Source organism: Rufibacter ruber (assembly GCF_014138425.1).
GTDB lineage: Bacteria > Bacteroidota > Bacteroidia > Cytophagales > Hymenobacteraceae > Nibribacter > Nibribacter ruber_C.
In genome coordinates this window covers 345,760-461,102 of sequence record NZ_JACJIQ010000001.1, presented here as the reverse complement: position 1 = coordinate 461,102, position 115,343 = coordinate 345,760, and the positions used below count along the sequence as shown (strand labels likewise).

Sequence of the window (115,343 nt, the reverse complement as noted above, 5' to 3'; positions counted from 1 at the left end):
ATGGACCTGCTCCTGCAGGAGGCACGGGTTTTTAAATACGGTTCTGGGGTAGGCACCAACTATTCCAACATCAGGGGCAAAGACGAGCCCCTCTCCGGCGGAGGCACCTCCTCAGGGCTCATGTCTTTTCTGCGGGTGGGCGACCGGGCCGCCGGGGCCATCAAATCTGGCGGAACCACCCGCCGCGCGGCCAAGATGGTGTGCCTGGACCTGGACCATCCTGAGATTCTGGACTTCATCAACTGGAAGAAAGGGGAGGAGAAGAAAGTGGGAGCCCTTATTGCCGGGGGCTACTCCTCAGACTATGAAGGTGAAGCCTACCAGACGGTTTCGGGGCAGAACAGCAATAACTCATTGCGTATTCCCAATGCTTTCTTTGCGGCGCTAGAGCAACAGCAGGATTGGCCCTTAAAAGCCCGCACCACCGGCAAGGTTGTGAAAACGGTGCCCGCCCAGACACTCTGGCAGCAGCTCAATGAGGCCGCCTGGGCCTGCGCAGACCCGGGTGTGCAGTTTGACACCACCATCAATGACTGGCACACCTGCCCCGCTGAAGGCCGGATCAACGCCTCCAACCCCTGCTCTGAGTACATGTTCCTGGACAATACCGCCTGTAACCTTGCCTCTTTGAATCTGCTGGCCTTCTACCATCAGGAGCGGCAGGAGTTTGACACTGACGCTTTTGCCCATGCCTGCCGCCTCTGGACGGTGGTTCTGGAGATTTCTGTGCTCATGGCCCAGTTTCCTTCTGAAGCCGTGGCACTGCGCTCCTACCAATACCGCACCATTGGGCTGGGCTATGCCAACCTGGGGGCACTGCTTATGGTGCAAGGACTGCCCTATGACAGTAACGCCGCCCGCGCCCTGGCCGCCGGCATTACCTCGCTCATGACAGGTGCGAGCTACCAGACATCGGCTGAATTGGCGGCGGCAGCAGGCCCTTTCCCTAAATTTAGCCAGAACCGGGCCAGTATGTTGCGGGTCATCAGAAACCATCAGCACGCAGCCTATAACCTGCCAGACCAGTATGAAGGTTTAAGTACGCAGCCCCTGGGGCTTGACCAGGACCTGTGCCCGCCTAACGTGCTTGCCGCAGCCAAACATGCGTGGGCAGAAGCGCTCAGGTTAGGCGGTTTGCACGGTTTCCGGAATGCCCAGGCCACCGTCATTGCCCCCACCGGTACCATTGGTTTGCTCATGGACTGCGACACCACCGGCGTAGAACCTGATTTTGCACTGGTGAAATACAAGAAGCTCGCCGGGGGCGGCTATTTCAAGATCATCAACCAGTCACTTCCGCTGGCGCTGGAACGGCTAGGCTACCCCCCTTCCCACATAGAGGCAATAGTAAAATATGCCAAAGGGCACGCCACTTTATCAGGAGCACCGCACGTGCACCCTGAAGCCCTGATGGCGCTGGGTTTTCTACCCGAAGACATAGAGAGGCTGGAAACCGCCCTCCCTACCGCCTATGACCTTGCCTCTCTGTTCAGTACGAACTTTCTGGGGGAGGCCTGTCTAGAGCGCCTGGGGTTTGCCCAGGCCCATTACCAGAGCACCTCTTTCCAGCTGGTACAGGCGTTAGGCCTTTCGGCTGCCCAGCTGCAGGAAGCCAACGACTTTATCTGCGGCACCATGACCGTTGAGGGCGCTCCCTACCTGAAGGAAGAACACTATGCGGTATTTGACTGCGCCAACCGCTGTGGCACCAAAGGCACCCGTTTCATCAAGGCCCAGGGGCACATTCTCATGATGGCGGCGGTACAGCCGTTCATTTCTGGGGCTATCTCAAAAACCATTAACCTGCCCCATGAAACCACCCTGGAAGAAGTGGCCAGTTGCTACGCCCTCTCCTGGCAGCTGGGCCTGAAAGCCTGCTCCCTCTACCGTGACGGCAGCAAACTTTCTCAGCCACTCACTTCTAAAACCACCGCAACCGCCCCTGCAACAGACACTGCCCAGGAACCGGAGCAGCAGGAGTTGCTCCACAGCAGCGAACAGGTGCTTAAAGCCGCACAGGCTATTCTGGCCGAATCACCCAATGATTCTTTCAGGCAGCAGCTGTCACACATGGTAGAGCGCCGTAAATTGCCAGACAAGCGCAACGGGTTCACCCAAAAAGCAAAGATTGACGGCCATACCGTGTACATCAGGACCGGGGAATATGCAGACGGCAGTCTGGGAGAAGTCTTCATTGACATGTACAAAGAAGGGGCTTCCTTTAGGTCTATTCTGAACTGTTTTGCCATTTCTGTCTCCCTGGGATTACAATACGGGGTGCCGTTGGAGGAATTTGTAAACCGCTTTACGTTTACCCGGTTTGAGCCCGCAGGCAGGGTGGAGCATCCCAACATCAAGCAGGCCACCTCAGTGTTTGACTACCTGTTCCGGCTACTGGGGTATGAGTACCTGAACAGGGCTGATCTGGTGCACGTACCTGATGCACCGCAAAATGCTTCCGTTGCCCCTGATCCAGCCACCGCCCCACAGACGGAAAACCCTAAGGCCCCTCCTGCTCCCAAGGCTAAGATTTTAACGGAAGTGGCTTTTTCCAACACTGCCCTGCAAGAACAGACCCACCAGGTGTTGGCCAGCATGATGGGAGATGCTCCCATCTGTACCACCTGCGGACATCTCACCATCCGTTCCGGTACGTGCTATAAGTGTCTGAACTGCGGCAACAGCCTGGGGTGCAGTTAATTTGGGTTAATCAAAAACAGGAAAGGCAGCCACAAGTGGCTGCCTTTCCTGTTTTTGGCCTGTTTTGGTGAAAACAGGCCAAAACAGACTTTCCCAAAGCCTCCTTGTAAGGACAGGGAACGGCTGACTTCAGCACACTTGCATTTTGTCTTTCCACTGGGACATGAAAAACAGTAGCATGCCCGCTGGTAAAAAAATACTCACGCCAAACAGCAGTTCATGGTAGTACGGTATTGCCCCAGCCTCCCACCAAAACAGGGCTCCTTGCAGAAATAAAAGCGCTTCTGTAGCAATAAACCCTAGCAGGAACAGGCCCATGCCCCAAAGGCTCTTATTGGTCTGGAGTTGGAGCCAGCCCTGCTTGCCCATAAATGCAAACAGAAAAAAGCTGATGAACCCAATGAGCACCAGGTGCAGGTATGCAATAATTAAGTACCGGAACCGATAAGCAATGTCTGCTATATAAGGCAACGCCGTCATCAACTGCAGGAGGTTCTTGGCAATGAAGGCCGCCACTGCCAACCAGAACAACCACCCGGACAAGCCGGTGAAAAGCAATTTCAATTTCTGCCTTACAGGCCACACATGCACCAGCAGCAGTAAGACCGCCACTACTTGCGCCATCCCTGACGCGCCTCCTGCCCAGTACACCCAGGCGGCAGGCTGCGTCCAGAGCACAGAGAGCAGGAAGGCGGGCATACAGGACCAGAAAAGCAACCGGAAGATGAGATTTCCTTTCTTTCGGCTCACCCCCAGACCGTGCTGTTCCAGGAGCCAGAAAAAAAGCCCCAGTACCGCAAACGTAAACCAGCCGTTATACTGGAAGTGCAGGTAAAAATAGATGGCGTTGTAGTAGAGGGAACCCCCGCTGTGACCGGTAGCCATGACAGGCCCCAGCGACCAAGGCCCTAAAGATGACACCGCTAAGAAAAACAAGGCTGCCTTTATAAACCGGAAAGACAACTGCTGGGAAAAACGTCCCACCCCGGCCCGGTTAGCATCTTTCAAAAACTGGTATATAAACCAATAGTTCAACAGGAGGTGAGCCGTGCTAAAGGCAATGGAGGCGGCCGCATACCCCTGTACCGGAAAGCTGAGCAGCATGCCCAGCACCGCCGCCTGTGACAGCCAAAACTGCCAGGTATAGGTCTTTTTGGTACGCAGTTCGGGCGGTAAGAACACCAACAGGAGCACCACCATTACCGCAGTATACAGCCAACCCAGCAAGGCAACATGGGAATGGGCGTGTAGCAGGTATTTGTAGTTCAGCCCTTCTATGGGGGCTACCAACAGGTACCGCAACAACAACCCCAGACAGGCCACTAGAACCAGTTGCGCGAGCGCCACCAAAAGCCAATTCTGTCTTGAAACCACCTTCACGGGATAAACTTCTATATGACCCAGTCTAGTTGTACAGGCACAGCTGCCACCAGGGTGGCTTCTGCCAACGTTAGAAGATCAAGCTGAACGCTTTGGGCCCGGTCTTTGGCATACCAGGTATGCAGGTGCTGCATCAGCTCCTCTTTGTTTAGATGCGGGTGCTCCGCCTTTAAGGCCAGAAACTGCTGTTGAATGGTTTCGGGACGAGAGCCCCACGTGAAAAGCCGCTCACCTGTTTCGCGGTCTTCACAGATCAGCTTGGGGATAGACCGGCTCCCGTTGGTCAAGCAGGTATCCATGAGGTGGGGGTTCTGGTCCCGCAGAACAATGACCAACTCCAGGGTAGGTACAGCCGCCGCAATGGCTGCTATAGCCGGAAGGGTTTGGGCGGCATCACCGCACCAACTTTCTACCAAGACCAGCCAGCGCCAGTCAGGCTGATGCTCCCGCAGAAGGGCCCCCAGCGCCGGCAGCAAGACAATCTGTTTCTCTCCCCGTTTCATGCGCTGCAGGTTGAGTTTGGTATAGACAATGCGCTCCTGGGTCTGCTCCGGTCCGGTAGCCTTCTCCTCCAGTACCAGCCGTTCTACCAGATTTCTATACTCAGCGTAGGTGAGCGGGTTTAAAATTTGTATGGGTAAATGGCTCATAATTCTCCTATTTGTTTGGGTGCTGCAAGTGTACCTGAAATGAAGCTGGGCAACAATGACTCTGGTCACTGCGTCAGCTGCGCAAAGGCAATTGCTGTTTTGGTTCTGTTTTGAGAAAAACAGCCTAAAAACAGCACCTGCCTCTTTCAATAAAAAAGCGCAGGCACTACTGCCTGCGCCTCAAACCAAGGGTAGAACCCCATTCACAGATAGTTTACACAGATAAAATATGGAATAGAATTTAAAGATCCCTGCGGGCGAAGATCTGGCGGGAGCTGACCATAGGCACCAGGATCCAGAGCAGCATGAGCCCCAATGCCAGGGAAATCCCCCAGAAGCTCCCCAATATGCTTTTGTACAGGGCGCCAGTGTACCCCATGAGGGCAGAGGCATCCAGGTTCAGCAGCACTATAATTCTGCCAAGGTCTACGGGGTTCAAGGCAGTTAACACCAAAGTAGGGTTTTCTAAGGGGTAATCACTAAAGGTGAAGAGAATCAGCAGCACCAGTCCATCATAGATCAGGGCAAAATAAAACCACAGCAAAAGCGCCACCCCTATGCCCTTGGCCTTGTCACGGGTAATGACTGAGGCCAGAAAGGCCATGGCTACAAAAATAAACGTGATCAGCACCCCGGTGAGCAGCAGATACCCGCCAGTGGCTGAAGCACCAAACAGCAGCACCGGAACCCCCACCCCCAGCAGGAAAGCCCCTGAAAGAGACCCTGCCACGCCCAGATACTCACTCATGAAAATCTTGCTGCGGTTAATGGGCTGAGCCACCAGTAACTCTATAAATTCATACGAATTGTAGAAGTGGGTGGTGGCAAACACAATGCTAATCAGGGGCACGGTGAGCAACACCAGATTAAGCAGGCTCAAAATGGCCTTGTCTGGGTTTCCGCCTAAATGAAAAAGCCCCAGCGAGAGCAGCAGCAGAAACACCGTGTACGCCAGCACAATCTTGCTGCGCACAATGTCATAGAAGACATATTTGATAATCTTGCCCATGGCTTAGTCCTCCTCTTTCATGATTTTAGCAATTGCCCGGCTCAGCCGGTTTTCCTGAGTTTGTTCTTTCAAGGCTGCAATGGTCTCATGGAACTTCAAATGGCCATCCATGAGACACATTACTTCATCTGCCACTTCTTCAATCTCACTCATGATGTGGGAGGTGATCAGAATAAGACGTCCCCTTTTTTTCTCCTTCAGGATTTTAGCCTTCAGGATTTCAGCAGAGACAGGGTCTAATCCGGCGGTTGGCTCATCCAGAATAAGTATCTGGGGGTTGAACAGAAACGCCAGCGCTGCACTCACCTTCTGCCTTGTACCCCCAGACAAAGACCCCATGGGTTTGTCATACATCTCTTTCAGCCCATACAACCCAATCAGTTCCTCATCTATTTCCTGCACCTCTTTTCTCATGTCCCTGACCATGTTCAGCACCTGCCTGATCTTCATGTTCTCTGGATAGCGGCCAATCTGGGGCATATAGCCAATCTGGCTGCGGTAGGCATGTTGTTTCAGTATAGACTGGTTGTTTATCTTAATGTCTCCGGCATCTGGCAGCACCATTCCCAAAATGCATTTGCTCATAGTGGTCTTTCCGGAACCGTTTGGGCCAATGATAGAGACTACCCTTCCTGCCTCAAACCGCACATTCACGTCTTTCAGAACAGAAAGCTTACCGTACCGTTTTTGTAAATTCTCTATGGTTATCATCCTTAATCCTCCTCATCACTGGGTGTTCATCAATCAACTGGTCTGGGATAAAGCTGGGCAGCACTTTCTCCACATTGTCCATTAGGTCTACCATAAAGCTGCGCATAAACATGACCGAAGAAGGTACCTTCTCTATCAGCATGCTGTAAAGGCTCACCGGCCGGTAAGGCACGTCGCCCACTTTGTCTTTGTTGAGGTCATAGCCCGTGTACTTGTCCCAGTAGTTGTTTTCAAAGCGGTTGAGGGTAGAGTTTCCGTTGGTGCTCACATCAAAGGAATTGCCCGTGAAGTTATTTTGGGAGAATACATCTTCTGTACAGCTGCTCAGCAGCCGTATGGCCCAGCCGTTACGGTCAAAGGTATTGCGCTGCACATCCAGGCGGCTGGAGCTTTCCATGTAAATGCCGCTGGTGTTCTGCCTAAAGGTGTTGTGGTAAATCTGGCTGTTGCTGATGTCTTTCAGAAGTAACCCGTAAGACGCTGCCCCCCAGTTGTTTTCAAAGGTGTTGTATTCCATCCTGATGTTTCTGGTGTACATAACGGCCACGCCCGCCCCGTTTTTCCGGAAGGTATTGTGCGTGTACACGTTGCCGTCTGAGAACATGAAGTGCAGCCCGTACCGCAGGTTGTTCTGGCTCAGGTTGTCTTTCACATGGCTGTCTTTCACAAATTCCAGATAGATACCATCTCGGTGCCCCCGCAATGTATTGCCTGTGATCACCGCGTTGTTGCAGTGCCACAGATGAATAGCATTGCCCAGCGCCGACTCATTCTGACCCGCCACGTCTTTCCCGCTCACCACGTTGCCGCGTATCTCACAGAACTCAGCGTTCTGCAGGTAAATCCCGAAGTAGGTGTTCAGGATGGTGTTGTTCAGTATTTTTACCTGGTGGCGTTCCACCACCCGTATAGCCGCATCATCACGGGTGTAACTGGTGGCAATATTTTTTAACGTTAACCCCTTCACTACCACATGGTCTGCCATGATGGTAATGATCTGGCCTTTGAAGTTACCGTCCAGCACCGGCCGGTTCACCCCCACCAACGTGAGCGGTTTTGTGATTTCAATGCCGGCCTCTTGGTACACCCCGCCGTTCACCACCACCTTATCACCGGACTTGGCCGCTTTCACCGCTTGCTTCACCGATGTATAGGTGCAAGTGTTGCACACGTTAAGCGTACCGCCCTTTACCTGAAAAGACAAGGGCAGCAGCACCAACGTGCACACCAGCAGCAGAAGATGATTACTGAGGGTTTTCATTGTTTTTAACGGCCTGCAAAACCTGTTGCCAGGAGAGAATACGGCCGCCCTTCTCTTGTTGCAGTTGGGTTGCAGTGGCCTCATTGGCAACCGCCACTAAATTCATGCCCATAGGGCTGGGCAGGTTTTTAGATTGAAGAAAAAAGCCATTGCGGGCATCTACCAGTTCAGTGGGTTTGGTAAAATCAGTGACCAGTACAAACGCCGCTTTTTCGCCTTCGGCTGCATTCTCGTTCAGGTAGGCCATCAGGCACTCCGCAGAGTCAAAGAAGAAGGGTTTGCCTTTGTCATTCACCAGTTCTGCGCCAAACCGGTTGTCTGCCACCGTCATGTTGCAATGTGCGCAGTTGGTGGCACCGTAGGGAATTGGTTTTGACTCAACCGCGCAACTCTGCAGCAGGCCAATCAACACCATGAAGAAAATGAGCTTCAGAAAGAATTTCATACCAAAGCGGGTTTATGATTCACAGTAATAGGTTTCTTAGTGGGTGCGGCCGTGAAAAAGAACACCGCCAATGAAAGCAGAACCGCCAGTGCAATGCCCAGACTGCCCCAAGAGGGCAAAGAAAGCGCGTCAAAGTTGAGCAGTTGCTTGCTGCCCAAAAGAGGCGGCACGTAGGTCATGCCCGGCACTTTAATGGGTGCCATGGGACTCAGGTTGGTCCCAAATTTTTCCAGCCACAGGTAGAAGTCCAGGATCCCAACCGCACCAGCCAGCATCAGCAGAATGCTCCAGCCCAGTGCCAGCTTGCGTTTTCCCAGTACCGCCACCAGCAGCCCAGTTACCATAAAACCCAGCACGATGTAGGGCATGTACCGCAGCTCGTCAAATGACTCAGCGTGAATGGGTTCCATGCCAATGTAGTGGTTCAGGATGTTGAAGTTCTGGATGGAGCTTTCAGTGTCACCGGCCAGCTTGTTTACCCAGATGTGCATTTCCAGCCCCTCAGGGTATTGCGGGGCCTTGAGGTAAATCTTCCACATAGGAAAGAGAAACAACAAACCTAGGGAGAAGGCGGCCAGCGCCATAAGTACTTTAGAAGAAGTTTTCATCTTGTTTAGAGTTAGATGAAAGTGAAGTTGGGCAATGTTGCGCCTCCGGCGGAAGCCGTTTCTGGCCTGTTTTTTAGAAATCAGCCTGAAAACAGGTAGGTGCCCCTTTGCCCTATTTTTTGTTTTGGTGCTGTTTTGGAAAAAACAGCCAGTAAACGGAAATAAAATCAGCGGGACTCCCGAAGCAGCCTCCGCTGATTTTTAATATCACCTATTTTTGCGCCACCACGGCAGGTTTCTTTTTACCGGTGTAGAAGGCAATAGGCACGTTAGATCCTTTAGGAGACACTCTCATGTAGCCTTGCATCTCCTGGTGCAGGGCAGAGCAGAAGTCAGTGCAGTAGAAGGGGAACACACCCGCTTTCTTGGGTATCCATTTCAGGGTCTGGGTAGCGCCTGGCATAATAAGAGTTTCGGCGTTGTTAGCCCCCATGATGGCGAAGCCGTGCGGTACGTCCCAGTCTTGCTCCAGGTTGGTCACGTGGAAGTAAACGGTATCCCCTACTTGCACCCCTTCAATGTTATCTGGCGTTAAGTGGCTTCTAATGGCGGTCATTTTCACGTGTACCACATTGCCTTTTCTGGACACATCTGTACTGGCTTCGTTCTTAGCCACATAAGGGTGCCTGTTTTCGTCCAGCTTATGGATTTTCACACTCTTTGGTGCTACAATGCTAGCCTGAATGGCCTGGGCATAGTGCGGTTCACCAATAGTGGGGAAGTCAAGGAGCAGTTTCATTTTCTCGCCGCTAATGTCAATGAGCTGGGCAGACTGGGTCAACTCGGGCCCGGTGGGCAGGTACCGGTCTTTGGTGATTTTGTTCATGGCCAGCAGGTATTTGCCATGCGGTTTTTTAGTATCACCACCCGGAATCATCAAGTGACCGATGGAATAATACACTGGAATTCTGTCTACTACTTTAAAATCACTCAGCTTCCATTTCACCACTTCAGAAGACACGAACATAGAAGTGTAAGCGTTTCCTTTGCCGTCAAACTCCGTGTGCAACGGCCCTAAGCCCGGCTCTTTTACTTCAGCCTGCAGCACAGACTCATATTTCAGCACGGGAATTCCGTTTTTTTCGCCATCAAACTGTTTGTTTTTGATGGCATTCTGGAATTTGGAGAAAGAGAAAACCGGAATAGCGGAGGCCAGTTTACCGCTTACCACCATGTACTCACCACTTGGGTCTACGTCTATGCCATGCGGTGATTTAGGTGCGGGCAACAGGTACATCATACCCGGGCATTCTTCCGCCAATAAATAGCGCACCTTCTTTTTTACAGTTGATTTGGCTGTGTGCGTTGCTTTATCCAACTTGTTATGGTAGTAGTTGGCGGGCATTTCCCGGGCTTTGCCTTCTCTGGCATATTGAGCGGCTAGCTTCCAGTTTACGGCTGCCAGATAATCTTTGTCATTCTGGGAGGCGCCTACTTCTTTCAAGGTACCGGCTTTCTCAGAGTTGTAGGTGGTAAAAAACACCCAGTCTTCTGACGGCCCTTTGCCACCGTTAGCCAGATCATAGTCAAAACCCGGCACAAGAATCTGGAAGTCAAGATCCATGTCACCTTTGTCAGGATCTACCTTGATAAAGGAGATGGAGCCTCTGAACTGGTCTGCATAATCAGCAAGGCTTACGTCTTTGGTACCTCCTTTCATATCCAGCGGAACGCTGAAGCGGGTACCGGCAATCACGTACTCATTGTTGTTGGTAGGGTACGGGGAGCAGTGGTTGCCGGCAGAGTTTGGCAACTCTATGATCTCAGCAGTCTCAAAGGTGGTCAGGTCAATGCGGGCCACCCGCGGGGTGTTGTTGCCGTTCACAAACAGCCAGCGGCCATCGGTCATGCCGTCTTTGCGAGACAGTTTAGGGTGGTGCAGGTCATCCCAGGGCACAAACCCATGGGAGGTGTTCAGCATGGCCTTTGACTCCTCAGAATAGCCGTAGCCGTTCTCCGCATGCTGGCTGAACACCGGAATGTTTCTCAACAACCTCCCGGAAGGCAGGCCATAGACAGATACCTGGCCACTGAACCCGCCTGACAGGAAAGAGTACAGCTCATCATGGGAGCCCGGTTTCACATATACCTGTGTGGCGGCATCAGAAGAGAGTGCTGAGGCGGTGGCTCCGGTAGCATCACTGCCTTTTGTGTTGCTGCAGCCTTGCAGCATCGCACCCGCGGCCACTGCTACCAGCAGGGCAGCTTTGGGTGCATTTTTCCAAAGTTTAGTAGCGAAAGTTTCCATAAGAATATGGGAATGTAGAAGTGCTTAAATGGCTTTGTCGTTTTGTCTCAGGAATTCCAGAATGGCGCGGGCGTCTTGCTCATTCACATTCTGGTTGGTCATTTGCGTTAAGTGTTCTGCCAGCAATTTTTTAGCCGTAGCATCTTTTTTGGTCATCTCTTCTGGGTTGATGATCATGTTCATCACCCATTCCGGCTTGCGCCTGTCAGTGACCCCGGCGAGGCCAGGCCCCACCACTTTCTGGTCAGACAGTTGGTGACAGGCAGAGCACTTGCCGTCAAAGATCGACTTCCCGTTTTCAGCGAGGGCCTGGTCAATGTCTGCGCCCAGGTCTACCGTTTTCACCGGCCCAACTCCTTTGCCATCTTCTTCAGCGGGAGCTTCTTGAGCAGCAGCCTGGTTTGCCTGCTCCTGTTTGTACTGATCAGCATAGCCTTCACTGCCGCCAGACGAACAGTTGAACAGCAGCATGCTGCCTATTATGGCTACAGCCGTACGCTGCAGCAGGGTTTTAACAGTGGTACTTGCCTTTTTCATGGCTCTTGAGATTAAAGGGTAAGATGTAAGGTGCTTTGGTGATTGTTTCTGTGACAAAAGTAGAAGGGGAACAAAAGAGAATAAAAGATATTAATCTCTTCTATTATTGACTTTTATCATTTTTGACCATAGCGGTCTGCAGGATCTTTGCCCCCAGGAAAAAGTACCACCAGATGAAACGGCTCCTCTGCCTCCTTTTAGTAGTAAGTACCCTTGCCTTGGCGCTGAGCAAAACAGGGCTGTACTTCCTATTCAAAGTAGAGCAGCCTTATATAGCCCGGCACTTATGTGAGAAAAAGAACGAACCGCAGACCAAGTGCCAGGGAAAATGCTACCTGAAAAAGCAACTGAAGCAAGAGACGCAGCGCGAACGGCAGCAGGCGGGGCAGGAAAAGAAACCCTTTTTAGATCTGCAGCTCATGGCGGGCCAGGTAGAGGTGGCAAAGACTATTATCTTACCTGCACCACAAGACTTCATTCCCCATTCCTTTTCAGGTGAGTGCACCTCCCCTGTTTCCGGGATTTTCCATCCGCCAAGGCATTTGACCTCATTCGTTGAATGGAAAGCCTTCAGGAAAATCACATTTACTTTTTAAAGATCTGAGTTATGAAAAAGATATTACTCATTGCCATGGCGTTGATAACGCTAGGTTTCAACAGCAGCGCCTGTGACGGGGGCTGCACCATGGGCGGAAGCTATTTGGGCATTCTGCCCCAGTTCCATAAAAACTTTGCCGGGGTACGCTACACCACCCGCAGCTACACCATTCACACCACCCACACCCACCTGCATGATGGCATGCCTATGACGCATGCAGACGTGATGGATGAAGTGTACACCACCGCTGAAGCCTGGGGCCGTTTTGTCCCCTTCAGAAATGTGCAGGTGTTTGCTTTTGTGCCGTATGCCTTCAATGAGCAGCGCACTAGCCGGGGCAATACCAGGTACTCTGGTCTGGGTGACATCACTTTGCTAGCCAACTACGCGCTGGTAAACACCGGTGACAGCACCAACAGATCTTTCAAGCAGACCCTGCAACTAGGGGGTGGGGTGAAACTGCCTACCGGCGCCCATTCACTTCACAATGGCGAAGAAGGGGTGGCCACCAGCCTACAACCCGGCACCGGCGGCACAGATTTTATAATGAACGGAATCTATACGGTGCGCTACAGCAAATGGGGCCTGAATAATGATTTCACCTACCGTATCAACTCCAAAAACAGTGACGGCTACAAGTTTGGGAATCGTCTGAGCGCTTCTACCAACCTGTTTTACTGGTACAACCTGGAGAACCTCCTTACCCTTTTGCCTAGCACCGGCTTGTATTATGAGCATGCCCAGGCAGATGAGTTCAACAGTGACCATGATGCCAAGGCGGGAGACGCTTACTATGCCAACCTGGGATTGAATGTCTACGTGAAGAAAATAGCCTTTGGAGGCACGCTGCAACTTCCCCTTACCCGCCATGCCGGGGAACACGCCACCCAAAACAACCAGCGGGCCATGGTGAACCTCAGCTACCTCTTTTAAGCAAACCCCACCCGGGCAGGAGCTTGCCCCACTACCCCTGCGTTCTCACTCTTGCCCACTGCCCTTAGGGAGGGCAAGCATCTCTGGTTAGGAACACATACTGGGTAGTGGGGCTTTTTACATTCTCCAGACCTAAAGTTCGCAACTAAACCAGGTGCAGCTACAGAAGTGGTATCTTCCAGTTCAATCTCATACTATGGTCAGGGAAAAGACAGAAGGAAACAGGCGGAATGGGGATCTTTGCCTGCTGGGCAGCTGATGCCCAAAGGAAGCTCGCAGACTCCCTCTTCATCTCTACAGACCCTAAACTGCTTTACTGTTCATCTAAGGTAAGCGCCATCTGGATGTTGCACCGCTGATAGGGTGTAGCAGGACCTACTACTTTCTTAAACCCGAGCTTCTGGTACAGGCCAATAGCAGGCTTCAGGAGGGTGTTGCTTTCCAGGTAAAGGGTTTTCGCGCCAAGGGATCGGGCTTTTTGGAGGGCGGCCTGCCCCAGCAGCCAACCTATGTTCTTTCCCTGGAATCTGGGGGAAACCGCCATTTTAGCCAGTTCATAGTCATACGCTGAGTCCTCCATCTTCAGGAGGGCACACACCCCCGCCGGCTCCCCCTCATAGAGCGCCACCAAAATATGCCCCCCCTTTGCCAAAATGTATCCTTCAGGGTTATCCAGGGCCCTGTGGTCTGCCTCTTCCAGCTTGAAGTAGGTGGAAATCCACTCTTCGTTCAGCGCTTTGAAGACGGCGGCGTACGGGGGGGTGTAGTCCACCACCTGCACCTGCCGGCTTTCCCGCTGTTTCTGCTGCTCCTGCACCCGGCGTAGCAACGACTTCTGCTCCAACAGAAACTCCCATTCCTCCACGGCCTTCCAGAGGTCATGGGTTGCCTGGGCGGAGACTTCCTCCAGGGCGCTGCTCACGTCCTGGTACTGGCGTTGGATCTTAGCCGTCACCTCCTGCCCTTTCTCAGAGAGCCGCACCATGTTTCTCCGGCCGTCGGTCACATCTTTCTCTTCCACCACCAGACCGCTTTTCACCATTTCTCTGATGATTTTGCTGACCGAGGGGTGGGAATGCCCTATTTCCCGGGCAATGGCTGTAATGGTTTTCAGCTCCCCCTGTGACAATACATAGTACACCGGAAACCACTTGGGCTGCAGCTCAATGCGGTAGAGTCTGTAAATCTGGGCTGCGTCTTCTGTGATTTTCTCGGTTAGCCTTCTCAGACGACTGCCTAGGGCTACTTTGCCAATCTGGTTGAAAAATTCCATCACGTAACTATTTATGTAATCAGTTACGTAAATATATTTATTGTTTCTGGAATTCAGGAAGGGACGGAAATATTTTTTCTGTTTTGGGCCTGTTTTCTGAAAAACAGGCCCAAAACAGAGTACTTGCAGACGTTATATGACCTCTACTTTTCCTTCGGCCTTACAATAGCAGAAGGAAAGAGAACCTTAGCTGCCAGCGGGAAGCGGCTCAGCTGGAGACGGATCAGCATAGTATTTCCTCCGGAACCAGTAGGCCACGTTCACCAGACTTATAAGCGCCGGCACTTCAATCAAGGGCCCCACCACACCTGCAAACGCCTGGCCCGAGTTCAGCCCAAACACCCCAATGGCCACCGCAAGGGCCAGCTCAAAATTATTACCCGTGGCCGTGAAGGCAACAGAGGCATTCTCAGCGTATTTGGCTCCTACCCTCTTCCCCAGGTACAGACTCACCACAAACATGATGGCAAAGTAAATGACCAGCGGAATGGCAATGCGCACCACATCCATCGGGATTCTCACGATCAGATTACCCTTGAGGCTGAACATCACCACAATGGTAAAGAGGAGGGCTACCAAGGTGACGGGGCTGATGGCGGGGATAAAGGTGTTCTGGTACCAGTCATCGCCTTTGAGGCGGCGGAGGATCAGGCTGGACAGGAAGCCCAGCAGAAACGGAATGCCCAGGTAAATGCCCACGCTCTGGGCTATGGTGGCCATGCTGATGGTAACTACCTGCCCATCTAACCCAAACCAGGCGGGCAGAACGGTGATAAACACGTAGGCGAACACGCTGTAGAACACCACCTGGAAGATGCTGTTAAACGCCACCAGCCCCGCCGCGTACTGGCGGTCTCCTTCGGCCAATTCATTCCAGACCAGCACCATGGCTATACAGCGCGCCAACCCAATTAGGATAATGCCCACCATGTAATCAGGGTAGTCCCGCAGAAAAAGAATGGCTAGCAGAAACATGAGTATTGGCCCAATGACCCAGTTCAGCACCAGAGACAGGGTAATCACCTTTACATTTTGGAAGATCCGGCCCAACTGCGAGTACCGTACCTTGGCCAGGGGCGGGTACATCATCAGGATCAACCCCAGGGCAATGGGCAAATTCACCGTTCCCGTCTGGAAGGAATTAATCAACGCCTCACTTTCTGGATACACATACCCTATCAGCACGCCTGCCGCCATGGCCAGAAAAATCCAAAGGGTTAAAAACTGGTCCAGCCGGGAGAGCTTCTTTCTTTTATCTACAGTGCATTGACTCATAGTCTTTGATTAAGCGGTTCTCAACATGGCGGCAAACTCGTTGGGCAACGGACTGGCTTCAATGGCCTGCGCCGCCTTCTCCACGTCATACTCCACCCGCACAAACTCCACCTTGATACTTTCTGGATTGGTTAAGCTGCTTTCGGGAGTCAGTTCTAAAATCACATAGCAGCTGCGGGGATCACCGTCTTTGGGTTTGCCCACAGAACCAATGTTAATGGCGTGCCGGTAGCGGGTTTGGCCAGCTTGCTCATACGCCAGAGCGCGGTGGTACGGCTTGTGGGTGTGCCCGAAGAACAGGATGTCTGCATTGGCCGCTTCAAACAGATGCAGGAAACTTTTCTCTGGTCTGTCTTCAAAGAGATACTCATTGATTTTACGCGGGCTGCCGTGCACCATCAGCACCTCTATCTTGTTTCCCGTTTGGGAATCATCCATAAAGGTGAGCCGGAGGTGGCGCGGGAGGTGGCGCAGGTACTGGCGGGTTTCTGCCGTGACTACGTGGTTGGTGTAGTCAATGGACTGCTGCCCCAGGCCTTTCTCAGTATCTGTTTTGTAGGCGCAGCCGCAGTTGGGGCTGCCCAGGCCAACGCCTTCATCATAGTTGCCGGCTATGGTGGGGATCTTGCGCTTTCTGATTTCGGCTACCACCTCATTGGGCCAGGTACCGTAGCCCACCAGGTCGCCCAGGCAATAGAGGGCATCCAGATTTTGGTTGTCCATGTCTGCCAGCACCGCCTCCAGGGCCGGAAGGTTGGCATGAATGTCACTAAACAAGGCAATTCTCATACGTTTCCAGTAAGGTAAGGGCAATTGAGCATAGAATTAGCAGCAGCCGGAGCCGGGCTCGCACGATGGGCCAGCAATCAGTTGGCTGAGGTCTAGCTTCATTTTTTCCTGCGGAACGCCGCACTTGTCTGGTGCCAGACACGTGGTGGTTTTGGCCAGCAAGACAAAGCGTTGCCCGTCATGGCCCAGGTCATACCTCCCAATGGTGCCGCTCTGGTACTCCACCTCAACCTCCAGGTCTTCCATTCCCAACGTTTTCTCAGAAAGGCCAATAATGTTCAGCAGTTTCTGAGGCTTGAGGCGGTGGTCCACGTCATTGGCATCCCAGAGCTGGAAGTTGGCGACTTTCTCATTGCGCACAGTGCCGCCGCAGTCAATGAAATGTTTAGATACCACACCCACTTCTGTGACATGGAAGTGGTCTGGCACCTTATTCCCGTTTTCTAATGAAAACTCTACGGTTTCAGCTTTTGCCAAAAGAGCCTTTACTTCTGATAGTTTCATCTTATAAATGTTTTAAAGTTGCTATACATGCTGTTCCAATAGGAAAACCACTTTCTCTATTGTGATATCACGATAAACCAAGGCAAATTTTTTAACAGCAATTCCCCGGGGCTTCTACCTCCTGCCCAAACAGCTGCTGAAAGACTGCCTTTGTTTGCTGCCAGGCCCGGGGGTCAATGCAGTAACATACTGAGGTCCCCTCAACGGTACCTTGAATGAGGCCCGCCTTCTTCAGTTCTTTCAAATGCTGCGACACCGTGGCCTGGGCCAGCGGCACCACCTCCACTAAATCCCCACAGATGCACGCCTGACGCTTGAGCAGCTCCTGCAGGATCGCCACCCGGGCCGGATGCGCCAGCGCCTTCGCCAAGGCGGCCAGCCTGTTCTGCTCCTGGGTAAAGTTGTCTGTTTTCGTTACGCCCATGTCTGCTTATCTTCATTGCAATAATACGATAAACTTCCCCAATAGTCAACCCAAAAAATCAGGTAGCTTTAGATTTCCTAAAAAATTGTTTCCCTTACCCCGCGGGCTGCTGCTTGCCTAAGAATGGAGAAGTGGTGCCCCAGGAGCAGGTAGAGGAGAACTTAGCAAGAATGCGTTTTGGGTCTGTTTTTAGTAAAACAGGCCCAAAACAGAAAACAACAAAAAAGCCCCACCGTTTCTGGTGAGGCTTTTGCGAAGCAGAGAGAGAGGGATTCGAACCCCCGGACCCGCAAAGGTCAACGGTTTTCAAGACCGCCGCAATCGACCACTCTGCCATCTCTCTAAATGTGACACAAAAGTAATAGGCAAAAGTGAACCTGTCAAGAGGTGAGCGCAGATTTTTCTTCTGTTTTGCAAGAAAAATCTCCTGAGGCCTTCCCTCCAGGGCACAACTAGATGATTTTTACCACCTTGGCTGCGCTGCGGCCCTGCAAAAAAACTGACCTGGTTTAGGGCTGGTTTCAGAAAAACAGGCCAGAAACGCCCCTCCTATTTTTCTTTCTCTTTTACCAGCCGCCGGGTGAGCGCGTCAATGCTGATATTGACCTCAAACCCCACAATCAGGCTCATGCACACAAAATCCAGCCAGACCATCAACCCTATAAGAGCGCCAATGGAGCCATAGAATTTGTTGTAGGAGTCAAACTTGCCAATGTAAAGCGAGAACAGCCACGAAACCAGGAAAATCAGCAGCGTGGCAACCACGCTGCCCGCACTCACAAACGGCCACTTGTCATGCACGGCGGGCACGTAGTAGTAAATCATAGACGTGGCCAGAAAGAACAGCAACACCACCGCCACGTACTTCACCGCTATAAACAGCCCGTAGGTAAAAGACTCGGTGACAATCTCATAGAACACCAGCGCGTCCAGGATATATGTCCCGAAGAAGATAGCACCAATGGCCACCAGCAAAATAAGCGCCAGCGCTACCGTGAGCGCGGTGGCAATGAGGCGCTTGCGCACGTACGTGCGTTTCCGGAAGGTGTGGTACTTTTTGTCAAAGGCATCCATGAGGCTCATGATCCCGTTGGTGGAGAGCACCAGCGCAAACAGAAAACCGAAGGACAGCAACCCCCCGCGCGGCTTGTTGATGATATCGGCAATGGTGTCTGCGGCCACGTTATAAATCTCAGGGGGCATTACGTCTTCCAGCAGGCCCAGAATGTCGCGGTCCAGGTGCCCCACCGGAATGTAGGGCAAAAGCGTGAACAGGAAGATGATGGCCGGGAAAATAGCCAGCGTGAAGTTAAACGCCATGTAAGACGCCCGCTTGGTGAGCGAGTCGCGGTTCAGCTCCTCAATCATGACCTTGAGCACGTGGTACACGCTTACCCGGCCCTCCACAAAGCGCAGCCGCTTGAGAAAGACAATGAGCTTCCGGTATTGCCGGTTGTGGGTGAGGCGCTCCGTTAGGGTCATTTTAGGCGTAGTAAGAATCTAACCTGGCGTGAATATACGCAGGAATGGGCGTGGGCCGGTTGCTTTTCATGTCAACAAACACCATGGTGGTTTCCCCCACGTTCAACAGCTCCCGGGCCTCATTGTAGACCTCGTACTCAAACTTGATGCGCGCGCCGCTGGGCCGGTCTTTCAAGAGCAGCTTGACGGTGAGCAGATCATCATACCGCGCCGGCCTAATGTACTTGCACCGCAGCTCCAGCACCGGCATCATCACACCCTGGGCCTCCATCTCCTTGTAGTTGATGCCCAGCTCCCTGAAGGCCTCTGTGCGGGCCACCTCATAGTACGCGCCGTAATTGCCATAATAGACATAGCCCATCTGGTCAGTCTCAGCGTAACGCACCCGTATCTGTACTTCTGATGTAAACACTTTTCTCTGTTTTGGATGACTCTCCGTTTTGGGGCTGTTTTTCAGAAAACAGCCCCAAAACGGAAATCTTATTTTACATACCCGGTTTCAAAAAAGCAGCAAAGGCAGGTCTTCAGGCGCCTGTGTTGGCAAAGGGCTACCCGGCTTCAGCAGAAGCCGCCTGGAAGGCATTGGGGCAGTGTTTCAGTGAAACGCCCTCTGCTTCACCGGCTACCGCCAACCACTTATGTGGCCATAGCCAATTGAACAGAAGCTTTTTGCCACCGGCCTTACGCAGTCTTTAATGGAAAGGCAGGCGCTGGTTAGGCGGAATCTTCTCTGCCGGGTCATAAGCCGCTTTCAGCCGTTTGGCGTTTTCCTCAACGGTACTGGTAAAGCCGGCGGCCTTGCGCCGCTTGTTCACGTTCTTGGGGTCTTCAATGGGCCAGATGGCGTAAGAACCGTCTTTCCGGAGCATAGAAGTAGCCTGAGACCCATAAATCTGCTTTTTGTTCTGGAACATGAGCAACCGGTCTTCCATCATGGCGGTAAGCGTTTTGTCGGCTTCGCCCTTGGCGGCCATTTTCTGCAGTTCTGGCAGGTACTGCGCTATGACCCTGGTTGGGGAATGCTGCACCACATAGAACAACCCGTTGGCGGCCTTCTCCCCTACCTTGCTTTTGGGCAACCACCCGTACCGGCCTAGAATGGCCTGCACCTGGAGCTGGTTCACTGAGTCAACCGCCTGCATCTCGGCAAAAAAGGCATTCATGTTTTCCTCTTTCACAGTATCCCCTTTCAACCTGATGCCCTGGTCTGTGTCATGGATTTTCTCCAGAACTACCCGCAAGGAGTCATAGGGAATCGCCTGCGCCTGACCAGACAGGTGAATGCCACAAAGGCACAAGAGGAGCAGCAACGCTGAAGTGAGGTTTTTCTTCATGATAAAAGTTGGTTTTGAACCGAAACGTAAAAAAAGGGAGTACCCGGTTCAACCTGCCCAAAACGGGAGGTTCTATTTCATGATGTTGCGCTGGTTCATGGCAGCATGGAACCGGGCGGCGTTGCGCCGGTGCTCTGCCTCAGTGGCCGCAAAGGCGTGGTAGCCAGAGAAGTCTTCTTTGGCGCAGAAGTAAAGGTACTCATGCTGCTCAGGGTTCAGCACCGCGTTGATAGAAGAAATAGCAGGCAGGTTGATGGGCCCCGGCGGCAGCCCTTTGTTCAGGTAGGTGTTGTACGGGGAGGGCGTGCGCAGGTGCACGTTCAACACCCGTCTAATGGAGAAATCGCCCACGGCGTACACCACGGTGGGGTCGGCTTGCAGGGCCATGCCGCGCTGTAGGCGGTTCAGGTACACCCCGGCAATTCTGGGGCGCTCATCTGCGTGCACACTTTGTTCAGCCTGCACAATGGAGGCCAGAATAGAGACTTCTACTTTGCTCAGGCCCACGTCCTGGGCCTTGGCTTCGCGCTCTGCGGTCCAGAAGTTGTCATACTCCTTCTTCATGCGCTCCATCATCTCGGTGGCGGGTGTGGTCCAATACATCTCATAGGTATTGGGAATGAACATGGTGAGAATGGTGGTGGTGTCAAAGCCCAGCTTTTTGGTGAAAGACGGGCTGTTGAGCAGCGAGTCAATCTGGGAGGGCGATGCATCTATGAACGTGCTCAGCTTCTGGGCCAGGTCTTTCTTGAGCCGCACGTTGGTGTAGGTGAGCTTCACGGGGTCCTGGTCGCCGGAGCGTAGCTTGGCAATGAGTTTGTAGTTGGTCATGCCGTCTTTCAGCTCATAGCGGCCGGGTTTTACCAGCTCAGGGTAATCCATGAGTTTGGCCATGAACCGCAGGGAGAGGCGGTCAATGACCACTTTTTTGGCGTCTATGGAATCCATGGCCTGTTCATAGGTGGCGCCGCGCGGAATGAGCACATACACCGGCTCGCCCTTCACCTCCACGTTGGCGGTGTACACAATCTGGTAGGCGTAGTAGGAGAAGCACACAAACAAAAACATCACCAGCACCAGGGCATACGTCCACTTGCTGGTCTTGCGGGGCTTGCGCGGGCGTCTGGGGCTCGGCGAAGCGGGAGGCGTGTTCAATTCTGACATAATAGCAAAGGTAAGAATTAAATGAGTGAATGAGTCAAGGACTGAAGGCGCGATTGGGTCAAGGAGTGAATGTTTTGAAAGGGGGGCAGATCCTGCACACCCAAACGGCTTCCTCCTCCTGGAAATGCTGTTTTGGGCCTGTTTTTGGAAAATCAGGTTAAAAACGTAAAATTTGGTTTGAGCGTATGTAGGTGAAGTATGCCCAAATAGGTTTCAAAACACGGCCAATTTGTGCACTGCATCATTCACCCATTCACTTCACCACTCCTTCACTCCTTAAAAAAATGGCCCAGGCAACCTTACTCAAGATTCACCCAGACAACCCCCAGATGAAAGCCATTGCGCAGGCGGTAGACGTTCTCAAGAAAGGCGGCTTGGTCATCTACCCCACAGACACCATCTACGGCCTAGGCTGCGACCTGCACAACGTGCGCGCGGTAGAGCGGCTCTGCCAGATACGCGGGCTCAACCCCGCCAAGGCCAACCTGTCTTTTATCTGCCATGACCTCACCCACATCTCAGACTACGCCAAAATCTCCACCCAAACCTACAAGGTCATGAAAAAGGCGCTGCCGGGGCCGTTCACCTTTGTACTGGAGGCCAGCAGCAAAGTGCCCAAGATAGGCGGCTCCCGCCGAAAAACGGTGGGCATACGGGTGCCGGACAATAAAATCAGCCAGTGCCTGGTAGAGGAGCTGGGCAACCCCATCATCTCCACCTCCATTCATGACGAAGACGAGGTGATTGAATACACCACTGACCCGGAGCTGATCTATGAGAAATACCGCAACCTGGTAGACCTGGTCATAGACGGCGGCTACGGCAACAACGTGGCCTCAACGGTGGTCAACTGCGAGAATGATGAGTTTGAGGTGCTGCGGCAAGGCGCAGGGGAAATTGACGAATACCTCTAGCGTTTGCTAAAAACTTTCTGTTTCCGGGCTGTTTTGGCCAAAACAGCCCAGAAACAGAAAACCGCCCCATCAACTTCAAGGTCGTTTTTACTTAAAAAACCCTTCGTTAGCTCTTCCGGATTTCTAATCCGGAAGCACATACTCCTGGTATTTGTAATCCCCGCACTTCTTGAGCTACACGCGCCGCGGATTACGAATCCGCAGTTCGTTAAATTCGGGATTGAAAATCCCGAATAGCAGAAGTTAAAGTTTGCTTATTGCCATACACCACAGGAAAACAGCAAACACAATAGAAAGAATCATCGCCGCTTTAAAAGACAGTTTTATCTTTCATGGTTAAGATTGCATACTATTTTATGCAGGCATTTTCACGCATCTCCGCCGTGGCGGCCATACGCTTCCCGCACCAGCCGCGCCATCTCCTCAAACGTACACGTGAGCGCACTCGCTGACAGGGCCACCGGCGTGCCGTACAGTTTATAGTTCAGGCGCATGGCCTTCTGCTGGATGAATGGCTCCTTCCTGATCACTTCTTCCGGGTTGGTCACAAACACCAGCAGGAAAGGGGTGCCGTACACCTCCCTTTCCTCCAGCCTAACCACCTCCCCCCACTTGATCAGCCTTCCGCCAAGGGCGCTGGAATTGTCATTGATCCCTATCTTGTCCAGCACCAGCCCCGGCCGGTTGTCAAAGAGCTTGTAGAGACCGTAGCCCCCGCAGATCACACCAAAGAACATGAACCCCGCCAGGGCCACCGCCCTGAACAGAGACGCCTGCGGCTCATCTCCCGCGTGGCGCCAGATAAACCAGGAGGCCAGCACAAACGCAAGGCAGAGCAGCAGCATGATGAGGTTTTTGCGCTTGCTCAAGGGTATGTCAACGGCTGGTATGGCTTTTTGCATGGGGGCTGGTTTTGGCCTAATATCTGAAAAACAGCTCAGAAACAGAAAGTTTTCTGCGCCGGGTTAGGCCACCGGCTTCTTATGCTTCCAGCGCTTATGCGACCAGAGGTAGCTGGCTGGGTACCGGTTCACCCAGGTCTCCAGGTGCCGGGCAAAGGCCTCCGTCAGCAGATGCGGCTCCTCGGGCTCGTTTCTCACCGGGGCCGGCAGCAGCTCCTGAAACTCAATCTCATAGAAGCCCCGCTTAACCTGGTGCATGCCCACAAAGAAGGTGGTATAGCCAAAAGAGGACCTGATTTTTTCAGCCCCCACAAAAAAGGCCGTTTCCTGGTGCAGAAAGGTGGTCCAGAACTGGATTTCGCCGTACGGCGGCGTCTGGTCTGTGAGCAGGGTGAGAATGCGGGCCTGGCCTTTGTGCCTAATCACATGGCGCAGCGTGTCTTTCATCTTCACCAGTGTAATCCCAAACCGGCTGCGCAGATACCACATGAACGCCTCAAAGAAAGAGCTGGCCAACGGCTTGTACACGCCGTCAATGGGGTGCCGGAACAGGGCGTTCCCCGCTGCCGACATGTACTCCCAGTTACCCAGGTGAGCCCCCAGCACCAGCACCATCTTGCCCTGGTCTAATGGAGCGTTCACCTTTTCCAGCCCCCGGGCTTTGACCCGTCTGCGCAGCTCCTCCGGCGAAAGCGTGGCCAGTTTCAGGGTCTCCACCATGATGTCAGTGAGGTTCAGGAAGAACTGCTTTTCAATCTGGCGGAGCTCCTGGGTGCTTTTCCCGGGGAAAGACCGCCCCAGGTTCTGCCGCACCACTTTCTTGCGGTAGCCCACCACGTAGTACAGCAAAAAGTAAAGCCCCGTAGAAATGGCGTACAGCACCGGGAACGGCAAAAGTGAAATCCCCTTCAACAGCCACCAGAGCGGAAGTTGGCCGGGGCGAAGGTCAGGGCGGGACATGGAGGTCAAACGTGCGTTTTTAAGGTGTTTTCCAGAAAACAGGCCTAAAACAGGAAGTTGCCTGGCTGGCCCGGCTTCTGTTGTTCTAGCGCTAAGATAGCTAATTTGGGCGGGCCTCCCAAAACGGTTACGTGTGCCCTCCCAGACCAGCCACTGCCCCTCCGGCCATGCCCCGGCCCCGCCGAAATAAAACTTAGTCTGCCCTCTTGAAGAAACCGGCCAGGATCTCATAAGACCGCAGCCGGGCGGCGTGGTCATACACGTTGCCCGCTACCATGATTTCGTCTACGCCGGTCTCCTCTAAGAACGCCTGCATCTCTTCCTGCACCGTGGCGGCGCTGCCCACAAACGAGTAGCGCAGCATCTGCTGCACGGCGTACCGCTCGTTGGCATCCCAGAGGCCGTCCATGCTCTTGACAGGTGGCTGCATGGTTTTGCCCGTACCCCGCACCACGTTGATGAACGACTGGTACATGGTAGTAGACAGGAATTTGGCTTCCTCATCTGTATCAGCGGCCACCACGTTCACGCAGGCAATGGCATAAGGCTCCTTGAGCTGCGCCGATGGCTGGAAACTCTCTTTGTACACCCGCAAGGCCGCGTGCAACTGTGATGGGGCAAAATGGCTGGCGAAGGCGTACGGCAGGCCCAGAATACCGGCCAGTTGTGCGCCAAAGGTGCTGGAGCCCAGCATCCAGAGGGGCACGTTAGTCCCTTCGCCGGGCACGGCGCGCACCCGGGCGGTGGGGTCAACCGGGCCCAGGTAGTTCCGCAGCTCCACCACGTTCTGCGGAAACTCCTCTACCGGCGTCTGCAAATCTCTTCTCAACGCCATGGCGGTAAACTGGTCAGTGCCGGGCGCGCGGCCCAGGCCCAGGTCAATACGGTCGGGGTACAGCGTACCCAGCGTCCCAAACTGCTCGGCCACCACCAGCGGCGCGTGGTTGGGCAGCATGATGCCGCCAGAGCCTACCCTGATCTTGGTTGTATTGCCGGCCACATGGCCAATCAAGACCACCGTGGCTGAGCTGGCGATACCGGCAAAGTTGTGGTGTTCGGCCATCCAGTAGCGCTGGTAGCCCCACTTCTCCACGTGCTGCGCCAAATCTACGGTGTTTTTAAACGAATCTGCAGCGGTTTTGCCCTCTAAAATGGGCACCAGGTCCAGGACCGAAACAGGTATATCTGAAAGTTTTTTCGTACTCATAACTTTGGTTCTTGTGCAACTCATATGTACGAGCGCATTTCTAAAAGGCAAAAGTAGCCCCTGAAAGTTCTGCCCTGCTGCCCTTGCCCCGTTACCTTTAGGAAACCAACCGCACCCCTGCGTGGCCCCTTAGGTCTTTTTAGCATTGCTGATGGTTTATTGCTGGCTGCTTATGCAATGAGCTGGCGCGAGTCTCTGGCTCGTGACCAAGTGTGCTGGGAGTCTCCAGGCTCGCCGGGAGCCATATAAAAATCAGCAATGAGAGGAACCTACCCCTTCAGAGGAGGGGAGTAACCGGGAATGCGTGCGAGCGTATGCCATACGCCCTACACCTGTAATGCTCTGATCGGTAGGTGCATACCCCCTCTTTCTGAGCTTCGCTCGCTGCCTCAAACTCACGTTTGGGCAATCCTCAAGGGGAGACTTCCCCTTCGCCCCCTTCAAAGGGTGAGTATCTGCTGTGTAAGTCACGGAAGTTACTTCCGCGCCATAGCGGGTGCAGATTGGGGGCTGTAGACCAAAGCAACAGTGAGAATAATATGCACTGCCAGGGGGTAGCAGCTACTGTTTTCCGTTTCCGGGCTACTTTCATGAAAACAGGCCGAAAACGCAGAGCCTCCCTGGCAGTACCTGCGGGAGCGGGCAACGCAGTGCCGCCAGGCACGCAGGCGCTTAGCGGGAGCCAGCAGAGACGGTTCAAAACAATAATGGCTACCGTAGCAATGGAACAGACGGCAATTGCCAGGTGCGTAATTAAACGAAGGGAAGCCTGTCTGAGCGGCAGCGATTCTTCCCTTCTTGATTCTTTTGTTAGGTTGAGCATCAAGGATCAACGTGACAAACACCAGCAGAAAGTAATCCAGCTAGAGGTTTGTTAAATAAAGCAGCGGGAGCAAAGGCAGTTTAGCTTGTTGGTGAGAACACGCAAAAACGGCGGGGGAACAGACGGGAGAGAAACATTTACCAGCACTGCGAAAGAGACAAGGCAGTACCTGGTCTCTACAGATGGAATTACCACCATTCAAAAATTTATGAAAAGATAAAATTCCCGTACTTGCAAAGATTACACGCACCACTGCATGCAACTCCTCATAGAACTCCAGTACAACCCCAACCTTCTTTTTTTCCAAAAGTCTTTTCAAGCCGATGAACTTCTGTTTGAGGCGCAGGAGCACTACCAGAAGCAGAGCTACCGCAACCGCTGCCATATTCTTACGCCGCAGGGCGTGCAGCCGCTCAGCATTCCGGTGGTGAAAGGCAACCGCAAGACCCTCATCACCCAACTGGAGATTGACTACAGCCAGCGCTGGCGCGACAACCATTGGCGTACCATCCAGAGCGCCTACGGCAACGCTCCCTTCTTTGAGTACTATTCAGACTACATAAAAGACATCTATGACCGGGAGCCCGCCAAGTTATGGGACCTGAATATGGATTTATTCAAACTTTTCGCTAAATTCCTGAAGTTAAACAAACCCATACACCTTACTCAAACGTATGTAGAAACCTACGAGGAGCCGGTGCTGGATTGGCGCGGGAAACTTCACCCCAAGAAGGAACCTGACATTTTGCGTCTCCCTCCCTACCGGCAGGTGTTTGGCAAACAATTTGCATCAAATCTGAGTATACTGGACTTGTTGTTTAACCTTGGCCCAGAGGCATCTATTTACCTACAGAATTCTGCGGCTTTCTGTTGAACATTTGCCCCACTCAGCTTGTTTTATTACTAGCGTAGCCTTGGCAACCAACCGTTGCAGTACACGCACACAACATTTTACTAGACTAGACTACATGGAAGCCAAATTCTCAAATAGAGTGAAAGAGGTGATCTCTCTCAGTCGCGAGGAAGCCATACGTTTGGGGCATGATTACATCGGCACCGAGCACCTGCTTCTGGGTATGATTAGAGAGGGAGAAGGCACCGCAATCGCTTTGCTTAAAAAACTGGGGGTACCCATGGAGGAACTCAAGTACGCGCTTGAGCAGGCCACCAAAAATACCGCCAGCCCCAATACCAATATTACCGGCAGCATTCCGCTGACCAAGCAGACGGAGAAGGTCCTGAAAATAACGTACCTGGAGGCCAAAATCTTCAAGTCAGACATCATAGGTACTGAACACCTGCTGCTGTCTATTTTGCGGGATGAGGATAATATTTCATCGCAAACCTTAGCCAAATTCAACGTGAACTATGAAGCCATCCGGGATTCGTTAGACTACCATGCTAACAACCCACTCGCCTCTTCAGATACTGACGACAACGACGACAACGACAAACTCTTCGGTTCCTCTTCCTCTAAAGGGGGCGCGGGCTCAACTGCCAAGAAGGGTGCTGAGAAATCCCGCACCCCGGTGCTGGATAACTTTGGCCGTGATCTGACTAAGTTGGCCGAGGAAGGCAAACTAGACCCAATTGTGGGCCGTGAGAAAGAGATTGAGCGCGTGGCCCAGGTACTGAGCCGCCGCAAGAAAAATAACCCAATCCTGATTGGTGAACCGGGGGTAGGTAAAACGGCTATCGCCGAAGGCCTGGCTCTGCGCATCATTCAGAAGAAAGTGTCTCGCGTGCTGTTCGGCAAACGCGTGGTGACCTTAGATTTGGCCTCTTTGGTGGCCGGAACTAAGTACCGCGGCCAGTTTGAGGAGCGCATGAAAGCCGTGATGAACGAGCTGGAGAAATCGCCTGACGTGATTCTGTTCATTGATGAGCTGCACACCATTGTGGGTGCCGGTGGCGCGTCTGGCTCGTTAGATGCGTCTAACATGTTCAAACCAGCCCTCGCCCGCGGCGAAATCCAATGCATTGGCGCCACTACGCTAGATGAGTACCGCCAGTACATTGAGAAAGATGGTGCGTTGGCCCGCCGTTTCCAGATTGTGATGGTTGACCCAACCACGCCAGAGGAAACCATTGAGATTCTGCACAACATCAAAGACAAGTACCAGGACCACCACCACGTCAACTACACAGACAAAGCCATTGAGGCCTGCGTGAAGTTGAGCGACCGCTACATGAGCGACCGTTTCTTACCAGACAAGGCCATTGACATTCTGGACGAGGCCGGTGCCCGCGTACACATCAACAACATTGTGGTGCCAGATGATATCTTGAAACTTGAGGAGTCTATTGAGAACATCAAGGAAGAGAAAAACCGCGTGGTGAAGAGCCAGAAATACGAAGAGGCGGCCCAACTACGCGACAAAGAGAAAAAACTCTTGGATCAACTGGACTCGGCTAAGAAAAGCTGGGAAGAGGAGACCAAAAAGAAGCGTTACACCGTGAAAGAGGAAAACGTGGCCGAGGTAATCGCCATGATGACCGGTATTCCGGTGAAGCGTATCGCCCAGAACGAAGGCCAGAAGCTGCTCAACATGGGCGAAGAGCTGAAAGGCAAAGTGATTGGCCAGGACAAAGCGATTCAGCAGTTGGTGAAAGCCATCCAAAGAACCCGCGTTGGTCTGAAAGATCCTAAAAAACCCATCGGTTCATTTGTGTTCCTGGGTCCAACCGGGGTTGGTAAAACTGAGCTGGCCAAAGTGCTGGCTACCTACCTGTTTGACAAAGAAGATTCTCTGGTGCGCATTGACATGAGTGAGTACATGGAGAAATTCAGCGTATCTCGCCTGGTAGGAGCGCCTCCAGGCTACGTGGGCTACGAAGAAGGTGGTCAGCTGACCGAGAAAATCCGCCGCAAGCCGTATTCAGTGGTGTTGCTGGATGAGATTGAGAAAGCGCACCCAGACGTGTACAACCTGTTGTTGCAAGTGCTGGATGACGGTGTGTTGACCGACGGTTTAGGCCGTAAAGTGGACTTCCGGAACACCATCATCATCATGACTTCCAACATTGGGGCGCGTGACTTGCAGGACTTCGGGGCTGGAGTTGGTTTCGCCACCAAAACCCGCCAGGAGAACATGGACGACATCATGAAAGGCACCATAGCGGCCGCCTTGAAGAAAACGTTCTCCCCTGAGTTCCTGAACCGTCTGGATGATGTGATTGTGTTCAACTCACTGGCCAAAGAAGATATCCATAAAATCATTGATATCTCTCTGCGCAAGTTGCTGGAGCGTGTGAAAACATTGGGCTACACCATTGAGATCACAGACAAAGCCAAAGATTTTGTGGCTGAGAAAGGGTATGATTCCAAATATGGGGCGCGTCCGTTGAACCGGGCCATCACCAAGTACATGGAAGACCCAATCGCGGAGGAAATCCTGAAAGCGGAGTTGGCGCAAGGGGACATCATTCAGATAGACTACGAGGAAGGCAAAGAAGAGCTGAAATTCACCAATCGCAAGAGCGAGAACCACGTGAAAGACACCTCAGATGAATTGCCAGATGCGTCAGCGTCTTCTGAAGAAGAGGAAACCACGCCCACAGACGGCAAGAAGAAAGACTAAGCGTTAATTTCTATTAGATTTGGGAAAGGCTGACAGACATTCTGTCAGCCTTTTCTGTTTTTGAGCTGTTTCCGGAAAAAGAGGCAGGAAACGGAAGCCAGAAAATGGAGCGTCGTTACCCTGTAAAGACGTGTGTCCCTGAAACGGAAAAATCTCATCTAAGACCAAAATGAAATCCTGGGCAAAATAGAAGGTATCAGTTGCAAAGACACGTTCTTATCTTAACTGAAAGGGTATTGTTGCATAGAAGCCACGTCGTTACAGGGTAACGACGCTACATTTTGCGTTTTTGGCCTGTTTTCCTGAAAACAGACCAAAAACGCAAGATATACATAACCCTTTCTCCCCCAGTTTTTCCGCGCGAAACGTATAGATTATCAATTTATTTTGGGGGTGGCTTTACATTCCGGAAGAAAAGCGTAACAAAAATTTTACACTGGCCTATTCTTTCCTAAATTTGGTCTCTTGTACCAACACCAAAACTGCTCAATGTCAGACACCAATCCTTTGAACAGCAAATTTGAGATTTTAGACCGCAAAAATGCCGAGGCCCACTTAGGAGGCGGCCAGGCGCGCATTGATGCCCAACATAAAAAAGGCAAACTCACCGCCCGTGAACGCATTGACCTGCTCCTGGATGAAGGCTCTTTTGAGGAGATAGGCAAGTTTGTGATGCACCGCTCCAAAGACTTCGGCCTGGACAAGGAATACTACCTGGGTGACGGCGTGGTAACCGGCTACGGCACCGTAAACGGCCGCCTGGTGTACGTATTCTCCCAAGACTTCACTGTTTTTGGCGGGTCCCTCTCAGAAACCCACGCCGAGAAAATTGTCAAGATCATGGACCTGGCCATGAAAAACGGCGCACCCGTGATTGGCTTGAATGATTCAGGCGGGGCAAGAATTCAGGAAGGCGTGGTTTCCCTGGGCGGCTACGCCGATATCTTCTATAAAAACACCCTCGCCTCGGGCGTGATTCCGCAGCTGTCGGGCATTATGGGGCCTTGCGCGGGCGGCGCGGTGTACTCGCCGGCCATCACTGATTTCATCCTGATGGTGGAAGACACGTCCTACATGTTTGTGACCGGCCCCAACGTGGTGAAAACGGTGACGCATGAGACCGTGACCTCTGAGGAACTGGGCGGCGCCAGCACCCACAGCACCAAAAGCGGCGTGACCCATTTCTCCTGCGCCAATGAGGTAGTGTGTATTCAGAACATCAAGCAGCTGCTGAGCTATATGCCACAGAACTGCGAGGAACTGCCGCCGTCTGCACCCTATGAGCCCCAAGCAGACGAAACCCGTGAGGTATTGAACACCATTGTGCCCGAAAACCCGAACCAACCGTATGACATGCGCGAGGTGATTGAAGGCATCATTGACAGCGGCTCATTCCTGGAAGTGCATAAAAACTTTGGCGAAAACATAGTAGTGGGTTTTGCCCGGTTGGCGGGCCGCAGCATAGGCATTGTGGGCAACCAACCGGCGGTGTTAGCCGGGGTTCTGGACATCAACGCCAGTACCAAGGCTGCCCGCTTCGTGCGTTTCTGTGACTCGTTCAACATTCCGTTGCTGGTGCTGGAAGACGTGCCCGGTTTCCTGCCTGGCACTGACCAGGAGTGGCGCGGCATTATCACCAACGGGGCTAAATTACTCTACGCGTTCTGCGAGGCCACCGTGCCGCGCGTGACCGTGATTACCCGCAAGGCCTACGGCGGCGCCTATGACGTGATGAACTCCAAGCATATTGGCGCTGATTTGAATTATGCCTGGCCTACGGCCGAAATTGCCGTGATGGGCGCCAAAGGTGCCGCTGAAATCATCTTCAAACGCGAGATTGCAGCCGCCGAAGACCCGGAAGCCAAACTGGCCGAGAAAGTGGCCGAGTACCAGGAGAAATTCGCGACGCCGTACCGGGCGGCCCACCGTGGCTTTGTAGACGAGGTGATTTACCCGTCTGAGACGCGTGCCAAGCTGATCAAGGCGTTCAAGATGCTGGAGAACAAGGTAGATCAGCTGCCCAGGAAAAAACACGGCAATATCCCGCTGTAAAAAAGATGTCAGACGCTGGAATATAGGCCTTAGACTTATCCAGGCAACCTAACCTCCAGCGTCTGACATGCCATAACCAACAACCGCCCCAAAGGCATGGGCTATGTGAAGCACCCCGTGCCTTTCCACAACCACTTACACTAACACACAACAACGAACCGGAGAAGTGCTTCGCTCCACATTGACGAAAGCATATGAGAGAAGAAAGCTTTGATTTTCTGCAAAAGTATCTCAACAACGCCGCCCCCACCGGCTTTGAATCTGAAGGCCAGAAACTTTGGCTGGCGTACATTAAGCCGTACATTGATGAGTATTTTGTAGACACCTACGGCACCGTAGTGGGCGTAATCAACCCAGAGGCTGACTACAAAGTAGTCATTGAGGCGCACGCAGATGAGATTGCCTGGTTTGTGAACTACATCACCCCAGAGGGTTACATTTACGTACGCCGCAACGGCGGGTCAGACGCGGTCATTGCTCCGTCAAAACGGGTAAACATTCATACCAGAAAAGGGCCCGTGAAAGCAGTCTTTGGGTACCCGGCCATTCATGTGCGCAAGGTGGAGCAGGACAAAGCCCCTACCGTAGAGACCATTTTCCTGGACTGTGGCGCCGCCAACCGCCAGGAAGTGGAAGACATGGGCATTCACGTGGGCTGTGTGGTCACTTTTGATGACGAGCTGTGGGTGATGAATGACAAGTATTACGTGGGCCGGGCGCTGGACAACCGCATTGGTGGGTTCATGATTGCAGAAGTAGCCCGTATGCTCAAAGAGAACGGGAAAAAACTGCCCTTCGGTCTGTACATTGTGAATGCCGTGCAGGAAGAGATTGGTTTACGCGGCGCCGAGATGATTGCCCACCGTATCAAGCCTAACCTGGCCATCATCACAGACGTGACCCATGACACCCAGAGCCAGGGCTACGAGAAAAAAACCAACGGTGACCTGCACTGCGGCAAAGGCCCTGTATTGACCTATGGCCCGGCGGTACAGAACAACGTGCTGAACATGCTGATTGACGTGGCAGAGAAGAATGAGATCCCCTTCCAGCGTGCCGCCGCCACCCGCGCCACCGGCACAGACACAGATGCGTTTGCCTATTCCCATGAAGGCGTGGCTTCGGCGTTGATCTCGTTGCCGTTGAAGTATATGCACACCACCGTGGAGACCGTTCATAAAGACGATGTAGACAACATCATTCAGCTGTTCTACCAGTTCCTGAACCAGCTGGAGAGCGGCCATGACTTTAGATATCTGACCTAGCTGTTTTGGGGCTGTTTTCAGAAAAACAGCCCCAAAACGCAATTTAAAGACCTGTGGGGAAAAGATACCTGCAGGTCTTTGCCTTTCCACGGCCTCTGTTGCCCCATTACCACCGCTGCACATGGAACTGTCCACCCCGCGTCTCCTGCTCAGGGAATTTCAGGAAAATGACTGGCACTTCACCCACCTGTATGAATCACAGGAAAGTGTTATGCGTTACCAGACCAGCCACGTACGCAGCAGCCAGGAAAGCCGGGACTATCTACTCCAGTGCATGGCCGAAGCCAGGGAAGATCCCCGCACCCTCTTTGACCTGGCTGTTGTTCTGAAAAGCACCAACATGCTCATTGGCCGGGTGGGAATGAAGATAGACTATGACGCCGAGGAAGCCGCGCTCTGGTACCTCCTGAACCCCACCTACTGGAACAAAGGCTATACCACAGAGGCCGCACGCGCCCTCATCGAATACGGGTTTGAGGAGCTGCACCTGCACCGCTTCTGGGCCGACTGCGACCCGCGCAACGTGGGTTCTTACCGCGTAATGGAGAAACTGGGCATGCGCCGTGAAGCCCATTTCAAGGAGAATATCTTCATCAAAGGCGAGTGGTGTGATTCACTGGTATACGCCCTGTTAGACCATGAGTGGCAGCACAGGCAACCATTGTAAAGCTTTATTTTCAACAGATCCTATTTTTGTTTCCGGGCTACTTTTCCAAAAACAGGCCCAAAACAGAAGCTCTGATTGTTCAGTATAGTTATTGGGAGACATTAGCAGCCGGTACTTTAGAAGTCATCAGCCGTTCCGGGGCATTGGGTAGGCCGGAGCCGTGAAAATGTGTTGATGGAAACTCCTTCTTCGGAATTAAACCACCTAGACCAACATACCTTGCAGTTTTTAGATCAGATGCACCGGCAGGTTGACTTGCCACAGTTTCCGGAACGGATTGTGTCCTTGGTACCCAGTCAGACAGAATTGCTGTTTCACCTGGGGTTGGGTGACCGCGTGGTGGGCGTGACCAGATTCTGCCTTCACCCAAGAGAGGAGGTCAGAAAGAAGACCAGGGTTGGCGGCACCAAACAGTTTCACCTGGAGGTGATTGACCAGTTGGCGCCAGACCTTATCATTGGCAACAAAGAAGAGAATTACCAGGAAGGCATTGAGGCCCTTGCGCAAAAGTACCCCGTCTGGATGAGTGACATCCTTACCCTGGAAGACAGCCTGCAAATGATGGCCTGGGTAGGGGAAATCACCAACACGGCCACCAAAGCCCAAGAACTGGTTTCTCAATTACAGGAACACTTTTTACAGTTACACCCCATTTCCCCCCGCATTCGCACGGCTTACTTTATCTGGCGCAAGCCGTACATGGCCGTGGGCGGAGAGAATTTCATAGACCATGTGTTAGCCCGTTGCGGTCTGGAGAATGTGGTTGCTGACATGCCCAGGTACCCAGTCATCACCCCTGAACTGCTGCAGGAACGCGCACCCCAGCTAATTCTGCTTTCTTCTGAACCTTACCCTTTTCAGGAGAGACATCTGGCTGAGTTCCAGCAGATCTGCCCGGACGCCCTGGTGAAAGTGGTAGATGGGGAGATGTTCAGTTGGTACGGTAGCCGGCTTTTACATTCGGTCCCATACCTTCAAGATCTCCTGCGGCAGGTGCAGCAAGACCTTCCTCCCCAATAAAAAAGCCCCGGCCTCTGTTACAGAGGCCGGGGCTTTTCTTCCATTCTTACAGTACCACTACTTGCTGGCAACTGCATTCTTCAACTCCTGGGCTTCAGCTAAGTGTTGCTTTAAAACGGGCAACACCTGGTCAATAAACGCCTGGATTTCCTGATCTTTCAGTTCCTTTTCTGCTTGCTCATAAAGGGCCACTGTCTCTTTCTGTACTTCCAGCTGGGCATCTGTGAAGGTCTGGTCAAAAGCCTCGCCTTCTTTGGTTTCCAGACTGTCTACAATCGCTTTCTTTTCTGAGGGCATCTCATTGGGCAGTTCTACCCGGCGCTGCTTAGCCATGCTTTCTAAAACCGGGCTGGTCCTAGAATGCACGTGCACCAGTTGCTGGCCATACGCATCTACTTTTTTCCCTTGGTCTGCGGCCATCATCCCGGCCATTAACTCAAAACGGTCAGTGGCCACTGCTTTCTGGAGGAACTGCTCTACTTTGGCATGGTCAGCCGCAGAGGCTTCCTGCTTGTTGCTACTGCATGACACTAATGTAGTGCTACTCATAGCAAACACACTCCCGATCAATAACAAACTTATTTTTTTCATAGTTTTAGGTCTTCGTTGTACAGCACTCACGTATGAGCATCTTCTAACGTTAAAACTAAAGCAAGGTTAAAATAGTTCAGAACTACACTTCCAATTCATACATTAAAGCCTGAATAACATTTATTTAATTCAAATTCACCCACCCCAATTCCCGTCACAAGGCTTCTACCAAATATATCATTCACCACTCCTATCATCCAATAAATTTATATTTTCACCTTTGTAAGCAGACAAAAAAATCAGCCCATTGTTTTAGCAATGGGCTGTTTTTAAACGTAGGCAAACAACTGTTACATGCCGTCTACTTTCGTCTTTGTGTCTCGGGCATGCTGCAGGTGCGTTCTCAGCTTTGGTAAGGTTTCGTCAATAAAAGCCTGCACTTCAGCATCTTTTATCTCTTTGTCAGCCTGCTCATATAAAGCAATGGCTTCCTGGTGAGCCTGTACCTGTACCGCAGCAAAATCTTTATCAAAGGGCAGTCCGTCTAAACCGTTCAGGCGGGTCATGATTTGCTGTTTGGGAGCGGGCATGGTCATCTGCAACTGAATATCCCGTTCATCTGCCATGTCCATGATTTTATTGCTTGACAGGGTATGGTCACGTACCAGCATGGCCCCTAACGTTTCAACATCAGAGGTTTCACCTTTCACTTGTGCCATCTGACCGGTCTGAATCTCAAACATGTCACTCACGGCCGCATTCTGGAAGAATACCGCCACCCGCTGCCGGTCTTGCTCCATCAGGGCATCCGCATCCTCATCGTCGTCATCACATGACACCAGTAGCACACTGCTCAGTAACAGGGAGCAGAAGAGCACCCATACGTTCGTTTTTTTCATATTAGATTGGTTAACAAATTATTTATTCAGGGTTCTTTTACGGGTTTAACTGGAATCGGCTTGCGCTCAAAAGACATCTACCCTCAATTTCAGTATAAACCAGAATCTTTATATAGCGCTCCCAGCCTATCGAGCCCAAACCAGTTAACCAATTCATAACCAATTAACTAAGACAACCTCAACCCATTTCACCAGATCCTCTGCTGTTACAAGGGGCTAATGAAGTTTTAGTACTTGCCGCAACCGTCTACAGAGGTTTCCGTTTTCACAATACCGGTGCTACAACAGCACTCAGGCCCTGTATGATGTAAAGAATACCGTGATGGAAAATGCACCTTTGCGCCGACAGTTCCTCAAGCAACTGGGATTGGGTTTGGCGGCAGCAGGAATCGCTCCCCTTCAAGCAGCAGCATCTCCCTTTCTAACTTCAAACACCGCACCTATGGCAGAGAAAAAACTAGGCTGGGCCATTGTGGGCCTGGGCGAATTCGCGACCAAGCAACTCATTCCTTCCTTTCCGCTATGCAAGAAATCAAAGCTGGTGGCTCTGGTGAGCGGAGACCCCGCCAAAGCCCAGCGCATTGCCGCTGAAAACGGGGTAGATCCTAAAAACATCTACAACTACCAGAACTATGACTCGCTCAGAGACAACCCAGAGGTAGATGTGATCTACATTGTGCTGCCCAACAGCATGCACGCGGAGTACACCATTAGAGGGGCGCAAGCAGGCAAACATATCATGTGTGAGAAACCCATGGCCACCACCGTAGAAGACTGTGAGAAAATGATTGCCGCCTGCCAGAAGGCGGGCAGGAAACTCATGATTGCCTACCGCGCCCAGTATGAACCCTACAACCTGAAAGCCATTGAACTAGCCCAAGGGGGGCAATTGGGCAAACTCAAGGTTATCACCGCTGACCACGGCCGCATCCTGGACCCCGCAAAACCGCAGGACAAGTGGCGTGCTGAGAAAAAATTGGCGGGTGGCGGCTCCCTGATGGACATTGGCATCTACAGCCTGCAGGCGGCCAGGTACATTACCGGTGAGGAGCCCGTTGAAATCTCAGCCATGCTGCACAGCACGCCCCATGACCCCAGGTTTAAAGAGGTGGAGGAAAACGTGAATTTCGTCCTGAGGTTCCCCAGCGGGGTACAGGCCAACTGTACCTCCAGCTACGGCTACTCAGATACCAAACGCTTTCAGGTCTTTGGGTCAGAGAAAGTACTCACCTTAGACCCTGCCACTGATTACTATGAACACCACCTCAGCCTCAGCGGAAAAGAGGGCAAGCAGGAGATGAAAATCAAAGAAGAGAACCAGTTTGCACTGGAAATAGACCATCTGTCTGAATGCATTCAACAGAACAAGAACCCCAAAACACCCGGCGAAGAAGGCCTGCAGGATGTCAAGCTCATGATGGCCATCTATGAATCTGCCAGAAAAGGAAAACCGGTGGTGATCAAGAATTGAGAATTAAGAATTAGGAATGAAGCATAGAAAAGGAAAGCCGCTGTTACGAGATCGTGACAGCGGCTTTCCTTTTCTATGAGGGGTTCAATTTGTTTCTGTAGAGAAATGAGGTATTAAAAGAGCTTCCGTTTATGGTCTATTTTTTGAATAACAGCCCCAAAACACAAGAAACCGCCTAACTCAAGAATAATTCTTAATTCCTAATTCTCAATTACTTGAAACCCCGCTTTCTGCAGCTCCTCCCAGTACCGCGGGTACGATTTGCGCACCACCTTGGGTTCTTCAATGATCACGGGTTGTTTCAGCGCCAGCGGCGCGAAGGCCATGGCCATGCGGTGGTCTTCATAGGTGTGCACGGTGGGTACGTTTTCGGGCTGATTTTGCAAAAACAGGCCAAAAACGTCAGGCTCGGTTTCTTTCAGCTCAGCGCCAAATTTCTGTACCTCGTTCTGCAGGGCGGCAATGCGGTCGGTTTCTTTGATGCGCAGACTTTCCAGGCCGGTCATGTCAAACTCCACGCGCAAACCAGCCGCCAAGGCCACCACCGTCTGCGCCAAATCTGGGCAAGCCGAAAAATCAATGCGCGCAATTTTCTCCTGCACCGGTTGTTTCGTGAGCCGTACGCCTTCGGCGGAAAACTTGGTTTTCACGCCAAACGGGGCCATCAACGTAGGCAGCACGCTGTCTCCTTGCAGGGAATTGCTTCTAAGGCCAGGCAGGAAAATATCAGCTTCCTTGGCCAGAGCCGTGATGCTGTACCAGTAACTGGTCGCGCTCCAATCAGATTCTACCGTGAACTCCTGCTGCTGGTATTTTTGCGGTGCAACCGAAATGAGATTTCCTTCAAACGTAGCCTGCACCCCAAAGTGCGCCATCTGGGCCAACGTCATTCTAATATATGGCTCTGAACTGATTTTCCCTTCCAGGGTGAGTTCCAGCCCCTGCGGCAGCAACGGCCCAATCATGAGCAACGCGGATATGTACTGGCTGCTGATGTCTGACCGTACGGTGAGTTGGTTGGTGCCGGTGCCTTCAAACCCGTTCATCTGCATGGGTGGGTAACCTTCCTGGCCCAGATATTCAATCTTAGCCCCCAACTTCCGCAAGGCGTCTACCAGAACGCCAATGGGGCGCTGGCACATGCGGGGCGTGCCGGTGAGTTTGAGTTTCTGGCCGGTAGCAGCATAATAGGCCGTCAAGAAACGCATAACGGTGCCCGCATCTTCGGCGCTCACTTCTTCGCCGGCAGGCGTAGAGAGCAAACGGTTCAGGAGTTGGGTATCATTGGCGTCTGACAGGTTATGGATGGGGAAATCCTGACCGGAAAGGGCCCTGATAATTAAAGCGCGGTTGGCTTCACTTTTAGAGGCGGGCAAAGTCACTTGCCCACGCAACACGCCCGTGGGGTGCGACACGCGCACAGCAGCAGCTGACATCATAAGGTTTGGTAATAACGCAAGGCGCTCTGCACCTCGCTCAAGGTAATGGGTTGGTCATACACGGCTTCGCCAATTCTCTGCAACAGCGTGCAGTTGATGGTGGCGCCGTCGTTCTTTTTATCATGCAGGCAGAGCTGACTAATGGCTTCCAGGTCGCCGGCCGGCAGTTTCACCTTTTCATAGATGGAGAAAATAAAGGTCTCAATCTGCTCCAGTTCCTCAGCGGTGAGCAAACCGCGCTGCACAGAAAGCCATGCTTCGCAGACCATGCCCACGGAAATGGCCTCGCCGTGCAGCAGCAGCAGCCCCGGCTTCTCCAGGTAAAAACTCTCTACGGCGTGGCCAATGGTATGCCCGAAGTTCAGGATTTTGCGCAGGCCGCTCTCCAGCGGGTCTGCGGTCACCACCCGTGATTTAATTTCAATAGAATGGCGAATGAGGTCAGTCCAATCTTCAGTGAACAGACCAATGTAACGCTGCTCCTGAAACTTTGCGGCGTCTAAGATGAGCCAGTGCTTGATGATTTCGGCGTAGCCGGATTTCATCTGGCGCATATCCAGGGTCTGCAGAAAATCTGGGTTCACCAGCACCGCCAGCGGCTCCTGAAACACACCCAAATGGTTCTTGAAACCCATAAAGTCAATGCCGGTCTTGCCGCCCACGCTGGCGTCTACCTGTGAGAGTAACGTAGTAGGCACGTTCACAAACCGGATGCCGCGTTTGTACAGGCTGGCGCAGAAGCCGCCCAAATCAGTAAGCACGCCGCCGCCCACGTTCACCAGCAGGCTCCAGCGGTCCAAGCCCTGCTCAGTGAGTTCCCGCCACACGTGCTCACAGGTGGCCAGGGTTTTGTTCTCTTCGCCGCTTTTGATGTGCACCAGGTGGTGCGGCGGCAGGATTGGTTTCAGCAACGGATAGCAGTGCCGGTGGGTATTCTCATCTACCAGCACCACTATCTTTTGGAAGGCCCGGCTCTGCAACAGGTGCTCCAGTTGGGGCAAGGCCTCCGGTCCTATGAAAATTTCTTCGGTCAAGGTACTCTTCTAAATTAGTGCGTTTTTGGCCTGTTTTCTTAAAAACAGGCCAAAAACGCAATGAAGGCTCAAAAACGGGAATGTCTGGGGGAGTTCAAAATAAAATCTTCAGAAATTGCGGCTTTTCCCTTTTCTTCTGGCAACAGCGCTTAAAATCAGTTACAAAAATTGCAAAGAACAACTCCGGCCCGGGGCCGAAGGAAAGGGTAAGCTCTTCTTTACGCCCTTTTCCAGAAATGAACCGGAAACAACTAACAGCCGTTTTTACGTTATCTTTGTGGCGCTTTACTAACCAGCGCGAACCCATTCTATATGAACCCTGTCCCGAACGTCTCTTTTGAAGACACCGCCATCGCCTTCGCTGATAAATCTGACGCGGAATTATATAAAACCTACCTCCTGTTTGCCGCCATGAACAACAACTCCCTGGTGAAAATGGGCGGTGGCCTGATGAAGAAGGCTCTGAGCTGGAACCTGCCGGTCAAGTTTCTCATCAAGAAAAGCATCTTTGAGCAGTTCTGCGGCGGCGAGACCATACAGGAGTGCAAGCCTACCATTCAGAAGCTGGGGGCCTCGGGCATTGGCACTATCCTGGACTACTCGGTAGAGGGCGAGAGCAACGAGGAAAGCTTTGACCATACCGTGCAGGAAATCATCTCCACCGTTGAGATGGCCGCCAACTCCACCCACATTCCGTTCAGTGTATTCAAAGTGACGGGGGTCGCTGACCCGGCATTGCTGGCCAAAGCGCAAACTGACCAAGAACTGACCCCCACTGAGAAAGCCGCCTACGCTAGGGCGCGCGCGCGGGTAAAGGCCATCTGCCAGCGGGCGTATGAGCGGGGTGTGCGCGTGTTCATTGACGCCGAGGAAAGCTGGCTGCAGGAAACCATTGACCAGCTCTGCTTTGAGATGATGGAACTCTACAACCAGGAGCGCCCCATTGTCTACAACACTTACCAGCTCTACCGCCATGACCGGCTGGACGTGATCAAACGTGACTACGAGAATGCGGTGAAGCGAGGCTATTACCTGGGCGGCAAACTGGTGCGGGGCGCCTACATGGAGAAAGAGGCGCGGGTGGCGCAGGAGAAAGGCTACCGCAACCCCATCAACCCCAGCAAACAAGCCACAGATGACTTATATAATGAGGCGCTGAAATTCTGCCTGGAGCACATTGACCGCATTGCCATCTGCGCCGGTACCCACAATGAAGACAGCTGTTACCTGCTCATGCAGCTCATGGCCCAGCACCATCTGGCCCCGCAGGATGAGCGCATTTACTTCGCGCAGCTTTTGGGCATGAGTGACAACCTCTCCTATAATCTGGCGCACGCCGGGTATAAAGTGGCCAAATACGTGCCGTACGGCCCGGTAGAGGCGGTCATGCCGTACCTGCTGCGCCGGGCAGATGAGAACACCGCCATTGCCGGACAGAGCAGCAGAGAGTTTTCTTTGGTGAAGAAGGAAATGGAGCGCCGCAAACACAGACGGGCTTAACCAGATACCGCCCGTGTTTTTGGCCTGTTTTCTGAAAAACAGGCCGCAAACACGGGCGGTTGCTTTAAAAAACAAAAAGCGTCTTCTGCGCAAACCGCATGAAGACGCTTTTCATTCTTAACCTAGTTGCGTACGTGATTGCACGCGGTTAATTACTGAACAGCAGTAGTAGAGTCAGTAGTAACAGCAGCAGAATCAGTAGAAACAGCAGCAGTAGTATCTACTTCAGTAGCTTCAGTAGAAACTTCAGTTTCAGTTGTAGCTTCAGTAGTTTCAGCAGGCTTAGACTCGCAAGAAGCGAAAGCGAACATACCAGCAACTAGGGCAAGAGAAAATACCTTTTTCATTTTAGTGATTTTTAAAGGGTTTTAGCGTTAATTTCACCCTTTATACCGCTACCCCCCGGGAGGTAACCCATCTTTTTCAGAAAATTTTTATTTTTTTTCTGTGGGTTACTAAATCCCTGAAACTGTATTAATTGATGAGCATGACTAGTAAGGCGCAGCTAGCCGATACCGACATTATTGAAGGGATTCTACGTGATGACGAGGTAGCCCTGAGCAGGCTGTACAAGCTCCACTTTCCTATGGTGCTGTTCTTTGTGCAGAGTAACAACGGCACAGAAGATGACGCCAAAGACATCTTTCAGGAAGCCGTGATTGTCTTCTATGAAAAGATAAAGGCCGGCCAGCTGGAACTCAACTGCCAGATTAAGACGTACTTGTATTCCATCTGCAGAAGACTCTGGCTAAAAAGGCTTTCCCGCAGCAGCCGCTTTAGCAGCGGTTTGATAGAAGACACCGAGGAGGAGCTGACAGACACGTCTCAGGAGGCGGACCAGGCAGAGCAGAACGAGCTCAAGTTTTCGGCCATGGCCGATGCCTTGAACCAGTTGGGCGAACCCTGCAAAACGCTGCTGGAAGACTTTTACATCCGGTCTATGGGCATGCCCGAGATCACGGAGAAGTTTGGCTACAACAATGCAGACTCGGCTAAAAACCAGAAGTACAAGTGCCTCATGCGCCTAAAGAAGCTTTTCTTCCTGGGCTATCAGGAGCCCAGGTAAACGCAGCAATTAAGACAGGCACCCGGTCAGGGTGTATTCATATATGAGTGACAGGGAATTATTTGAATTAATGGAGCGGTACCGCCAGCACCAGGTAACCTCCGCCGAAAGGCAGGAACTGGAAGAGCGCCTGGCCACTGACCCCCTATTTGCCCAGCGGGTGCAGGACTTTGAGCTGCTGACCTCCTCTTTACAGGCGTATGGCAAGCAGCAGGAGCTGCGCCAGAAGCTAAACAGCCTGCACCAGGAGTGGAGACAGGAGAACCCCGCCAGCGCCCCGGCCCCGGTACGCCGCCGCACGCCCATGCAGCTTTTCATGCGCCGGTACGCCGCCACCATGGGGGTAGCCGCCACGGTAGCTATTGTCACGGTGTTCAGCGCGCTGCTGGGCATGGAGATGTGGCGTTCAGCCACCAAGCAGCAGGCAGCCCGCTATGTAGAGTTGAGACGGGAAGTAGACGCGCTCAAGCGCAAGCAGAACGCCCTTCTGCAAGACGCCACCGCCACCCCTAAAGCCAGCGCAGTCAATCCGGGCCAGTTCACCGGCACCGGCTTCGCCCTTACCTCAGACGGGTACTTTGTCACGTCTTACCACGTGATTGAAGGCGCAGACTCTCTCATGATTGAGCACAAGAACGGGCAGAAATACAAAGTGGAAGAGATTTATTCAGACCAGATCAGAGACCTGGCCCTGCTACGCGTGGCAGACACCACGTTTGACGGATTTGGGAAACTGCCGTACTCTTTCAAATCTAAGGAGTCTGATTTAGGCGAGCGCGTTTTCACCCTGGGCTACCCAAGGGAAGACGTGGTGTTTGGCGAAGGCACCCTCAGCTCCCGCTCCGGCGTTTACGGTGACACCGCTTCTTACCAGATCTCTATCCCGTTGAACCCAGGCAACAGCGGCGGACCGCTGCTAGATGACCGCGGCAACATGATTGGCGTAATCAGTGGCAAAATGCTGGGGGTAGACGGGGCGGCCTTTGCCGTGAAATCTGCCTATTTGCTGAGCCTGCTGGAGCAACTGCCCAGCCACCGCCTTCCGCAGCCGGTTAACCTGCCTAAAGTAAATAACCTGGCCGGCACCAGCCGCCCGCAGCAGCTCAAGAAACTGCAAGACTTTGTGTACATGGTCAAGGTGTACAACTAAGAGACCTACTATTCCCTGATGGCAAGAACGCCTGCGGTAAACCGCAGGCGTTCTTGTTTTATGTCAACCAGCAGATGTAACTAATACCAAACGTTTTCGTTTAGCTAATCTCTGATGTTCAGTTTGCTGGATTTAACCAGCGCATCAAATACCACTATGTTACACCTTCTAAATATTAAACAACGAGCTATGGAAAACCATCATGGAAACACCGGTAATTCCCGTATGATGACGGGAATGTTTAGAGATAGAGACAGTGCTGAACGTGCCTACAACGCTTTACACAGCCGCGGCTACAGCAAAGATGATATTAACGTGATCATGAGCGATGAGGCACGCAAGCGTCACTTCGCAGATGGCCATGAGACTGAACTGGGGAACAAAGCCCTGGAAGGAGCCGGAGCCGGTTCTGCCATTGGTGGTACCCTGGGTGCCATTGTGGGGGCTATTGCCGCTATTGGTACTTCTGTTGCCCTGCCTGGCCTGGGTCTGGTGATTGCTGGTCCGTTGGCAGCTGGCCTGGCTGGTGCCGGTGCCGGTGGTTTGACGGGTGGCTTACTAGGTGCCCTGGTGGGTTCTGGTATTCCGGAGGAACGTGCTAAGACGTATGAGTCTGGTATCAAAGAGGGTAACATTGTGATGGGCGTAACCCCACGTACCGCTGAAGATGCAGACTACTTTGAAAACGAATGGCGCACCCACCGCGGTGAGCACATTTACCGTTAACAGGTAATCCTGAGTAACAGAAAGTCCCCGGTTCTTAATGAGCCGGGGACTTTTTGCGTTTAGCCTGTTTCTCTTTGTCTTATGCGCTGCAAACCGGCCTCAAAAGAACCTGACATTGCGGTTGCCTCGCACCATAGCGCTGCTAGGCTGCTCTAAAAACACTACAGAAGAACCTTATGCTCCCCGTTTCGCCAGCAAAATCAATCTGTACACAAGCGCCTTCCCTGGTTCGTTCTGTCTTGGGTGAAGCCACCCTTCTGTTTTCGGCCTGTTTTTCTGAAAACAGGCCGAAAACAGAAGGGTATCCAATTGTATATTTTTCTGGGAGGCCAAACCCGTTCCCTGTTACTTTAGCTCCAGCCTGATGGGGAGGGTCATGCGTACGGGCACGGCCCGTCCGTTCTGGATACCTGGTTTCCAGCGGGGCATTTTTGACAGCACGCGCACCACCTCCTCCTCGGTGCCGTATCCCAGCCCTTTCAGGATAGAGATATCTGTAAGTTCACCGGTAGGGCTCACCACAAAGCTGGTGACCACGGTTCCTTCCACGCCCTGGCTCTGGGCTGCCCTGGGGTATCTGAGGTTTCTGCCTACAAAGTCCATCAGTTTTTTCATTCCGCCCTCAAATTCCGGCATATCCTGCACGCTAATGAATATTTCAGTTTTCTCCGGGGCGGTCCCTGCCCCTTCACCAGTGCCGCCGGTGCCTGGCCCGGTACCCGCCATGGGGTCATCTATCCTGCCCAACCCATTGCCCTCAGAAGTTACCGTAGAAGCATTGGCGGTCTTCAGGTCTTCCTGCGTAGGGATCTGCTCGTTCCTCACCAGCTGGTCCTGCTCTACTTTATAGGTCACATTTCTGATGGTCTTGCCCGCGGGCTTGGGGCTGGCTGGCTCCTGCTGCCTCACCGGTTCAACTTTTTCTTCTATTTTGGGGAGCTGTACTGAAATCATTTCTCTTAGCCTTGGCTTTGTCTCAGGAACTACCGCCCTGTCATCTTCCCCAAAAAGTTTGGTCCCTATCACGGGTAAGCTGATTAACAGGGTAGAAAGGGAGACGGCCATGAGCAGGGCCTGGGACAAGTGCCGGTGGTACAACCTGCGTAGCAGGTAAGCGCCATAGGCTTTGTTTCGCCCGTCAAAGATCATGTCCAGGAGGGTGGCTTGTGGTGCGGTTTTGTTTTCCATGGCGGTAGTGGTTTAAGTAGACAAATGGTTTCTGTTTCGCATAAGATGTCTGCCCCGCTTAATTTCCATAACCTGGCCAATTATAATTTTATCGTTTACCTACAGTTTATGCTTCTATGAAAGCTGGTAAGAAACAAATAGCTTTAAAATTCTGTTAAAAAGGGGAACAGGAATGCTGAAAAATCAATGCTTCTGCTTACTTTGAGTTCTTCTACAAATTAAAGTCTGTTCTCACACCTTTCAACGCCACTTTGCGTTTAAGAGAAAGTATTCCCCCAGAGAAACGGCACTACTTTTGTACATATATTTGCTGACTTTATTTAAATCTAAATATGTTCTCCTTCAAGACGAAACTGGTTGCCTACAGTACTGCTGCCACAGTGGTATTTGGCATCGCTTCCTACAAGCTCCTGGAAAAGGACGGGGTGGCCCGGGACCAGAAGAACGAGGTACTGACCAAGGTACTGGTTCAGGGACTGAGCTCGGCCCACTACTCCCCGGAGCGGCTGGATGATGAATTTTCAAAACACGCCTTTGACTTATACCTGGAGCGCCTGGACTACAACAAGAAATTTTTGCTGCAGCCAGACGTGAACCAGCTCAAAACCTACCAGACCCAGCTGGATGATGAATTCAAAAACGGGTCGTTCAAATTCTTTGACCTTTCCATGTCCCTCTTCAAGAACAGACTGAAAGAGGCGGAAGGCTATTACAAGGAAATCTTAGACAAGCCCTTCAATTTTGACCAGGACGAGACCATTGAGGTAAAACCGGAGAACATCAAGTTTGCCGCCACGCCTGCCGCTTTGAAAGAAGAGTGGCGCAAATACCTTAAATACCAGGCGCTGATCAGGGTGGCTGACGCCGTAGACAGCCAGGAGAAAGCAGACACCGCCGGTTCAAAAGAACCCAAGAAGAGCCTGCCTGAGATTGAGGCAGACGCCCGTAAGAAACTGCGGGAGAATTATGACGACCTGTTCAAACGCATGAACCAGCTGGAGAATGAAGACTGGCGCTCTACGTACCTGAACTCATTTGCCAACGTGTATGACCCGCATACTGAATATTTTGCCCCGAAGGAGAAAGAGGATTTTGATTACGAGTTCTCCGGCCGCTTAGAGGGAATTGGTGCGGTGCTGCAGGAGAAAGACGGCTTTATCAGGGTTTCTGAAATCACCCCGGGCAGTCCTTCTTATCTGCAAGGAGACCTCAAACCCGGTGATTTGATCCTGAAAGTTGCCCAGGGCGACCAGGCGCCGGTTGATATACAGGGCATGCGCATAGACAAGGCGGTGAGCCTGATCAGAGGCAAAAAAGGCACAGAAGTTCGCTTAACGGTGAAAAAGGTAGACGGTACCATGAAGGTGATCTCTATCATCAGAGATGTAGTGGTACGGGAAGAGGGCTATGCCAAATCTCTGTTGATCAAAGGCGCCAAACCAATTGGCTACATTCACCTGCCGGGTTTCTACGCTGACTTTAAAAACGCCGGGGGCCGCAACAGCGGCAAAGATGTGGCGGAGGAAATACAGAAACTGAAGCAGGAAAACGCCCAAGGAATCATTCTGGATCTGAGAAACAACGGCGGCGGTTCGTTGCAGGACGTGGTAGACATGGTAGGGCTTTTCATCAAGTCTGGACCGGTGGTACAGGTTAAATCTGCCAACGGCCCGGCGGCAGTGCTGGAAGACCGTGACCCGCAGGTACAGTTTGGCGGCCCGCTGGTAGTGTTGGTGAATGAAAACAGCGCCTCGGCCTCTGAGATTCTGGCGGCCGCCATTCAGGACTATAAGCGCGGGGTAATTGTGGGTTCCTCTACCTATGGCAAAGGAACCGTTCAACAGTTTTTTGATTTAGACCAGGTTTTGCCTGCTTCTTTTGACGCGGTGAAACCACTGGGCCACTTAAAACTGACCACCCAGAAATACTACCGCATTTCTGGTAAAACGGTACAGTTACGCGGGGTTACCCCAGACGTAACGTTGCCAGACACCTACACCTATCTAAAGTATGGGGAAAAGGAACAGGACTACGCGTTGCCGTTTGATGAGATTCAGGGAGCCAAATTCAGCGCCTGGGGCAGCCCCGCTGTTCCTTTTGAGAAGGTGAAGGAATCTTCTAAGAAGAGAATCAACAGCAGCCCTACGTTCTCCTTAATCAACCAGGCCGCTTTACAGCTTAAGGAAAGAACCGAACAGTCTACCCGTTCCCTTAAACTGAGTACCTACCTGGCGCAGGAACGTGCTAATCAGGCGCAGGCCAAGAAACTGGAAGATGCCCGTAAAACCATTCCTGCCCTTGATGTAGCCACTTTGAAAGTAGATGTAAGTAAACTGGCGGCAGACACTGCTGCGTCGGCCCGTTTTCAGGCCTTTACCCGCAACGCTAAGAAAGACTTATATATTCAAGAGGCGGTTTCTATCATCAAAGATATTTTATAGACCAATGAACCTTCTGGCAAAAACGCCGCTCTGTTTAGAGCGGCGTTTTTTGTTTGTTTTCTAAAAAACAGGTCAGAAACAGCTACGGGTACATTTGCGCAAACGCCTGCTCCAGATCTTTTATCAGGTAGTCTGCATCTTCCAGCCCAATATAAAACCGCACCAGGTTAAACAGACCAGTTGCGCTGAAAGAATCAGGGTCAACGGTAGCCGCCACCGGAAAGATCAGGGATTCATGCCCGCCCCAGGAGGCGGCCATCAGAAAATGCCGTAGACTGTCGCAGAACCGCTCTATCACCTTCAGGTCTGTTGTGTTCAGCCGAACAGTGAATTGGCCGGTATTGTTTTTCATCTGGGCTTTTGCTAGCTCATACTGCGGGTGCGACGGCAGGAAGGGCCAAAGAATCTCGGCTACTTCTTTCCGTTGTTGAAGATATGCCACCACTTGTCTGGTGGTTTGGGCCACGCGCTCCATTCTCACCGGTAAGGTTCTGAGTCCGCGAATGAGGAGCCAGGCCTCATGGGGTGACAGCACCGCCCCCAGGGTCATGTACTCCGACTTAAAAATACGGTGAATGGCTTCGCGGCTGCCGCACACTATACCACCCATGGCGTCACTGTGGCCGCCAATGTATTTGGTGGCGGAGTGAATGACCAGATCCACTCCCATTTGTGCCGGGTTCTGGAACAACGGTGAGGCAAAACTGTTGTCAATGACAGTGCAGACACTATGTTCCCGTGCTATGGCAGTAACCGCGCGTATATCCTGCAGCTCAAAAGTAAAGGAGTTGGGGCTCTCCAGATAGTAAAGCACTGTATTGTTTTGGGTGGCTCTTCTAAAATTTTCTGCGTCTGTGCCGTCAACCATTGTTACCTCCACGCCAAAGCGCGGAAGAAATTTCAGCATCAGACTATTGGCCCAGGTGTAGGGCTTTTTGATGCACACTATATGATCTCCCGCTTTCACCCGGGAAAGAACCGCCGCAGACACCGCTGCCATGCCGCTCCCAAAAGCAATGGCCGCTTCTGTTCCTTCCAGAGCCGCTATTTTCTGCTCTAACATGACTACCGTGGGGTTCTTGCCCCGGGTATAGAATGCAACCTCTGTCTCATGTTGCAGCGCATGGCGCATGTCTGCCACTGTTTTACAGGCGAAATTCCCGGTCTGAAAAACGGGGGGCGCAACTGCATTCAAATAAGACTCCCGGTTTTCGCCTAATTCATTAATGATGAAGGAGAGGTCCATAAACGGTTTTATTAGAATATCTTCTACTCCTCATAAGCTGAAAGGGTTTGGGTGGCACATACGGTAGGTTTACCCCTTGATTGGACTCTATTGCGGCACGTAACCAGCTGGATAACGGCCAACCATTTGCCTTTTCCTGTTTTCGGCCTGTTTTTGAAAAAATAGCCCAAAAACAGGAAAACCCGCTGGACCTGCTCCTATCTGCTGCTCTCCTCCCCCCACCGTGTTTAAAGCAAAGCCCCTGATAAGAGCGTGTATCATTATGTATTTATTTATACGCCCCACTAGCTGGGCACAGTTCTGCCGAAGTTGTTTCTTAAGCTTTTACCGGTACCGCAGAGGCGTAAAAAAATAAGGGCAAGGTTCCTGCAATGGCATTTGTGGCGCAAAGAAATAATTGACCCAGAGAACCTCAGTGGTGCGTTCCCCATTTACTTTCTGGATGGGTTAACATGGCGCAGGTGTAGGCGCTCGCCCCTGTTTTTGGTCTACTTTTCCAAAAACAGGCCAGAAACAGGAAGCCCGTCTACCCTTACCGCACCAGCAGACGCCTGGCCATGGAAAACAGAGTACTCTAAACTTCTTTTAGTTTTAAATGCCAATAAAAAAGGCCCACCGTAGGGTGAGCCTTTTTATGCGGTTCAAAAGAAATTAAAACCTGAAACGAAGGTTCGCCTCTACCTGTGGATCAGGCTCGTACCCGTTTTTGTCTTTGGTCAGATCATAAGAGCCCAGAAAGGAAACCCTTTCAGAGATATTGACTCCGCCCATGATGCTCCAGGGTGCCTGTTGCCCAGAGAATTGTCCACCGTTGCGGTGGGTGGCCCCCAAAGACAGGAACTTATAGGTGGCGAGCGCACTGTACTGCTGCCCAAACTCGCCTCCTTTCAGAGGTTTGTCAAAGAAAACAGAAGGGGTGATACTGAACTCGTCTGCCAGCTCTAGCTTATAGCCTGCGGTTAAAAACACCTCCCGCACGTCTTCCCGCTCAGCAGTTTCTGTTAAGTTGAAGTTGGGCTGCAGCAGAGAGGCAAAGGTGGCCCCGGCATAAAAATTACGGATATTCAACCATACCCCAACGTCTACATCTGGTCTCAGGTCATTGTCATGCCCCACCATCTGCTCTTTCACAGGAAGGCCCCTGGTTGCTTCAGCCAAATCAATATTAAGGTATTTTGCTGAGAGCTGGGTACCAACCCCAATGCTGCTATACTCCCCTAATCTGAACCGCTTGGCATACGTCAGCCCTAAACGGCCTAACCAGTAAGGCCCAAACTGGTCATACACGGCTACCACGCCAATCCCGTTTCTGGTGGTATCTCCTACTGCCCCCTGGTAATGGGCAATGACAGACAGCGGCGAGGTGCTTCCTTCTTTCTTGATGGAATTCAAGTGGGTGTTCAGTCCAAACTCACGCTTGCCCTCAGACCCTGCAAAGGCAGGGTTAAGGTAAAAGTAGTTTTGCTGGTAGAGTCTGGGCAGCGTCATACGGTGCTTCTCTATCTGCGCCTGGGCTACTCCTGCCATTAGCAGAAAAGCAACCACCAAAATTTGCTTTAGCTTCATTTTTAATCCTGTATTAAAGGGTACTCTGTCTTTGTAGTTAGACGGTCTTAGAAAGGTTACAATTCTATAAGCTTTAGATGGAGGGATAACCGAAGCCTGCTTCTTAAAGTTCACATTTTTTGCCTTGGTCTAATAACCGGCGGCGGCATCATCGCCTCTGGGGTCTGCCCCTCCCTCCCAGGAACCGTTTGGCAGTCGTAAAATGCCGTCTACACGACCTATGGCGCTGCGCCCCTGGAACTGGTGCCCGCGCTTCTGCAGCTCTTCCCGCACCTGGCTTGCAATGGCTTTTGGCTCCGGCTCAATTCTATCTGGCAGCCACTGGTGGTGGAACCTGGGGGCGTTTACTGCTTCCTGCATAGTCATGCCATGCTCCAGCACGTTCAGCACCGTTTGAAACACTGAGGTAATAATGGTGGAACCGCCAGGCGTACCTACCACCAGGTGCAACTGACCCTCTTTCTCTACAATAGTAGGGGTCATGGAACTGAGCATGCGCTTACCGGGGGCAATGGCGTTGGCTTCGCCGCCAATCAACCCAAACATGTTAGGAACCCCGGGCTTTGCGCTAAAATCATCCATCTCATTGTTCAGCAGGAAACCCGCCCCTTCTACCACCACTTTAGAACCATAATTCCCATTTAAGGTGGTGGTGATGGAAGCTGCGTTACCCCACTTGTCAACAATGCTGTAATGCGTGGTCTGGTCACTTTCATAGGCCAACAGCTTTCCAGCCATAATCTGATCTGAAGGAGTGGCGTTTTGCATTTGCAGGGAAGACATACGCTGCCTTAGGTAGGCTGGCGCTAGGAGTTTGTCAACGGGTACCTGAAAGAAGTCCGGGTCTCCCAGGTAGGTGGCGCGGTCAGCATATACCCTTCGTTCTGCCTCCACCATCACGTGAACTGTATTAGCCGATTGCCACCCCCAGCCAGACAGGTCATAGGGCTCCACCATTTTCAGCAACTGCACCAGGGCAACACCTCCGCTGGAGGGCGGGGGCATGGATATTACTTTATACCCTTTATAAGAACCGGTAACCGGCGTTCTCCAGACTGACTGGTAATTCTTCAGGTCCTGGGCTGAAATAATACCGCCGCCGCGGTTCATTTCTTTCACCAGTAAAGTAGCTGTTTCACCTTCATAAAACCCAGCTCTCCCGTTGTCCCGGATGCGCTCTAACGTCTTTGCCAGCTCTGGCAACGGTAGTACATCTCCCTGCTGCCATGGTTTCTCCCGCACAAGATGGGTTGGAAATTTATTGGCACGTACAAATTCTTCTTTGGTCTGGTTTAACCCACGGGCCTCCTTCTCGGTGAGCACCACGCCTTTCTGGGCCAGGTCAATAGAAGGCTGCACCACCTCGGCCCAGCTCAGACTCCCCAGCTTCTGGTGCATGGTAAACAGACCATCTACCGCGCCCGGAACCCCCACGGCTAAGTGCCCCAGGGTACTGGCATCTGGGCGTACATTGCCCTGGGCGTCTAAGTACATATCACGGGTTGCCGCTGCGGGCGCCTTCTCTCTGTAGTCAAGGGCTCCTATCTCACCATTGTGCTTACGGTAGACCAGAAAGCCACCGCCTCCAATATTTCCCGCCACCGGAAAAGCGACGGCTAAGGCAAACCCGGTGGCCACGGCCGCATCATAAGCGTTACCTCCCTTTTTAAGAATCTCCAGTCCAATTCTGGTAGCCTCCGGGTGGGCGCTGACCACCATCCCGTTAGCACCCACGGCCCCCCTGGTTGAACCGGCAGCCGGCTTAGGGGTTTCTGTGGTGCGGCAACCGCCCCATAACAAGGAGAAGACCAGGAGGTACGAGACTAAAAATCGGGTTTTCATGTTTCGGGTCTATTTTATGTAAAAGAGCTGAAAAACAACTTTAGAGAACCAACAAAATCAAATACAGGCGCTAAAGTAAAGCAATAATTAGCGCATAAAAAAAGGCCAGCCGAAATGGGACGGCTGGCCTTTGAAGAGAATACGGACAATTAGTTCTTCACAATTCTGGTTTGGTAGGTTTGCCCCCCCGTCTGAACTTTTACTACATACATACCGGCGGCAGCTGTACGGAGCTTACGGCTCAGTTGGTTGTTCAGGGTTAGTTCTGAACCAACGGCTTGCAGGATCATTTCACCCCGTACACTGTACACCTGTAAAGTAAGGTTATTCTGTGTGCCCAAAGAGGCAGGAAGTTGCAAAGTAGCCGCCCCACTGGTTGGGTTAGGGCTTACCCCAAAGTTACCAGCCAGAGCATCTGCCACCCCCAGCGGCGTATCATCATTCTCTATAGTGTAAACAAACGTTTTGGCGGTTCCAATCTCCTGGTGGCTCCCTACAGCTGTGATCTCAAAACTGATGGTTTCATTTTCTTCTATCACCAGATCGTTGACAGGTGTCAGGATGAAAGAAGCGGTGGTCTGCCCGGCAGGTACCGTCAAACTGATAGCATTATTATTGACGGCTGGCGTGGTGGTGTAGTCTGTAGTGTAGGCTACTCCGGCACCGTTGGTAACCGTGAGGGTAATTGTCTGGCTCACCGGGCTTGGCTTGTTCATAGACAACTCTACCGTTTGGCCTCCTAAACGCTCCTGTTTAGAGGCTGAGGCGGCCACAAAAGAAACTGTGGCTTTGTCATTATCTGTGATTTTAAGGCCCGCTGTTTTCAGTGTCCCGATGGTCAACAGGTTGCCTACCTCCACAATCTCCAGATCAAGTGTTTCGTCTAACTCTACTTCGGCATCATCTGTGATGTTAATGTCAAAGGAAACAGAGGTGGCGTTGGCCGGAAGCGTAAGGGTGACCACGTCATTGGTAGCTGCGGGCGACAAGGTATAATCACCGGCGGAGGCAGAACCGTTACCGCTTACCTTCACTTTAATGGTTTGCTCAGAAGCAACCGCCTCGGCCACATTCAAGGTAATGGTGGCTTTGCCCGCTCCCTCTGCCTTGGTTTGGTTGGCCTGGGCAAACGTTACCAACGGAGTGCTGGAAGTGAAGGCAAATCTGGCAGAAATTGGAAGATGGTCTGAGGTGGTGCTGGAATAATTAGTCACATAGGTTCTTGGATCTTCAATGGTGATGGAACTAGCCACATAGTCATCAATTAATTCATTCGAAATGATAATGTGGTCCAGGAAACTATTTGAGCTTGGGAAAGTAGAGGCACCGGCCGCGCTTAAATCATAGGTCAAGGCTTTATAACGGGCAGCATCTTCTATCATAGACTGGTAGGTACTTGGGTAACCGGTTCTTATTGACTTGGCAATATCATCATTGTAGTCTCCTAAAATAACAATGTTGGCGTTGCCATAATGGGCGTTTAGAGAGTCAGTTAATACTTGAATATCTACTTTTCTGCGGTCATAGTCATCTGGTTGCCCTCCAGATTTGGCATGAACGTCAATTACGTGCAAGCGCTGGGTTTTACCGTTAATGGTCACGTCAAAAATCCCCAGATACGGCAAGCGGCCAGATGACCAGAAACTGTCATTTATAAGAGTAGTTTTCTTAGCCACGGCATCTCTATACAGATTTTCAAACATCACTCTGAAGGAAACAGGTTGTACAGTGGCAGTATTGTAAATGAAGCCTATCTTCTGAGCGGGGAATGGGTCTGTGCTAGTGTTTGGTTTGATGGAATATGAATATACTGGTGAGATGCTCTTTGCATACGTACCTGGCAATTTGGCTATCATTTCATCCAGGGCAGACTCATCACTGATCTCTTCTACCCCAACAATATCCATGTTCATTTTCTTGAACACCTCTGCAGCATTTTCTATTTGCAACGTTCTGTTTTTAGGTCCGAAACTTCCTTCAATCTGTGTTCCATTACCAAAGAACTGCATGTTGTAAGCGGCAATGTCAAAAGTCTCAGATTTTGGAAGGGAGTTTCCAATCAATGTAATTCCCTCTTCAGTAAGAGAAGAACCTGCAAATGAAATTTTTCCAGTGATCAACATCTCTTTTGTTGTAGGAGCAAATACCACTGAAATGTTTTGTCCTTGAAGGGCGTCTGCTTCTTGCACCACTATGCTTTGCGCATAGGTATCTCCGCTAGCTTTTAGCTTAAAACCAGCTGGGGCGGTAACGGTGATATTTCCATTTCCTTTTGCATTGAAGGTAAACATTTGGGGAGCAGAAGTATTTCCGCTTACTACCTCCCCAAAATTCAATGAGGCAATTGGCAGGTTGTAATAGGCCGCTTTGTCTTCTACTTTAAAATTATCAATGGTCCATCTAGAAGAAGCCGTGGCCGTTGACGTATAGACGAAAGCCACATACACATTGGCTTGTTTGGGTAACTCTATGTTTGGAGAAATTGTCCAGATGCTGCTGTTTGAAGCCGGAAAAACGTTGGGTACCTCTGTCCAGGTGGCCACTTGAGGATTTCCTGAACCCGTGTAATTAGTGGAATACATCAATTTCAACTGATTACCCGCAAACGCTGAAATAGAGGCAAATTGCAGCACTGGGTAATTAGTAAAGCTTGCTAAATCTAAAGCAGGTGAAATCAACCAGTCTTCATTCACATTATTTGCCCCATTTACAAATCCATTGATTTGAGCTGCTTTATCTGGGGTGGAGGCATTACATCCGGTTAAACAAGTCTGGCCGAAGTTGGTGCTTGCCCATACCTGAGCACCAGATACGCTATACTGGCTCCAGCCGCTCTTGGTTAAGAAGGCAGGGTCATTGAAATCTTGTACATAGGGGTTATAGCTGCTTCCGGTCAAGGCCACTGTTACATTTTGAGCACCGGCCGAAGAATGGGTAATAGTTCCGGTATTTTCTGAGGTAGCTGTTGGAGCAAAGCGTACAAACACTTTTTCACCTCCATCTGCCTCCGCTTGGGTAAAAGAAATTGGAGTAGTCCCAAAAATGCCTTGTGCTGCGTTTTCACCTTTGGCTATCTGGTAAGGTCCTGTAACAGAGATTGTAATACTTTCAGTCAGGTTCCAAGCATCAATCTCATATGATTGCACAGGTGAAAAGCTATTCATTCCTGTTAACGGGAACGTCAGACTGCTAACAGCTGCAGATATACTTGGAGCCACTGGATTGAAGGTAGTGAACGTCCAGCTGTTCCCGGTAACCCCTCCAAAGAAATTTCCAGCCAGATCTTTAAAGGCATTATTGGCTACTGTGATAGTGTATACCGTGTTAGGAGCCAGCGTTATATCCCTTAGAATAGCTCTGTTCCCAGAGGTTTCATTGCCCTGGTCTTTGGTGCTCTTTGTCATAGAGCCTCCGTTCCAATTAAATGTTACCTCACCCGTACCCGCAACTATGGGTTCGTTAAAGTTTAAGATCAGATCAATCTTGGTATCAACGCCTGTTGCACCAGTGGCGGGAGTAGTAGTTGACAGAGTTGGTGCTGTATCATCTGTTTGACTACCAGCAGTAACTTGATTCCAGGTAGCACCAACTTTTATCGCATCAACCAGCAAAGTAGGTGCGTTTGAGGCACTTCCTTGTCTTAATGCAATAGTGCCTATATTGGCGGGGTCAGTTCCACCTGTGGCGCTAATGTAAGCCGTGGCAGGCTCACTTGCATTTAATGCTGGGTTTACAAACACCTGCACAACATCATTGGAGCTTCCTGAAACAAAAGAATGCTTTACCACTACTAGGTAAGTTCTATTTAGCTCTAAAACTTCTGTTCCGTAAGAAGGAGAAGTGGAGGAAATACTAGCGCCTAACACCAACCCTCCCGTTGCACTTTTAGCAAAAACTCTTGGCACGAAATTATTACCTAACGTAGCAGGCCCCAGATGCAGGAAATAATCACCTGCAGTTTGTACAGCTGAAAAGTTAACGAGGAAGGAAGTATAGAGAGCCCCTGACGTAAAGGAAGCCCCCAAGGATTTGCTGATGTCTTCCCCAGTTGAATTTAACTGTACAGCCCTTCCTACGTCTGAACCAATCAGGTTTAAATAACTAAGACCATTGTTCTGTACTTTGATAACATTGGTTCCACCACTACTATGAGCAGTCCAACCATTTTCTGTAAGGGCGACATCATTGTTATAAACAAAGTCCTCGTTAAAAGTTTGTCCCAACACATCACCACTACCTCCTAGCCAGAGACCAGCTATGAGAAGCAGACTTAATTTTTGTAAATGTTTAATCATAATTATTGGTTTGAGAGGAAATAACAGAGATAACCAGCATCATGAACAGCGTATGTTTGTGCAAGCTGGTGAGCTTCAGCTTTTATAAACAAAAGTAACTAATAGACTTATTCCCTATGTTATGCTTTGGTTATTTTTATTCTATCATATTGTCCATTCTAAAAATTGAAAGGAGGGTCTCAACCAGCGTCAGCCCCCATTCCCCTAGCTGGTTATCTTTTCACCTGGTAGTGTTTAGCCCTCTCAACTTACTTTTTACTATTTCTTTCTTGGTGTTAAGCGTTGGCTTTTCGCCAGCGTTTCTGGGCTACTTTTTAAAAAACAGCCCAGAAACAGAAATCCTCTAGCCAAAAGGCAAAGCATGCACGTATGCCTGTGACAAAGAGAGACCTATCCTCATTTTCATTACATAAAATACTTTATAAATAGCTGTATATCGGACACTTAAACTCACAAACAAATACTCGAAAATGCAACTCTGCCCCTCTGGAATTTGTTCTAAAAACATGAAGAAGGTGACAGATGAAAACGTGATTCCGCTCTTCCCAGAGGAGCCCCAAACCCAGGATTCTGCTTGGCGGAAGTCTATTCCCGCCCAGGTGTTCCTGAACTATTTTTTTGCCATTAACTACCATATCAACCATAGCCAGGAAACTGCTACTCTTCAGAATCAGGTATTTTTCCGGCAGCATGCCGCTGATTTGACTGAGCAGGACCTGCAGGCGCTTACCAAGATGCTCCACAACAGCTGGAGCACCGAGTATGCTTTAAGAGCCACCGCCGAACTGGGCGACGAGACTTACCTGCGAAACGCCCTGCACTGGACTTTTCCGCAGGCATATTATGCCGTGTTTGCCGGTCTGCAGGCGTTCCTGTACACCTTGGGCATTAAAACAAACCAGGAAGCGGTAATCAGAAGAGAAGCTGGCCGACTGGTGGTGAAAAACGCCTACTCCAGAACTATTGGTTTCTATGCGGCCGGTCCCTATCATGATTTCAGTATTCACAGGCTGCCTTTGGCCGGGTACAAGGCGGGCCTGCAGATAGCCGGGAAAGAGATAGAGGCGCAGGCGCAAATTGGCCAGTTTCTGAGAACCACCAGAAAATTGGCGGCCACCACCATTAGGCAGCAGGTACAGAACAACCCGGCTACCGCCATCAGGAGCAGCAAAACAGGCCAGGTGCTGGATAAATGGTCAGCACAGCACTGGCAGCAGATTACGTGGCGCATGGGGTATACTACCCTGTTTGACCTTTTAAGCCGACTGCGCATCTCCTCGTCTCACAAAGAAATAGACCGCTTTGTAGAGGCCCAGATTGATTTCAGGCTGTTTCATGAGTCTCTGCTTGAAATTGTGAGTTACCTGAACGGGATTCATGAAAGTTACGTGGCCAAAGCCATGGGCATAGAGAAGTACCGGCAGCTGGTGCAGGAGCTGCCCCCGCACCTACAAAACAGCTTTGTGGAGGCGCGTTTGAAAACGCAGGTAGGCCCACTGTTCCAAGGCGGCGCTACGCTGCAGTTAGCGGTTGCCGCATAATATTTAATAGCAGAACTTTACGCGCGGTTTCTGTTTTCGGCCTGTTTTATGAAAAACAGGCCGAAAACGTTTATATTCTTCCCCTTGTCAATGGAGTGTTGCCCGCTGCTTTTGTGTCTTTAAAGTAAAAACGGCTTAGAGCTTTCTGTTGTATTTAGGGGCGCCGGCGTGCGCTTGTGCGGCAAGGGCTGACTCGCCCTGTTTTAAGGCTGTTTTCAGAAAAACAGCCCTAAAACGGCGGCAAAAGCGCACGCCTACGCGCTATAAACGCTTCCAGAGAGAAAGAGGGGGAAACTCTAAACCGGTTCTTATTCTAGCACCAGATTATTCATGGCTGAACCGCTCAATTTTAACACCTTTCGCCCCTGCTTCTTTCAACGCCTCCTCGGCACAGTGCCTGATCTGGTTTAATTTCAGGGCATGGCCCTCAAACAAGGCCAGAACTTCAGGGGCAACAGAGGCAGGGTCTGCGGCGGCCTGCATTTGCCCCGCCTGCTCAATGGTAAAGCACAGCGCTTTGATCTTCTCGCCTTTGAACCTCACCTGCGAAGCATTGAACTTGATCAGGTTCTGCTTGAGGTAATCCCGTACAAAGTCCCCCTCGTCAATGTCTGTCTCGGCCAGCCGCACCACTTCCTGAAAGCTCCGTTTGTGCAGAAACTCCTTCAGGGTGGGGTGCAACGCCTTCCTTATGTCGGGGTCGCTGATTTGGTGGGCGTAGATTAAAATGTTGAAAATCCAGCGAAGGGTGCCGTCATTCTCTTCAAAAATCAAGTTCAATTCACATTTCATAGTTTTCGTATTGGGGGATCAACCTTGTCTTAAACGGGCAAAAGGCGGCAAAGATTAAAACGGCCCGCCAGGCACCGTGCACACCCCCCGGGTATACCTTGGGCAACCACCCCTTCGGCATCATTTTCTGAGGGCCAATCGTTTTCTTTAAAATGCGTAAAATGGGAACAACAGTCCTTTTGCAGCAGCTTTAAACCCAGTACTTATGGAATTCAGAAAAGTAGGAGCAACAGATTTAGAAGTATCAGTATTAACGTTTGGCGCCTGGGCCGCCGGCGGCTGGATGTGGGGCGGGACCGAACGCCAGGAAGCCGTAGCCGCCATCAAAGCAGCCGTTGACCACGGCATGACCTCTATAGACACCGCGCCTATCTACGGCCAGGGCCTGAGCGAAGAGATAGTGGGCGAAGCCATCAAAGGCATCCCGCGCGACCAGGTGCAGATCCTGACCAAATTTGGCATGCGCTGGGACTTGGCCCAAGGCGACTTTGCCATGCACAGCCAGGACAACCAGGGTAACCCCATTGATGTCTATAAATACGCGGGCCGCGAAAGCATCATCAAAGAATGCGAAGACAGCCTGCGGCGCCTGGGCACTGACTACATTGACCTCTACCAGATACACTGGCCAGACGTGACCACGCCCATTCAGGAGACGTTTGAGGCGGTGGCCCAGCTTCTCAAAGAGGGGAAAATACGGCAAGCCGGCGTGAGCAACTACAGCGTGGCCCAGATGCAGGAGGCTGAAAAGTACGTGACCTTGGCCTCCAACCAAGTGCCCTACAGCATGGTGCACCGTAACATTGAAGCCGATGTGGTGCCCTATTGTCTGGAAAACAACAAAGCCATTCTGGCCTACAGCCCCCTGGAGCGCGGCCTTCTCACCGGCAAAATCAAACCCGGCCACCACTTCAACGAAGGCGATCACCGCGCTCAGTTACCCGTCTACCAGCCAAACAACCTGGAAAAGGTGAATCAGTTCCTGGACAAGATCCGGCCGCTGGCCGAAGACAAAAACGCCACCCTCGGCCAATTGGTATTACGCTGGACTATTACCCAACCCGGCATCACCATTGCCCTGGTGGGCGCCCGCAACGCCGGGCAAACCATCCAGAACGCCAAAGCCATGGACCTGCACTTATCCCCTCAGGAGCTGGCTTTCATCACCAGTGAACTTGACAAACTGGAATTAGCATAAATCAGGAGCCATTCCTTCTGTTTTGGAGCTGTTTTCAGAAAAACAGCTCCAAAACGCCTTTAATTAAAAGGCCTCAGGAGATACCCCTTCTCCTGAGGCCTTCTGTTTCTGGCCTGTTTTCAGCAAAACAGGCCAGAAACGGGAATTGGAACAGACGCCGCAGGTTCTCCGGATGGCATGGGGTGTCAGGAGCTGGCGGAACTGCGGGAGCAGGCGCCATAAAACCCACCCCAACCCCTCCCGGGAAGGGAATATCGAAGTGAGTCCTGAGTCTTGAGTCCTGAGTCCTTTCTTTTTGTCCCTAGGCAATTCAGTACGAATGAAGCAGCAATGCCTGGTTGGGCTGCCGCGCCGCGAGAGCAGCCAGAGACCGCCCATCATTTGTAGGCACGCGTCTGGAGACTCACGCCAGCGGGTGAGTATCAGCTGGAGTTAGAAGGCACGGAAGTAACTTCCGCGCCATAGAGGGCAGAAGAAGCAGAAGTAATGTGAGGCTGCCGCCCCATGGAAGCTGAAAGCTTCCACCACCATAGGTCCAAGTTGGAAACTTGAACCAGAGAAAGCGGCAGGCAAGCAGCAATGAACAATCAACGCTTCTGCTGGTGGCACCTCTGTTAATTAGCACTTCTGCCCCTGGCTGATGTGCGCAGCACGGGCTCGTCTCAGGCTAGCGGAACTACAGCACTAACCTGCAAACAATCTACATCAAGAAAAGCAATAGCTGCAATGGAACCTAAACCAGTCCTGGGGGTGAGCGCCTCTGTTAATACGGTGCCGCTCCAGCGGCAAGGCCGGAGGGCCTAGTTTTAACAGCAGTGCTCACCGCCAGGACGGGGCCCCGCGGCCGTGAGCGCTTACCGGAGGCAATGCAACAGCAACGGGATTTCGCACCGGAGCAAACGCCAAAGCCATGGGAAACAGCAGACCACGTGTTCCTAAAATAACGGCACTGCAGCAAGCGGCAAAGCCAAGGGAACAGCGAACTACACATTCCAACAGCAGCAGTAATGGAACAGAATAGACTATGAGGCACCGCATCAAACTCCCCCGCCAAGGGAACAACTCACTACGCATTGCCACTGCTGCAACCGAAAAGCCCGCTCATACGGCACAGCATCAAAGGTTACATTCTCCGCTACCCATGCTGACTGCAACCGGAGCAACCCTGAACGCCTGGGGTGCGGAAAAAAACATTCCCCTTTCCGCCCATTTCTCCAAACAACCTTGGCCTAACCCCAGAAAACCATTTATAAACCGCTTCTTACAAGGATTCCCTCCCATTCCCCTGTATTCTGCAAATTATTTCCGAAATTCGCGGTTTGATTTATAGAATCCACTGAATAAGACGTTTCCATGCATTTAAGCGAACAGGAACTGCGCCGGCGCCATGAGCGCGAAGAGCTCCAGAAGATGGGCATCAACCCCTATCCCTCAGAACTTTTTGACGTGACTGCCACGGCCAAGGAAATAAAGGAAAACTTCAATCCCGAGCAGAACAACTTTCAGGAAGTGAGCCTGGCGGGCCGCATGATGAGCCGCCGCATCATGGGCAAGGCCTCGTTTGCCGAGCTCATGGACAGCACGGGCCGCATCCAGATTTATGTAAGCCGTGATGACATCGCCCCGGGCGAAGACAAGGACCTGTACAACACCGTGTTCAAGAAGATGCTGGACATTGGCGACTTCATCGGGATCAAAGGCTACGTGTTCAAGACGCAGGTAGGCGAAACCTCGGTACACGTGACCGAGCTGAAACTGCTGGCCAAGTCCCTGAAACCGTTGCCTATTGTAAAGCGCGAAGTAGACGAGAACGGCGTAGAGCACGTGTATGATGCCTTCTCAGACCCGGAACTGCGCTACCGCCAGCGCTACGTAGACCTGGTGGTGAACCCTGACGTGCGCGACACCTTCATCAAGCGCACCAGGCTGGTGAACACCATGCGCGAGTACCTGAACGAGCGCGGTTACCTGGAGGTGGAAACCCCCATCCTGCAGCCGCTGTACGGCGGAGCCGCCGCCCGTCCGTTCAAGACGCACCACAACACCCTGGACATGACTCTGTACCTGCGCATCGCCAATGAGCTGTACCTCAAGCGTTTGATTGTGGGTGGTTTTGACGGCGTGTACGAGTTCTCCAAAGACTTTAGAAACGAAGGCATGAGCCGTTTCCACAACCCGGAGTTCACCCAGGTGGAGCTGTACGTGGCCTACAAAGACTACTACTGGATGATGGACCTGGTGGAGGAAATGGTGGAGCGCGTGGCCATTGCCCTGCACGGCACCACTGAAGTGCAGGTGGGAGAGAACGTGATCAACTTCGCCCGCCCCTGGAAACGTTTCACCATGTTTGAGGCCATTGAGCACTTCACCGGCATTGACATCTCTGCCATGGACGAGCCGCAACTGCGTGAAACCGCCGCCAGCCTAGGCATCAAACTGGACCCGAACATTGGCAAAGGCAAGATCATTGATGAAATCTTCGGGGAGAAGTGCGAAGGCAAATTGATCCAGCCTACGTTCATCACCGACTACCCTGTAGAAATGAGCCCGCTGGCCAAGAAGCACCGCAGCAAAGAAGGTCTGGTGGAGCGTTTTGAGGCCATCTGCAACGGCAAGGAAATCTGTAACTCCTTCTCTGAGCTCAACGACCCCATTGACCAGCGCGCCCGCTTTGAGGAGCAACTGGAACTGGGCAAACGCGGCGACACAGAGGCCATGGTGCTAGACGAGGACTTCCTACGTGCCCTGGAATACGGTATGCCGCCAACCGCCGGTCTGGGCATTGGCATTGACCGCCTCAGCATGATCATGACCAACTCACACTCTATCCAGGACGTGCTGTTCTTCCCGCAGATGAAGCCCGAGCGCCAAGCGGAGTAATGTGCTATTTTTTTCAATGGGTTGAGGGGCTGTTTTTCAATTTGCAGATTTGACAATGTTCCCTGAGCAATAGTGCCATAAAACCAGAAATGCCGTCTCTTTTAATTGGGACGGCATTTCTGTTTTCGGCCTGTTTTGGCCAAAACAGGCCGAAAACGCAAAAGCGGGTTCCTTCTCCCTCTGGGAGATGGGTAGGATGAGGGGAAACGGCTCAAGGTAGAACAGCCATCTACCAAGCAAAAGAAAACCACGGAAGTAACTTCCTTCTGTTTGGTAGAAAAGATGAAAGGTTTTATCTGGCAATTATATCTGGCGCGAGTCTCCAGACTCGTGCCGATGGGTGTGTGGAGTCTTCAGACTCCTGTTTCACCAATTCCCATCTTATGGTTCCCGGCGAGTCTGGAGACTCGCCGCACGGTCAGTCACGAGACGGAAGTCTCGCGCCAGCGAAACTTGAAAGTTACTAAACCCCGAAGATCCACTGAATCCCGTAAATCCTCTTCTAAACGTTCCTGCGCCACTCACTTACTCAATCACTTCTTTCCTGTTTTTAACCTGTTTTCTGAAAATAAGGCCAAAAACAGAAAGGCTGTAAATGCAGAAAGCCTTCCCCGTCTGGGAAGGCTTTCTTATATTGGTTAAATAACGTCTTTTGCTACTTACTTGATGTTGTTCTACCTCGCACTCAACGTATCCCTTAAAAACTAAATCTAAATCGATCTCTCATATTAAGTTTCAACGCCAAGCTTCTGCTTTGCATCCCTTCATCGGTTTCGCTTTCACTATTTAACCAATCATATCTACTTGCTTTAACGGCCTTGCCCGTACAAAGTTGCAAAGCCCGCAGAAAAAGTTAGGCAGAGGCGTTTGAACCGCCGCCAGATCCCTTAGAAGAGCCCTGCCCGCTGCTTGCAGAAGACTTGGCCTTTGTGGTGGTGGTATCAGTGGCTTTCTTGCCTGATGCGCCGGTGCCACCTTTTGATTTTTTGCCGCTGCTGGCAGGGGCATCATTGGTTCCGCCGGTGTTGCCCAGGCTGGAGCTGGTAGCGCCAGCGGCATCTACGTTGCCGCCGGTGGGGTTATTGTCCAGGTGAGAGGTAGCAGTAGTGTTGGATCCCGTGTTCACCACATCTGCCGCGGCTCCCTTTGAACCGCCTTTGCGGCCTACCAGGGCGCCAGCACTGGCGGTAAGGGCCTGCAACTGGTCCATGCTGCCCTGCAATTTTTCATTGAGTCCCTGGCTCAGTTTTGAGGCGGACTTTTTCAGGTTGCCGCGGGTGCTCTCACCGGCTTCAGGTGCCATTAAGATACCAGCCACCACACCGGCGCTAGCGCCTGCCAGCAAAGCCAGAATGATTTTTCCGTTGTCTTTCATAGTAGTACTTTAAAAAAAATGAGTTCTTTCCGTTAGAAATACCAACCCTATATAGCGTCAGTTCTATTTTAACGGGAAAGAACTCATTTGGTTATTTTGGGCTAACCCACCCGGGCTGTCGGCGCTTAGCCTTGAGCACCAGCACCATCTGCCGTGGTTCCGGTAGTGGCATCAGCACCAACAGACGCGCTAGAACCGTTAGCGCCACCGGCACCGTTCAACATAGCACTCAAGCCACCCAGTTTCTCCAGGTAAGGGGTTAACTGGCCGCCAAAGTTCTCAGCCAGCTGGCTTGCAAACTTCATAATGCCGTCACGGGAGTCTTTGCCCGTGCTGGGGGCCATCAAAATACCGGCAACAACACCTGCAGCGGCACCAGCGGCGGCCGCGATCAAGATTTTTGAATTGTCTTTCATACGAAAATGAATAAGGGTTAAGGTTCTATTGTAGGTTGTAAGTAGCTGGGCGGGTAAACCAGAAGGCTCTGCCGCCGTTTTGCTTCACAATAAATATATATTTGCATATATATAAAATTACTTACGGATTTATTCGGTCCCAGGTTAGCTGTTTTAAGCGGCAGCGCCATAATTTTTTACTTTAGCCTGCCCCCTAAGCGGCTTATCTTTCGCCGGAGCAGACCGTATAACTACCAATACCCACTGCTATGAAAAAACTACACCTACTGCTACCCGTGATGGTAGTCCTGTTCTCAACCGGCTGCAAAAGCACGCAAGAGAAAGCCTGCATTGACCCCACCAAGATTGACCCCGAAAGGGCCTGCACCATGCAGTATGACCCCGTGTGCGGCTGTGACAACCAAACCTACGGCAACCACTGCATGGCCGAAAAAGCCGGTGTCACCTCGTACACCAAAGGAGAATGCGCCACCTCCAAAGGCACTGCCAACTAACCCATGGGCGAGAAAAAATACATTCTCCAGAACGCGCCGTTCAAAGTACCCACCCATGACGGAAAACTGATTGAGGAGCATTTTGGGCTGGCCAGCACCCGTACCCAGGCTTTCAGTATAGCGCATATGGTGGCCCCGCCGCACTGGGGCGAACCGCACCAAACCCCTGAGTTTGTTGAGGTGACCATTGTGCTCCGGGGCAAGAAGCTGGTAGAGATAGACGGCGAGTCCATAGAACTTTCGGCGGGGCAGACCCTGCTCATCAAGGCGGGCGCCAGAATCAGATATTCAAACCCCTTTGACCAGGAGGTGGAATACTGGTCTGTCTGCATACCGGCCTTTGACATCAACACCGTACACCGGGAGGAGGAATAGGCCAGCCATGGCAGCAAGGACTCTACTTGGCTGTTTTGGGCCTGTTTTCTGAAAAACAGCTTAAAAACAGAAGCGCCGCCCAATTGCTCCGGCGGCGCTTCTGTTTAATGGGTGTACTGCTCTTGATGAATAAGTGCACATCACCTATTTCAGGGGGCTGGCCCCTTAGTCTTCATACAATTTTCAATAACCTGTTTTTTCCCCCGCCTGCGCGCACAACGGGAAGTACCCATCCAGATGTGGCAACCGGCCTCTGTGCCTTATAAGACAGCGCTCATCAGGTAATCAGCTCTATAGAACCCCGCCTTCTGGTGTACCTGTGTCCCGCCTGGCAGGGCGAAGGAGAACGAAACATTTCTGTTTTGGGCCTGTTTTCTGAAAAACAGGCCCAAAACGAAAGATCAGGCATTCAGCGCCAGCAGCTCTTTGGCACTCTGGAAGGCATTCTCTGAAGGGTTGGCCCCGGCAATCATCTGGGCAATTTCCTGCACCCGCTCCTCATGGCTCAACTGCCTGATGCGGCTTATGGTGCGGTCTGTGCGGTCTTCCTTGTAAACAAAATAGTGGGTATCACCTTGGGCGGCCATCTGCGGAAGGTGGGAGATACAGATCAACTGGTGCTTCTGCGCCATCTGCTGCATCATCTTGCCCACTTTTACGGCAATCTCCCCGGAGATACCGGTGTCAATCTCGTCAAAAATAATGGTTGGTAACGCCGTCTTGTCTGCCAGCAAATACTTCACGCAAAGCATTAAACGGGAGAATTCACCACCAGAGGCGGCTTTGCTCAAGGTTTGGGGCGCGGCACCTTTGTTCGCACTGAACAGTATGTTCACCACATCAATACCGGTGGGGCCGGGGGCCGCCGTTTTATGCTCCACCACCACGCGGGCGTTGGGCATTCCCAGTTCTGTCAGCAGGCTGTGCAGCTCTTCCTGGAAGGTGGCGAACACAGCAGTGCGGCTCTGGGACAGCTGTTCGGCCACGGTCTCCACCTCGGCACTGGCCGCGTCTAAGGCTTTTTTAGTCTTCTCCAGCGCCACGTCCAGATTATGGACGCTGCCCACCTTGGTTTCCAATTCGGCCTGCAGGGCCAGGAGTTCCTCATTGGTGCGCACCTGGTGCTTGCGCTGCAGCGTATAGATCAGGTCTAACCGCTCCTGCAGCTGTTCTGCCCGCTGCGGATCTGCCTCTGTGCGCCGTTCCGCATCCTCTACCTCGCCGGCAATGTCATTGAGCTCAATCAGGCAGCTGTCTAAGCGGTCCTTCAGGGTTTGGTATTCAGCCCCGTACTCAGTGAGCTGGCCCAGCAGAAGCGCGGCGTCTTTTAAGGCGGTGGCGGCATTGTACTCACTCTCAGACAGGTACTGCAGCGCGTGGGTCAACTTGAGTTTGATTTCCTCAGCGTGCTCCAGTTGCTTCAGTTCTGCCTCATGGCTTTCCTGCTCCCCAGCCTGCAGGTTGGCCTCTGCCAGCTCATGGAGGAGGTACGTGTTGTAATCAAGCTCCTTCTGGCTCTGGGCCAGCTGGTTCTCCAGATCCCGGTACTCCCGCTCCAGTTTCTTGAAAGCGCGGTAGGCGGAGCCGTATTGGGTTCTCAGGGCATCATTCTGGGCATACAGGTCCAAGATGTTCAACTGGTAGGCGGGGTCCCCCAGCAGCAGGGTGTCATGCTGGGAGTGAATGTCCATGAGGTGTTCTCCTATGCGGCGGAGCTGGTCCAGGGTCACGGGGGTGTCATTCACAAACGCGCGGGATTTTCCGGCCGGGGTGATTTCCCGGCGCAGCAGACTCACCGGCTCAAAGTCCAGGTCCTCCTCCGCAAAAAACGGCTCCAGCTGGTATTCTGAAATATTGAAGGATCCTTCAATGACGCACTTCTCCCCCTGGTTGAAGAGCAGCTTTGAGTCTGCCCTGTTTCCCAGCAGAAGGCCAATGGCGCCCAGCATGATGGACTTACCCGCCCCTGTTTCACCTGTAATAATATTCAGGAGAGGCGACGGCTGCAGCTCCAGCTGCTCAATAAGGGCGTAGTTTTTTATCTTAAGATCTACAAGCATACAGTAGATGTACCCGTGTCAAGGATGAAAGTTTGAACTGAATGTTCAACAAACAAATATGCTAATTAATTTAGTCTATACACTAAAAAACATAGCGAAATCAGCAGTTATTTTACTCAACTCCCGCTCGCTGGTTGCCAACTTCAACAGCACAGGCCAGCCTCTGACATTTGTTCAACCGCTTCCAGCCCCTTCTTGTTAAGCGTTCTGTTTTCGGCCTGTTTTTGGGAAAACAGGCCGAAAACAGAAATTAACGTTTGAGCAGGGGTTCATATTTGGCCCGGTTGGTGGGGTCTACCTGGGTGAGCAGTTCATAGGCCTGCTGCTTCTGGGCGGGTGTGGCCGTGGCGAAGGCGTTGGCCAGCTCAGTGGACTTGGCCTCAAAGAACGAACGCACGGCTACCGTACCCGGTCGCCGCTGGGCCACCTGCTGAATGTTGCGCAGCGCCTCCAACATGTTCTGTCGTGCCTTCTCAGGATCCTGAATCATCAAGTCCAACCCTTGCCGGTGGTAGAGGTAATTAGCGGCCCTCAACTGCTCAAACTGCGGGTCCAGCAGGTTGTTCACCAGCCAGTAGCGGTTACGGGTGTCTGTGTTTGAGGTCCACCCTTCTGAGGCCGCCCCGGCCGAGTTTACCAGGTTCAGGATGTTGTTGGCCTCAGACAGTGCGGCGGCTCCCCCCATGCGGGAAAAACTGTCATTGTCCATACCTATAATAGTGTAGGCATAGAAAGACAAAAGTGCGGTGAGGTTAGAGGTATAGGTGTTGGGCGCGTACTGCAATGGCTGTGCCTGCGTGTAGTCAAAGGTAAAACGGGTGTCTACAAAAGAGAGCACGGTGGTCTCATAGCCGGTGCCGTAGGTGGGCCTGCTGGAGACTATCTGGGTATTGGCCTCAAAAAAGCCAATGCGCGGCATGCCCTTCACCGTGATAAACAGCTTGCACCTGATACGTTCTTCGTTCTGGTACAGGTCATTGGTCCAGCGGGTGTTGTTCATGATCTCAGAAATGGCGTTCTGCATGTCCTGAAAGATCTGGCGGTCAGTCACCTGCACCTGTTCACTGTTCACCACCACCTCGCACCGCAGTTCCTGGGCCCAGGTCAGCAAGGGCAACCAAAGGCTCAAGACTGCTATTATCCCTATTTTTGCACGCATGCCCATTCCTTTTTGATAGATTCCAGAATATCTTCAGCCACTTCGTCTTTTGACTTAAGCGCGTACTCCTCTACGGTGTTTTGCTTGACAATGGTAATCTTGTTGGTGTCATGCCTGAAACCGGCCCCCGGGTCTCGCAGGGAGTTCAACACCACCATGTCTAAGTTCTTCTTACGGAGTTTAGCCTGGGCGTTTTCCAGCTCCTGATCGGTTTCCAGCGCAAAGCCCACGGCAAACTGACCCGTCTTCTTCTCTTTGCCCAAGGCCGCTGCAATATCAACGTTCTTTACCAGCTCAATGGTGAAAGAGGCCTCACTTTTTTTTATTTTGGAAGGGGCTACCCGGCTGGGCTTGTAATCTGCTACGGCGGCGGCGAACACCCATATATCAGCGGCAGCGGCCCTTTGTTGGCAGGCGGCATACATTTCATCTGCGGTCATCACCGGGATTACTTCTACCTGCGGGTGCTCCAGTTTCATGGATGTAGGCCCTGAGACTAACTGCACCTGCGCGCCCTGCTCAGCAAACCTGCGGGCCAGGGCATAGCCCATTTTGCCGGTAGAGTGGTTGCCAATAAACCGGACGGGGTCTATGGGTTCATACGTGGGCCCGGCTGTTATGAGAACTTTCTTTCCGCTAAACAAGGCGTTCTGCACTGAAATGTTTTTCTAAAACTTGAACAATCTCCTCTGGTTCAGCCAGTCGCCCCTGCCCTACCAGGCCGCTGGCCAACTCACCGTAACCGGCTTCAATGAGCTGGTTCCCGTAAGAGCGCAGCAGCCTGAAGTTCTCCTGCACCGCCGGGTGCTGGTACATGTCCAGATCCATGGCGGGGGCCACAAACACGGGGCACCGGGCCGAAAGGTAGGTAGCTGTGAGCAGGTTGTCACACAGGCCCCGGGCAAATTTGGCCACGGTGCTGGCGCTGGCGGGAGCCACCACCACGGCATCTGCCCACAGCCCCAGTTCCACGTGGTTGTGCCACAGGCCAGACTGGTCTTCCCGCACAAACTGGGTCAGGACCGGCCGTTTGGAGAGCGTGGCCAAGGTGACAGGGGTAATAAAGGCAGAAGCAGAAGTGGTCAGGATTACCTGCACTTCTGCTTCTGCTTTGATCAGGAGCCGCACCAGATGCGCCGCTTTGTAGGCGGCAATGCTACCGCAGACTCCCAGTATGATTTTTTTATGCCTAAGCATTAGGCCAAAGGCTTAAAGCGCTGATGAAGTCTGCGCCTCCTCATCTGCCTGGCGGAAATACACCTTTCCTTCAACGAACTCCTCAATGGCCATGTTGGTAGGCTTAGGGAGACGCTCATAGTATTTAGAGATTTCAATCTGCTCACGGTTTTCAAACACCTCCTCCAGGTTGTCAACCGTGGTGGCAAACTCAGCCAGTTTAGAGTTCAACTCCTCCTTCACTTTCACTGCAATCTGGTTCGCCCGCTTAGAGATGATAGAGATTGACTCATAGACGTTGCCAGTGTCTTTGGCCAGGTCAGAGATATTACGGGTAACGATGGATGCTGGAACTTGTGCCATATATCTGTTGAATTGAGTGATTACAAAAATTAGTTAGTGGTGGCGGTGGCCGCTGCCGGCTGCCCTGTTTTGTTTAGCTGCTCCAACGCCTTACGGCTGGAATCATAAAAGTTTTCAGCGGAACGCAGAAACTTGCTGTTTGGGTAAGCATCTACAAAGTTCTGGTAGATCTCTATCACCTGCTGGTACCGCTCTGCCTGCTTGCTTTCAATACTTTGTTGGGCGTAATGGTACTGGGCGTCAATGCGCAGGAAAGCCGCCTCTTCATTTAAGGTGGAAGACGGGAAGTTCTTTCTGAAGTTATCCAGCGCTATTACCGCAGACAGAAAGTAGCGCAGCTGGTAATACATCTTGGCATTATCAAATGTTTTCAGCTCAATCTTCTTAGACAGGTCTTCATAGATGGTGTTGGCCTCCTGCATGTACTTGCTCTGCGGGTACCGGCGCATGAACTCCTGCAAGGCACTCATGGCCTGCACGGTGCTCTGCTGGTCCAGGTTGTATGACGGCGACTCATTGGTCAGGGATTTGGCGTTCATAAACGCCGCCTCCTCTGCGTATTGGCTTCTGGGGAACGTCTGCCCAAAGGTGATAAAATGGAAAGAACTCTCCAGGTAAAGCTGCTGGTGGTACTTGGTGTACGCGTACAGGAAGTTGGCGCGCTCATACTCACTCCGGCCCTTCAGCAGGGGCATCAGGTCCTCTAAGAGGGCACCGGCCCGCTCATACTTGCCGTTCTCATAATACTCCAGCGCAGCTGCGTATTTTTTATCTACGTCATCGCTCTTGAGGAGCTTATTGTATTTGCTGCAGGCGCCCAACAGCACCAGCGCGAGCAAAAAAGGCAAAAAGGAGAAAATGCGTTTGGTCATAAGCGCGCAAAAATAAACAAAATCTTTTACAACTGCCAGAACGAATTACCAGAACCTACAGTATACAAATAGTTTACTCTACCCTCAGTTTTTCAGCAGCCCCTTTTCTCTGGGGTGTTGTAGTGGCTGGCACCGTTTTTCGGTTAGCGGGCGTTACCGGGGCTACTTTAGCCGGGGAGGCAGAAGCCGGCGGAGCAGCCACGCCGTTCTTTTTGGGAGGAACAGCCGCTGGCTTAGCCCCCCTAGCCGGGGAAGAAGCGGCGGCAGGGTCACTTTTTTTCCGGGCTACGCCCCTTTTCTCCAGCACAAACGCCCGGGTGGGCTTTTCATCTGCCCGCCAGACAAAGCCCTTCAGCCGTTTCTCAGGCTCCTCCAGCTCGTGTGGCGGAATCAGTTTGGCGTCTGGCTCGGTGAGAAAGGTGATAAACTGCACCTGCCCATCATTAAACTGCATGCGCATGTCACTGCAGAACGCCTTGTTCATCCCCATCACGGTACTGTCTCCCTGCAGGGCAAAGTAGAGGCTTTCTCCGTTTCCGTTCACGTCTATGCGCCTGATTTTGCCCTCGGCAAAACGGGCGGTCATGTTACGGCCCTTCACCTGGTTAAAATTCTCCAGCGTATCCTGTGAAATAGCAAACGAGTTGCCAAACATGCGCATCTGGTCCAGTGTCTTGTCCCGCAGCTGCATGATCACGCTGTCTGCGGTCATCTGGCTCTTGTTGGCCCAGAGTTTGGGGCTGCGGTTCATGTAAATCATGGAGTCCTGCAGGTTGTAGGTAAGGGAGTCGCAGATTCCCTGCAGGTCAGATTTGTAGATGCGCACGTCTGGGTACGCGTACACAAACCCTTTCTTAGTTTTATCTACCCGGTTCTCTACCGCCAGCAGCGTGTCAGCAGACAGGAACATGGTGTCATTCACGTTGTTCTTGCTGTTGGCCGCCACCGTGCGCATGACCGGGCTTCCAAACACCTTTGACCGCCCCAGGCCCCGCCAATGCAGCGCTGTCTGTCCGGTTATGACCGTATTTTCTTTAATATGGGTGAGGGAGACGTTACCGGCGGCAGTGTAATACTCCTTCAGCTTGTCATAGGTGAGGGAATTGCCCTTAATGAGGTAGTCTGGGGTCTTGATGCTGGCGTTGCCCCTGAAATTGGCCTCCCGGGTCACGGTGTTATAGGTGCCGCGGTTAGCAAACAGCGTTCCGTCTGGTGAGGTGATGGTGGTGGGCCCAAAGAACTCCACCACCTTGCTGATGGTGTTGTAGGCCATGATATCACTCACCACTTTGGTATTCTGTGTGTTGGTGTAAACTACATCCTTTTTAAAAGTTAGCACTTTATCTGTAGTGGTGTAGGTCCCTAAATGGCTTTTAATGGTGTAATCTGGCCCTACAATATGACCGGTTTGGGTGTAATAGGCGCGCTTGGCGTCCAGGTCATACTCCAGCGTGGGGGTGTTCAGCGTCATCTCCTGGTCCCGCAGCACCACGTTTCCGCGCAGGTTGGCCATGCGCCTGGTACCGTCATAGGTACCGGTGGCACTGGTGGCGTCCATGGTCTCCTGGGTGATATGCACGTTCCCGAACACCTCCAGCCGGTTACGGTCTTTCACATACTGGTAGGCCGAGTCTGAGGTAACGGTGGTAGCCCCCTGCCGCATGACCACATTGCCAATCAGCCTGCGCACTTCCTCCCCCTTGTAAGTACCCGCCTGCAGGGTACTGGACGAAACTTCTACCCGCTGCCCCTGCTGGGCCCAGGCCGAAACCATAGACCATACGGAGATAAGCGCAACTAAAACTATCTTTGTGAACTTCATTCAATCAATTCAATAGAAACAAAATTACTAAGAACCTGCTTATAAATAGATTTTGCACCTAAAAAAGCGGAGATTTCGGCAAAGCCGAAACGCATTTCCTGCTGAGGCTACCAGTTCTCTGACGCCCGGCAGAATGAGTTTCCCGCCTTCATGGGCAAAAAAAGGCACGTTCTGCTTTACCTTCTTTGACATATGCTCCAGAAAGTTCAACACTATATAGACAGCCATCAGCTGCTTTCCCCTACCACTAAAATTCTGGCCGCCGTGAGCGGGGGCCTGGACTCTGTGGTACTGGCCGATGTGCTGCACCGCTTAAAGGTTCCCTTTGCCGTGCTGCACTGCAACTTTGGTCTGCGGGGCGAGGAGTCTGACGCAGATGAGCTCTTTGTGCGCAAACTGGCCAAACAGTACGGCGTGCCGTTCTACAGCGAGCAGTTCCAGACCGAGGCCTTTGCCCAGCAGGAAGGCATTTCCATCCAGATGGCGGCCCGCTCCCTGCGCTACGCCTGGTTTGAGCAGATGCGCACCCAGCTGGGGTATGACGCCATTGCCACGGCGCACCACCAGTCAGACGCGCTGGAGACCGTGCTGCTCAACCTGGTGCGCGGCACGGGCCTGGCGGGCCTGCACGGCATTCTGCCCCAGAACGGGCACCTGATCCGGCCGCTGCTGGCCCTCACCAAAGACGACCTGTACGACTGGCTCACCTCTAAACGCCTGGCGTGGCGGGAAGATTCCAGCAACGAAAGCAGAAAGTACGCCCGCAACCTGGTGCGCCACGAGGTGGTTCCCGTGCTCAAGCAGCTCAACCCCAACCTGGAGGAAACGTTTACCCAGACCCTGGAGCGCCTGCAGGGCGCAGAAGCCGTGTTTCTGGCCTCTTTTCAGGAAATCAGGGCAAAAACGCAACGCACAGAGAACGGCACCACCTACCTTTCTATTGCGCCGCTGCAGCAAAGCCCCGCGCCGGTAGTGCTGCTGCATGAGCTGCTAAAACCGTTCCAGTTCTCCTACGTGCAGGCGCAGGAGGTAGCAGCCGCCTTTGCCGGCCTCTCAGGCAAGTCCTTCGCCTCCCCCACCCATGTGCTGGTGAAAGACCGGGAGGAACTGGTGATCACCGCCAAAAACCTGGAGGTGTTTGGCAGCGTGGCGCTGCCAGAACAAGCCACCCAACTAACTTTTGGACCTTATCTGGCAAAAATAACCCGCAAATCGGCCGAAGGCTACAAGATACCCCGTTCCAAAGACACGGTGGCCCTTGACGCCGAACTGGTAAGGTTCCCCCTCAAACTGCGCCCCTGGAAACAGGGCGACTGGTTTATCCCGCTGGGCATGAACGGCAAGAAGAAAGTGAGCGACCTGCTCATTGACAAGAAGGTGCCCGCCAACCTCAAGCCAGACGTGTGGGTGCTGGTCTCAGACGCCTCACTGGCCTGGATCATTGGCCACCAGCCAGACAACCGGTTCAAGATCAGTGAGAACACCCAGCAGGTGCTGGAGATTACCGTGACCCGAATTTGATTGTTCATTGCTGATTGTTAATTGTTGATTGTTAGAAAGGCAGCAGCTTAAGCTGACCGATTTGTGAAGGAACCCAAGAGAAAGCCGTTTAGAGACTGTTTCTAAGAAACAGGCCTAAAACAACAATTGACAATCAACAATTAAAAAGCAATTAACAATCAGCCATTAAATAATTTTCAGGTGACGCCCTTTTTCCTATCTTCACCGCGTAGTATATCATCTAACCAAATTTAAGCATAATGAAAGTAACCGTAGTAGGAGCCGGTAACGTAGGGGCCACCTGTGCCGACGTGCTGGCGTACCGCGAAATTGCCAATGAAGTAGTGTTAGTAGATATCAAAGAAGGCTTCGCCGAAGGCAAGGCATTGGATATCTGGCAGAAATCTCCTATCAACCTGTATGACACCCGCACCGTGGGCGTCACCAATGACTATAGCCGCACCGCCAATTCAGACGTGGTAGTGATCACCTCGGGCCTGCCCCGCAAACCCGGCATGACCCGTGATGACCTGATCAGCACCAACGCCGGCATTGTGCGCTCGGTGACTGAGAACGTAATCAAACACTCCCCGGAGGCCATCATCATTGTGGTGTCTAACCCCCTGGATGTCATGACCTACGCTGCGCATTTAACGTCTAAGCTTCCCCGCACCAAGGTGATGGGGATGGCCGGTATCCTGGACACCGCCCGCTACCGCGCGTTCCTGGCTGAGGAACTGAACGTGTCGCCTAAAGATATTCAGGCGGTATTGATGGGTGGGCACGGTGATACCATGGTGCCGCTCCCAAGATACACCACCGTGGGCGGGATTCCGGTAACCGAGTTGATTGACTCTGCTAAACTAGACGCCATTGTAGACCGCACCAAAAACGGCGGTGGCGAGCTGGTGAAACTGATGGGCACCTCTGCCTGGTACGCGCCGGGTTCCGCAGCCGCCCAGATGGTAGAAGCCATTGTACGTGACCAGAAGCGGGTGTTCCCGGTTTGCATTAAGCTGGAAGGCGAGTACGGCATCAACGGCACCTACCTGGGTGTACCGGTGGTACTAGGCAAGAACGGTATTGAGAAAGTAATAGAGCTGCAGCTGAACGAAGACGAGATGGCCCTGTTGAAAGCCTCTGAGAAAGCGGTGAGGGAAGTGATGGACGTGCTGGACAACATGCCTGCCAACGCCTAACCCCCTGATTTCTACCCAATAAAAAAGAGCCCTACCTGCAGGTAGGGCTCTTTTTTATTGGGTTTCTGTTTTTGGCCTGTTTTCTTAAAAACAGGCCAAAAACAGAAAACGAGTTACTTTATTGGGGTCTGGGCAGGCTGGGCGGCAGACTTATTCTGGTTCTGCTGCTTCTTCTGGCTCCTTTTTTCCTCCAGCTTCTGCAGGCGCTCCTGCTTCTGCTGCTCCCGCTCCTTCTGCTTGGCTTCGCGTTTGGCTTTACGCCGGAAGAAGCCGTTCAGCAGAATACTGTGCTGCAGGCTTTCCATGTTGGCGTCCAGTTTGTCAGTGCCGGCCTCCAGGTTCTGCATGGTGAGCTGCAGGTCAAGGGCGAAGTCCTCGTCATTGAGCAGCACGCCCAGGGCGTTGTTAGGGCTGTTGAGCTTGTCTGTGGTGGCGTTGAGCTTGCCGGTGATGGCAGAGGCGGTGGTCATGGTCTGCTGCAGCTGCGCCATGGTGCTTTTGAGGCGGTTGTAGACGGTGGTATCTGTTAACAGCTCATCTGCCAGGCCGCCTTCTGTATTCAGTTTATTTGAGAACTGGGTGAGGGCTTGCGCGGCGCGGGAGCTGCTGGCGGTGGTGCGCTCCAGGTTGGCGACAATGGTTCTGAAGTTGTTGGCCAGCTTCTCGTCTGTGAGCAACGCACCGGCCATGCCTTCGCCTTTGGCGAGGTTGGCGCTCAGGCCTTTCACGTCATTGGTGATGGCCAGCAGGTTCTGGTTGCTCTCCTGCAGGGTCTTCATCATCTGCTCAGTGCTCAGCTGGGCTTCGGTTTTAAGTATATCGCCGGTCTCAATGGCCGGGGAGGCCTCGCTGCCGCCGTACACCACAATGGTGCGGTTGCCTATGATGCTCTCTGACCCAATCTTCGCGAACGCGTTTTTATGGATATAAGGTACCGCACTTTCCTCAATGGAGAAACTGACGGCCACCTGTTTTTCACCGCTGATGGCAATGCTTTTCACCACGCCCACTTTCACCCCTGAGAAGATCACGTTGTTGCCTTTCTTGAGGCCGGTCACGTCATCAAACAGGGCGGTCACCTCAATAGAATCCCCGAAGCGTTTCTGCTTTCCGCCTAGAATGAAAATACCGGCCACCAGAATGACAATGGCCAGAAACACAAAAATGCCAACTATAACGGACCGTTTATTATCTCCTGCTCCCATTTAATCTATAAAGTTGTAATCATGAAATAGTTTCACCCGCTCATCCTGGGTGTTGAACACCTCTTCAAACGTGCCCTGCCGCTGAAACTGGCCGTCTAAGAGCATCACCACGCGGTCGCCCACGGTTTTGGCGCAGGTAAGGTCATGGGTGATGATGATAGACGAGGTATGGAACCGCTCCTGCACCTCATTGATCAGGTTGTTGATGTCAATACAGGTAATGGGGTCCAGCCCGGCGGTGGGCTCATCATAGAGCATAATCTCAGGGGTGAGAATCAAGGTGCGGGCAATCCCAATGCGCTTGCGCTGGCCTCCAGACAGCTCAGACGGCATCTGGTTAATGCTTTGCAGCAGCCCCACGGCGTCCAGCACGCGCTCCACCCGTTCGTTTATTTCCTTGCGGGTCAAATTGCGCAGATTCCGCACCAGCGGAAACTCCAGGTTCTCGCGTATGGTCATGCTGTCATACAGGGCGCTGTTCTGGAACGAAAACCCAATCTTAAGCCGGAGTTTGTCCAAATCACGGGGTTTGAGCTGGTTTACGTCCTGCCCCAGCACGTTCACCCGGCCTTCGTCCTGCCGCAGCAGGCCGGAGATAATTTTAATCAAAACCGATTTGCCCGTGCCGGATTTGCCCAGAATCACCAGGTTTTCGCCTTTGTAGAGGTCCAGGTCCACGCCCCTAAGCACGTGCAAATCACCGAAGGATTTGCGCAGGCCCTCTATCTCTATCACCTTTTGGCTTTTATCTATTTGGTGCGGGGGTTTCTTCATGTCTTCTACCGGAAAAGATTAATCACCTGCATGGCCAGCAGTTCTTCAATGAACACTAAAAACATGGCCGTCACCACAGAGGAGTTGGCCGCCTTGCCCACACCTTCGGTTCCCTTAGATGAGAAATACCCTTTGTAGCAGCCTACCACGCCAATGGTAAACCCAAACAGCACTGATTTAATCAAAGACGAGAAAATGTCAAGGAACGAGATGGCTTCAAATACCTGCGTAAAATACGTGGTGAAGCTGGTCTGCTCGTTGGCGTTAATATTTAAGAAACCGCCCAGTAACGCCACCAGCATCACGTACATCATCAACGCCGGAATCATGAACGTAGTGGCCAGCACCCGGGTCACCACCAGAAACTTGAACGGGTTGGTAGCAGAGACTTCCATGGCGTCAATCTGCTCGGTTACGCGCATAGAGCCCAGCTCGGCGCCCATGTTAGAGCCCACGCGGCCGGCGGCAATTAACGCGGTCACCAGCGGGGCCAGGGCCCGCACAATGGCAATGGAAATCAGGGAAGGCAGCCAGGAGGTGGCGCCAAACTCGGCCAGCGACGGGCGCGATTGGTTAGTGAACACAATGCCTATGATGAAACCGGTCAATGAGATCAGCGGAAGCGACTTCACCCCCACCTCATAGCACTGCCTGATCACCTCGCGCATCTCATAGGGGGGCAGAAACACCTCCTTAAAGAAGCGGGCTATGAACTGGTAAATTCTATATAACTCAGCAAATACCCTGTCCAGTTTGGGGGAGATCACATGGTCTCGCTGTTTAGGGGAGTTACTGTCCTGGTCTTTGGATTGCATCCGTTACTTCTGATTTCTTTATGGCCTCTGGCAGGCACTGCGCGTTGACTCCTTTTGGGTACGGTCTTGGGGCTACGGAAAGGAAAGCCTGAGGGCTCTCCTCCTTACCTGATTTACCTGAATAGGGTTACATCTGCCCAGAATCTGCTGGCCATCACGGCACAAAGATAAGATGAACCAGCTAAGGAAAGGTAAAAATACTTTTTACCTGCCCAAATCCCACTCCCCCGCGCGCAGAACCAGTATACTTTTTACCACCCGCCCGCCTGGCACCACGGTTAAAGCGCCTCCTGCTGAGGTTTTGTCTGTTTTGGGGCTGTTTCCTGAAAAACAGCCCCAAAACAGACAGGCACCGCTGCTTTAAGTTAAAAGTTTATGGCAGTCTGGCGGCAAGCGCGTATACTTACCAATAAGAGTATGTTTACCTTTGTTTTTTGCGCATAAACCGGCTTCAAAGGACTTAACTTGGTCCTGGTCTGGCGCCAGGGCGCTGCTAGACTGCTCCAGAATGGCTTTGCCAGAACTTTACACTCATATATATAGGTGGCAACACCTAAATATCAACAAACTTTCAACCACACAGCATCTCTGATCAAGACTATGAAAATTTGCTTCGCCTCTAACAATGCCCACAAGCTGCAGGAAATCCGGGCCCTGCTGGGGGAACCGTTTGAGCTGGTGAGCCTGCAGGACCTTGGCTGCGCCGATGAAATTCCCGAAGAACAGGACACCTTAGAAGGCAACGCCCTGCAGAAAGCCAGCTACATCTGGGAAAGGTATAAAATTTTATGCTTCGCTGATGATACCGGGCTGGAGGTGGAGGCACTGAACCAGGAGCCCGGCGTGTACTCGGCCCGTTACGCCGGCCCGGCCCGTGACAACCAGGCCAACATGCAGAAAGTGTTGCAGGGGCTGGAGGGCAAGGAAAACCGGAAGGCCCGCTTCAGAACCTCCATAGCCCTTATTTTGGAGGAAGGCGAGCAGCACCTCTTTAACGGCATTGTGGAAGGCCACATCTTAGAAAGCCCGCGCGGCGAAAAAGGCTTTGGCTATGACCCTATCTTTGTGCCTGAGGGCCATGAGCGCACCTTCGCAGAGATGGACAGCCAGGAGAAGAACGAAATCAGCCACCGCGGGCGGGCCGTGCAGCAGCTGGTCTCGTTTCTGCGGCACCGGTACGTACAGACGGGCACGTGAGCAATTTTCTGTTTTGGGGCTGTTTTGGCCAAAACAGCCCCAAAACAGAAAATCTGGCTGCCTTTTCTTCCGCTGGGCGGGTAATGCAGAATTTCTTTAAGCCTGCATTAGGCTGCAAGCTTACAAAAAGTTAATTTTGCACCCCGTAAGCAACAGGTATTTATGCATCAAAAGCCATTTATTGTAGGTATTACGGGCGGAAGCGCATCAGGGAAAACCACCTTCCTGAGCAGATTAATGGCTTCGTTTGCACCAGAGGACATCTGCCTCATCTCCCAGGACAACTATTACCTTGACCGCGACAAGCAGCTGGTAGACGACAACGGCATTCATAACTTTGACTTGCCGGGTTCTATTGACAGTGCCGCCTATGCCCATGATATCCTCAGGCTGAGCCTGGGCGATACCGTGCAGCGCAAGGAGTACACCTTCAACAACGCCAGTGTCATTCCGCGCATTCTGGAGTTTAAACCAGCGCCTATTGTGGTGGTAGAGGGTATTTTTGTGTTTTACTTTGAAGAAGTGGCCCGCCTGCTGGACCTGAAGGTGTACATTGACGCCAAAGAATACATCAAACTGCAGCGCCGCATCATCAGAGACAAAGTGGAGCGCGGCTATGACCTGGATGATGTGCTGTACCGCTACACCAACCACGTGGCCCCCACGTATGAGAAATACATTAAGCCGTTCAAGAATGACGCAGATGTGATCATTCCCAACAACCGCCACTTTGACCGCGGCCTGGAGGTGCTGGTGACGTATCTGAACTCCAAAATCAAAAAATAAGCTGGCCCTGCCGGAAATATCAAACCAAATAGAAGCCTCTGCTGTTCAGACCACAGCAGAGGCTTTTGTTTTATTTTAAGAATCACCTATCTTTGCTTACTAAGATGAAACCTGGGCACTACATACAACGCAACTGGCGGCTGCTTTGCACAAGCATAGCCCTGCTGTTGGTGCTTACGGTCAACCACCGAGCCTTGCCCGCCTATGCCCATGTGGCTACCCCGGCTGAGCAGACGGCGGTGAGAAAAGCGGCCCAGGACAAAGACGCCACGGTTGTCAAGCAAAAGGTCTCTTTTGAGGCGACCACGTCGTTTGTTGACTTCAACCTGGTAGAACCCGTCGCGTTTGAGCGCCTCACATTTGCCGCCCCGGTGCAGCAGCAGGTGCCTTTCAAAGCCGGAATCCCATACTGGGCCTATTATCTACAGCAGCTGGCTACGCTGCCTATCTCGCCCAACGCCCCTTAGGCATTCATCCTCTTCTTTTCAGCGGCCCCAGGTTGCCGGGGTATTTCTGTTTGGCTACATACAGCCGCGCCCATTCTATGGGCCGCCAGCGTACCAGCCACATTTTCTTATCATTTTATTTCTATTTTCATTTTAACCAACCTATGCGTAACAAAGGTTTTATTGTATTTCTTACGGTAATAGTCACCGTGCTTTGTGTGTACTATCTATCCCTTTCGCTTGTTTCCCGCAATGTGGAGGAGAAAGCAGTGGCGTATGCCACCAGCCCCACTGGCGGAGTAGACGCTTACAAGAAGCAAACGTATCTTGACTCTGTCTGGAGAGCGCCTGTTTTCAACTTCCTGGGTGCCGAATACACGTATCAGGAGATCAAAGAAAGAGAGCTGAGCCTGGGCCTTGACCTGAAAGGCGGCATGCACGTGACCCTGGAGGTTTCTCCGGTAGAGATTATCCGGGCCATGGCCGTGAACAAGAAAGACCCGGCGTTTGAGCAAGCCCTTAAAAAGGCGCAGCAACTGCAAACCAACAGCCAGGAGAACTTTGTAGACCTGTTCTACCGCACCTACCGTGAGTTGCAGCCCAACGCCAAACTGGCCTCGCTTTTCGCCAGCAGCACCACCCGTAACCTGAACTACAACTCTACTGATAAAGAGGTTCTGGCTGAGATCAACCGCGAGGTAGATGATGCCGTGGCCCGTTCTTTCAACATCCTGAGCACCCGTATTGACAAGTTTGGGGTAACGCAGCCTAACATACAGCGTCTGCAGGGCACCAACCGCATCCAGATTGAGTTACCGGGTGTTGACAACCCTGAGCGGGTGCGCAAACTGTTACAGGGAACGGCCAACCTGGAGTTCTGGGAAGTGTGGAACGTGCAGGAGTACAGCCCATACTTTGGCCAGTTGAATGACTATCTGGTGAAACAGGAGGCTGCCACCAAGCTGAAGGGTTCTTCAGCCGCCGGTTCTGCCGCCCTTGCCGCTGCCACTGACACCGCAACCGCTGCTGTGACTGCCGCTGGCACAGACACCACTGCCCTGGCCGCCCAGCTGAGCAAAAAAGACACTACCGCTGCCAAAAAAGACTCGCTTAACGCAAACCAGAGCTCTCTGCTGGCGCGTCTGTTCACGCCGCTCCCTGGTGGCTTGGGTTCAAACGTACGTGATACCGCCAAGGTAAATGAACTGTTGGCCAGAGCTGAAGTAAGAGCCATTTTTCCGCAGAACCTGAAGTTTTTATGGAGTGTGAAACCTATTGTGGCTAATGACGGGGCTGAGTTTGTTGAACTGTATGCCATTAAGAAAGGCCGCGAAGGAAAAGCTCCTTTGTCTGGTGAATATATCTCTGATGCCCGTCAGGACTATGACCAGTCTGGCCGCCCAGAGGTAACCATGGGTATGAACGCCGCCGGTGCTAAGAAATGGCAGCGTTTGACCGGTGACAACATTGGCCGCCAGGTAGCCATTGTTCTGGATGACTATGTGTACTCGGCCCCGGTGGTGCAGAGTGAGATTGGCGGTGGCAACTCTTCTATCTCCGGTTCTTTCACCATTGAAGAAGCCCAGGATTTAGCCAACATCTTGAAAGCTGGTAAAATGCCAGCCCCTACCCGTATTGTGGAAGAAGCCATTGTAGGTCCTTCTCTGGGTCAGGAAGCCATTAACCAAGGTTTGCTTTCCTCATTGGCCGGTCTGGTGCTGGTGGTGCTCTTTATGATTGCCTACTACAACAAAGGTGGTTTCATTGCCAACATTGCCCTGTTCTTCAACATCTTCTTCATTATTGGGATCATGGCCCAGTTTGGCGCTGCCCTTACCTTGCCTGGTATTGCCGGTATGGTGCTGACCATGGGTATGTCTGTTGATGCCAACGTACTGATCTTTGAGCGTATCAAAGAAGAGATGGCTGCTGGCCTGAATATTCAGGAAGCCATCAAAAAAGGCTATAGCAAAGCGTTCAGCTCCATCTTTGACTCCAACGTTACCACGTTATTGGCCGGTATTATCCTCTACTTCTTCGGGTCAGGCCCAGTGAGAGGTTTTGCCGTTACCCTGATGATTGGTATTGCCACCTCTTTCTTCACGGCGGTCTATGTATCCCGTCTGTTGGTTGAGTGGATGGCCAAAGGGAAAAACGCCAATACGCTGTCACTGCAGACGCCGCTGTCTAGAAACTGGTTCAAGAACATCAAGTTTGACATTCTTGGCAACCGTAAAAAAGCGTATATCTTCTCCATTGCCTTTATTCTGTTTGGGATTATAGCAGTGTTCATCAAAGGTGAGTTGCCGTTAGGGGTTGACTTTAGAGGAGGCCGCTCTTATGTGGTAGACTTCACCCAGGCTGTTCCGGCTTCTGAGGTTCGTTCTTCCCTAGATGATGAGTTCCAGGGAAAAGGTACTGAAGTAAAGACCTTTGGCGCTTCTAACCGCTTGAAGATCACCACCAGCTACCTTGCCGCCGATGAGTCTACCCAGGCAGATGAGACAGTGCAGGCCGCCCTGGAGCAAGGATTACAGCAGTACAGCGCTCAAAAGCCCACTATTGTAAGTTCTTCTAAGGTAGGCGCCACTATGGCAGATGACATTCAGAAACAGGCGTTAATTGCCGTGTTACTGGCTTTTGCTGGAATCTTTGTGTACGTAGCCTTCCGTTTCAGCCGCTGGCAGTACAGCCTGGGCGGGGTGGCCGCCTTGATTCATGACGTATTGGTAGTGTTCTCTGCCTTTACCATTGCCAACCTGTTTGGGGTTTCTTATGAGATGGACCAGGTGTTCATTGCCTCTATCCTGACCATTATTGGTTACTCTATCAATGATACCGTGGTAGTATTTGACCGGATCAGGGAGTACACCAAAGATAACCCGCGCGTTAAGTTCAAAGACATTGTGAACCCGGCCTTGAACAGTACCTTCAGCCGTACCATCATCACCAACTTAACCGTGTTACTGGTGGTAGTGGTATTGTTCATCTTTGGTGGTGAAACCTTGAGAGGCTTCTCTTTTGCCATGCTGGTGGGTTCCTTAACCGGTACCTACTCTACCCTGTTCATTGCCTCGCCAATTGTGGTAGACACCACAAACGTTGACAAGGAGAGACTGGTAGCTGCCAAGCCTGTGGTTGTATCTTAATAACCCGCTGTAACCCCACAAAAAAATAGCCGGACCAAATGGTCCGGCTATTTTTTTTGTACGGAACCTAAGACAGTAAGCCAAGACCGCATTACAAAACAGTTTTTCCAGTTTTGGCTTAGTTTCTGAAAAACAAGCCAGAAACGCGAAGCAGCAACCATAGCCTTTCCCCCCAACTTGCATAAGTACAGAGCATTTTCACCATTTTGGACAGGTAGGCGCACACGGCCGGTGAAAGTTTCTGGCAAAGGAATTTTGGACCGCTTGGTGCAATGAAGTCAGACAAAGGCCCCAGGTTAGTTCTCGCGGAGGCTGAATGCAGCGTGAATTGAAAAGGCTGGTTTGAATCTTCCGTTTTATCCAGGGCGCAGGGTGAACTAGTGCAGTAAGAATTGACCTGCGCCCTGTTTTAGGGCTGTTTTCTGAAAAGTAGCCCTAAAACGGCAGCGCACAAGAAGACGCTTGCCCCCCCCCTCAGGAAGGAAAGCAGAAACTCTACACGGGCTCCAGATTAGAGCTTGCGCAGAGTACCTGTTTTAAATTCCCTTTCTCTCACTCAGCCGCAAGAGAAGGGGATTTCTGTTTTCGGGCTATTTTTCTAAAAGTAGCCCGAAAACGTGGGCGCAAGCAGACGTTTGCACCACAAAAGGCTCTTTCATGGCAGGGGAAAAATACTTTTAAAGCATGTTGAAATCTGATTTTTTGCGCTGCAAACCGACATCTGATGTGCCAGACATTGCCTTTCCCTCACAACGTAACGCTGCAATGCTGCTCAAAAACGGTACAGAAGAACCTTTCGCGCCCCGTATTCCCTACACAATCAAAATGGAAACAAGGAAACTGTTTAGAGTTTTTTAGTATAAGTGATGGCGCTAGCGTCCGCTTCTGTATTGAAGAGGGTAAAATTTCTGTTTCTGGGCTGTTTTTGGGAAAGTAGCCTCAAAACGCCGGCACAAGCGGATGCTTACGCCCATGCCAGGGTCAGTCACGGCCCTAACGATAGAAAAAGGAAAACTGTAACCAGCTACAAGCTCTATACCGGCTCTATCTCCATAATGAAGGGGTTATTTTCTGCTCACCATTTATTAATGAACCTGTTCAGCTGATACTTGACGCTGCGCACTGTAAAAACAGGATTCGCATCTTTTCTCCGTAACGCTGCCATGCAACTCTAATACTGCTTGGCCAGCACTTCACCCTGCCCAGATCTGCTGGTGTGCTAAACTCTTGTGATGCTTCTGCCTATTTCCCTTTCAGAAACCCAAGCCCTGTTTTCGGGCTGATTTTGTAAAACCAGCCCGAAAACAGGGCTTGGGGTATTTCAAGTTGCGCTTTATGAACTGGTGAATCAAAATGTGGCAAAGAATTTTTCACCCCTCCAGAGAACGCAATTCTGAATCATCAGGGGGAATCCCCTCTCTGGAGAGGCAGGGGTGGGTTTAAAACCGGTAGCAAACTGTGTTACTATTTAACTGAAGACTGCTAAAGATTAAAGTGACGGTTCCCTATTATATGCTAAGCCAAGGCTTCAGGTATGCCTGGTTCAGGGGAGGCTACTTCCAGCTGCTTTATTCTGCGGGGCAGGCCTACAATCCAGACAATATCCCCTTCTTCAAAAACCAGCTCTGAGTCTGGGTTGAGCATGCGCCGCCCTTTGCGCTCCACCCCAACTATGAGGCCTTTGGTTTTTTCACGCACGCCAGAATTTCTAATGGATTTATGCAATAGCACAGAACCAGCACGGATCTGGAGCTTTTGGAGCCGCACGCTTTCACGCTCTTCCTCCTGTGAGGAGGTCAGGACAGACCGCGTCTGGATGAATTGCCTGAACGCTTCTGTCTGGCTTTCCTCCCCCACCACAAAGACCTTATCATTGGGGAAGATCAGCTCGTTTCTGGTGGGGGCGGTAATGGTGCGGTCGCCACGTTCAATGACGGCTACATTCACTCCGTATTTCTCCCGTACCTGCAGGTCAAGCAGGCTTTTACCTACCACCGCAGATCCAGGGTCAATCTCAAAACTGGTAAGGTGAACATCCCAAGGGGTGAGTGTATGGTGCATTCTGACCGCCTCCTGCAGCTCCCTCGCATTTAAATTCTTCACAAACCGGTTTTCAATCCTGATATAGAACTGCTGAATTTTCTGGGAGAACATCATAAGGAACGCCACCATCACCAGCCCTACCACAATGGCCAATTGCACTGAGAAGAACTGGTTCAGCAACACCCCTATAAACAGAATGGCCACCGCCACCCGCCCAAACTCCAGCACAATGACCAGGCTCCGGTAATTACGGTTAGCCCAAATACGGCCCTGCGCCTCTTTCTGCGGATGGTAAATGGCCAAGGCCCACAGGAACGGTGCCATCACCAAAAACGTGATGGCTGTAGTGACCACATCTCCCCAATTTCCGTTCACCACATTCTCTACAATAAACGGGTTAAGATACTGCGCAGACAAGAGTATGATACTGATGATGATGACGCAGTACACCACCATATGCAACACGTATGACCGCAACACAAGCTTCCAGTCACTGGTGGTGGAAATGATCTGGGTACCTGAGCTGTACTCATTCAGGGACTTTTGCCACTTGGCCGGAAGTAATCTTTCTACCAACCGATAAAGAGGCTCAGAGAACTTGATCATGTACGGAGTTGTAAACGTAGTAACGGCTGAGACCGCTACCGCCACCGGATACAGGAAATCGCTGGTAACTTTGAGCGTGAGCCCCAGCGTGGCAATGATAAAGGAGAATTCCCCAATCTGAGACACGCTCATGCCACTCTGAATAGACGTTTTAAGCCCTTGACCAGAAATAAGCCCGCCCCCGGTAATACTAATGGCTTTCCCCACCAGTGTGACAAGCGTTATCAATGCAATAGGCCCGGCATAGGTCACCATCATTGCCGGGTCAATCAAGATACCTACTGACACAAAGAAGATTGCCCCAAACAAGTCTTTCACCGAGGCAACAAGATGCTCAATCTTTTCAGCCTTGGTGGTCTCAGCCAGGATAGAGCCCATGATGAAAGCGCCTAATGCGGGAGAAAAGCCCGCCTGCGCCGCCAGAATAACCATGAGCAGGCATAGGGCCAATGACACAATAAGCAAGGTCTCATCATTCATGAGCTTGCTGGCCTTGCGCAGGAACGTAGGAATCAGGAAAATCCCTCCCAGAAACCAGAGCAACAGAAAGAAGGCCAGCTTTAAAACCGCCGCCAGCATTTCTGAGCCGGCAAACTGCTGGCTTACCGCCAAGGTAGAGAGCAACACCATGAGCAAAATGGCCACCAGATCTTCTACAATCAAGACCCCAAATACCAGCCCGGCGAAACGCTGTGTTTTTACGCCCAGCTCGTCAAATGCCCTAATGATAATGGTGGTAGAAGATATAGAGAGAATCCCGCCCAGGAAAATACTGTCCATGGTAGACCAGCCCAGAATCTTACCGGTAAGGTAGCCCAGCAGCAGCATGACTACTACTTCTATCAAGGCCATCACCGAAGAGGCCCCACCCACTTTCACTAACTTCTTAAAGCTGAACTCCAGCCCCAGGCTGAACAATAAGAAGATCACCCCAATCTCTGCCCAGATGTTGATATTCTCCAGTTCAATGATGGTGGGGAATAGGGCAACGTGCGGCCCCACCAAGAGCCCGGCAATAATATAACCCAACACCAAAGGCTGCTTCAGTTTTTTAAATAGAAGGGTAGTGATACCGGCAGCCCCCAGTATCAATCCCAGATCAGTTATTAAATGCGGTAAATGCGTCATGGTAAGAAGTGTAATGAAGATTCAACTGCCCGTATAAAAGAAGAGGGCAACAGCTGTTTGCCAAAAAGTACCAACTACACTGGAGCTGGCAAATCTGGGACTGGTGTGTAAGAATTCTATTTAAAGAAGAGGGCAGACCACTTTCTACAGAATACAGGATTCCCTTCTCCGCACTAAAGCGGAAAATAGATTACTAATAGATACGTAAAAAGCAGGAACGGGGACCACAGCAAGTAATGACAGGGCATCTTCTGGCGGCAGCAGGGTGAAACGCTACGGGGCGTTGGGCTGAAGGGAAAAGAGAAGGAATTTTGACGCGGGAACCTTAGTCAGAAAAAGACATATTTGCTCCGGGGAAAAACAAGAAGAAGCCCACAGGGCAGACAAATCAATGCTTGCAGGTAAAAAGGCAGGGGCAACCTGCAGAGAGGGTGCTTGTGACACTTTGGCATCAGCGAAGACATGAACAGCCTCTTGCTGCACCTGCGCTGTTTCTGGGTCTTTTTCCCGTGCCTTCAGAGTATTGGCTTCCGGAGCCGGTTTCCCGGTAGAACAGCTTAGCAGAAATTTGTAGACCTCTGTTTCCTGCCCCGGCAGCGTCAGTGCCCAAAGCAGCATCACCGCCATGAGCGGAAGTTTGAGAGGCTGTTTTATTTTCCTGAAAACCAAGTTTAGCATTATTGCAATAATACGGTTTTTAGCCTTAAAGGGCAAACCGCCTGTCCCTTTCCGGTAACAGCATCTGCTTCTTTCTCACTACTTCCTGCCAAATAAAAGAGGAGCCCATGCCTGGGCAATGAACATGTTTTAATGCTTCTTTTTAAGACAGTTGCCCCCTGCCGGGAGGGTCATAAAGAAGAGAAGGCTTCCCTATCAGGAAGCCTTCTCTTCTTGCAATAGTGGGCTATGCATTATCTGGCATGCAGGTGAATCTCTACCTTCCGGGCTTCAGGACCTCTACTTCCCAGAACCTCAGATTGTGTCTCAAACTTAAAGCTGCGTTGGCGGTGCTTCATCTCTATGTACTTCTGCAACAACCTGGCCCGCTGCTGGGCTACCCTAACTTTCCCTTTGGCCGGCCCAATATTGTCTGAGTAACCTTTCACCCAGAGTGAAGCCCCGTCAGGCAATTGAGCCAGGAAACCGTCAAGTTCAGCCGCCGCAGCATCAGTCATGTAGACCTCGTTAAAGCCGTAGGAAACGGTAAGGGTAGTAGGAACAGGAACAGCAGCAGGCTCAATGGCAACCGGCTCCGGTGCGGGTTCTAACTCAACCTTTGACACTACTGGATCGGGGCCATTAACATAGGCAGTATAGTTGCCGTCTGCGGTGCGGGTGATCCACATCTCATTCTCCCCCAGCCTTTTATAAGCAGAATTAAAGGCATTCTCCCTGTTTACCCGTGTACTGAACTTTACCGCCTCTCCAGTAGGTTTGGAGCCACCCCCAATAGGCATAGAATACACAGAGGCCTGGTCACCGCTCTTGCGGGAGAAGAACAGGGAGTCATTCATCACATACGGGGAAAACTCCGCTTCCCTGGTATTGGGTGGGGTGCCCAGACCGGTTGGCTTAGACCACTTGCCCCCCTCCCACTTGCTCAGATAAATATCATCATACCCCTTGGTCCTGCCCAAGTCAGCGGCCATGAATAACGTGTTTTGGTCTGGTGATAGGTAGGCACCCAAGTTATAGGAGTTGTTCTTGATCTTGGGGAACGGCTTTTCCCCTGCTTTCTGAAAACTGGCACCATCCCAGCGGTAGATAACAATCTTATGGTCTTTGCGCCCGGTCTTCTGATAGACATAGACCTCGTTTCCCCCGGCACTGGAGCCTATCAGGGCATTTACGGCCCCTCCGTTTAAAGAAGTCTCCTTTTTAAAGGTGCTCTGGTCTCCTTTTCTCTCTGAGTAGAGGTACTGGCCGTCTTTTTCTTTGATGGTGTAGAGCACAAGGTTCTCCCCCACAATAAACAAGTCAGCAATGTTCTCTCTGGTTTCTTTGATAGCCGTCTGGGCGTGTGCATAAACCGCAGATGACAGTAATATGGCAATGGTGTAGATGGTTTTTTTCATAGACTCTAGGTAGCGCAGGTTACCACATGGTTACTTTTTTACCCAGCTTAGGGTACTTCACTTGGAACAGGTTGTACGTCACTATAAACTCGCTGGTGTTCTTGCCAATGATAGAGGCGTCGCCGGTTGGCCTCTCCAGCACATACCCTATTCTGAACTGGCTCACCCTGAGCCCCGCGTTGAGGGTATAGGCCAGGTCATGGCGGTAGCCGCCCCCCACCCAGAACATATTCTGAAAGACAGCTTTGCCCTGCACTTCTACCGTTTCCTTCAGATTGCTGTCATACCGGAAAATACTGTTGGCTACCAGCCCCACCTGCTCTGACACCGCCACCCGGTAGCCGGCCTGCGCCACGTGCTGCAGGGCGTAGGTGTCATTGAGGAACTCCTTCCCAGAGGTTAGCCCCCCTTGCCCAACATCCTGCAAGGCATAGCCCAGGTAGAAGTTCTCACCAGTCAGCATCACGCCTACGTTCACATCCAGTTTATTCACCCGCCCTTCTTTGCCAATGTATTCATCAAACTCGGTGTCACCAGACTCATCTAAAATCAGCTTATTCCCGTTCAGGCGCGTCAGGGTATAGGTGGCGGCAGCCCCCGCCCTGAGGCTCAGTTTTTCTGACAGACGAATACGGGAACCGTAACTCAGGAACACCTGACTCTCAGCAAACGGCCCGAAGCTGTCATGCAGCACAGAAAGCCCCCAGGCGTGCTTGGCCCCGGCCTGTCTGTTATAAGCGTCATCCTCGCGGGTTTTAAGAACGTCGGTCTTCCGCCAGGCTGAAATGTCAGCGGCATCCAGTTCTACCGAGGCAAAGATGGTGCGCGGTGCGTCCTCAAACCCCGTCCACTGATCACGGTAGAATGTCTTGATCATGGAACCCTCATAGCCGGTGAGTGCCGGATTAAAGTACTGCTGAAACAGGGAGAAGTTGGCAATGTGCTTCCGGTTCTGGGCAGAGACGCCCAGAGCGGAAAGCAGTATACAAAAGGATATGGTCAGCTTTTTCATCTTCATTAATTTTTAAGGATGGTCACAGTACCTCTCTTCACGTAGTTGATGTCCTTGATATGGATGACGTACAGGTAAGGACCAGCCAGCACCTGGCCGTTCTTGTTCCGTCCGTCCCACTTCATGGTAGGATCATTGGTCTGGAAGATCAACACCCCGGAGCGGTCAAACACTTGAATCTCCACGTTATTGTAGTACTCCAGCTCTGGAATTCTCCAGGTATCGTTTTTGCCGTCGCCATTTGGGGTGAAGGCATTCACAATTTTCAGGTCAGGGGCAGCTGTATCATATCCCTCTTTGGTGATAGTGAAGACTTTTGAGAATTTATTATTTGGATTAACGCTGTAATAGGAGTCTCTGCTCTCCACCCTAATGGAGAACTGCGTCCTGCCGTAGAGATTCACACCACGCTTGAGGAACAGTTGATTCCCAACAATCGTGAACATTGAATTATCTGTGCTTCCTACTCCATCCACCAAAACGTAATTGTGTGCTGCGTCTCCAGGATATGGATCGTCTTCATCTACCGTTGTGAAAGCACCTATGGCCTGGTCTTCTTTGATGTCTGGTTGGAAAGAAGATTTGCTTAAGGTGATATCAGTAGGCGCTTTGTTTGGCATGATGCGCACCGTCCACTCCGCCGTCAGGTTAGAGAGGTTGGTAGCGTCTGATGGTACGGCAAGGGTTCCTGTCAACACATACTCACCGGCTCCCTTCCCGTCTGTGCTATAATTACCTGGCAGCCAGGAAACGGCCACCTGCTGCTTGCTGCCGTTAGAGAAGGTCACTTCAACCGTAGCAGGCTTGGTTAGTTGCGCGAACGTGGTGCGGTAAGGAACCTGTAAAGCAGCCGGTCTTGCAACAGAAACCATGTTCCGGTACTTCATTACTTGAGCCGTGACGTTTGCTCCGCGGTTGCCCGCCAGGTCGGTCTGGAAGAATGTGACCGTGAGCATGCCGTCATTGAGGCCACTCAGGTTTACATTAGCAATGTCAAAGTTACCAGTTATGGCAGTAGCCGAGCCCGTCACCGGAGTACCGCCCGCAGCGCTGGTGACCGTGTAGCTGTAAGGGATGTTTGGTTCAGCATTGGTTACCCGTAGTGTGATGGCACTGCTGTTGTTCACCGTTACCATATTCTGCACAAAGGCCACCCCATAGCCGGCCGGAGCCGTTCTGTCAAAGAGTACGCTGCTGCCGTTGGTGGTGGTGTTTACCGCTGCCCCCGGGTTACCTGTCACATCTGTGAAACTAATATTAAAAGCTACCAGTCCCTCAGGGTCACTGCTGGCCATGGTGTAGGTGGCAGTATAGCTATTAGCGGCAGTACCAGCAGTAACGGTGGCCGCGTTTCCGGCTATGGTCACTACCGGGGTCATGACAGGCTCATTGGAAGTGAAACTTACCGTTATCATATCCCCTACTTTTGCCCTTGTGGCACTGGCGTTGTTAGACACAATAGTCACAGCTGTTAATACTGGAGCGGTTCTATCAAATACAACACTACTACTGTTGGTGGTAGCCGTTTCAGCAATAGCCGCATTGCCCGTTACGTCTGCGAAGCTGATCCTGAAGGCTACGGTGCCCTCGGTATCATTTGCTTTCATGGTGTAGGCGGCGCTGTAGGCATTGCCTGTACCGGCGGTTACCGTGGCGGCATTTCCGGCAATGGTCACTGCTGGCGTCTTGATTGCCTCATTTGCAGTGAAGCTCACCGTTACCACATCGCCCACTTTGGCTTTGGCGGCATCTGCGTTGCTGGAGGCAATAGCTACAGAGGTCAACACAGGGGCTGTAATGTCAAACACTACCAGGCTGTTGTCTGTGGTGCGGTTCACGTCTGCCCCCTCATTGCCTGTCACGTCTTTAAAGCTGATGTTGAAAGCTACTGTGCCCTCTGCATCTGTGGCGGCCATGGTGTAGCTGGCCGTATAGGTATTCCCTGTGCCGGCTGTAACAGTGGCAGTTTGACCCGCAATGGTGACTATTGGCGTCATGATTGCCTCATTGGCCGTTAACGTCACCGTCACTACATCACCTACTTTCGCCCTGGCGGCGTCTGCGTTGCTGGAGGCAATGGCCACCGAAGTCAGGGAAGGAGCAGTTCTGTCAAATACCACCCGGCTGTTGTTGGTGGTAGCCGTTACGGTAACTGCCGCATTCCCGGTTACATCAGTAAATTTGATTTCAAAAGTTACCGGACCTTCAGGGTCACTGGCAGCCATGGTATATGCAGCCGTATAGCTATTGGCAACGGCACCAGAGGTCACCGTGGCGGCATGCCCTGCTATAGACACGGTAGGCGTCATGATAGGCTCAGAAGCTGTAAAGCTTATGGTCACCACGTCCCCTACTTTGGCTTTGGCCGCATCTGCATTGTTAGAGGCAATGGTCACCGAAGCCAGCACCGGAGAAGTTCTGTCAAACACCACGCGGCTGTTGTTGGTAGTGCTTGTTACCGTGGTTCCGGCATTTCCTGTCACATCCTGAAAGGCAATGCTGATGGCGACATTCCCCTCGGGGTCTGAGGCAGCCATGGTGTAGGTAGCGGTGTAACTGTTTGCTGCGGTGCCTGCTACCACAGCGGCAGCTTGGTTTGCGATTTTCACGGTGGGTGTTTTGATCGCTTCATCTGCCGTGAAACTTACCGTTACCACGTCTCCTACCTTGGCCTTAGTGGCGTCTGCATTGCTGGAGGCAATAGCCACGAAGGATAAGGCAGGTTTGGTTTTGTCAAACACTACCAGGCTATTGTCTGTGGTAGCTGAGACCGCAGTGGCCGCATTCCCTGTGACATCACTGAAATCAATCTGGAAAGCCACGGCTCCCTCTACATCATTAGCTGCCATGGTATAAGCGGCACTGTAGCTGTTGCCTGAAATAGCTGTCACCGTGGCGGCGTTCCCTGCAATAGTAACGTTAGGCGTTCTGATCGCTTCATTTGCGGTAAAGCTGACGGTCACCACGTCACCCACCTTGGCTTTGGCGGCGTCTGCGTTATTAGAGGCAATGGTTACTGAGTTGAGAACCGGTGCCGTTCTGTCAAACACCACGCTGCTGTTATCAGTGGTAGCCGTTACTGCGGTACCTGTGTTGCCAATGGCATCTTTAAAAGCGACGCTGAAAGGCACAGCCCCCTCCGCCTCAGCGGAAGTCATGGTGTAGCTGGCCGTGTATTGGCTGGTGGAAGTACCTACTGCGGAGACAGTTGCGGTTTTCCCGGCAATGGTCACCACTGGTGCCTGGATAGGCTCATTGGCGGTGATAGTGACGGTCACCACATCGCCTACTTTGGCTCTGGCCGGGTTGGCATTGTTGGAAGCGATGTTCACCACTGTCAATTGAGGGGCCACGGCATCTACCAAAACACCGCTAGTTGCCGGAACATTTTTCAGAGTCAGATTGGCCGCGTTACCCGAAGCGTCTTTCAAGGTTGCGCCGCTGGATGCAATAGAGGCAGCCAGTGAGATCCCATTCGAGTCAAAGTCATTGTTCTGCACGGTGTAGCGGAACGAAAGGGTGCTAGTGCCACTTCCTCCCGTCAGGGTTGCCTGAACGGTTTCAGTACCAATAGAGATAGGCAAACCAGGTGTTCCGCCCGAGACCTCAACTGTTTTGGAGAAGGTGACTGAGAAGTCCAGGTTATCTCCCGCCACATAAGTTCCATTGGCAGGCACCGTCACAGAGAGTACGCTTGGGGCAGTGCCGTCTATCAGCACCCCGGTGGTAGAGGCAACGTTGTTCAACTGCGTATTGGCATTGTTACCCGCGGCGTCAATTAGGGTCATGCCGCCAGAAAGGGTTAGGCTAGAGGCTAGCTGAATACCGTTCCCATCTTTCACTCCCTCACCCACGGTGTAACGGAACACCAGCGCAGAAGAACCGCTGCCAGACACGTAAGCCGCCGTTTGAGTCCCTCCCTCATCTGGGGTAAAATCAAGCCCCAGGGAACCGCTTCCCCCCACAGTCACCGGCTCAGTGAAGTTCACGGTGAAATTCATAGTCTGCCCATTCACGTAGGTAGCGTTGGCAGGAACTGACACAGAGGTAATTGCAGGTGCCACACCATCTATCAGAATATCTGTCATGGCACCTGGGGTAAACGTCCGCACCAGGCTGTTGCCTGCCCGGTCAAACACATCGCCGGTAGGCACTATCAATTCATTCAGGGCAAAAGTAATTCCGTTAATATCTAGATCTCCTGCCTGAACAGTGTACGTAAACGCCCATTCATTTGACTCTACCTGATTCTGCCAGGTAGCGGTTCTGGAGGTAGAGCCAACGGTAATGGTAAGTCTTGGGAACCCGGTGGCACTCAACATTTCTGAGAACTTTACCTTAAAGTCCAGTTTCTCCCCAATGCCGTATGTTTTGGCGGCAGGGAGAACTACTTCAGTGATAGTAGGTTTGGTCAGATCTACTGTAACCGTAAAGGTGTTGCTGGCGATACTTTCGTTGCCCGCTAAGTCAGTCACCATTGCATAAAACTTATGCTCCCCTTCTGTTAGGGTTGGAAGTGCTGCAGACCAGTTACCACTGGCCGTAGCGGTAGCGTTGCCTACCAAGGAGCCTGAAGCTAGGTTATATATCTTTACCCACAGGCTCGCCTCTGCAGTACCGCTCAGGGTTAGGGTTTGGTCATTGGTGAGGCCATCATTGTTGCTGACACCAGAATCATCAGCAATACGGGCAATGGCCGGAGCCGTGGGTTTATCTGTATCAATTGTCACTGAAAGCGCGTCGCTGGCAACGCTTGTGTTTCCGGCTATATCTGTGGCGGTAGCGGTAAAGCTGTATACCCCAGCAGTCAAAGCAGTGGCAGTGATTTGCCAGGAGCCATCTGCCCCAGCCGTGGCAGATCCCACTTCTACCGCTCCAGCGTATACATGCACTTTGGTACCCACCTCGGCAGTTCCTGTAAGTGTTGGGGTGGTATCATTGGTCAATTTATCTGAGTCACTGGACCCTGTATCACTGGAGGCCATCAAGTCTGGCTTAACAGGCTTGGCAGGGGCCGTGGCATCTATTGTAATAACCAGGGTGGTGCTTCCAGGGCTCACATTGCCCGCCGCATCAGTAGCCGTGGCAGAAATGGCATGTGGGCCATCCGCAAGAGCAGAACTGGAGGAAACTTGCCAAATACCAAAGGTTGCATCTGCCACGGCCGAACCAATCTCTACCCCACCCGCAAATACTTTCACCTTAGCCCCTTTTTCCGCGGTACCTGTAAAGGTGGGCTTCGATTGGTTGGTTAGGTTATCAGAATCACTGGCACCGGAGTCACTGGAGGCAAGCAGATCAGGCTGGGATGGGGCGGCTGGGGCGGTTCGATCTATAGTATAAGATTCACCGGTATTGTAGAGGGTGTTCAGCCCATTTCCCGCAAGGTCCATAATGCCCGTTTGGGAAGCATTTCTATACAAGTCTAAGCGGAGGGAGCCTTCACCAGACAAAATCTGCACCGACACGTCGTACTCTGTACCTGACAGTTTGGTCACGGGCTGGATCAGGCTACCAATTGTGCCCCCCTCTGTGGCGTTGAAATCTGTATTATTCACGCCCGTCACTTCTTCACTGAAGGTAACCCTGAAGGTAACGAAAGTATCGTTGACATACTCCTGGATTGGATTTTGCCGTTTAATGGAGACTATGAACGGGGCAATTTCATCCACATCAGTTATTGTAACCGTTATGGTCTGCTCATCATACAGTTTTTCCGCAGTATTTTCTGTGGCCCGTACAATCACCTCATACGTATTGTTTAGACCAACATCTGCTGGATTCTCGAAGTCAGGAGCAGTTTTAAAAGATAAAGAACCCGTTGTAGGGTCTATCTCAAACATAGCCTGATCTTCACCGCCAGAGATGCTGTACGTAACGGCATCCCTTTCATTATCAGTAGCCACTACTGAGGTGGCCACTTTTATATTCTCACCTAAAGAGATGCTTGCCGTTGCCCCACCACCGTTTGAGGTAATAACAGGAGCAGTTTTATTTGTAAAAGGACCTGAAAAGATATCATCTACATCAGCACCTCCAATCCCTCTCAAAGCAACCCCTCCGCGCGGCACTGTGGCTGTCAGTGAAAGCATGATCAACTCTGTAACACCATCTGAATCATACACTCTGCCTTCAATGGTGGTACTATTTACCCAAAGCACTTCCATTCTATACCACTTATTCAACTGGTAAGTGAAGGGCTTTGAGACAAGATCAACAAACCCGTAGTTGGCATTAGCCTGAAATAAAAGTTGATTAGTGTTAGGCGCCATGATAAAGGAGTGAGCACCAGCGGCACTAGCCCCAAAGCCGAGATAGATCCTCCCAGTTGCAGTAAATTTACCCCAGGCAGAAAGCTTATGGCCAGGATCTCCCAAGCTTACATCTGTCCTGTGCACCCATGCAGGGTTTGTAATTCCCTTTGAACCTGAAAAAGCAGCACTCGCTGATATGGTTCCAGCACCACCAACCCAGGGCGACCATGGCCAAGTGGCCTCATTTTCGAAGTCTTCAATTTTTTGAGCGAAGACTTCGTGAGAGAACAACACTAATAAAAGCAAAATGACTTTAGTAGCTGTGTTTATCATACTAAAACTAAATTTAAAATATCTATGCAATTGAAAGGTGGAATATTATTCCTAACCAATAACTCAATAAGCCCCTGCTGTTGAACTGACCACTCATTGCCACTAATACCAAACATCCAGTAGTATCTGCAAGCCCATGATTGTGACTGTTATTCTATTCCACTTAAAAATAACTTGCGGTGAAAGCAATTACAGGTTTACAATAAACACCTGCCCGGCTGTAATAAAACCTATTTAGATTGCACACCATACATTGCAGCAATAGCAACAACAATGAAGCATCCCCTCCTTTGTCACCATCAAGCAGACTTGTTCACTTATACCAACTTAGAATCAACACCAGCAAGCTTTCACGTAAGTTCATAGTTATTCTTCTCTATCTATGGCAGCGAACTAAATGCCATATCCATAGATTCTACTTTAAGAGCTTTACAAGCAGACTAATGAGATAAAATTAATTGCACTTATAGAACATTAAACTTACTAAACATGCCTTAGCGCAAGCATGTAGAACAAAATCAATATCTAAAAATTACAAAACAGCACACCAACGGCATTCCTTTTTCATCCATGACAAATAAAACCAAACAGGAAAGCTATTGCTCCAAAAGGATTACCTAAAAGAGACTGACTATCAATAGAGGGGGAAGGATGATAGTTGTCCAAAGTTTGTAAAAATTATTTTAATAATAAAGCATCTCTGAAATAAAGCAGCCATTTACAACACCTTCCCTCTAACAATAAGCCAAAAGGTCAAATTTTAAAGGGAATTATTTCAAAAGACAGCAAGGCAGCAAATTTGTTACTTGATTAACAATAGAAGCAGGAGCAATATTTTTCAAAAACTGAATTTTAAAGAGATTATATAATTTTAAAGCGAATAAATTGAGGCTGTTTTAGAGATTCTATATATAGTTATGGCGCAAGCGTCCGCATGTGGCCTTACGATAAGTAAGCATCTGTTTCCGGGCTGTTTTTTGGAAAGTAGCCCCAAAACGTAGGCATACGCCCAGGCTTGGGCCCTGCCAAGGCAGCCAAAACCCAGAACACATCACCCAAAGAAAAAGGGGAAAACTCTAATCAGGTGTAGTATGAAAGCGTCAGGAATTCTAAAAACCCACAAAGGAAAGTACGCTACTCAACATGCTGTAAAATCATCATCTAAGAAATAGAAGATGCCTGCAAGAGGTAAGTGAAAGGACTTTACAAAATGTATTTAAATTATGAACCTCTTAACGCCAAAGCGTCTGTGAGAGCCTAGAAGCAATCTCCTAAGTGCCTGACCAAGGTGCAAGGGCTCTGCCCGGGGAGGGGTTGCCTCTGTTTTTGGCCTGTTTTCAGGAAAACAGGCCAAAAACAGAACAGATTTTTAACCACTTCATGTATGGGTCGTTTCTGTTGCTGTGCTCGCACGAGTAGGGTCTTTGGCGAACTCAGGCGCTCCCCAGATATTTCCTACGCATAAAAAAAGCCCTGTCATTCCTGACAGGGCTTTCCGAAAATTTTTAGTGGCAATTACAGCACCACGCCTTCGGCCACTACTTCCTGCACCTCGGGCACCATGCGCTTGAGCAGGTTCTCAATACCGGCTTTCAAGGTGACCGTGGCAGACGGGCAGCCGCTGCAGGAGCCTTGCAGGTTCACCGTCACAATTCCCTCCTTATAAGACTTGAAGGTGATGTTCCCGCCGTCTTGCTCAACCGCCGGGCGCACGTAATTTTCCAGCAGATCAATCACCTTCTGGGAGATCTCGGTGTCCTCGGCAGACAAATCACCAGAAACGTCAGCGGCCGCACTGGCAGCGGTAGAGGTGGTGGGGGTGCCTATGAAGATAGGACCGCCGGCCTCTACGTATGATTTGATAAAGGTTCTCAGCTCAGGGATGAGCTGCGCCCACTGCACCGGTGAGTTCTTGGTGATGGTCACAAAATTGCTGGCAATGAACACCCGGCTCACGTAGTCAAAGTTGAACAGCTCCTGCGCAAACGGCGACTCTACCGCGCTTTCCACGGTAGGGTAGTCCACGCTTCCGCCGTCACCCAGCAGAACGGAGTTCAACACAAATTTCATTGATTCCGGATTTGGGTTCGCCTCTGCGTACACAGATACCGGTTTGGTTGTATTTTCAGTCATGGCTGGTCTCTTTAATATAGTAAAAACTAACTACCTGCTCTTTAAGTTTCCAAAATTAGGTAAAAATACCTTACCGCGCAGTTCCCTCTTGGGTACCACGCCCCACGGGGAGCCCCTCCTCACAAAACGCGGCAGAAAGGGGGCAGGTTTTTGATCAGAAACCGTAACTTTACCCCCGTTGATTGTTCATTAAACCCGCGCCTCATGCTTAACTACACCGTGTTACTGTCTGCCACCCCGCCAGACGTTCCTGGTTACCTGATTGCCCCATTTGTGCTGTTGATTGGTTTGATTGCCACCGGCCCCATTTTTTTCCCGCACTTCTGGCATAAGAATTTCAAAGTGATTGCCGTTGGCCTGGGGCTGCTGGTGCTGGCCTACTACCTGTTTGTGCTGCATGACCACCACATGCCGGCTGAGACCTTGGCTGAGTACGCTTCGTTTGCCATTCTGCTCTCCTCTTTGTACATCGCCGCTGGCGGAATTTATATCAACGCCAACGCCAATGCTACGCCTATCATCAACGTGGGTATTCTGGTGGTGGGCGCGGTGATTGCCAATGTGATAGGCACCACCGGCGCTTCCCTCCTGCTCATCAGGCCGTTTATCCGGTTAAACAACCACCGCATAAAGCCGTACCAGATTGTCTTCTTTATCTTTATTGTGAGCAACGCGGGCGGCATGCTGACCCCATTGGGTGACCCGCCGCTGTTCATTGGTTTCCTGAAAGGGGTTCCCTTCTTCTGGACCCTGCAGCACCTGCTCTCCCCTTGGGCCATTGCCGTAAGTGCGCTGTGCCTTATCTTCTTTATCCTGGACAGCCGCAACAAGGAGGGCTTTATACCCAAGGCGGAAGTGAAGGCCCGCAATGAAGCCAAAACCGAATTCTTCTTCACCGGCAAGCGCAATATTCTATGGCTGGCGGTCATCATAGGGGCCACGTTCCTGAATCCCTCCTCCTATGAATGGTTGCCGTACATTCCGTTAGAAGGCGGCATCAAAGTATCTTTTGTACGGGAGATTGTTCAGCTGACCGCAGCCATTCTCTGCTTCAAGTTCGCCAGCAGAACCGCCCTCAATGGTAACCACTTCTCCTTTGACCCCATCATGGAGGTGGTGTTCCTGTTCTTCGGGATTTTCTTCACCATGATGCCGGCTTTGCAGCTTTCTGCCGAACTGGCCTCTTCCCCTGAGTTTGCCGCCAAACTTACCCCCTCGGTGTTTTACTGGGTCACCGGTTCCCTTTCCGGAGTGCTGGACAATGCTCCCACCTACGCCAATTTCCTATCATTGGGCATGGCCAAATACCACATGAACTACGCCAATACCGCGCAGGTTCATGATTTCGCCTACGGCTTGGCGCAGTCGCCTGAGACGTTGCTGGTTCTGGAGGCTATTTCTATTGGGGCCGTTTTATTTGGGGCCATGACCTACATTGGCAACGGACCCAACTTTATGGTGAAAGCCATTGCCGAGCAGGCTGGTGTCAAAATGCCGCCGTTCTTCCAGTATATGTTCAAATATTCCCTCGTCTACCTGCTGCCCGTGCTCGCGCTGATCTGGGTGCTGGTGATTCTGTAGCAACTGATCTTTTTAAAAGTTAAAAGCGTTTTCGGGCTGTTTTTCAAAAAACAGCCCGAAAACGCTTTTTCTATGCTTGCCTCCTGAAGCAGCCCCCCTCCCGTGGCAGTATGTTCGCTGAGGCTATTGGCGCAGACGCCCGCAGGAGCTGCGCGCACTATCAGCTCTTTGGAGCAGGCAGCACAGCGGGGCAGGCGTAGGTTCTGTTTTTGGGCTGTTTTCAGGAAAACAGGCCAGAAACAGCATAGCGGTGTACCTGCTCCCTGCGGGAGAAGGTCAGGAGGAGGGGAAACGGTTCATGTTGTTATGGCAGAAGCTACTGGCACAGACGCTCGCAGGTCTGAAAGACGCTACGAGGTCTTTTGAGCAGGCGGTACAGCGGGGGCAGGCGTATGGAAACCACCCCTCCCAGGAGGGGAATTCTCTGGATGCATGGGGCATAGGCTGTGTGCCGTATTCCAGGCATGCGTGGACCGGCAGGTGTCAACATCCCCCTTCGCCCCCTTCAAAGGGGGAGTGTCAAAGTGAGTTCTGAGTTATGGGTTATGGGTTCTGAGTCCTTTCTTTCCCCGTAGGCAAATCAGCACGAATGAAACAGCAATGCCTGGTTTCGCAGCCGCGGCGCGGGGGCAGGCAGAGACCGACCGTCAGCTGTAGGCAGGAGTCTGGAGACTCGCGCCAGCGCGGGAGTATCAGGTAGCGTTAGAAGGCACGGGAGTAACTTCCGCGCCATAGGGGGCAGAAGAAGCAGAAGTAATGTGAGGCTGCCGCCTCATGGAAGCTGATAGCTTCCGCCATTATAGGTCCAAGTTGGAAACTTGAACCAGAGAAAGTGACAAACAAGCAGCAATGAACAATTAACACTTCTGCCCTTGACTGATGTGCGCAGCACGGGCTCGCCACAGGCTAGCGGACCAGCAACAGTTACCTGCAGAAACAGACAGAGCAAGTATAGGAAGTAGCAGGAGAGGAACAGAAACCAGTCCTGGCGGTGAGCGCCTCTGTTCATACGGTGCCGAAGGCAAGGCCGGAGGGCCTAGTTTTAACAGCAGTGCTCACCGCCAGGACGGGGCCCCGCGGCCGTGAGCGCTTACCGGAAAAGATGAAACAATACAGTGAGTGAGGCACTGTCAACAGCAGACCAGCCAAGGGAACAGCAGACCGCACATTGCCAAAGCAGAAGCAACAGCCAAACCCATCCCTTCAAAAGAAGAGACAACCCCTACACAAACTTTTTCTGTTTCCGGGCTGTTTTCGCGAAAACAGCCCGGAAACAGAAATCAGGCAATGCGGTTCGCCCGGGCCCGTAACACAAAATCAGCCAGCACCAACGCCGCCATAGCGTCTACAATAGGCACTGCCCGCGGCAACACACAGGGGTCATGGCGGCCTTTGCCTTGCAGCGTCACCTCCTGGCCAGCCTGGTCAATGGTGGTCTGCGGCTGCAGAATGGTGGCCACCGGCTTGAAAGCAACTTTAAAGTAGATGTCCTGCCCGTTGGAAATCCCGCCCTGAATTCCGCCGGAGTGGTTGGTGCGGGTACGCACGTTCCCTTCGGCATCTGTATAAAAGACATCATTGTGCTGGGAACCGTACATGCTCACCCCTTCAAACCCGCTGCCGTACTCAAACCCTTTTACAGCGTTGATGCTCAGCATGGCTTTGCCCAACTCGGCGTGCAGCTTGTCAAACACCGGCTCGCCCAGCCCGGCGGGTACGCCTTTCACCACACAGGACACTACCCCGCCAATGGTGTCTAATTTATCCCGGGTTTCCTCAATCAACTGGATCATGGCCTCTGCCGTCTCCGGGTGCGGACACCGTACAATGTTTCTGTCTACCTGGCTAAGATCTAGCTGCGAGTAATCAGCGGGGGCATGTATAGGCCCCACCTGTGAAACGTAGGCGGTGATTTCAATGCCCTGCTGCGCCAAAAACTTCTGCGCCAACACACCGGCCGCCACCCGGGCCAATGTTTCCCGGGCAGAGCTTCTTCCGCCGCCGCGGTGATCCCTAGAACCGTATTTGGCGGTGTAGGTAAAGTCTGCGTGCGAAGGCCTGAAGGCATTTTCTATGTGGGAATAGTCATGGCTTGCCTGGTCTTTGTTAAAAACGGCCATGGCAATGGGCGTGCCCTGGGTTTGCCCGTTGAAAATGCCTGAAAGAATCTGCACCTGGTCCTTCTCATCCCGAGGCGTGGTGATCTTAGACTGCCCGGGCCGCCGGCGGTCCAGCGCTGCCTGAATTTCCTCAACCGTGATAGGGAGCCCGGCCGGGCAACCGTCAACAATGACGCCCACAGCCGTGCCGTGTGATTCGCCAAACGTAGTGATCCTGAAGATGGATCCGTAGGTGTTACTCATTTCGTTGGAAGATAAATAGTATAAGCGCCACCACCCCCATGACCGCCAGTACCACGTTGGTGTACCGGCGAATCTCTTTGAATTGGTCTAAGCCAATGGGTTGGTTGCTCTCTGTGTCAATGATTTTGTAGAAGTTACCGGCATCCTGGGCGCGTATAAAGGCGTTCTGGTCTTCCTGCCCCCTTATTTTTACTTTAACCGAAGGCCGTAACGTGTCATACCGCGCCGTCTGCAAGTTAAAATACACCCACTGAAAATGCTCCCGCAACGGGTACTCCCCCGCCTGCCGCCCTACCATAAAGTACCGGAACGTCTTGCTCCCCCATATCCTGCCCTCTTGCAGCCGAACCTGCTGCCGCACCTCCGGCGGATAGATCTCTAACGTACTGGACACCCACTTGCTCTGCGGCATGGGCAAAGCCGAAATGTTGCCTTCCCCTTCAATCTGCATCTGGTACACCAGGTTTTGGTTCAGAGAGACCGTGTTGCGGGACAACTGCTCGCGCAGCCTGAACACCCCCACCGCCACCTGGTCCCGCAGGGGGTGCGGCGGCAACGGCCGCACCGTTACCGTTTTCTCTGAGGTGGAGTAGGTTTTATACTCCGGCAGCCGGTTCTGCCCCAGAAGGCTGGGGTTCTGCGCTATCTTGTATTTAACCATGCGCAGTCCCACGGCGGGGAACTTCAACGGTTGCGCCGTAATAGGGAACAGCACCGCCTCATGCAGCTTGTACCGGGTAAAACTCTTCTCCCCTACCTTTATTTTCTCTGGCTTTATCTCCTGCTGCTCCAGCACCTGCTCCAGCGTGCTCCGCTGCTTGAGCAGGCGGGTTATCTCCAGGATCTGCGGTTCAAACTCATAGAAGTCTACCAGGTTCAAATCTGTGTCTGCCACATAAAACCAGAGGGAAACCGGCACACTTTCCCCCACATAGACGCGTCCCTTGGGCAAATGCAGGGTAAGAAACGCGCTTTCCCTGACCTCTATAAACTCTGGGGCGCTGGCTACCACCGGGGCCGGGGTCAACGTATCCTGGTCCGGTGCCGCAGCAGACTTTATGCGTCCCTTCACCCCTGCGGCGGCAACAGATTTCCCATCAACCTGCAGGGTAAAGGGTTTCACAGTAAACTCCCCCTCTCTGAGGGGGGCGTATTGCTGGGTGATGGTGTACACCACAGTGGTTTTTGCACCAGTCCGGTAGGTAGAGGAGGAGACGCGCTGGGCACTTTTCTGCATACCCTCAATCTCTGGGAACCCCTCCACTTTTTCAGGTCTTTTAGCTGCCGCTTTCAAGGACACCGTAAAGTACTGGTCTAGCGGAAGCACCGTGGGCCCATATTCAATAGAGAGCCCCTGCGCCCACCCCACCTGGACCCACCACCACAAGCACCACAAAATCCCAATTCTTTTTTTCATTCTGTATCTGGGGAACCGCAAAAAGCGCCGTATTCTTCCTCCCCAAAAGGAGGGCTACCTCTCCTTTCCTTCAAATGAAGCACATCAGGTCAAAGAAAGCCAGAAAATTTGTGCTTTTCTTCTGTTTTCTGAAATCCGGTTGGCAGGGGAGCCTCGTAGGTCTCGTTGCTCCACCTGTAAAAGCAGGTGGAAAATATGGCCGCGGCGGAAGTAAACGATCTCCAAAGGCTCACTTTGTTTCACTTTCAAAGATTAAAACTATGGCAAAAAACACAACCGAAACCCCTAAGGGGGGCGCTTTTCAGGATCTTATGAATCCTTTGAACCGCCGCAATTTCCTCCGTTACACGGGAGTAGGCCTGGCGACGACTGCGGTTATCCTGACCGGCTGTGATGACGATGATGACTCTACGGTGATGAATGACGATGGCACCAACACCACAACCGTGAACCTTGGGTCTGGTGACATTGGCGTTCTGAACTATGCCTACGCCCTGGAGCAATTAGAAGCTGCCTTCTATACCGCGGTGGTGGCTCTGCCCAACTTCTCAACCCTGTTCCCCAGCGCTACTGAGAGACAAGTGCTGACTGATATCCGGAACCACGAGATTGCCCACCGTGAATTCTTCAAGAAAGCCATCACGGCTGCCGCCGCCAATCAAATCATCCCTGCGCTGACCCCCAACCTGCCGGCCAGCGCCCTGGCCAGCCGCACCTCCATTCTGGCCACCGCCAAAACGTTTGAAGACCTGGGAGTGGCAGCTTACAACGGGGCTGGCAAACTGATCTCCAGCGCCGGCGCCGCCTATTTGAGCATAGCGGGTAAAATTGTTTCAGTAGAGGCCCGTCATGCCGCTGAAATCAGAGACATGATTGAGAACGGCACCTTTGCCAGCGGCCCTGCCGGTATTACCGCTGGTAATATTGTAAATGCCAACGGCTTAGATGTAGCCTTAACGCCTGCACAGGTGTTAGCCGCGGCTCAGCCATTCATCAAAGAAACCATTAACGGAAGCAATTTACCAACCCAATAATCAGGAGAAAACGTCATGAACATCTTTAATATAATCAAAGAAATTGAGAAAGTAGACCCAGAGGTATACGATCGTTTAGACCCACGCCGGGCCGTGTTCAAACACTTTGGCGGCTTTGGCAAGAAACTAGCGGCGGCGGCTATTCCCATGGCGTTCGGTTCTATGCTGAACAAAGCGTATGGCCAAAGCACCACGTCTATCAGAGACGTACTGGAGTTTGCCCTGAAACTGGAGAACCTGGAGTACTATTTCTACCAGCAGGCGGCAGCCACCAGCCTATTCCCTACCCCGGCAGCCAAAACCGCGTTTGAAACCATCAGAGACCACGAGGAGGACCACGTAGCGTTTCTGCGCACGGCCATTACCGGTTTAAATGCCGGCGCCCCCACCACGTATACCGCCAATAGCTTTGACTACTCGGCGGGTGGGATCCTGACCAACACCTTTACCAACTACGGCACTATGTTAGCGGTAGCCCAGGCATTTGAAGACACCGGGGTACGGGCTTATAAAGGAGCTGCTCCTGCCCTCATGAGCAATGACACCGTGCTGCAGGCTGCATTGCAGATTCACTCTGTTGAGGCGCGCCACGCCGCCCACCTGCGCAGAATGCGGCGTGATGTGACAGGTGGCGTTCCTACCCAGAAGCCATGGATCACCATGAAAGACAGAGGTGGCTTGCCAGAAGCTTTCCAGGGGGTCTATAACGGGGAGGAGGCAACCACCCAAGCCGGTGTCACCATTACAGGTTCATTTGGAGGTGTCACGATTGATGCCAACGCCGCCTCTGAGGCATTTGATGAGCCACTAACGGTAGCAGAAGTGAACGCCATTGTGATGCCGTTCATCAGATAGCCTTCATTTAACGTCTGAACCTGTTGAGCGTATTCTGCTTGATCGCTGGCGCAGGCCTAAGCGGGTGCGGCAGGGGTAGATTGACGCCCTGTTTCTTGGCTGTTTTCTGAAAAGTAGCCCTAAAACGGCGGCACAAGCAACCACTTGCATATTAAAATGGAGACACCCTAAACAGATTCTCGGCAAAAAAAGGAAACCAACAGATTGGTTTCCTTTTTTTGTGCCCTTGTGGCAATTCATGATTCTTTTCCGGCATCAGGCACAGGCGTCTGCTTATGCCTTGGGCGAGATCCTGTTTTAGGGCTGTTTTCTGAAAAACAGCCCTAAAACGCACCCCCTTGCGCCAGACAATACCTGGCATGGCAGGGGATAAAACGCTCTGCACCGGTTCCTAATCAGATTTTTATAAGTACTTATTTTTAGAAAATTCAGTATAAAAACTACAGCTTTTGCTTCTTCTTCTACGTATAGTATAGTCCTTAAGAAAACACATTCACCATAGCACTATAAAACCATGTTAGAGTACGTGAAATTGATTTTGGACAAAGTGAGCTTTGATTCAAAACTGTTCGAGAAAGAGCTGAGAAAAAGCATGCGTATGCTGGTTCGCAATGAGTTGGAGACACTGCGCGATTGGTGCTACAACCGCTTTTCCGGCACTTACTGCAGCATCCTAGACAGGGTCTTCGGGAAGGTCATGGCTGCCTAGAGCGGCCGCACCACCGGCTACAAACGCAAGGTTGCGGGTAAGGCCCGCAAAACCGGTGCGTTTCACCGCCGACTTCCTGAAAACCTCCTGAAACACCTCATGGGTTAGCTCCATCCAATCATTCTTAGAGAGATGGAGCAACTCCGGGTGTGGGGCAAACGCCGGCTCCCGGTGCGGTGTGCTGAACCGGTTCCAGGGGCACACATCCTGGCAGATATCACAGCCAAACACCCAGTTCCCAAACTTCCCCTCCACCTCCTGCGGAATCTGGTCTTTCAGCTCAATGGTGAAATAAGAGATACATTTGCTGCCGTCTACCACGTACGGTTGGGTGATAGCGTCTGTAGGGCAGGCATCCATGCATTTGGTACAGGTACCGCAATAGTCTTTCACGGGGCCGTCCGGCTCCAGCTCCAGATCCAGGATCAGCTCGGCAATAAAGAAGAAGCTGCCTACCCCGGGCCTGATCAGGTTGCTGTTCTTGCCCACCCAGCCCAAACCGCTTTTCTTTGCCCAGACTTTGTCCATGACGGGAGCCGAGTCTACAAACACCCTTCCGCCTACCTCGCCTATCTCTTCCTGAATAAACCGGAACAGGGTTTTGAGCTTGTCTTTGATGACGAAGTGGTAGTCCTGCCCATACGCATATTTAGAAAGTTTAAACGTGTCCTGGGGCTGGGTTTCCTCCGGGTAATAGTTCAGCAGCAGGCTCACCACTGACTTTGCCCCGTCTACGAGCAGGCGCGGGTCTAGCCGTTTGTCAAAGTGGTTGGCCATGTACTGCATCTGCCCGTGCATGTTCTGGTTGAGCCAGTTTTCCAGCCGGGGGGCCTCTTCCTCCAGAAACTCAGCCTTAGACACACCGCAGTATTGAAACCCCAGCTCCAGGGCTTTCTGCTTGATGAGCTGCGTACGTTGAGGGACAAGATTGAACATGGGTGCCAATAGCAGTATAGCTACTGAACAAAATTGCGGAAAAAGAATTTCAAGAGCGGGGTATTTTCTGTTTTCGGCCTTTTTTTCTTAAAACAGGCCGAAAACAGAAGTTAAAATCCCTTCTGCTGCCAGGCGCTGGCGCCTCTTAGCCCGCAGTCTCAGCGCGCGCACCTGGCGGCTTGCACATTGGCAGAGAATTGGGCGGGTACAGGTTATTTCTGGCTGGCTTTGAACAGTTTCTGTTTTTCCTCCTTGGTGAGGCTCTCATACCCAGACACAGAGATTTTATCTAAGATCTGGTCAATTTCTATTTGGGAGGGGGTACCCGGGGCCACCGGTGCCCCAGTACCTTTATGGGAAGCGCTGGAGGAGGACCCGGCCGCGTACGGCCGGTTGGGGTTATGGTACGTGACTTTCAAGGGAGCCTTCCGTTTAAACAAGCCCCCAAAGAAGCCCAGGACCGCCTGCACCGGTTTGCCCATGTCTGAGCCCCGCTGCAGTTGCCTGATGTACAGAAAACCTAAGACGGCACCGCCAATGTGGGCAATGTTTCCCCCGGCGTTACTTCCCACGGCCCCTGAAATAGACAGCAGCACCATTACCGCGGCAATGTATTTGATCCTGATGGGGCCCAACAAAATAAGGTTGAAGGTATAGTTGGGCAGAAGCGTGGCCGCCGCCACCATCACGGCAATCACACTGCCTGAGGCGCCCATCATCAAAGAATCTCCCCGCATCTGCAGGTACGGGATGGTATTATACGTGAGCAGGTAGAACAGACCGCCCACCAGGCCGCCCAGCACATACAGGTTCACCAGTCTCTTGTCTCCCAGATACTCCCTGATCAGCATCCCGAACCAGTAGAGGTTGAGCATGTTGAACAGAATATGGAAGAACTCCAGATGGGTAAAGAAATAGGTAAAGAGGGTCCAGAAACGGAGGGCATACAGCGGCAGGAACGACGGAATGGCCAGAAAGGTCATCAGGTAATCAAATACGCCTCCTGATCCGCTGAGGGTCATAACGGTCCGGAGCACCACCAGCACCGCAAACACCACCACATTGATGAAAATGAGCTGGTGCAGGGCATTGTTGCCGCGGCTGAACGCCGATTTTATATCGTCAAAAATACTGGTCATAGTTAGTAGAAGTTTTTGCTGTTGCGCTGCCAGATCTTGAGCAGGATATACGCGAAGAGCATACCGCCCAGGTGCGCAAAGTGGGCCACATTGTCACCCGGATTACGTTGAAAACCAGCGTACAGCTCATACGCCCCGTACAAGAAAACAAAATATTTTGCTTTTATGGGAATTGGGAAGAACAGCAGCATGAGTTCTGTGTTGGGGAACAGGAACCCAAACGCCATCAAAATCCCAAAGACCGCCCCGGATGCCCCCAGCATAGGGTTGTCCAGCATAGATTCTGACATCTTCTGCGCAAAGGCCTTGGCCTCTGCAATCATCTGGGTATTGGTAGGGTTGCGGTAGAAATCAACCAGAAACGCCTCCAGAGATCTGGTGTCAAGGCCAGCCGTCTCCAGCAGGCGTTTAAAGTCAATAGGGTCAGGGTTCTGCAGGAACAGATTGGCCGCCTCCATTACCTGGCTGATCTCATAGTACCGCACCACAGAGTACAGCAGGCTGGCACCCAAACCGGTAATGAGGTAAAACGTAAGGAACCGCTTCTCCCCCCAATACCGCTCCAGCAGCGGCCCAAAGATGAACAAGCTGAACATGTTACTGAACAGGTGCCCAATGCCCCCGTGCATAAAAATGTGCGTCACAAACTGGTACGGCCTGAAATACTCAGACCTGATGTCATGCAGCGCAAACTGCTGCACCGGAAATAACCGGTCGCTCGCAAAAAACACGAGCACGTTGATGATGAGCAGATTGCGCACCATGGGTGTAATGGGTGGCATAGAATATTTTTAGTGGTTCTCGTCTGTTTTAAAGGTCGCTCTTATACAACAACACCTTCCTTTTTCTCCACTCTCATTTTATTTGAATTTGTAAGATTGCCTCTTCTTTCTCCTACGTCTTTCCTTGCTTCCTTTCCCTGCAATCTTTGCATTTCCCTACTTTTATCATTCCGGCTTTCCCCCTTTGGAACCTTAGCTTCGCCTTTATTTTTATCATCCTGAAAGGAGCTTAGGGAACAGTGGGCGAGCTAGAAAAGCGTGTAGTAACTGCCATTACCGTTTGCCAACAAGATCCTTTCAGGATGACAAGAAGGCGGGAATCTTTTACAGTAAAATTCTGCATCACCTGTTGCCTTTTCCCAATTCTATTCCTGTTTTCGGCCTGTTTTGGCCAAAATAGCCCGAAAACAGGAATTTGCTAGCTCTTCAAAAACAGCTCCTGCAACTGGCTGAGCTGCAGAATCACCAGCGTTTTCTGACCGCTGGGCGTGTAATTGGGCACCTGGCAGGCAAACAGCTGGTCTACCAGCGCGTTCATCTCCTGGTCGTTGAGGCGGCCAGTCAGCCGGGACGAAACGCGTTTGGCCATGGCCCGCGCCAGGTTCTCCTGCCGGTCTACTTTTAAACTGGACAGGTTGTTCTTATATTGTTCCAACAGCCCTTCAATCAGTTCCCGCTCATCGCGCAGCGGAATCTCTGCCGGGATTCCGTTCACGGCAATGGTGTTGGCCCCAAACTCATGCAGCACAAACCCCAGCGCACTGAACTCCTCGGCCAGCTCCATCACCAGCGAGAAATCTGAAGGCGATAACTGCAGCGTCTGCGGGAACAACAGTTGCTGCGAAGCCCCCGACCGTTTGCCCAGCGCCTGGCTGTATTTCTCGTACAGAATCCGTTCCTGCGCCGCCTGCTGGTCTACCATCATCAGGCCGCTCTTCACCTGTACCAGTATGTACTTCTGATGCACCTGCAAAGTTTTGGAACCGCCCATCATGCCCGCAGAAGCCGCCGGGAACGCCTCTTCGTCAGAGAACAGCTTGCTCTCCAGGTTGTTTTCAGCATTATTAGACTTTGCAAATTCCCGCAGGGCGGAAGGCGTGAAAAAACTCTCATCGCGCTCGCCAGAACCACTGCCGCCCCCGCCGCTGAACGCTTTGCTGGCAAAGGTAGTGGTGACCGGCTGTGACACCGGCGGCTCCGCCGAAGCTCTTGGTGCCCGGGCCGGGGCGGCCTCAAAATCAGTAGACGCGGGGAACTTCATGGGCTGCAGCGGAATATAGTTCACATCGGCCCCAAAGTCCAGCGAGGGCGCAATGTTGTGCAGCCCGAGGCTCTGTTTTACTGCCGCGCGCACAATGGCGTAGACCGTTTTCTCGTCCTCAAACTTGATTTCGGTCTTGGTGGGGTGCACGTTGATATCAATGGTCTCGGGCGCAATTTCCAGAAACAGGACGTAAAACGGAAAACTGTCTTTGGGCAGCAACCCTTCATAGGCGGTGAGCACCGCGTGGTTCAGGTACTGGCTCTTGATGAAACGGTTGTTTACAAAGAAAAACTGCTCGCCGCGGCTCTTCTTCGCGAATTCAGGTTTGCCGATGTAGCCCCGTATGTTCAGGAACGGCGTGTTTTCTTCGCAACTGGCCAGCTGCTCCTTGTACTCTTTGCCAAAAACGCTCACTATGCGTTGGCTCAATTTACCAGCGGGTAGGTTCATGACCTCCACCTCGTTCTGGTACAAAGAGAACGCAATCTCGGGATTGGCCAGGGCTACACGCTGGAACTCGTCCAGGATATGGCGCATTTCCACGGGGTTACTTTTCAGGAAATTCCGCCGCGCGGGCACGTTGTAGAAAAGATTCTTCACACTCACCACCGTGCCTTCGGCCATGGCCGTGGGTTCCTGTTTAATGACCTCATTGGCTTCAATGGTGAGACACGTGCCCAGCTCAGTTCCGCGCGCGCGCGATTTCAGCTCTACCTGCGCCACCGCGGCAATAGACGCCATGGCCTCGCCCCTGAACCCCATGGTCCTGATGCGGAACAGGTCCTCGGTGGTCTGGATTTTAGAGGTGGCGTGGCGCTCAAAGCACATGCGAGCATCGGTCTCGGTCATGCCCAGGCCGTCATCTACCACTTGAATGAGCTGCTTGCCCGCATCTTTCACAATGAGCTGAATACTAGTGCTGCGCGCGTCTACGCTGTTCTCCAACAACTCCTTCACCACGCTGGCCGGCCGCTGCACCACCTCACCGGCGGCAATCTGGTTGGCCAAATGCTCAGGTAGTAATCTTATAATATCTGCCATACAAACTTCCCTGCGTAGATTTCGTTAGCTTTTTGCCGGTGCCGCCGCGGTTCAAAACCGCTTTGGCTGCATTTTCTTCGGCATAAAAGCAAAATTTTAAGTAATATTACCAGCTTAAACAGCGACCTGAGGCCCCCTCCTGCCCACCCGCTCGCTCTTCTGTTTCTTACGGTGAAACCAAGGCAAACTGCCGTCTCCGTTGGGTAAGTTGAAGGGCGTTCTTGTAACGGTGAGGTTCCCAACAAACCTGTTTTGGGCTTGTTTTGGGAAAAAGAGGCGAAAAACGCCTAACGGCGGAACAAAGGTCGCGGCTTGGTTTCCTTCTGCGAAATTAGGCCTATGAAACAGTTATTCAAATTTTATTACGCGTTGTGAAATGCTAAGACAATATAGCCTGGGGCTGTTGGCGGTGGTGATGGGCGCCTGGTGGGCTTTGTCGGGGTTTACACCGGCGGGGCGGGCCAAGCCCAGCCTGCAGGAACAGCGTTGGGTAGACAGTGTGTACCAGAGCCTTACGCCCGACCAGCGGCTGGGGCAGCTGTTCATGGTGGCCGCGTACAGCAACAAACCGCAGAGCCATGTGCGCGAGATAGAAAATCTGGTGACCCAGTACGGCATTGGCGGCATCATGTTCATGCAGGGCGGTCCCGTGCGCCAGGCCAAGCTCACCAACCGCTACCAAGCCTTGGCCAAAACGCCGCTCCTGGTGGCCATTGACGCTGAGTGGGGCCTGGACATGCGCCTGGACAGCAGCATGCACTTTGCCAAACAGATGACCCTGGGGGCTTTGCCCGACGACCGGTACGTGTACCTTATGGGCCGCGAGATTGCGCTCAAGCTCAAGCGGCTGGGCGTGCACGTAAATTTCTCGCCGGTGGTAGACGTGAACAGCAATCCCAACAACCCCGTGATTGGAAACCGCTCCTTCGGCGAAAACAAGGAACAGGTCACCCAACGCAGCATTGCCTACATCAAAGGCCTGCAGGACCACGGCATTATTGCGGTGGCCAAACATTTTCCCGGCCACGGTGATACCAACACAGATTCGCACAAAACCTTGCCCGTGCTGCACCATGACCTGGCGCGGCTTTCTGACGTGGAATTGTACCCGTTCCGCCGCTCGTTTGACGCGGGCGTGATGGGCGTGATGGTGGCGCATTTGCACGTTCCCAAGCTGGATTCTATTGCCAACCGCGCTGCCACCCTTTCGCCGTACCTGGTGCGCGACTTGCTCAAAGGAAAGATGGAGTACGAGGGGCTGGTGTTCACCGATGCCCTGAACATGAAAGGCGTGACTCGCTACCACAAGCCCGGCGAGGTAGACGCGCTGGCCTTTATGGCGGGCAATGACGTGTTGCTCTTCTCTGAAGACGTGCCCAAAGCTATTGCCAGCATACGGCAGGCCGTGCAGGACAGCACTATTCAGGAAACCGAGATTGAGACGCGGGTGCGCAAGATTCTGCACGCCAAATATTGGGCGGGCCTGAACCAGTACAAGCCGGTTGATTTGGTAAACCTGTCGCATGAATTGAGTTTGCCCATGAGCCAGGTGCTGCAACAACAGCTCTATGAACAAGCCGTGACGGTGGTGGTGAACAAAGACAATTTGCTGCCGTTCCGGGTACTGGACACCACCGAATTTGCGTCGGTCTCCATTGGCACCGGCTACAACAACGCCTTCACCAAGACCCTGGACAAATACGCCCCGTTCAAGAAATTCTCGGTGAGCAGCCGCATTGCCCCCGACAGCGTGTATGCTACTATCAAGAAAGATTTGGCTGGGTCTGATGTGGTGGTTATTTCCCTGCATAACTTGAACAGCACCCCGGGCCGCAACTTCGGGATTTCCGGCACCGCCCTAGCATTCATTAAAGATTTGCAACGCGACCCTACCAAGAAAGTAGTAGTGGTGGTGATGGGCAACGCCTACAGCC

Annotated in this window: 88 protein-coding genes and 1 tRNA gene (2 of these 89 only partly in view); 33 read left to right on the top strand and 56 right to left on the bottom strand. The window is 52.0% G+C overall.

Annotated elements, in window-relative coordinates; genetic code table 11:
* Positions 1-2,700 carry the 3' portion of a vitamin B12-dependent ribonucleotide reductase gene (locus FHS90_RS01845; RefSeq protein WP_182511343.1) on the top strand. The gene continues 588 nt to the left of window position 1, outside the view, so the window shows 2,700 of its 3,288 coding nt (coding positions 589-3,288); its start codon lies off the left edge, out of view; its stop codon occupies positions 2,698-2,700.
* A gap of 129 nt (positions 2,701-2,829) precedes the next feature.
* On the opposite strand, the gene FHS90_RS01840 is transcribed toward FHS90_RS01845, so the two are convergent.
* The 9 genes from FHS90_RS01840 to FHS90_RS01800 all read right to left on the bottom strand — a co-directional run bounded on the left by FHS90_RS01840 (position 2,830) and on the right by FHS90_RS01800 (position 11,549).
* Complete coding sequence (locus tag FHS90_RS01840) at positions 2,830-4,080, bottom strand: hypothetical protein (protein ID WP_182511342.1); 1,251 nt, start codon at positions 4,078-4,080, stop codon at positions 2,830-2,832.
* Between the two features lie 11 nt (positions 4,081-4,091).
* The gene (locus FHS90_RS01835) at positions 4,092-4,730 is read right to left on the bottom strand and encodes a thioredoxin family protein (RefSeq protein WP_182511341.1); all 639 of its coding nucleotides are present in this window, start codon (positions 4,728-4,730) and stop codon (positions 4,092-4,094) included.
* 241 nt (positions 4,731-4,971) lie between these two features.
* Entirely contained in the window at positions 4,972-5,739 is a 768-nt protein-coding gene (locus FHS90_RS01830; RefSeq protein ID WP_066834794.1) for an ABC transporter permease, read from the bottom strand.
* 3 nt (positions 5,740-5,742) lie between these two features.
* Entirely contained in the window at positions 5,743-6,450 is a 708-nt protein-coding gene (locus tag FHS90_RS01825) for an ABC transporter ATP-binding protein (protein ID WP_182511340.1), read from the bottom strand.
* On the bottom strand, positions 6,413-7,711 hold the full coding sequence (locus FHS90_RS01820) for a nitrous oxide reductase family maturation protein NosD (protein ID WP_066834798.1): 1,299 nt from the start codon (positions 7,709-7,711) through the stop codon (positions 6,413-6,415). Before FHS90_RS01820 ends, FHS90_RS01825 begins: the two co-directional genes overlap by 38 nt.
* Positions 7,695-8,156 (bottom strand): nitrous oxide reductase accessory protein NosL, encoded by a 462-nt coding sequence (locus FHS90_RS01815; protein WP_066834800.1) that lies wholly within the window; start codon positions 8,154-8,156, stop codon positions 7,695-7,697. The genes FHS90_RS01820 and FHS90_RS01815 overlap by 17 nt, the downstream gene beginning before the upstream one ends.
* Complete coding sequence (locus FHS90_RS01810; protein WP_182511339.1) at positions 8,153-8,764, bottom strand: hypothetical protein; 612 nt, start codon at positions 8,762-8,764, stop codon at positions 8,153-8,155. Before FHS90_RS01810 ends, FHS90_RS01815 begins: the two co-directional genes overlap by 4 nt.
* A 211-nt stretch (positions 8,765-8,975) precedes the next feature.
* Positions 8,976-11,012 (bottom strand): Sec-dependent nitrous-oxide reductase, encoded by a 2,037-nt coding sequence (gene nosZ / locus FHS90_RS01805; RefSeq protein ID WP_182511338.1) that lies wholly within the window; start codon positions 11,010-11,012, stop codon positions 8,976-8,978.
* Between the two features lie 24 nt (positions 11,013-11,036).
* A complete protein-coding gene (locus tag FHS90_RS01800; RefSeq protein ID WP_182511337.1) occupies positions 11,037-11,549 on the bottom strand; it encodes a c-type cytochrome in 513 nt (170 codons plus the stop codon).
* A 173-nt stretch (positions 11,550-11,722) separates the two neighbouring features.
* Between FHS90_RS01800 and FHS90_RS01795 the strand changes: the two genes are divergently transcribed.
* The gene (locus FHS90_RS01795) at positions 11,723-12,145 is read left to right on the top strand and encodes a hypothetical protein (protein ID WP_182511336.1); all 423 of its coding nucleotides are present in this window, start codon (positions 11,723-11,725) and stop codon (positions 12,143-12,145) included.
* An 11-nt stretch (positions 12,146-12,156) separates the two neighbouring features.
* Positions 12,157-13,080, top strand: a complete 924-nt coding sequence (locus FHS90_RS01790) for a hypothetical protein (protein WP_182511335.1) — start codon at positions 12,157-12,159, stop codon at positions 13,078-13,080.
* Positions 13,081-13,393: 313 nt separating this feature from the next.
* Here the strand turns inward: FHS90_RS01790 and FHS90_RS01785 are convergent, their stop codons facing one another.
* From FHS90_RS01785 to mltG, 10 genes are all read right to left on the bottom strand, one after another.
* Entirely contained in the window at positions 13,394-14,353 is a 960-nt protein-coding gene (locus tag FHS90_RS01785; protein ID WP_182511568.1) for a bifunctional helix-turn-helix transcriptional regulator/GNAT family N-acetyltransferase, read from the bottom strand.
* A gap of 186 nt (positions 14,354-14,539) precedes the next feature.
* Complete coding sequence (gene arsB / locus FHS90_RS01780) at positions 14,540-15,628, bottom strand: ACR3 family arsenite efflux transporter (RefSeq protein WP_182511334.1); 1,089 nt, start codon at positions 15,626-15,628, stop codon at positions 14,540-14,542.
* 9 nt (positions 15,629-15,637) lie between these two features.
* Positions 15,638-16,417, bottom strand: a complete 780-nt coding sequence (locus FHS90_RS01775; RefSeq protein WP_182511333.1) for a metallophosphoesterase family protein — start codon at positions 16,415-16,417, stop codon at positions 15,638-15,640.
* Between the two features lie 36 nt (positions 16,418-16,453).
* A complete protein-coding gene (locus tag FHS90_RS01770; RefSeq protein WP_182511332.1) occupies positions 16,454-16,921 on the bottom strand; it encodes a DUF6428 family protein in 468 nt (155 codons plus the stop codon).
* A 91-nt stretch (positions 16,922-17,012) separates the two neighbouring features.
* Positions 17,013-17,345, bottom strand: a complete 333-nt coding sequence (locus tag FHS90_RS01765) for an ArsR/SmtB family transcription factor (RefSeq protein ID WP_182511331.1) — start codon at positions 17,343-17,345, stop codon at positions 17,013-17,015.
* A gap of 258 nt (positions 17,346-17,603) precedes the next feature.
* A tRNA-Ser gene (locus FHS90_RS01760) sits at positions 17,604-17,688 on the bottom strand.
* 206 nt (positions 17,689-17,894) lie between these two features.
* On the bottom strand, positions 17,895-18,827 hold the full coding sequence (locus FHS90_RS01755) for a YihY/virulence factor BrkB family protein (RefSeq protein WP_182511330.1): 933 nt from the start codon (positions 18,825-18,827) through the stop codon (positions 17,895-17,897).
* Position 18,828: 1 nt separating this feature from the next.
* A complete protein-coding gene (locus FHS90_RS01750; RefSeq protein ID WP_066834824.1) occupies positions 18,829-19,239 on the bottom strand; it encodes an acyl-CoA thioesterase in 411 nt (136 codons plus the stop codon).
* A gap of 280 nt (positions 19,240-19,519) precedes the next feature.
* Positions 19,520-20,161, bottom strand: coding sequence for a DUF6624 domain-containing protein (locus FHS90_RS01745; protein WP_182511329.1), 642 nt, complete (start codon positions 20,159-20,161; stop codon positions 19,520-19,522).
* 72 nt (positions 20,162-20,233) lie between these two features.
* The gene (mltG, locus tag FHS90_RS01740; protein ID WP_182511328.1) at positions 20,234-21,325 is read right to left on the bottom strand and encodes an endolytic transglycosylase MltG; all 1,092 of its coding nucleotides are present in this window, start codon (positions 21,323-21,325) and stop codon (positions 20,234-20,236) included.
* Between the two features lie 284 nt (positions 21,326-21,609).
* Between mltG and FHS90_RS01735 the strand changes: the two genes are divergently transcribed.
* A complete protein-coding gene (locus FHS90_RS01735) occupies positions 21,610-22,239 on the top strand; it encodes an L-threonylcarbamoyladenylate synthase (RefSeq protein ID WP_066834826.1) in 630 nt (209 codons plus the stop codon).
* Positions 22,240-22,607: 368 nt separating this feature from the next.
* Here the strand turns inward: FHS90_RS01735 and FHS90_RS01730 are convergent, their stop codons facing one another.
* From FHS90_RS01730 to FHS90_RS01720, 3 genes are all read right to left on the bottom strand, one after another.
* The gene (locus FHS90_RS01730) at positions 22,608-23,141 is read right to left on the bottom strand and encodes an STM3941 family protein (protein ID WP_182511327.1); all 534 of its coding nucleotides are present in this window, start codon (positions 23,139-23,141) and stop codon (positions 22,608-22,610) included.
* A 63-nt stretch (positions 23,142-23,204) separates the two neighbouring features.
* Positions 23,205-24,101: a lysophospholipid acyltransferase family protein gene (locus FHS90_RS01725; protein WP_066834829.1), complete on the bottom strand. Its 897-nt coding sequence runs from the start codon at positions 24,099-24,101 to the stop codon at positions 23,205-23,207.
* Between the two features lie 193 nt (positions 24,102-24,294).
* Positions 24,295-25,308 carry an LLM class flavin-dependent oxidoreductase gene (locus FHS90_RS01720; RefSeq protein WP_182511326.1) on the bottom strand — a complete coding sequence of 338 codons (1,014 nt, stop codon included), beginning with the start codon at positions 25,306-25,308 and terminating at the stop codon, positions 24,295-24,297.
* A 1,079-nt stretch (positions 25,309-26,387) separates the two neighbouring features.
* Here FHS90_RS01720 and FHS90_RS01715 point away from each other — a divergent pair.
* The 6 genes from FHS90_RS01715 (at position 26,388) to FHS90_RS01690 (ending at position 34,716) form a co-directional block, all read left to right on the top strand.
* Positions 26,388-27,005: a WbqC family protein gene (locus FHS90_RS01715; protein ID WP_182511325.1), complete on the top strand. Its 618-nt coding sequence runs from the start codon at positions 26,388-26,390 to the stop codon at positions 27,003-27,005.
* A gap of 94 nt (positions 27,006-27,099) precedes the next feature.
* A complete protein-coding gene (locus tag FHS90_RS01710; RefSeq protein ID WP_246386559.1) occupies positions 27,100-29,712 on the top strand; it encodes an ATP-dependent Clp protease ATP-binding subunit in 2,613 nt (870 codons plus the stop codon).
* 489 nt (positions 29,713-30,201) lie between these two features.
* On the top strand, positions 30,202-31,764 hold the full coding sequence (locus FHS90_RS01705) for an acyl-CoA carboxylase subunit beta (RefSeq protein ID WP_066834836.1): 1,563 nt from the start codon (positions 30,202-30,204) through the stop codon (positions 31,762-31,764).
* A gap of 194 nt (positions 31,765-31,958) precedes the next feature.
* A complete protein-coding gene (locus tag FHS90_RS01700) occupies positions 31,959-33,029 on the top strand; it encodes a M42 family metallopeptidase (protein WP_066834838.1) in 1,071 nt (356 codons plus the stop codon).
* A gap of 121 nt (positions 33,030-33,150) precedes the next feature.
* A complete protein-coding gene (locus FHS90_RS01695) occupies positions 33,151-33,696 on the top strand; it encodes a GNAT family N-acetyltransferase (RefSeq protein ID WP_182511324.1) in 546 nt (181 codons plus the stop codon).
* Between the two features lie 219 nt (positions 33,697-33,915).
* Entirely contained in the window at positions 33,916-34,716 is an 801-nt protein-coding gene (locus FHS90_RS01690) for an ABC transporter substrate-binding protein (protein WP_343049540.1), read from the top strand.
* A 57-nt stretch (positions 34,717-34,773) separates the two neighbouring features.
* Here FHS90_RS01690 and FHS90_RS01685 read toward each other — a convergent pair whose 3' ends face one another.
* Both FHS90_RS01685 and FHS90_RS01680 read right to left on the bottom strand, forming a co-directional pair.
* Positions 34,774-35,307, bottom strand: coding sequence for a DUF4142 domain-containing protein (locus tag FHS90_RS01685; RefSeq protein ID WP_082893583.1), 534 nt, complete (start codon positions 35,305-35,307; stop codon positions 34,774-34,776).
* Positions 35,308-35,597: 290 nt separating this feature from the next.
* Positions 35,598-36,146: a DUF4142 domain-containing protein gene (locus FHS90_RS01680; RefSeq protein WP_066834844.1), complete on the bottom strand. Its 549-nt coding sequence runs from the start codon at positions 36,144-36,146 to the stop codon at positions 35,598-35,600.
* Positions 36,147-36,588: 442 nt separating this feature from the next.
* On the opposite strand from FHS90_RS01680, the gene FHS90_RS01675 reads away from it, so the two are divergent.
* Positions 36,589-37,617 carry a Gfo/Idh/MocA family protein gene (locus FHS90_RS01675; protein WP_246386557.1) on the top strand — a complete coding sequence of 343 codons (1,029 nt, stop codon included), beginning with the start codon at positions 36,589-36,591 and terminating at the stop codon, positions 37,615-37,617.
* A 200-nt stretch (positions 37,618-37,817) separates the two neighbouring features.
* On the opposite strand, the gene FHS90_RS01670 is transcribed toward FHS90_RS01675, so the two are convergent.
* Together FHS90_RS01670 and aroB are read right to left on the bottom strand one after the other, a co-directional pair.
* Positions 37,818-39,056 carry a 3-phosphoshikimate 1-carboxyvinyltransferase gene (locus FHS90_RS01670; protein WP_246386555.1) on the bottom strand — a complete coding sequence of 413 codons (1,239 nt, stop codon included), beginning with the start codon at positions 39,054-39,056 and terminating at the stop codon, positions 37,818-37,820.
* Entirely contained in the window at positions 39,053-40,090 is a 1,038-nt protein-coding gene (gene aroB / locus FHS90_RS01665) for a 3-dehydroquinate synthase (RefSeq protein WP_182511323.1), read from the bottom strand. Before aroB ends, FHS90_RS01670 begins: the two co-directional genes overlap by 4 nt.
* Before the next feature lie 312 nt (positions 40,091-40,402).
* Between aroB and FHS90_RS01660 the strand changes: the two genes are divergently transcribed.
* Entirely contained in the window at positions 40,403-41,590 is a 1,188-nt protein-coding gene (locus FHS90_RS01660; RefSeq protein ID WP_182511322.1) for a proline dehydrogenase family protein, read from the top strand.
* 152 nt (positions 41,591-41,742) lie between these two features.
* Here FHS90_RS01660 and FHS90_RS01655 read toward each other — a convergent pair whose 3' ends face one another.
* Complete coding sequence (locus tag FHS90_RS01655; RefSeq protein WP_074988013.1) at positions 41,743-41,937, bottom strand: hypothetical protein; 195 nt, start codon at positions 41,935-41,937, stop codon at positions 41,743-41,745.
* A gap of 140 nt (positions 41,938-42,077) precedes the next feature.
* Here FHS90_RS01655 and FHS90_RS01650 point away from each other — a divergent pair, with 140 nt between their 5' ends.
* The 3 genes from FHS90_RS01650 to FHS90_RS01640 all read left to right on the top strand — a co-directional run bounded on the left by FHS90_RS01650 (position 42,078) and on the right by FHS90_RS01640 (position 44,532).
* Positions 42,078-42,656 carry an RNA polymerase sigma factor gene (locus FHS90_RS01650; RefSeq protein ID WP_220482957.1) on the top strand — a complete coding sequence of 193 codons (579 nt, stop codon included), beginning with the start codon at positions 42,078-42,080 and terminating at the stop codon, positions 42,654-42,656.
* A 43-nt stretch (positions 42,657-42,699) separates the two neighbouring features.
* Positions 42,700-43,806 carry a S1 family peptidase gene (locus tag FHS90_RS01645; RefSeq protein ID WP_182511320.1) on the top strand — a complete coding sequence of 369 codons (1,107 nt, stop codon included), beginning with the start codon at positions 42,700-42,702 and terminating at the stop codon, positions 43,804-43,806.
* Positions 43,807-43,995: 189 nt separating this feature from the next.
* Positions 43,996-44,532 (top strand): hypothetical protein, encoded by a 537-nt coding sequence (locus FHS90_RS01640; protein ID WP_066839840.1) that lies wholly within the window; start codon positions 43,996-43,998, stop codon positions 44,530-44,532.
* A gap of 345 nt (positions 44,533-44,877) precedes the next feature.
* On the opposite strand, the gene FHS90_RS01635 is transcribed toward FHS90_RS01640, so the two are convergent.
* Entirely contained in the window at positions 44,878-45,720 is an 843-nt protein-coding gene (locus FHS90_RS01635; protein ID WP_182511319.1) for an energy transducer TonB, read from the bottom strand.
* A gap of 332 nt (positions 45,721-46,052) precedes the next feature.
* Between FHS90_RS01635 and FHS90_RS01630 the strand changes: the two genes are divergently transcribed.
* A complete protein-coding gene (locus FHS90_RS01630) occupies positions 46,053-48,161 on the top strand; it encodes a carboxy terminal-processing peptidase (RefSeq protein ID WP_182511318.1) in 2,109 nt (702 codons plus the stop codon).
* 82 nt (positions 48,162-48,243) lie between these two features.
* Here the strand turns inward: FHS90_RS01630 and FHS90_RS01625 are convergent, their stop codons facing one another.
* From FHS90_RS01625 to FHS90_RS01610, 4 genes are all read right to left on the bottom strand, one after another.
* On the bottom strand, positions 48,244-49,407 hold the full coding sequence (locus tag FHS90_RS01625; RefSeq protein ID WP_182511317.1) for a trans-sulfuration enzyme family protein: 1,164 nt from the start codon (positions 49,405-49,407) through the stop codon (positions 48,244-48,246).
* A gap of 651 nt (positions 49,408-50,058) precedes the next feature.
* Positions 50,059-50,973, bottom strand: a complete 915-nt coding sequence (locus FHS90_RS01620; RefSeq protein WP_066838894.1) for a PorP/SprF family type IX secretion system membrane protein — start codon at positions 50,971-50,973, stop codon at positions 50,059-50,061.
* 129 nt (positions 50,974-51,102) lie between these two features.
* Positions 51,103-52,815, bottom strand: coding sequence for a gamma-glutamyltransferase (ggt, locus tag FHS90_RS01615; protein WP_182511316.1), 1,713 nt, complete (start codon positions 52,813-52,815; stop codon positions 51,103-51,105).
* 149 nt (positions 52,816-52,964) lie between these two features.
* Positions 52,965-57,110, bottom strand: coding sequence for an Ig-like domain-containing protein (locus FHS90_RS01610; RefSeq protein WP_182511315.1), 4,146 nt, complete (start codon positions 57,108-57,110; stop codon positions 52,965-52,967).
* A gap of 506 nt (positions 57,111-57,616) precedes the next feature.
* Here FHS90_RS01610 and FHS90_RS01605 point away from each other — a divergent pair.
* Positions 57,617-58,651, top strand: coding sequence for a hypothetical protein (locus tag FHS90_RS01605; RefSeq protein WP_246386553.1), 1,035 nt, complete (start codon positions 57,617-57,619; stop codon positions 58,649-58,651).
* Between the two features lie 324 nt (positions 58,652-58,975).
* On the opposite strand, the gene FHS90_RS01600 is transcribed toward FHS90_RS01605, so the two are convergent.
* Positions 58,976-59,443 carry a hypothetical protein gene (locus FHS90_RS01600; RefSeq protein WP_153042846.1) on the bottom strand — a complete coding sequence of 156 codons (468 nt, stop codon included), beginning with the start codon at positions 59,441-59,443 and terminating at the stop codon, positions 58,976-58,978.
* A 205-nt stretch (positions 59,444-59,648) separates the two neighbouring features.
* On the opposite strand from FHS90_RS01600, the gene FHS90_RS01595 reads away from it, so the two are divergent.
* The 3 genes from FHS90_RS01595 (at position 59,649) to FHS90_RS01585 (ending at position 64,163) form a co-directional block, all read left to right on the top strand.
* Positions 59,649-60,641 (top strand): aldo/keto reductase, encoded by a 993-nt coding sequence (locus FHS90_RS01595; RefSeq protein WP_182511313.1) that lies wholly within the window; start codon positions 59,649-59,651, stop codon positions 60,639-60,641.
* Positions 60,642-61,994: 1,353 nt separating this feature from the next.
* On the top strand, positions 61,995-63,521 hold the full coding sequence (gene lysS / locus FHS90_RS01590; protein WP_182511312.1) for a lysine--tRNA ligase: 1,527 nt from the start codon (positions 61,995-61,997) through the stop codon (positions 63,519-63,521).
* Positions 63,522-63,803: 282 nt separating this feature from the next.
* The gene (locus FHS90_RS01585; protein WP_182511311.1) at positions 63,804-64,163 is read left to right on the top strand and encodes a hypothetical protein; all 360 of its coding nucleotides are present in this window, start codon (positions 63,804-63,806) and stop codon (positions 64,161-64,163) included.
* 211 nt (positions 64,164-64,374) lie between these two features.
* Here the strand turns inward: FHS90_RS01585 and FHS90_RS01580 are convergent, their stop codons facing one another.
* Positions 64,375-64,896 (bottom strand): YtxH domain-containing protein, encoded by a 522-nt coding sequence (locus FHS90_RS01580; RefSeq protein ID WP_066836950.1) that lies wholly within the window; start codon positions 64,894-64,896, stop codon positions 64,375-64,377.
* A 125-nt stretch (positions 64,897-65,021) separates the two neighbouring features.
* Complete coding sequence (locus FHS90_RS01575) at positions 65,022-65,312, bottom strand: YtxH domain-containing protein (RefSeq protein ID WP_066836948.1); 291 nt, start codon at positions 65,310-65,312, stop codon at positions 65,022-65,024.
* A gap of 248 nt (positions 65,313-65,560) precedes the next feature.
* Between FHS90_RS01575 and FHS90_RS01570 the strand changes: the two genes are divergently transcribed.
* Positions 65,561-65,806, top strand: a complete 246-nt coding sequence (locus FHS90_RS01570; RefSeq protein ID WP_066836947.1) for a Kazal-type serine protease inhibitor family protein — start codon at positions 65,561-65,563, stop codon at positions 65,804-65,806.
* A 3-nt stretch (positions 65,807-65,809) separates the two neighbouring features.
* The gene (locus FHS90_RS01565; RefSeq protein ID WP_182511310.1) at positions 65,810-66,181 is read left to right on the top strand and encodes a cupin domain-containing protein; all 372 of its coding nucleotides are present in this window, start codon (positions 65,810-65,812) and stop codon (positions 66,179-66,181) included.
* A 401-nt stretch (positions 66,182-66,582) separates the two neighbouring features.
* On the opposite strand, the gene recN is transcribed toward FHS90_RS01565, so the two are convergent.
* The 7 genes from recN to FHS90_RS01535 form a co-directional block, all read right to left on the bottom strand.
* Positions 66,583-68,241: a DNA repair protein RecN gene (recN, locus tag FHS90_RS01560; protein WP_182511309.1), complete on the bottom strand. Its 1,659-nt coding sequence runs from the start codon at positions 68,239-68,241 to the stop codon at positions 66,583-66,585.
* A 250-nt stretch (positions 68,242-68,491) separates the two neighbouring features.
* Positions 68,492-69,400 (bottom strand): type IX secretion system protein PorD, encoded by a 909-nt coding sequence (porD, locus tag FHS90_RS01555; RefSeq protein ID WP_182511308.1) that lies wholly within the window; start codon positions 69,398-69,400, stop codon positions 68,492-68,494.
* The gene (coaBC, locus tag FHS90_RS22710; protein WP_343049539.1) at positions 69,385-70,044 is read right to left on the bottom strand and encodes a bifunctional phosphopantothenoylcysteine decarboxylase/phosphopantothenate--cysteine ligase CoaBC; all 660 of its coding nucleotides are present in this window, start codon (positions 70,042-70,044) and stop codon (positions 69,385-69,387) included. Before coaBC ends, porD begins: the two co-directional genes overlap by 16 nt.
* A complete protein-coding gene (locus tag FHS90_RS22705; protein ID WP_343049538.1) occupies positions 70,037-70,597 on the bottom strand; it encodes a flavoprotein in 561 nt (186 codons plus the stop codon). The genes coaBC and FHS90_RS22705 overlap by 8 nt, the downstream gene beginning before the upstream one ends.
* Positions 70,598-70,609: 12 nt before the next feature.
* Positions 70,610-70,939, bottom strand: a complete 330-nt coding sequence (locus tag FHS90_RS01545; RefSeq protein WP_066836941.1) for a DNA-directed RNA polymerase subunit omega — start codon at positions 70,937-70,939, stop codon at positions 70,610-70,612.
* Positions 70,940-70,968: 29 nt separating this feature from the next.
* On the bottom strand, positions 70,969-71,811 hold the full coding sequence (locus tag FHS90_RS01540; protein ID WP_066836939.1) for an outer membrane protein assembly factor BamD: 843 nt from the start codon (positions 71,809-71,811) through the stop codon (positions 70,969-70,971).
* Positions 71,812-71,884: 73 nt separating this feature from the next.
* Positions 71,885-73,633 carry an OstA-like protein gene (locus FHS90_RS01535; protein WP_182511307.1) on the bottom strand — a complete coding sequence of 583 codons (1,749 nt, stop codon included), beginning with the start codon at positions 73,631-73,633 and terminating at the stop codon, positions 71,885-71,887.
* A gap of 192 nt (positions 73,634-73,825) precedes the next feature.
* Here FHS90_RS01535 and tilS point away from each other — a divergent pair, with 192 nt between their 5' ends.
* The gene (gene tilS / locus FHS90_RS01530) at positions 73,826-75,154 is read left to right on the top strand and encodes a tRNA lysidine(34) synthetase TilS (RefSeq protein ID WP_182511306.1); all 1,329 of its coding nucleotides are present in this window, start codon (positions 73,826-73,828) and stop codon (positions 75,152-75,154) included.
* 239 nt (positions 75,155-75,393) lie between these two features.
* Complete coding sequence (gene mdh / locus FHS90_RS01525; RefSeq protein WP_066836921.1) at positions 75,394-76,332, top strand: malate dehydrogenase; 939 nt, start codon at positions 75,394-75,396, stop codon at positions 76,330-76,332.
* A 113-nt stretch (positions 76,333-76,445) separates the two neighbouring features.
* Here the strand turns inward: mdh and FHS90_RS01520 are convergent, their stop codons facing one another.
* Genes FHS90_RS01520 through FHS90_RS01510 form a run of 3 tightly spaced genes read right to left on the bottom strand, consistent with a single transcriptional unit; the run spans position 76,446 to position 79,126 of the window.
* Positions 76,446-77,537, bottom strand: a complete 1,092-nt coding sequence (locus FHS90_RS01520) for an MlaD family protein (protein ID WP_066836918.1) — start codon at positions 77,535-77,537, stop codon at positions 76,446-76,448.
* On the bottom strand, positions 77,538-78,311 hold the full coding sequence (locus FHS90_RS01515; RefSeq protein ID WP_182511305.1) for an ABC transporter ATP-binding protein: 774 nt from the start codon (positions 78,309-78,311) through the stop codon (positions 77,538-77,540).
* Between the two features lie 5 nt (positions 78,312-78,316).
* Positions 78,317-79,126, bottom strand: coding sequence for an MlaE family ABC transporter permease (locus tag FHS90_RS01510; protein WP_066836912.1), 810 nt, complete (start codon positions 79,124-79,126; stop codon positions 78,317-78,319).
* Positions 79,127-79,726: 600 nt separating this feature from the next.
* On the opposite strand from FHS90_RS01510, the gene FHS90_RS01505 reads away from it, so the two are divergent.
* The 4 genes from FHS90_RS01505 to secDF all read left to right on the top strand — a co-directional run bounded on the left by FHS90_RS01505 (position 79,727) and on the right by secDF (position 84,704).
* On the top strand, positions 79,727-80,323 hold the full coding sequence (locus FHS90_RS01505; RefSeq protein ID WP_066836908.1) for a non-canonical purine NTP diphosphatase: 597 nt from the start codon (positions 79,727-79,729) through the stop codon (positions 80,321-80,323).
* Between the two features lie 162 nt (positions 80,324-80,485).
* Entirely contained in the window at positions 80,486-81,109 is a 624-nt protein-coding gene (locus tag FHS90_RS01500) for a uridine kinase family protein (protein WP_066836906.1), read from the top strand.
* 104 nt (positions 81,110-81,213) lie between these two features.
* On the top strand, positions 81,214-81,576 hold the full coding sequence (locus FHS90_RS01495; RefSeq protein ID WP_182511304.1) for a hypothetical protein: 363 nt from the start codon (positions 81,214-81,216) through the stop codon (positions 81,574-81,576).
* A gap of 143 nt (positions 81,577-81,719) precedes the next feature.
* Positions 81,720-84,704 carry a protein translocase subunit SecDF gene (gene secDF / locus FHS90_RS01490; protein ID WP_182511303.1) on the top strand — a complete coding sequence of 995 codons (2,985 nt, stop codon included), beginning with the start codon at positions 81,720-81,722 and terminating at the stop codon, positions 84,702-84,704.
* A gap of 1,515 nt (positions 84,705-86,219) precedes the next feature.
* Here secDF and FHS90_RS01485 read toward each other — a convergent pair.
* The 5 genes from FHS90_RS01485 to FHS90_RS01465 all read right to left on the bottom strand — a co-directional run bounded on the left by FHS90_RS01485 (position 86,220) and on the right by FHS90_RS01465 (position 100,288).
* Entirely contained in the window at positions 86,220-88,481 is a 2,262-nt protein-coding gene (locus tag FHS90_RS01485; protein WP_182511302.1) for a monovalent cation:proton antiporter family protein, read from the bottom strand.
* Positions 88,482-89,392: 911 nt separating this feature from the next.
* Positions 89,393-90,556, bottom strand: a complete 1,164-nt coding sequence (locus FHS90_RS01480) for an OmpA family protein (RefSeq protein ID WP_182511301.1) — start codon at positions 90,554-90,556, stop codon at positions 89,393-89,395.
* Positions 90,557-90,575: 19 nt separating this feature from the next.
* Positions 90,576-91,568 carry a PorP/SprF family type IX secretion system membrane protein gene (locus FHS90_RS01475; RefSeq protein WP_182511300.1) on the bottom strand — a complete coding sequence of 331 codons (993 nt, stop codon included), beginning with the start codon at positions 91,566-91,568 and terminating at the stop codon, positions 90,576-90,578.
* 5 nt (positions 91,569-91,573) lie between these two features.
* Positions 91,574-97,840, bottom strand: coding sequence for an Ig-like domain-containing protein (locus tag FHS90_RS01470; RefSeq protein WP_182511299.1), 6,267 nt, complete (start codon positions 97,838-97,840; stop codon positions 91,574-91,576).
* 1,830 nt (positions 97,841-99,670) lie between these two features.
* The gene (locus FHS90_RS01465; RefSeq protein WP_066836886.1) at positions 99,671-100,288 is read right to left on the bottom strand and encodes a NifU family protein; all 618 of its coding nucleotides are present in this window, start codon (positions 100,286-100,288) and stop codon (positions 99,671-99,673) included.
* 204 nt (positions 100,289-100,492) lie between these two features.
* Between FHS90_RS01465 and FHS90_RS01460 the strand changes: the two genes are divergently transcribed.
* Entirely contained in the window at positions 100,493-101,869 is a 1,377-nt protein-coding gene (locus tag FHS90_RS01460; RefSeq protein ID WP_066836951.1) for a sodium:proton antiporter, read from the top strand.
* A gap of 1,280 nt (positions 101,870-103,149) precedes the next feature.
* Here FHS90_RS01460 and aroC read toward each other — a convergent pair.
* Both aroC and FHS90_RS01450 read right to left on the bottom strand, forming a co-directional pair.
* Positions 103,150-104,232 (bottom strand): chorismate synthase, encoded by a 1,083-nt coding sequence (gene aroC, locus FHS90_RS01455; RefSeq protein WP_182511298.1) that lies wholly within the window; start codon positions 104,230-104,232, stop codon positions 103,150-103,152.
* On the bottom strand, positions 104,225-105,649 hold the full coding sequence (locus FHS90_RS01450; RefSeq protein WP_182511297.1) for a BatD family protein: 1,425 nt from the start codon (positions 105,647-105,649) through the stop codon (positions 104,225-104,227). The genes aroC and FHS90_RS01450 overlap by 8 nt, the downstream gene beginning before the upstream one ends.
* A 260-nt stretch (positions 105,650-105,909) precedes the next feature.
* On the opposite strand from FHS90_RS01450, the gene FHS90_RS01445 reads away from it, so the two are divergent.
* The 3 genes from FHS90_RS01445 to FHS90_RS01435 all read left to right on the top strand — a co-directional run bounded on the left by FHS90_RS01445 (position 105,910) and on the right by FHS90_RS01435 (position 108,247).
* Positions 105,910-106,683 carry a ferritin-like domain-containing protein gene (locus FHS90_RS01445; protein WP_182511296.1) on the top strand — a complete coding sequence of 258 codons (774 nt, stop codon included), beginning with the start codon at positions 105,910-105,912 and terminating at the stop codon, positions 106,681-106,683.
* 15 nt (positions 106,684-106,698) lie between these two features.
* Complete coding sequence (locus FHS90_RS01440) at positions 106,699-107,538, top strand: ferritin-like domain-containing protein (RefSeq protein WP_066839591.1); 840 nt, start codon at positions 106,699-106,701, stop codon at positions 107,536-107,538.
* 514 nt (positions 107,539-108,052) lie between these two features.
* Positions 108,053-108,247 carry a hypothetical protein gene (locus FHS90_RS01435; protein ID WP_066839594.1) on the top strand — a complete coding sequence of 65 codons (195 nt, stop codon included), beginning with the start codon at positions 108,053-108,055 and terminating at the stop codon, positions 108,245-108,247.
* Here FHS90_RS01435 and queG read toward each other — a convergent pair.
* The 4 genes from queG to mutL all read right to left on the bottom strand — a co-directional run bounded on the left by queG (position 108,212) and on the right by mutL (position 113,409).
* Complete coding sequence (queG, locus tag FHS90_RS01430; RefSeq protein WP_182511295.1) at positions 108,212-109,183, bottom strand: tRNA epoxyqueuosine(34) reductase QueG; 972 nt, start codon at positions 109,181-109,183, stop codon at positions 108,212-108,214. The genes FHS90_RS01435 and queG overlap by 36 nt on opposite strands.
* 212 nt (positions 109,184-109,395) lie before the next feature.
* Positions 109,396-110,322: a rhomboid family protein gene (locus FHS90_RS01425; RefSeq protein WP_182511294.1), complete on the bottom strand. Its 927-nt coding sequence runs from the start codon at positions 110,320-110,322 to the stop codon at positions 109,396-109,398.
* Positions 110,323-110,324: 2 nt separating this feature from the next.
* Positions 110,325-111,104, bottom strand: coding sequence for a rhomboid family intramembrane serine protease (locus FHS90_RS01420; RefSeq protein WP_066839598.1), 780 nt, complete (start codon positions 111,102-111,104; stop codon positions 110,325-110,327).
* 418 nt (positions 111,105-111,522) lie between these two features.
* Positions 111,523-113,409 (bottom strand): DNA mismatch repair endonuclease MutL, encoded by a 1,887-nt coding sequence (gene mutL / locus FHS90_RS01415; protein WP_182511293.1) that lies wholly within the window; start codon positions 113,407-113,409, stop codon positions 111,523-111,525.
* Positions 113,410-113,785: 376 nt separating this feature from the next.
* Here mutL and FHS90_RS01410 point away from each other — a divergent pair, with 376 nt between their 5' ends.
* On the top strand, positions 113,786-115,343 hold the 5' portion of the coding sequence (locus FHS90_RS01410) for a serine hydrolase domain-containing protein (RefSeq protein ID WP_182511292.1). 1,394 nt of this gene lie beyond the right edge of the window; 1,558 of the gene's 2,952 nt are visible here — the first part of the coding sequence; it begins with the start codon at positions 113,786-113,788; its stop codon lies off the right edge, out of view.

What these genes read in the sequence shown, in the direction of transcription:
- FHS90_RS01720 (WP_182511326.1), bottom strand. Translation starts at nt 25,308, where the DNA reads ATGAGTACGAAAAAACTTTCAGATATACCTGTTTCGGTCCTGGACCTG.
- FHS90_RS01820 (WP_066834798.1), bottom strand. Translation starts at nt 7,711, where the DNA reads ATGAAAACCCTCAGTAATCATCTTCTGCTGCTGGTGTGCACGTTGGTG.
- FHS90_RS01795 (WP_182511336.1), top strand. Translation starts at nt 11,723, where the DNA reads ATGAAACGGCTCCTCTGCCTCCTTTTAGTAGTAAGTACCCTTGCCTTG.
- FHS90_RS01680 (WP_066834844.1), bottom strand. Translation starts at nt 36,146, where the DNA reads ATGAAAAAAACGAACGTATGGGTGCTCTTCTGCTCCCTGTTACTGAGC.
- FHS90_RS01710 (WP_246386559.1), top strand. Translation starts at nt 27,100, where the DNA reads ATGGAAGCCAAATTCTCAAATAGAGTGAAAGAGGTGATCTCTCTCAGT.
- FHS90_RS01700 (WP_066834838.1), top strand. Translation starts at nt 31,959, where the DNA reads ATGAGAGAAGAAAGCTTTGATTTTCTGCAAAAGTATCTCAACAACGCC.
- secDF (WP_182511303.1), top strand. Translation starts at nt 81,720, where the DNA reads ATGCGTAACAAAGGTTTTATTGTATTTCTTACGGTAATAGTCACCGTG.
- FHS90_RS01695 (WP_182511324.1), top strand. Translation starts at nt 33,151, where the DNA reads ATGGAACTGTCCACCCCGCGTCTCCTGCTCAGGGAATTTCAGGAAAAT.
- FHS90_RS01480 (WP_182511301.1), bottom strand. Translation starts at nt 90,556, where the DNA reads ATGAAAAAAACCATCTACACCATTGCCATATTACTGTCATCTGCGGTT.
- FHS90_RS01705 (WP_066834836.1), top strand. Translation starts at nt 30,202, where the DNA reads ATGTCAGACACCAATCCTTTGAACAGCAAATTTGAGATTTTAGACCGC.
- FHS90_RS01565 (WP_182511310.1), top strand. Translation starts at nt 65,810, where the DNA reads ATGGGCGAGAAAAAATACATTCTCCAGAACGCGCCGTTCAAAGTACCC.
- FHS90_RS01745 (WP_182511329.1), bottom strand. Translation starts at nt 20,161, where the DNA reads ATGAAGAAAAACCTCACTTCAGCGTTGCTGCTCCTCTTGTGCCTTTGT.
- FHS90_RS01485 (WP_182511302.1), bottom strand. Translation starts at nt 88,481, where the DNA reads ATGACGCATTTACCGCATTTAATAACTGATCTGGGATTGATACTGGGG.
- FHS90_RS01585 (WP_182511311.1), top strand. Translation starts at nt 63,804, where the DNA reads ATGAAAGGTTTTATCTGGCAATTATATCTGGCGCGAGTCTCCAGACTC.
- nosZ (WP_182511338.1), bottom strand. Translation starts at nt 11,012, where the DNA reads ATGGAAACTTTCGCTACTAAACTTTGGAAAAATGCACCCAAAGCTGCC.
- mdh (WP_066836921.1), top strand. Translation starts at nt 75,394, where the DNA reads ATGAAAGTAACCGTAGTAGGAGCCGGTAACGTAGGGGCCACCTGTGCC.
- FHS90_RS01650 (WP_220482957.1), top strand. Translation starts at nt 42,078, where the DNA reads ATGACTAGTAAGGCGCAGCTAGCCGATACCGACATTATTGAAGGGATT.
- FHS90_RS01790 (WP_182511335.1), top strand. Translation starts at nt 12,157, where the DNA reads ATGAAAAAGATATTACTCATTGCCATGGCGTTGATAACGCTAGGTTTC.
- mltG (WP_182511328.1), bottom strand. Translation starts at nt 21,325, where the DNA reads ATGTCAGAATTGAACACGCCTCCCGCTTCGCCGAGCCCCAGACGCCCG.
- FHS90_RS01765 (WP_182511331.1), bottom strand. Translation starts at nt 17,345, where the DNA reads ATGGGCGTAACGAAAACAGACAACTTTACCCAGGAGCAGAACAGGCTG.
- FHS90_RS01445 (WP_182511296.1), top strand. Translation starts at nt 105,910, where the DNA reads ATGGCAAAAAACACAACCGAAACCCCTAAGGGGGGCGCTTTTCAGGAT.
- FHS90_RS01545 (WP_066836941.1), bottom strand. Translation starts at nt 70,939, where the DNA reads ATGGCACAAGTTCCAGCATCCATCGTTACCCGTAATATCTCTGACCTG.
- FHS90_RS01735 (WP_066834826.1), top strand. Translation starts at nt 21,610, where the DNA reads ATGGCCCAGGCAACCTTACTCAAGATTCACCCAGACAACCCCCAGATG.
- FHS90_RS01505 (WP_066836908.1), top strand. Translation starts at nt 79,727, where the DNA reads ATGAAAATTTGCTTCGCCTCTAACAATGCCCACAAGCTGCAGGAAATC.
- FHS90_RS01660 (WP_182511322.1), top strand. Translation starts at nt 40,403, where the DNA reads ATGAACCCTGTCCCGAACGTCTCTTTTGAAGACACCGCCATCGCCTTC.
- mutL (WP_182511293.1), bottom strand. Translation starts at nt 113,409, where the DNA reads ATGGCAGATATTATAAGATTACTACCTGAGCATTTGGCCAACCAGATT.
- FHS90_RS01625 (WP_182511317.1), bottom strand. Translation starts at nt 49,407, where the DNA reads ATGGACCTCTCCTTCATCATTAATGAATTAGGCGAAAACCGGGAGTCT.
- FHS90_RS01420 (WP_066839598.1), bottom strand. Translation starts at nt 111,104, where the DNA reads ATGCCACCCATTACACCCATGGTGCGCAATCTGCTCATCATCAACGTG.
- FHS90_RS01570 (WP_066836947.1), top strand. Translation starts at nt 65,561, where the DNA reads ATGAAAAAACTACACCTACTGCTACCCGTGATGGTAGTCCTGTTCTCA.
- ggt (WP_182511316.1), bottom strand. Translation starts at nt 52,815, where the DNA reads ATGAAAACCCGATTTTTAGTCTCGTACCTCCTGGTCTTCTCCTTGTTA.
- FHS90_RS01715 (WP_182511325.1), top strand. Translation starts at nt 26,388, where the DNA reads ATGCAACTCCTCATAGAACTCCAGTACAACCCCAACCTTCTTTTTTTC.
- FHS90_RS01685 (WP_082893583.1), bottom strand. Translation starts at nt 35,307, where the DNA reads ATGAAAAAAATAAGTTTGTTATTGATCGGGAGTGTGTTTGCTATGAGT.
- FHS90_RS01575 (WP_066836948.1), bottom strand. Translation starts at nt 65,312, where the DNA reads ATGAAAGACAATTCAAAAATCTTGATCGCGGCCGCCGCTGGTGCCGCT.
- recN (WP_182511309.1), bottom strand. Translation starts at nt 68,241, where the DNA reads ATGCTTGTAGATCTTAAGATAAAAAACTACGCCCTTATTGAGCAGCTG.
- FHS90_RS01465 (WP_066836886.1), bottom strand. Translation starts at nt 100,288, where the DNA reads ATGACTGAAAATACAACCAAACCGGTATCTGTGTACGCAGAGGCGAAC.
- FHS90_RS01520 (WP_066836918.1), bottom strand. Translation starts at nt 77,537, where the DNA reads ATGGGAGCAGGAGATAATAAACGGTCCGTTATAGTTGGCATTTTTGTG.
- FHS90_RS01815 (WP_066834800.1), bottom strand. Translation starts at nt 8,156, where the DNA reads ATGAAATTCTTTCTGAAGCTCATTTTCTTCATGGTGTTGATTGGCCTG.
- FHS90_RS01755 (WP_182511330.1), bottom strand. Translation starts at nt 18,827, where the DNA reads ATGACCCTAACGGAGCGCCTCACCCACAACCGGCAATACCGGAAGCTC.
- queG (WP_182511295.1), bottom strand. Translation starts at nt 109,183, where the DNA reads ATGTTCAATCTTGTCCCTCAACGTACGCAGCTCATCAAGCAGAAAGCC.
- FHS90_RS01785 (WP_182511568.1), bottom strand. Translation starts at nt 14,353, where the DNA reads ATGGAATTTTTCAACCAGATTGGCAAAGTAGCCCTAGGCAGTCGTCTG.
- FHS90_RS01630 (WP_182511318.1), top strand. Translation starts at nt 46,053, where the DNA reads ATGTTCTCCTTCAAGACGAAACTGGTTGCCTACAGTACTGCTGCCACA.
- FHS90_RS01640 (WP_066839840.1), top strand. Translation starts at nt 43,996, where the DNA reads ATGGAAAACCATCATGGAAACACCGGTAATTCCCGTATGATGACGGGA.
- FHS90_RS01620 (WP_066838894.1), bottom strand. Translation starts at nt 50,973, where the DNA reads ATGAAGCTAAAGCAAATTTTGGTGGTTGCTTTTCTGCTAATGGCAGGA.
- lysS (WP_182511312.1), top strand. Translation starts at nt 61,995, where the DNA reads ATGCATTTAAGCGAACAGGAACTGCGCCGGCGCCATGAGCGCGAAGAG.
- FHS90_RS01460 (WP_066836951.1), top strand. Translation starts at nt 100,493, where the DNA reads ATGCTTAACTACACCGTGTTACTGTCTGCCACCCCGCCAGACGTTCCT.
- FHS90_RS01475 (WP_182511300.1), bottom strand. Translation starts at nt 91,568, where the DNA reads ATGAAAAAGCTGACCATATCCTTTTGTATACTGCTTTCCGCTCTGGGC.
- FHS90_RS01595 (WP_182511313.1), top strand. Translation starts at nt 59,649, where the DNA reads ATGGAATTCAGAAAAGTAGGAGCAACAGATTTAGAAGTATCAGTATTA.
- tilS (WP_182511306.1), top strand. Translation starts at nt 73,826, where the DNA reads ATGCTCCAGAAAGTTCAACACTATATAGACAGCCATCAGCTGCTTTCC.
- FHS90_RS01515 (WP_182511305.1), bottom strand. Translation starts at nt 78,311, where the DNA reads ATGAAGAAACCCCCGCACCAAATAGATAAAAGCCAAAAGGTGATAGAG.
- arsB (WP_182511334.1), bottom strand. Translation starts at nt 15,628, where the DNA reads ATGAGTCAATGCACTGTAGATAAAAGAAAGAAGCTCTCCCGGCTGGAC.
- FHS90_RS01775 (WP_182511333.1), bottom strand. Translation starts at nt 16,417, where the DNA reads ATGAGAATTGCCTTGTTTAGTGACATTCATGCCAACCTTCCGGCCCTG.
- FHS90_RS01675 (WP_246386557.1), top strand. Translation starts at nt 36,589, where the DNA reads ATGGCAGAGAAAAAACTAGGCTGGGCCATTGTGGGCCTGGGCGAATTC.
- FHS90_RS01635 (WP_182511319.1), bottom strand. Translation starts at nt 45,720, where the DNA reads ATGGAAAACAAAACCGCACCACAAGCCACCCTCCTGGACATGATCTTT.
- FHS90_RS01535 (WP_182511307.1), bottom strand. Translation starts at nt 73,633, where the DNA reads ATGAAGTTCACAAAGATAGTTTTAGTTGCGCTTATCTCCGTATGGTCT.
- FHS90_RS01730 (WP_182511327.1), bottom strand. Translation starts at nt 23,141, where the DNA reads ATGCAAAAAGCCATACCAGCCGTTGACATACCCTTGAGCAAGCGCAAA.
- FHS90_RS01725 (WP_066834829.1), bottom strand. Translation starts at nt 24,101, where the DNA reads ATGTCCCGCCCTGACCTTCGCCCCGGCCAACTTCCGCTCTGGTGGCTG.
- FHS90_RS01435 (WP_066839594.1), top strand. Translation starts at nt 108,053, where the DNA reads ATGTTAGAGTACGTGAAATTGATTTTGGACAAAGTGAGCTTTGATTCA.
- FHS90_RS01540 (WP_066836939.1), bottom strand. Translation starts at nt 71,811, where the DNA reads ATGACCAAACGCATTTTCTCCTTTTTGCCTTTTTTGCTCGCGCTGGTG.
- FHS90_RS01645 (WP_182511320.1), top strand. Translation starts at nt 42,700, where the DNA reads ATGAGTGACAGGGAATTATTTGAATTAATGGAGCGGTACCGCCAGCAC.
- FHS90_RS01655 (WP_074988013.1), bottom strand. Translation starts at nt 41,937, where the DNA reads ATGAAAAAGGTATTTTCTCTTGCCCTAGTTGCTGGTATGTTCGCTTTC.
- FHS90_RS22705 (WP_343049538.1), bottom strand. Translation starts at nt 70,597, where the DNA reads ATGCTTAGGCATAAAAAAATCATACTGGGAGTCTGCGGTAGCATTGCC.
- FHS90_RS01610 (WP_182511315.1), bottom strand. Translation starts at nt 57,110, where the DNA reads ATGATTAAACATTTACAAAAATTAAGTCTGCTTCTCATAGCTGGTCTC.
- FHS90_RS01510 (WP_066836912.1), bottom strand. Translation starts at nt 79,126, where the DNA reads ATGCAATCCAAAGACCAGGACAGTAACTCCCCTAAACAGCGAGACCAT.
- FHS90_RS01800 (WP_182511337.1), bottom strand. Translation starts at nt 11,549, where the DNA reads ATGAAAAAGGCAAGTACCACTGTTAAAACCCTGCTGCAGCGTACGGCT.
- FHS90_RS01450 (WP_182511297.1), bottom strand. Translation starts at nt 105,649, where the DNA reads ATGAAAAAAAGAATTGGGATTTTGTGGTGCTTGTGGTGGTGGGTCCAG.
- FHS90_RS01425 (WP_182511294.1), bottom strand. Translation starts at nt 110,322, where the DNA reads ATGACCAGTATTTTTGACGATATAAAATCGGCGTTCAGCCGCGGCAAC.
- FHS90_RS01770 (WP_182511332.1), bottom strand. Translation starts at nt 16,921, where the DNA reads ATGAAACTATCAGAAGTAAAGGCTCTTTTGGCAAAAGCTGAAACCGTA.
- FHS90_RS01470 (WP_182511299.1), bottom strand. Translation starts at nt 97,840, where the DNA reads ATGGCGCCTAACACTAATCAACTTTTATTTCAGGCTAATGCCAACTAC.
- FHS90_RS01825 (WP_182511340.1), bottom strand. Translation starts at nt 6,450, where the DNA reads ATGATAACCATAGAGAATTTACAAAAACGGTACGGTAAGCTTTCTGTT.
- FHS90_RS01670 (WP_246386555.1), bottom strand. Translation starts at nt 39,056, where the DNA reads ATGATGTCAGCTGCTGCTGTGCGCGTGTCGCACCCCACGGGCGTGTTG.
- aroC (WP_182511298.1), bottom strand. Translation starts at nt 104,232, where the DNA reads ATGAGTAACACCTACGGATCCATCTTCAGGATCACTACGTTTGGCGAA.
- FHS90_RS01835 (WP_182511341.1), bottom strand. Translation starts at nt 4,730, where the DNA reads ATGAGCCATTTACCCATACAAATTTTAAACCCGCTCACCTACGCTGAG.
- FHS90_RS01830 (WP_066834794.1), bottom strand. Translation starts at nt 5,739, where the DNA reads ATGGGCAAGATTATCAAATATGTCTTCTATGACATTGTGCGCAGCAAG.
- porD (WP_182511308.1), bottom strand. Translation starts at nt 69,400, where the DNA reads ATGCGTGCAAAAATAGGGATAATAGCAGTCTTGAGCCTTTGGTTGCCC.
- FHS90_RS01440 (WP_066839591.1), top strand. Translation starts at nt 106,699, where the DNA reads ATGAACATCTTTAATATAATCAAAGAAATTGAGAAAGTAGACCCAGAG.
- FHS90_RS01500 (WP_066836906.1), top strand. Translation starts at nt 80,486, where the DNA reads ATGCATCAAAAGCCATTTATTGTAGGTATTACGGGCGGAAGCGCATCA.
- FHS90_RS01810 (WP_182511339.1), bottom strand. Translation starts at nt 8,764, where the DNA reads ATGAAAACTTCTTCTAAAGTACTTATGGCGCTGGCCGCCTTCTCCCTA.
- FHS90_RS01600 (WP_153042846.1), bottom strand. Translation starts at nt 59,443, where the DNA reads ATGAAATGTGAATTGAACTTGATTTTTGAAGAGAATGACGGCACCCTT.
- FHS90_RS01605 (WP_246386553.1), top strand. Translation starts at nt 57,617, where the DNA reads ATGAAGAAGGTGACAGATGAAAACGTGATTCCGCTCTTCCCAGAGGAG.
- FHS90_RS01580 (WP_066836950.1), bottom strand. Translation starts at nt 64,896, where the DNA reads ATGAAAGACAACGGAAAAATCATTCTGGCTTTGCTGGCAGGCGCTAGC.
- FHS90_RS01495 (WP_182511304.1), top strand. Translation starts at nt 81,214, where the DNA reads ATGAAACCTGGGCACTACATACAACGCAACTGGCGGCTGCTTTGCACA.